Source organism: Mycolicibacterium sp. HS_4_1, from assembly GCF_054515875.1.
This window is the reverse complement of sequence record NZ_CM137261.1, coordinates 4,557,339-4,669,632: the sequence shown is the minus strand read 5'-3', so window position 1 is coordinate 4,669,632 and position 112,294 is coordinate 4,557,339. Positions and strand designations below refer to the sequence as shown.

The 112,294-nt window shown below is 65.1% G+C and carries 109 protein-coding genes and 5 pseudogenes (1 of these 114 running past the window's edge); 55 read left to right on the top strand and 59 right to left on the bottom strand.

The window, feature by feature from the left end:
- From ACX12F_RS22540 to ACX12F_RS22520, 5 genes are all read left to right on the top strand, one after another.
- On the top strand, positions 1-418 hold the 3' portion of the coding sequence (locus ACX12F_RS22540; protein ID WP_459366550.1) for a TetR/AcrR family transcriptional regulator. It extends 173 nt beyond the left edge of the window; the window shows 418 of its 591 coding nt (coding positions 174-591); its start codon lies beyond the left edge, outside the window; the stop codon is at positions 416-418.
- A 101-nt stretch (positions 419-519) separates the two neighbouring features.
- On the top strand, positions 520-1,242 hold the full coding sequence (locus ACX12F_RS22535; RefSeq protein ID WP_459366549.1) for an isochorismatase family protein: 723 nt from the start codon (positions 520-522) through the stop codon (positions 1,240-1,242).
- Positions 1,243-1,310: 68 nt separating this feature from the next.
- Positions 1,311-2,258: an aldo/keto reductase gene (locus ACX12F_RS22530; RefSeq protein ID WP_459366548.1), complete on the top strand. Its 948-nt coding sequence runs from the start codon at positions 1,311-1,313 to the stop codon at positions 2,256-2,258.
- A gap of 14 nt (positions 2,259-2,272) precedes the next feature.
- Entirely contained in the window at positions 2,273-2,911 is a 639-nt protein-coding gene (locus tag ACX12F_RS22525; RefSeq protein ID WP_459366547.1) for an FMN-dependent NADH-azoreductase, read from the top strand.
- Positions 2,912-2,934: 23 nt separating this feature from the next.
- Positions 2,935-3,522: a DNA-3-methyladenine glycosylase I gene (locus ACX12F_RS22520; protein WP_459366546.1), complete on the top strand. Its 588-nt coding sequence runs from the start codon at positions 2,935-2,937 to the stop codon at positions 3,520-3,522.
- A 7-nt stretch (positions 3,523-3,529) separates the two neighbouring features.
- Here the strand turns inward: ACX12F_RS22520 and ACX12F_RS22515 are convergent, their stop codons facing one another.
- A complete protein-coding gene (locus ACX12F_RS22515) occupies positions 3,530-4,144 on the bottom strand; it encodes a TetR/AcrR family transcriptional regulator (RefSeq protein WP_459366545.1) in 615 nt (204 codons plus the stop codon).
- Positions 4,145-4,237: 93 nt separating this feature from the next.
- Between ACX12F_RS22515 and ACX12F_RS22510 the strand changes: the two genes are divergently transcribed.
- On the top strand, positions 4,238-4,711 hold the full coding sequence (locus tag ACX12F_RS22510; RefSeq protein WP_459366544.1) for a nuclear transport factor 2 family protein: 474 nt from the start codon (positions 4,238-4,240) through the stop codon (positions 4,709-4,711).
- Positions 4,704-5,393: a hypothetical protein gene (locus ACX12F_RS22505; protein ID WP_459366543.1), complete on the top strand. Its 690-nt coding sequence runs from the start codon at positions 4,704-4,706 to the stop codon at positions 5,391-5,393. The genes ACX12F_RS22510 and ACX12F_RS22505 overlap by 8 nt, the downstream gene beginning before the upstream one ends.
- Here ACX12F_RS22505 and ACX12F_RS22500 read toward each other — a convergent pair.
- Positions 5,390-6,052, bottom strand: a complete 663-nt coding sequence (locus ACX12F_RS22500; protein ID WP_459370463.1) for a potassium channel family protein — start codon at positions 6,050-6,052, stop codon at positions 5,390-5,392. The two genes, ACX12F_RS22505 and ACX12F_RS22500, sit on opposite strands and share 4 nt — an antisense overlap.
- Positions 6,053-6,135: 83 nt before the next feature.
- On the opposite strand from ACX12F_RS22500, the gene ACX12F_RS22495 reads away from it, so the two are divergent.
- Positions 6,136-7,632, top strand: a complete 1,497-nt coding sequence (locus tag ACX12F_RS22495; RefSeq protein ID WP_459366542.1) for a potassium/proton antiporter — start codon at positions 6,136-6,138, stop codon at positions 7,630-7,632.
- Here the strand turns inward: ACX12F_RS22495 and hypE are convergent.
- From hypE to ACX12F_RS22420, 15 genes are all read right to left on the bottom strand, one after another.
- Entirely contained in the window at positions 7,629-8,684 is a 1,056-nt protein-coding gene (gene hypE, locus ACX12F_RS22490; RefSeq protein WP_459366541.1) for a hydrogenase expression/formation protein HypE, read from the bottom strand. The two genes, ACX12F_RS22495 and hypE, sit on opposite strands and share 4 nt — an antisense overlap.
- On the bottom strand, positions 8,677-9,777 hold the full coding sequence (hypD, locus tag ACX12F_RS22485; protein WP_459366540.1) for a hydrogenase formation protein HypD: 1,101 nt from the start codon (positions 9,775-9,777) through the stop codon (positions 8,677-8,679). Before hypD ends, hypE begins: the two co-directional genes overlap by 8 nt.
- Positions 9,774-10,061: a HypC/HybG/HupF family hydrogenase formation chaperone gene (locus tag ACX12F_RS22480; RefSeq protein WP_459366539.1), complete on the bottom strand. Its 288-nt coding sequence runs from the start codon at positions 10,059-10,061 to the stop codon at positions 9,774-9,776. Before ACX12F_RS22480 ends, hypD begins: the two co-directional genes overlap by 4 nt.
- Before the next feature lie 16 nt (positions 10,062-10,077).
- The gene (hypF, locus tag ACX12F_RS22475) at positions 10,078-12,366 is read right to left on the bottom strand and encodes a carbamoyltransferase HypF (RefSeq protein ID WP_459366538.1); all 2,289 of its coding nucleotides are present in this window, start codon (positions 12,364-12,366) and stop codon (positions 10,078-10,080) included.
- Positions 12,363-12,611: a HypC/HybG/HupF family hydrogenase formation chaperone gene (locus tag ACX12F_RS22470; protein WP_459366537.1), complete on the bottom strand. Its 249-nt coding sequence runs from the start codon at positions 12,609-12,611 to the stop codon at positions 12,363-12,365. The genes hypF and ACX12F_RS22470 overlap by 4 nt, the downstream gene beginning before the upstream one ends.
- A gap of 3 nt (positions 12,612-12,614) precedes the next feature.
- Positions 12,615-13,145, bottom strand: coding sequence for a hydrogenase maturation protease (locus ACX12F_RS22465; protein WP_459366536.1), 531 nt, complete (start codon positions 13,143-13,145; stop codon positions 12,615-12,617).
- On the bottom strand, positions 13,111-13,230 hold the full coding sequence (locus ACX12F_RS22460; protein WP_459366535.1) for a DUF6893 family small protein: 120 nt from the start codon (positions 13,228-13,230) through the stop codon (positions 13,111-13,113). Before ACX12F_RS22460 ends, ACX12F_RS22465 begins: the two co-directional genes overlap by 35 nt.
- A complete protein-coding gene (locus tag ACX12F_RS22455) occupies positions 13,221-14,561 on the bottom strand; it encodes a hypothetical protein (RefSeq protein WP_459366534.1) in 1,341 nt (446 codons plus the stop codon). The genes ACX12F_RS22460 and ACX12F_RS22455 overlap by 10 nt, the downstream gene beginning before the upstream one ends.
- Positions 14,558-15,202 carry a DUF6084 family protein gene (locus ACX12F_RS22450; RefSeq protein ID WP_459366533.1) on the bottom strand — a complete coding sequence of 215 codons (645 nt, stop codon included), beginning with the start codon at positions 15,200-15,202 and terminating at the stop codon, positions 14,558-14,560. The genes ACX12F_RS22455 and ACX12F_RS22450 overlap by 4 nt, the downstream gene beginning before the upstream one ends.
- Positions 15,199-15,828 (bottom strand): DUF5947 family protein, encoded by a 630-nt coding sequence (locus ACX12F_RS22445; RefSeq protein WP_459366532.1) that lies wholly within the window; start codon positions 15,826-15,828, stop codon positions 15,199-15,201. Before ACX12F_RS22445 ends, ACX12F_RS22450 begins: the two co-directional genes overlap by 4 nt.
- Complete coding sequence (locus ACX12F_RS22440) at positions 15,825-16,745, bottom strand: NifU-related iron-sulfur-binding protein (protein WP_459366531.1); 921 nt, start codon at positions 16,743-16,745, stop codon at positions 15,825-15,827. The genes ACX12F_RS22445 and ACX12F_RS22440 overlap by 4 nt, the downstream gene beginning before the upstream one ends.
- Before the next feature lie 3 nt (positions 16,746-16,748).
- The gene (locus ACX12F_RS22435; RefSeq protein ID WP_459366530.1) at positions 16,749-18,545 is read right to left on the bottom strand and encodes a nickel-dependent hydrogenase large subunit; all 1,797 of its coding nucleotides are present in this window, start codon (positions 18,543-18,545) and stop codon (positions 16,749-16,751) included.
- 61 nt (positions 18,546-18,606) lie between these two features.
- Positions 18,607-19,662: an NADH-quinone oxidoreductase subunit B family protein gene (locus tag ACX12F_RS22430; RefSeq protein ID WP_459366529.1), complete on the bottom strand. Its 1,056-nt coding sequence runs from the start codon at positions 19,660-19,662 to the stop codon at positions 18,607-18,609.
- A gap of 271 nt (positions 19,663-19,933) precedes the next feature.
- A complete protein-coding gene (gene hypB, locus ACX12F_RS22425) occupies positions 19,934-20,722 on the bottom strand; it encodes a hydrogenase nickel incorporation protein HypB (RefSeq protein WP_459366528.1) in 789 nt (262 codons plus the stop codon).
- A gap of 35 nt (positions 20,723-20,757) precedes the next feature.
- A complete protein-coding gene (locus ACX12F_RS22420; protein WP_459366527.1) occupies positions 20,758-21,093 on the bottom strand; it encodes a hydrogenase maturation nickel metallochaperone HypA in 336 nt (111 codons plus the stop codon).
- Positions 21,094-21,289: 196 nt separating this feature from the next.
- On the opposite strand from ACX12F_RS22420, the gene ACX12F_RS22415 reads away from it, so the two are divergent.
- Both ACX12F_RS22415 and nicT read left to right on the top strand, forming a co-directional pair.
- Positions 21,290-22,000: a DUF6390 family protein gene (locus tag ACX12F_RS22415; protein ID WP_459370462.1), complete on the top strand. Its 711-nt coding sequence runs from the start codon at positions 21,290-21,292 to the stop codon at positions 21,998-22,000.
- Positions 22,000-23,160 (top strand): Nickel transporter NicT, encoded by a 1,161-nt coding sequence (nicT, locus tag ACX12F_RS22410; RefSeq protein WP_459366526.1) that lies wholly within the window; start codon positions 22,000-22,002, stop codon positions 23,158-23,160. The genes ACX12F_RS22415 and nicT overlap by 1 nt, the downstream gene beginning before the upstream one ends.
- Here the strand turns inward: nicT and ACX12F_RS22405 are convergent, their stop codons facing one another.
- Complete coding sequence (locus tag ACX12F_RS22405) at positions 23,161-23,451, bottom strand: WhiB family transcriptional regulator (RefSeq protein ID WP_459366525.1); 291 nt, start codon at positions 23,449-23,451, stop codon at positions 23,161-23,163.
- A 423-nt stretch (positions 23,452-23,874) separates the two neighbouring features.
- Between ACX12F_RS22405 and ACX12F_RS22400 the strand changes: the two genes are divergently transcribed.
- The 3 genes from ACX12F_RS22400 (at position 23,875) to ACX12F_RS22390 (ending at position 26,585) form a co-directional block, all read left to right on the top strand.
- Positions 23,875-24,699, top strand: a complete 825-nt coding sequence (locus ACX12F_RS22400; RefSeq protein ID WP_459366524.1) for a hypothetical protein — start codon at positions 23,875-23,877, stop codon at positions 24,697-24,699.
- Between the two features lie 88 nt (positions 24,700-24,787).
- A complete protein-coding gene (locus ACX12F_RS22395) occupies positions 24,788-25,366 on the top strand; it encodes a sigma-70 family RNA polymerase sigma factor (RefSeq protein ID WP_459366523.1) in 579 nt (192 codons plus the stop codon).
- Positions 25,359-26,585 (top strand): anti-sigma-D factor RsdA, encoded by a 1,227-nt coding sequence (locus tag ACX12F_RS22390; protein ID WP_459366522.1) that lies wholly within the window; start codon positions 25,359-25,361, stop codon positions 26,583-26,585. Before ACX12F_RS22395 ends, ACX12F_RS22390 begins: the two co-directional genes overlap by 8 nt.
- A gap of 137 nt (positions 26,586-26,722) precedes the next feature.
- Here ACX12F_RS22390 and ACX12F_RS22385 read toward each other — a convergent pair whose 3' ends face one another.
- Complete coding sequence (locus tag ACX12F_RS22385; RefSeq protein ID WP_020102483.1) at positions 26,723-27,127, bottom strand: DUF5319 domain-containing protein; 405 nt, start codon at positions 27,125-27,127, stop codon at positions 26,723-26,725.
- 142 nt (positions 27,128-27,269) lie between these two features.
- On the opposite strand from ACX12F_RS22385, the gene guaB reads away from it, so the two are divergent.
- The 3 genes from guaB to ACX12F_RS22370 all read left to right on the top strand — a co-directional run bounded on the left by guaB (position 27,270) and on the right by ACX12F_RS22370 (position 31,790).
- Complete coding sequence (gene guaB, locus ACX12F_RS22380; RefSeq protein WP_459366521.1) at positions 27,270-28,811, top strand: IMP dehydrogenase; 1,542 nt, start codon at positions 27,270-27,272, stop codon at positions 28,809-28,811.
- Between the two features lie 38 nt (positions 28,812-28,849).
- Positions 28,850-29,998 (top strand): GuaB3 family IMP dehydrogenase-related protein, encoded by a 1,149-nt coding sequence (locus tag ACX12F_RS22375; RefSeq protein WP_459366520.1) that lies wholly within the window; start codon positions 28,850-28,852, stop codon positions 29,996-29,998.
- A 67-nt stretch (positions 29,999-30,065) separates the two neighbouring features.
- The gene (locus ACX12F_RS22370) at positions 30,066-31,790 is read left to right on the top strand and encodes a GMC family oxidoreductase N-terminal domain-containing protein (protein ID WP_459366519.1); all 1,725 of its coding nucleotides are present in this window, start codon (positions 30,066-30,068) and stop codon (positions 31,788-31,790) included.
- Positions 31,791-31,875: 85 nt separating this feature from the next.
- Here the strand turns inward: ACX12F_RS22370 and ACX12F_RS22365 are convergent.
- The 3 genes and pseudogenes from ACX12F_RS22365 to ACX12F_RS22355 all read right to left on the bottom strand — a co-directional run.
- A pseudogene (locus ACX12F_RS22365) lies at positions 31,876-32,142 on the bottom strand (family 65 glycosyl hydrolase); the annotation flags it as partial.
- Between the two features lie 7 nt (positions 32,143-32,149).
- The gene (locus ACX12F_RS22360) at positions 32,150-32,884 is read right to left on the bottom strand and encodes a beta-phosphoglucomutase family hydrolase (RefSeq protein WP_459366518.1); all 735 of its coding nucleotides are present in this window, start codon (positions 32,882-32,884) and stop codon (positions 32,150-32,152) included.
- Between the two features lie 69 nt (positions 32,885-32,953).
- On the bottom strand, positions 32,954-33,829 hold the full coding sequence (locus tag ACX12F_RS22355) for a TauD/TfdA dioxygenase family protein (RefSeq protein ID WP_459366517.1): 876 nt from the start codon (positions 33,827-33,829) through the stop codon (positions 32,954-32,956).
- Between the two features lie 67 nt (positions 33,830-33,896).
- Between ACX12F_RS22355 and ACX12F_RS22350 the strand changes: the two genes are divergently transcribed.
- The 3 genes from ACX12F_RS22350 (at position 33,897) to ctaD (ending at position 38,355) form a co-directional block, all read left to right on the top strand.
- Positions 33,897-34,454 (top strand): TetR/AcrR family transcriptional regulator, encoded by a 558-nt coding sequence (locus tag ACX12F_RS22350; protein WP_459366516.1) that lies wholly within the window; start codon positions 33,897-33,899, stop codon positions 34,452-34,454.
- Between the two features lie 9 nt (positions 34,455-34,463).
- Positions 34,464-36,035 (top strand): glutamine-hydrolyzing GMP synthase, encoded by a 1,572-nt coding sequence (guaA, locus tag ACX12F_RS22345; RefSeq protein WP_459366515.1) that lies wholly within the window; start codon positions 34,464-34,466, stop codon positions 36,033-36,035.
- 577 nt (positions 36,036-36,612) lie between these two features.
- On the top strand, positions 36,613-38,355 hold the full coding sequence (gene ctaD / locus ACX12F_RS22340) for an aa3-type cytochrome oxidase subunit I (RefSeq protein WP_459366514.1): 1,743 nt from the start codon (positions 36,613-36,615) through the stop codon (positions 38,353-38,355).
- Here ctaD and ACX12F_RS22335 read toward each other — a convergent pair.
- Genes ACX12F_RS22335 through ACX12F_RS22325 form a run of 3 tightly spaced genes read right to left on the bottom strand, consistent with a single transcriptional unit; the run spans position 38,327 to position 42,191 of the window.
- Complete coding sequence (locus ACX12F_RS22335; protein ID WP_459366513.1) at positions 38,327-40,237, bottom strand: zinc ribbon domain-containing protein; 1,911 nt, start codon at positions 40,235-40,237, stop codon at positions 38,327-38,329. The genes ctaD and ACX12F_RS22335 overlap by 29 nt on opposite strands.
- Positions 40,234-41,865 carry a S53 family peptidase gene (locus ACX12F_RS22330; protein ID WP_459366512.1) on the bottom strand — a complete coding sequence of 544 codons (1,632 nt, stop codon included), beginning with the start codon at positions 41,863-41,865 and terminating at the stop codon, positions 40,234-40,236. Before ACX12F_RS22330 ends, ACX12F_RS22335 begins: the two co-directional genes overlap by 4 nt.
- Positions 41,866-41,924: 59 nt before the next feature.
- Positions 41,925-42,191 (bottom strand): hypothetical protein, encoded by a 267-nt coding sequence (locus ACX12F_RS22325; protein WP_459366511.1) that lies wholly within the window; start codon positions 42,189-42,191, stop codon positions 41,925-41,927.
- A gap of 207 nt (positions 42,192-42,398) precedes the next feature.
- On the opposite strand from ACX12F_RS22325, the gene ACX12F_RS22320 reads away from it, so the two are divergent.
- From ACX12F_RS22320 to ACX12F_RS22305, 4 genes are all read left to right on the top strand, one after another.
- Complete coding sequence (locus ACX12F_RS22320; protein WP_459366510.1) at positions 42,399-43,094, top strand: DnaE2-dependent mutagenesis accessory factor ImuA'; 696 nt, start codon at positions 42,399-42,401, stop codon at positions 43,092-43,094.
- A gap of 1 nt (position 43,095) precedes the next feature.
- Positions 43,096-44,664 carry a DNA polymerase Y family protein gene (locus ACX12F_RS22315; protein WP_459366509.1) on the top strand — a complete coding sequence of 523 codons (1,569 nt, stop codon included), beginning with the start codon at positions 43,096-43,098 and terminating at the stop codon, positions 44,662-44,664.
- A gap of 364 nt (positions 44,665-45,028) precedes the next feature.
- Positions 45,029-45,460 carry a MarR family winged helix-turn-helix transcriptional regulator gene (locus tag ACX12F_RS22310; protein WP_459366508.1) on the top strand — a complete coding sequence of 144 codons (432 nt, stop codon included), beginning with the start codon at positions 45,029-45,031 and terminating at the stop codon, positions 45,458-45,460.
- 53 nt (positions 45,461-45,513) lie between these two features.
- Complete coding sequence (locus ACX12F_RS22305; protein WP_459366507.1) at positions 45,514-45,936, top strand: organic hydroperoxide resistance protein; 423 nt, start codon at positions 45,514-45,516, stop codon at positions 45,934-45,936.
- Positions 45,937-45,995: 59 nt separating this feature from the next.
- On the opposite strand, the gene ACX12F_RS22300 is transcribed toward ACX12F_RS22305, so the two are convergent.
- The 8 genes from ACX12F_RS22300 to glnT form a co-directional block, all read right to left on the bottom strand.
- A complete protein-coding gene (locus ACX12F_RS22300; RefSeq protein WP_459366506.1) occupies positions 45,996-47,084 on the bottom strand; it encodes a nucleoside hydrolase in 1,089 nt (362 codons plus the stop codon).
- A 53-nt stretch (positions 47,085-47,137) separates the two neighbouring features.
- Positions 47,138-47,785, bottom strand: coding sequence for a helix-turn-helix domain-containing protein (locus ACX12F_RS22295; RefSeq protein WP_459366505.1), 648 nt, complete (start codon positions 47,783-47,785; stop codon positions 47,138-47,140).
- Positions 47,739-49,055: an allantoate amidohydrolase gene (locus ACX12F_RS22290; protein WP_459366504.1), complete on the bottom strand. Its 1,317-nt coding sequence runs from the start codon at positions 49,053-49,055 to the stop codon at positions 47,739-47,741. Before ACX12F_RS22290 ends, ACX12F_RS22295 begins: the two co-directional genes overlap by 47 nt.
- A 40-nt stretch (positions 49,056-49,095) precedes the next feature.
- Complete coding sequence (locus ACX12F_RS22285) at positions 49,096-50,268, bottom strand: NAD(P)/FAD-dependent oxidoreductase (RefSeq protein ID WP_459366503.1); 1,173 nt, start codon at positions 50,266-50,268, stop codon at positions 49,096-49,098.
- A complete protein-coding gene (locus ACX12F_RS22280; RefSeq protein ID WP_459366502.1) occupies positions 50,268-51,623 on the bottom strand; it encodes an FMN-binding glutamate synthase family protein in 1,356 nt (451 codons plus the stop codon). The genes ACX12F_RS22285 and ACX12F_RS22280 overlap by 1 nt, the downstream gene beginning before the upstream one ends.
- A gap of 13 nt (positions 51,624-51,636) precedes the next feature.
- Positions 51,637-52,317 (bottom strand): GltB/FmdC/FwdC-like GXGXG domain-containing protein, encoded by a 681-nt coding sequence (locus ACX12F_RS22275; RefSeq protein WP_459366501.1) that lies wholly within the window; start codon positions 52,315-52,317, stop codon positions 51,637-51,639.
- Entirely contained in the window at positions 52,314-53,225 is a 912-nt protein-coding gene (locus tag ACX12F_RS22270) for a class II glutamine amidotransferase domain-containing protein (protein WP_459366500.1), read from the bottom strand. The genes ACX12F_RS22275 and ACX12F_RS22270 overlap by 4 nt, the downstream gene beginning before the upstream one ends.
- A gap of 61 nt (positions 53,226-53,286) precedes the next feature.
- A complete protein-coding gene (gene glnT, locus ACX12F_RS22265) occupies positions 53,287-54,624 on the bottom strand; it encodes a type III glutamate--ammonia ligase (protein ID WP_459366499.1) in 1,338 nt (445 codons plus the stop codon).
- Positions 54,625-54,829: 205 nt separating this feature from the next.
- On the opposite strand from glnT, the gene ACX12F_RS22260 reads away from it, so the two are divergent.
- Positions 54,830-56,074 (top strand): ammonium transporter, encoded by a 1,245-nt coding sequence (locus ACX12F_RS22260; protein ID WP_459366498.1) that lies wholly within the window; start codon positions 54,830-54,832, stop codon positions 56,072-56,074.
- Between the two features lie 57 nt (positions 56,075-56,131).
- Here ACX12F_RS22260 and ACX12F_RS22255 read toward each other — a convergent pair whose 3' ends face one another.
- Positions 56,132-58,159, bottom strand: a complete 2,028-nt coding sequence (locus tag ACX12F_RS22255; RefSeq protein WP_459366497.1) for an SDR family oxidoreductase — start codon at positions 58,157-58,159, stop codon at positions 56,132-56,134.
- Between the two features lie 88 nt (positions 58,160-58,247).
- On the opposite strand from ACX12F_RS22255, the gene ACX12F_RS22250 reads away from it, so the two are divergent.
- Together ACX12F_RS22250 and ACX12F_RS22245 are read left to right on the top strand one after the other, a co-directional pair.
- Entirely contained in the window at positions 58,248-59,114 is an 867-nt protein-coding gene (locus tag ACX12F_RS22250; RefSeq protein ID WP_459366496.1) for a MaoC family dehydratase, read from the top strand.
- Between the two features lie 255 nt (positions 59,115-59,369).
- Entirely contained in the window at positions 59,370-59,921 is a 552-nt protein-coding gene (locus ACX12F_RS22245; protein ID WP_459366495.1) for a DUF5994 family protein, read from the top strand.
- A gap of 41 nt (positions 59,922-59,962) precedes the next feature.
- On the opposite strand, the gene ACX12F_RS22240 is transcribed toward ACX12F_RS22245, so the two are convergent.
- The 6 genes from ACX12F_RS22240 to ACX12F_RS22215 all read right to left on the bottom strand — a co-directional run bounded on the left by ACX12F_RS22240 (position 59,963) and on the right by ACX12F_RS22215 (position 64,588).
- Positions 59,963-60,166, bottom strand: coding sequence for a cold-shock protein (locus tag ACX12F_RS22240; RefSeq protein WP_459366494.1), 204 nt, complete (start codon positions 60,164-60,166; stop codon positions 59,963-59,965).
- Between the two features lie 81 nt (positions 60,167-60,247).
- The gene (locus tag ACX12F_RS22235; protein ID WP_459366493.1) at positions 60,248-60,703 is read right to left on the bottom strand and encodes a DUF5994 family protein; all 456 of its coding nucleotides are present in this window, start codon (positions 60,701-60,703) and stop codon (positions 60,248-60,250) included.
- A 168-nt stretch (positions 60,704-60,871) separates the two neighbouring features.
- Positions 60,872-61,747: a DUF2510 domain-containing protein gene (locus ACX12F_RS22230; RefSeq protein ID WP_459366492.1), complete on the bottom strand. Its 876-nt coding sequence runs from the start codon at positions 61,745-61,747 to the stop codon at positions 60,872-60,874.
- A 132-nt stretch (positions 61,748-61,879) separates the two neighbouring features.
- Positions 61,880-62,365, bottom strand: coding sequence for an SRPBCC family protein (locus tag ACX12F_RS22225; RefSeq protein ID WP_459366491.1), 486 nt, complete (start codon positions 62,363-62,365; stop codon positions 61,880-61,882).
- The gene (locus ACX12F_RS22220; protein ID WP_459366490.1) at positions 62,362-63,060 is read right to left on the bottom strand and encodes a DUF899 domain-containing protein; all 699 of its coding nucleotides are present in this window, start codon (positions 63,058-63,060) and stop codon (positions 62,362-62,364) included. The genes ACX12F_RS22225 and ACX12F_RS22220 overlap by 4 nt, the downstream gene beginning before the upstream one ends.
- A 55-nt stretch (positions 63,061-63,115) precedes the next feature.
- Positions 63,116-64,588 (bottom strand): FAD-dependent oxidoreductase, encoded by a 1,473-nt coding sequence (locus ACX12F_RS22215; RefSeq protein ID WP_459366489.1) that lies wholly within the window; start codon positions 64,586-64,588, stop codon positions 63,116-63,118.
- A gap of 1,517 nt (positions 64,589-66,105) precedes the next feature.
- Here ACX12F_RS22215 and ACX12F_RS22210 point away from each other — a divergent pair.
- A pseudogene (locus ACX12F_RS22210) lies at positions 66,106-66,991 on the top strand (IS5 family transposase).
- An 8-nt stretch (positions 66,992-66,999) separates the two neighbouring features.
- Here the strand turns inward: ACX12F_RS22210 and ACX12F_RS22205 are convergent.
- The gene (locus tag ACX12F_RS22205) at positions 67,000-67,188 is read right to left on the bottom strand and encodes a ferredoxin (RefSeq protein ID WP_459366488.1); all 189 of its coding nucleotides are present in this window, start codon (positions 67,186-67,188) and stop codon (positions 67,000-67,002) included.
- 154 nt (positions 67,189-67,342) lie between these two features.
- Positions 67,343-68,068, bottom strand: a complete 726-nt coding sequence (locus ACX12F_RS22200; protein WP_459366487.1) for a TetR/AcrR family transcriptional regulator — start codon at positions 68,066-68,068, stop codon at positions 67,343-67,345.
- A 108-nt stretch (positions 68,069-68,176) separates the two neighbouring features.
- Here ACX12F_RS22200 and ACX12F_RS22195 point away from each other — a divergent pair, with 108 nt between their 5' ends.
- From ACX12F_RS22195 to ACX12F_RS22150, 10 genes are all read left to right on the top strand, one after another.
- Complete coding sequence (locus tag ACX12F_RS22195; protein ID WP_459366486.1) at positions 68,177-69,319, top strand: VOC family protein; 1,143 nt, start codon at positions 68,177-68,179, stop codon at positions 69,317-69,319.
- Positions 69,316-70,254, top strand: coding sequence for a fumarylacetoacetate hydrolase family protein (locus ACX12F_RS22190; protein ID WP_459366485.1), 939 nt, complete (start codon positions 69,316-69,318; stop codon positions 70,252-70,254). Before ACX12F_RS22195 ends, ACX12F_RS22190 begins: the two co-directional genes overlap by 4 nt.
- Positions 70,251-72,137: an acyl-CoA synthetase gene (locus tag ACX12F_RS22185; protein WP_459366484.1), complete on the top strand. Its 1,887-nt coding sequence runs from the start codon at positions 70,251-70,253 to the stop codon at positions 72,135-72,137. Before ACX12F_RS22190 ends, ACX12F_RS22185 begins: the two co-directional genes overlap by 4 nt.
- Positions 72,134-73,753 (top strand): bifunctional 3-(3-hydroxy-phenyl)propionate/3-hydroxycinnamic acid hydroxylase MhpA, encoded by a 1,620-nt coding sequence (gene mhpA, locus ACX12F_RS22180; RefSeq protein WP_459366483.1) that lies wholly within the window; start codon positions 72,134-72,136, stop codon positions 73,751-73,753. Before ACX12F_RS22185 ends, mhpA begins: the two co-directional genes overlap by 4 nt.
- A gap of 11 nt (positions 73,754-73,764) precedes the next feature.
- Complete coding sequence (locus tag ACX12F_RS22175; RefSeq protein ID WP_459366482.1) at positions 73,765-74,955, top strand: cytochrome P450; 1,191 nt, start codon at positions 73,765-73,767, stop codon at positions 74,953-74,955.
- Between the two features lie 21 nt (positions 74,956-74,976).
- Positions 74,977-76,590 (top strand): bifunctional 3-(3-hydroxy-phenyl)propionate/3-hydroxycinnamic acid hydroxylase, encoded by a 1,614-nt coding sequence (locus tag ACX12F_RS22170; protein ID WP_459366481.1) that lies wholly within the window; start codon positions 74,977-74,979, stop codon positions 76,588-76,590.
- A 123-nt stretch (positions 76,591-76,713) separates the two neighbouring features.
- Entirely contained in the window at positions 76,714-77,076 is a 363-nt protein-coding gene (locus ACX12F_RS22165; RefSeq protein WP_459366480.1) for a DoxX family protein, read from the top strand.
- 58 nt (positions 77,077-77,134) lie between these two features.
- On the top strand, positions 77,135-77,515 hold the full coding sequence (locus ACX12F_RS22160) for a hypothetical protein (protein WP_459366479.1): 381 nt from the start codon (positions 77,135-77,137) through the stop codon (positions 77,513-77,515).
- A gap of 229 nt (positions 77,516-77,744) precedes the next feature.
- Positions 77,745-79,028 (top strand): MCE family protein, encoded by a 1,284-nt coding sequence (locus tag ACX12F_RS22155; RefSeq protein ID WP_459366478.1) that lies wholly within the window; start codon positions 77,745-77,747, stop codon positions 79,026-79,028.
- Positions 79,025-79,273, top strand: a complete 249-nt coding sequence (locus ACX12F_RS22150; RefSeq protein ID WP_459366477.1) for a hypothetical protein — start codon at positions 79,025-79,027, stop codon at positions 79,271-79,273. The genes ACX12F_RS22155 and ACX12F_RS22150 overlap by 4 nt, the downstream gene beginning before the upstream one ends.
- 90 nt (positions 79,274-79,363) lie before the next feature.
- On the opposite strand, the gene ACX12F_RS22145 is transcribed toward ACX12F_RS22150, so the two are convergent.
- Positions 79,364-80,077 (bottom strand): PhzF family protein, encoded by a 714-nt coding sequence (locus ACX12F_RS22145; RefSeq protein WP_459366476.1) that lies wholly within the window; start codon positions 80,075-80,077, stop codon positions 79,364-79,366.
- 151 nt (positions 80,078-80,228) lie between these two features.
- On the opposite strand from ACX12F_RS22145, the pseudogene istA (ACX12F_RS22140) reads away from it, so the two are divergent.
- Together istA (ACX12F_RS22140) and istB (ACX12F_RS22135) are read left to right on the top strand one after the other, a co-directional pair.
- Positions 80,229-81,746, top strand: a pseudogene (gene istA, locus ACX12F_RS22140) (IS21 family transposase).
- Complete coding sequence (istB, locus tag ACX12F_RS22135) at positions 81,743-82,552, top strand: IS21-like element helper ATPase IstB (RefSeq protein ID WP_459366475.1); 810 nt, start codon at positions 81,743-81,745, stop codon at positions 82,550-82,552. The pseudogene istA (ACX12F_RS22140) and the gene istB (ACX12F_RS22135) overlap by 4 nt, the downstream one beginning before the upstream one ends.
- A 911-nt stretch (positions 82,553-83,463) precedes the next feature.
- On the opposite strand, the gene ACX12F_RS22130 is transcribed toward istB (ACX12F_RS22135), so the two are convergent.
- Positions 83,464-83,907, bottom strand: a complete 444-nt coding sequence (locus ACX12F_RS22130; protein WP_459366474.1) for a nuclear transport factor 2 family protein — start codon at positions 83,905-83,907, stop codon at positions 83,464-83,466.
- 17 nt (positions 83,908-83,924) lie between these two features.
- Positions 83,925-84,761 (bottom strand): NmrA family NAD(P)-binding protein, encoded by an 837-nt coding sequence (locus ACX12F_RS22125; protein ID WP_459366473.1) that lies wholly within the window; start codon positions 84,759-84,761, stop codon positions 83,925-83,927.
- A 35-nt stretch (positions 84,762-84,796) separates the two neighbouring features.
- Between ACX12F_RS22125 and ACX12F_RS22120 the strand changes: the two genes are divergently transcribed.
- The gene (locus ACX12F_RS22120) at positions 84,797-85,783 is read left to right on the top strand and encodes an AraC family transcriptional regulator (protein ID WP_459366472.1); all 987 of its coding nucleotides are present in this window, start codon (positions 84,797-84,799) and stop codon (positions 85,781-85,783) included.
- A gap of 3 nt (positions 85,784-85,786) precedes the next feature.
- Here the strand turns inward: ACX12F_RS22120 and ACX12F_RS22115 are convergent.
- From ACX12F_RS22115 to ACX12F_RS22090, 6 genes and pseudogenes are all read right to left on the bottom strand, one after another.
- Positions 85,787-86,175, bottom strand: a pseudogene (locus ACX12F_RS22115) (phosphate signaling complex PhoU family protein); the annotation flags it as partial.
- 205 nt (positions 86,176-86,380) lie between these two features.
- Positions 86,381-87,316, bottom strand: coding sequence for a hypothetical protein (locus ACX12F_RS22110; protein WP_459366471.1), 936 nt, complete (start codon positions 87,314-87,316; stop codon positions 86,381-86,383).
- A gap of 1,575 nt (positions 87,317-88,891) precedes the next feature.
- Positions 88,892-89,491, bottom strand: coding sequence for a hypothetical protein (locus tag ACX12F_RS22105; protein ID WP_459370579.1), 600 nt, complete (start codon positions 89,489-89,491; stop codon positions 88,892-88,894).
- Positions 89,445-89,772: pseudogene (locus ACX12F_RS22100) on the bottom strand (hypothetical protein); the annotation flags it as partial. The pseudogene ACX12F_RS22100 and the gene ACX12F_RS22105, both read right to left, overlap by 47 nt.
- A 354-nt stretch (positions 89,773-90,126) precedes the next feature.
- On the bottom strand, positions 90,127-90,771 hold the full coding sequence (locus ACX12F_RS22095; RefSeq protein ID WP_459366470.1) for a polysaccharide deacetylase family protein: 645 nt from the start codon (positions 90,769-90,771) through the stop codon (positions 90,127-90,129).
- Entirely contained in the window at positions 90,764-91,423 is a 660-nt protein-coding gene (locus ACX12F_RS22090) for a TetR/AcrR family transcriptional regulator (protein WP_459366469.1), read from the bottom strand. Before ACX12F_RS22090 ends, ACX12F_RS22095 begins: the two co-directional genes overlap by 8 nt.
- 107 nt (positions 91,424-91,530) lie before the next feature.
- Between ACX12F_RS22090 and ACX12F_RS22085 the strand changes: the two genes are divergently transcribed.
- From ACX12F_RS22085 to ACX12F_RS22075, 3 genes are all read left to right on the top strand, one after another.
- Complete coding sequence (locus tag ACX12F_RS22085; protein WP_459366468.1) at positions 91,531-92,382, top strand: alpha/beta hydrolase; 852 nt, start codon at positions 91,531-91,533, stop codon at positions 92,380-92,382.
- A 5-nt stretch (positions 92,383-92,387) separates the two neighbouring features.
- Positions 92,388-93,074, top strand: a complete 687-nt coding sequence (locus tag ACX12F_RS22080) for a VOC family protein (protein ID WP_459366467.1) — start codon at positions 92,388-92,390, stop codon at positions 93,072-93,074.
- An 87-nt stretch (positions 93,075-93,161) separates the two neighbouring features.
- Positions 93,162-94,022, top strand: a complete 861-nt coding sequence (locus ACX12F_RS22075; RefSeq protein ID WP_459366466.1) for a fumarylacetoacetate hydrolase family protein — start codon at positions 93,162-93,164, stop codon at positions 94,020-94,022.
- A gap of 216 nt (positions 94,023-94,238) precedes the next feature.
- Here the strand turns inward: ACX12F_RS22075 and ACX12F_RS22070 are convergent, their stop codons facing one another.
- The gene (locus tag ACX12F_RS22070) at positions 94,239-95,087 is read right to left on the bottom strand and encodes an ABC transporter permease (protein WP_459366465.1); all 849 of its coding nucleotides are present in this window, start codon (positions 95,085-95,087) and stop codon (positions 94,239-94,241) included.
- A 266-nt stretch (positions 95,088-95,353) separates the two neighbouring features.
- Between ACX12F_RS22070 and ACX12F_RS22065 the strand changes: the two genes are divergently transcribed.
- The 3 genes from ACX12F_RS22065 (at position 95,354) to ACX12F_RS22055 (ending at position 98,987) form a co-directional block, all read left to right on the top strand.
- Positions 95,354-96,085 (top strand): cutinase family protein, encoded by a 732-nt coding sequence (locus ACX12F_RS22065; protein WP_459370461.1) that lies wholly within the window; start codon positions 95,354-95,356, stop codon positions 96,083-96,085.
- A gap of 62 nt (positions 96,086-96,147) precedes the next feature.
- Positions 96,148-97,380 carry an IS110 family RNA-guided transposase gene (locus tag ACX12F_RS22060; RefSeq protein WP_459366464.1) on the top strand — a complete coding sequence of 411 codons (1,233 nt, stop codon included), beginning with the start codon at positions 96,148-96,150 and terminating at the stop codon, positions 97,378-97,380.
- A gap of 365 nt (positions 97,381-97,745) precedes the next feature.
- Positions 97,746-98,987: an IS256 family transposase gene (locus ACX12F_RS22055; RefSeq protein ID WP_459366463.1), complete on the top strand. Its 1,242-nt coding sequence runs from the start codon at positions 97,746-97,748 to the stop codon at positions 98,985-98,987.
- Between the two features lie 256 nt (positions 98,988-99,243).
- Here the strand turns inward: ACX12F_RS22055 and ACX12F_RS22050 are convergent, their stop codons facing one another.
- The 3 genes from ACX12F_RS22050 to istA (ACX12F_RS22040) all read right to left on the bottom strand — a co-directional run bounded on the left by ACX12F_RS22050 (position 99,244) and on the right by istA (ACX12F_RS22040) (position 103,521).
- A complete protein-coding gene (locus ACX12F_RS22050) occupies positions 99,244-100,365 on the bottom strand; it encodes a T6SS phospholipase effector Tle1-like catalytic domain-containing protein (RefSeq protein WP_459366462.1) in 1,122 nt (373 codons plus the stop codon).
- A gap of 1,126 nt (positions 100,366-101,491) precedes the next feature.
- Positions 101,492-102,304 carry an IS21-like element ISMyma9 family helper ATPase IstB gene (gene istB / locus ACX12F_RS22045; protein ID WP_459366461.1) on the bottom strand — a complete coding sequence of 271 codons (813 nt, stop codon included), beginning with the start codon at positions 102,302-102,304 and terminating at the stop codon, positions 101,492-101,494.
- Positions 102,304-103,521, bottom strand: coding sequence for an IS21 family transposase (gene istA, locus ACX12F_RS22040; protein ID WP_459370284.1), 1,218 nt, complete (start codon positions 103,519-103,521; stop codon positions 102,304-102,306). Before istA (ACX12F_RS22040) ends, istB (ACX12F_RS22045) begins: the two co-directional genes overlap by 1 nt.
- A 23-nt stretch (positions 103,522-103,544) precedes the next feature.
- Between istA (ACX12F_RS22040) and ACX12F_RS22035 the strand changes: the two genes are divergently transcribed.
- From ACX12F_RS22035 to ACX12F_RS22015, 5 genes are all read left to right on the top strand, one after another.
- Positions 103,545-103,925, top strand: a complete 381-nt coding sequence (locus ACX12F_RS22035; protein ID WP_459366460.1) for a PLDc N-terminal domain-containing protein — start codon at positions 103,545-103,547, stop codon at positions 103,923-103,925.
- 589 nt (positions 103,926-104,514) lie between these two features.
- Positions 104,515-104,823 carry a hypothetical protein gene (locus ACX12F_RS22030; RefSeq protein WP_459366459.1) on the top strand — a complete coding sequence of 103 codons (309 nt, stop codon included), beginning with the start codon at positions 104,515-104,517 and terminating at the stop codon, positions 104,821-104,823.
- An 87-nt stretch (positions 104,824-104,910) separates the two neighbouring features.
- Positions 104,911-105,114, top strand: a complete 204-nt coding sequence (locus tag ACX12F_RS22025; RefSeq protein ID WP_459366458.1) for a hypothetical protein — start codon at positions 104,911-104,913, stop codon at positions 105,112-105,114.
- On the top strand, positions 105,111-105,320 hold the full coding sequence (locus ACX12F_RS22020) for a hypothetical protein (protein WP_459366457.1): 210 nt from the start codon (positions 105,111-105,113) through the stop codon (positions 105,318-105,320). The genes ACX12F_RS22025 and ACX12F_RS22020 overlap by 4 nt, the downstream gene beginning before the upstream one ends.
- A gap of 286 nt (positions 105,321-105,606) precedes the next feature.
- Entirely contained in the window at positions 105,607-106,983 is a 1,377-nt protein-coding gene (locus ACX12F_RS22015; protein ID WP_459366456.1) for an ABC1 kinase family protein, read from the top strand.
- Here the strand turns inward: ACX12F_RS22015 and ACX12F_RS22010 are convergent.
- Both ACX12F_RS22010 and ACX12F_RS22005 read right to left on the bottom strand, forming a co-directional pair.
- A complete protein-coding gene (locus tag ACX12F_RS22010) occupies positions 106,969-107,574 on the bottom strand; it encodes a TetR/AcrR family transcriptional regulator (RefSeq protein WP_459366455.1) in 606 nt (201 codons plus the stop codon). The two genes, ACX12F_RS22015 and ACX12F_RS22010, sit on opposite strands and share 15 nt — an antisense overlap.
- Positions 107,567-108,268 carry a TetR/AcrR family transcriptional regulator gene (locus tag ACX12F_RS22005; protein WP_459366454.1) on the bottom strand — a complete coding sequence of 234 codons (702 nt, stop codon included), beginning with the start codon at positions 108,266-108,268 and terminating at the stop codon, positions 107,567-107,569. The genes ACX12F_RS22010 and ACX12F_RS22005 overlap by 8 nt, the downstream gene beginning before the upstream one ends.
- A gap of 333 nt (positions 108,269-108,601) precedes the next feature.
- Here ACX12F_RS22005 and ACX12F_RS22000 point away from each other — a divergent pair, with 333 nt between their 5' ends.
- Both ACX12F_RS22000 and ACX12F_RS21995 read left to right on the top strand, forming a co-directional pair.
- Positions 108,602-109,282 carry a hypothetical protein gene (locus tag ACX12F_RS22000; protein WP_459366453.1) on the top strand — a complete coding sequence of 227 codons (681 nt, stop codon included), beginning with the start codon at positions 108,602-108,604 and terminating at the stop codon, positions 109,280-109,282.
- 139 nt (positions 109,283-109,421) lie between these two features.
- Positions 109,422-109,859 carry a hypothetical protein gene (locus tag ACX12F_RS21995; RefSeq protein WP_459366452.1) on the top strand — a complete coding sequence of 146 codons (438 nt, stop codon included), beginning with the start codon at positions 109,422-109,424 and terminating at the stop codon, positions 109,857-109,859.
- Between the two features lie 42 nt (positions 109,860-109,901).
- Here the strand turns inward: ACX12F_RS21995 and ACX12F_RS21990 are convergent, their stop codons facing one another.
- Positions 109,902-110,390 carry a MarR family winged helix-turn-helix transcriptional regulator gene (locus ACX12F_RS21990; RefSeq protein WP_459366451.1) on the bottom strand — a complete coding sequence of 163 codons (489 nt, stop codon included), beginning with the start codon at positions 110,388-110,390 and terminating at the stop codon, positions 109,902-109,904.
- A 186-nt stretch (positions 110,391-110,576) separates the two neighbouring features.
- Between ACX12F_RS21990 and ACX12F_RS21985 the strand changes: the two genes are divergently transcribed.
- Entirely contained in the window at positions 110,577-110,993 is a 417-nt protein-coding gene (locus tag ACX12F_RS21985; protein WP_459366450.1) for a DUF5313 domain-containing protein, read from the top strand.
- A 27-nt stretch (positions 110,994-111,020) separates the two neighbouring features.
- Here ACX12F_RS21985 and ACX12F_RS21980 read toward each other — a convergent pair whose 3' ends face one another.
- Positions 111,021-111,581 carry a TetR/AcrR family transcriptional regulator gene (locus ACX12F_RS21980; RefSeq protein WP_459366449.1) on the bottom strand — a complete coding sequence of 187 codons (561 nt, stop codon included), beginning with the start codon at positions 111,579-111,581 and terminating at the stop codon, positions 111,021-111,023.
- A gap of 92 nt (positions 111,582-111,673) precedes the next feature.
- On the opposite strand from ACX12F_RS21980, the gene ACX12F_RS21975 reads away from it, so the two are divergent.
- The gene (locus tag ACX12F_RS21975; RefSeq protein WP_459366448.1) at positions 111,674-112,135 is read left to right on the top strand and encodes a nuclear transport factor 2 family protein; all 462 of its coding nucleotides are present in this window, start codon (positions 111,674-111,676) and stop codon (positions 112,133-112,135) included.
- Positions 112,136-112,294 lie beyond the last annotated feature (159 nt).

Sequence of the window (112,294 nt, the reverse complement as noted above, 5' to 3'; positions counted from 1 at the left end):
GATCCTCGAGCACTACTGGTCCGATATCGAGGCGCGGATACTGCCCTTGCTGGACGCTGACGGATTGGCGCACGAGCGGATCACGCGCTTCTTCCACGCGCTTGCCGACGAGCACGAGTCCGCCGACTTTCTGCTGGGTTGCCTGGTCGGAAACATGTCTCTGGAGCTCGGCGGGTCCAGTGAACCGGTGCGCGCCGAACTGACGCGCATCCTCGATCGCTGGGATGAAGCGCTTGCCGACTGCGTGCGATCAGGGCAGGGCAGTGGTGACGACATTGCCGCGGACCGCGGAGCGTCCGAGTTGGCGTCGGTGCTGATCGAGGCGTGGGAGGGTGCGGCTTTGAGGGGCAAGGTCACCCGTAGCCGCACGCCGTACGACCGATTCGAAGCGGTCACGCTGCCGGCGCTGCTGCGCTGATCCGCGCTGTTGCGCACGCCACTGTCGACCGCTCTTGATTCATAGACGACCGGTCATCTATTCTGGTGGTGTCAACATCCACCGACCGCGAAGGCTGTGCCATGGCAGACCACCCCAACTGCGCCAAGCCGCTGCGCCCCGCCTTGCCGAGTTCCGGTTTTGCGCTCGACCATGCGCATGCGGCGCTTGTCGTCACCGACCCCCAGATCGATTTCCTCAGCCCCGACGGCGTGGCGTGGTCGGTGTTCGGCGCGAGTGTGGAAGAGAACAAGACCGTCGCGCACGTCGGCGAACTGTTCGATGTGGCCAAGCGTGCCGGGCTCACGGTCGCAGTCTCGCCGCACTACTTCTACCCAACTGATGAGCAGTGGCGGTTCGGCGACCCGCTCGAGCAGTTCATGGGCGGTGTCGGCATGTTCGCGCGCGCCGGCGCCTACACGATGGACGGTTTCGCCGAGTCCGGCGCGGACTTCCTGCCCGCGTACCGGCGACACATCCATGACGGCCGCACCGTCATCACCTCACCCCACAAGATCGTGGGCCCCGAGTCGAACGACCTTGTGCTGCAATTGCGCAAGCGCGGCGTGACGCAGGTGATCCTGGCCGGGATGGCCGCCAACCTCTGTGTCGAAGGGCACCTGCGCGAACTCGTCGAACAGGGCTTCGAGGTGGCCGTGGTCAAAGACGCCACGGCGGGTCCACGCCTGCCCGAAGGCGACGGTTACCTGGCCGCGCTGGTGAACTTTCGATACCTGGCCAGTGCGGTATGGACCACCGTGCAGGCCGTCGCCATCATCGGCGGGAGCGTCGACGGCAGCCAGTGAACCTCGAAACACATTGCCGCTAAGTGCTTTCCGAACGAAATCCATCAGTGAACAAGGAGATCAGGATCATGACACTCAACGACGATTTGAGACAGCGACGTTTCCCGCTGAACAACGGCAGCGGCGCAATCCCGGCCCTCGGGTTCGGGACTTCACTGTCCGACAACACGAAGACCGAGGCCGCAGTGATCGCAGCGGTCGAAGCTGGATTCCGCCACCTCGATGCCGCCGAGCGTTACCGCAATGAAGCGCAGGTCGGTGCGGCGCTGAAGGAACTGTTCGCCAACGGGACAGTCCGCCGCGAAGACCTGTTCGTGACCACCAAGTTGTGGAACAACAACCACCGCCCGGAACGGGTCAAGCCCGCGTTGCAGGCGAGCCTGAACAGGTTGGGATTGGACACGCTCGACCTGTACCTGGTGCACACGCCGTTCGCGTTCCAGCCTGGCGATGATCAGGATCCCCGGGATGTGCATGGGAACGTGATCTACGACAACGGCGTCACCCTGGCTGAAACCTGGGCTGCCATGGAGCATCTCGTCGACGAAGGGCTTGTCGGCGCGATCGGACTTTCTGACATCAGTGCCGAAAGAACCAGGGACGTGCTGGACTTCGCGCGGATCAAGCCGGCAGTTGTCCAGGTGGAGGCACACCCGTATCACCCGCAGTGGGAACTGTACGAGCTGGCCAAGGGCCATGGCGCCATCTTGTTGGCGTTCGCGTCGCTCGGCCATGCCCTCGAACCACGATTGCTCGACGATCCGCTCATCGTCTCGATGGCGCGGCAGTTCGATATGACGCCCGCACAGGTCTTGCTGGCGTGGGGAATCCAGCGTGGCAGCGCGGTGCTGACGGCATCGGTCACACCTTCCCGGATCGCCGAAAACTTCGCTGTCGCAGCACTTCCCGATGATGCGATCGACGAGATCAACGAACGCCTGGACACCCGCATCCGATTCAACTCCGTGGTCGACGGGGGCGAACCTGGGTTTACCGAAGTGCCTTCGGATCGCTGAAAGGAAGTCCGGCCATGACGAAATTGCTTTACCTGCAAGCGTCTCCGCGCAAGAGTGATTCGACGTCGAGGCAGATCGCCACGGCGTATCTCGATGCGCTGACGGCAGCCAACCCGCACCTCGAGATCGATATCCTCGATCTGTGGGACACAGAACTTCCTGCATTCGATGGCGACAAGGCGGCTGCGAAGATGAACGTCATCAAAGGAGCCGGGCAAGATGGCGCCGGAAAGTCGGCCTGGGATGAGATCGTGGCGATCGCCGACCGCTTCACGTCTGCCGACCGGTATCTCATTTCTTCGCCGATGTGGAACTCCGGAATTCCCTACCGGCTCAAGCATTTCATCGATCTGGTTCATCAGCCGGGCATTCTGTGGAGTCTGGACCCGAAAGCCGGCTACCGGGGACTGCTCACGGGGAAGCATGCCACCCTGGCTCTCACCTCCGGCGTGTACGCACGGGGTGTCGTCGAACCGGCATTCGGAGTAGACCATCACGCGGCATACCTGCGCATGTGGCTCAATCAAGCTGGGATTCGGGAGGTCGACGAATTGCGATTTCAGCCCACGATGCTGACCGATAATCCGGCCGGTGATCTGGCAAAGGCTCTTGAAGATGCGGAGAAGCTTGCGGCGGTGCATGGCTACGTCTGACGGCGGTCCGTGAGATGAGAGCGATGGCAGGCGTCGGGATGTCGGCAGCGCTGCCCACCGTGGTCACCGCTGCGGATGGCGTCGCCAGGTGTCGGTGGGCGACCGAAACGGGCCGGGATTTGCGGACCTATCACGACCAGGAATGGGGTGTGCCGACCCGCGATGACACTGCCTTGTTCGAGTTACTCGCATTGACATACTTCGAGAACGGGCTGTCCTGGGCGGCTGTGTTCGACAAGCGGGACAGTCTGCGTACCGCGTTCAGCGGATTCGTACCGGCGTCCGTCGCCGCGATGACCGCCGACGACGTCGAGCGGTTGATGGCTGACACCAGCATCATTCGCAATCGGCGAAAGATCGAGGCCACCGTACACAATGCCCGGCTGCTGTCGAAGCATTCGCTCTCGCAGTTGTGCTGGCAGCATGAACCACGGCAGCGCCATCGACTCAGGAACTGGGATGACGGCCGGATGGCCAGCCCTGAGTCCATTCAGCTGTCAGCGGCGTTGCGGGAAGCCGGGTTTCACCTGGTCGGTCCGGTCGTCGCGCACTCGTTCATGCAGACCGCGGGAATCGAGAACGGCCACTTCGAAGGTTGTTTCCGGGCCTGAGGTGGTGCTATTCGTTGCCGGCAAGCGGAGCCAGGATCAACCGGCACGCCAGCTGAATTTCGGCTTCGGTCTCGTCGGCGGAGATCCGCCCGTTCAGGCTGGACTGCAGGATGCCGTGCCAGGTGTGCTGAACCAGGCGCATCAGCGAAATATCTTGTGGCCCCGGATCATCCACCCGGCAGATGGTCAGCAGCATGCTGCGTACCTGGCGGTCGATATGGCCCACCTCGGCCACCGCCGTCGCGTCGGCGGTGTTCAGTGAGTTGAGCATGGCGGCCGTCAGGTGGGGCTGACGCAACATCGGACGCGTGGCGCGCGACAGGACGTCGAACACGCGATCGGCCGCGGAACCGGCCGGGGCCTTGCGGCGATGGATGCCGTCCTGCATCTGGTCCACGCGGTCGGCCATGAGGCCGACGAACAGGTGGGTCTTCGAGGGGAAGTAGCGGTACAAAGTGCCGAGCGCGACGCCGGCGGCGCGGGCGACCTCGTTCATCTGTACCTGGTCGGCGGGTTTCTGTGCGGCAAGGGCCGCGGTGGCCTTGAGGATCGCGTCGCGGCGCTGCTGCTGCACGGCGGAGCTGGGCTCAGCGGCCGGGCGGGGTTCGGCGATTCGTGCCAAGGTGCAGCTCCTTTTTGGGTCTGGAGCGAATTCTAGTTGTTGGGTAGAGTCCCAAAACTGAAATTGATTCTAGTAACCTCTGGAGGTTCGGACATGCCACGATTCACGCGGGACGAGCTGATGGCCGCGCTCGAGCACTACACCAAGGTCGTCGAGGTCTGTTCGAGCACCGGTGACTGGGCCCCGTTCGCCGATCTGTTCACCGAAGACGTGCACTACATCGAGCACGCCTACGGCGAGATGCACGGCCGCGAGGCCGTTCGCGAATGGATCGTGGGCGTGATGAAGCCGTTCCCGCACATGCGATTCCCGCACACCTGGGTCGCGATCGATGAGGAGAACGGCGCCATCGTCACCGAGATCATCAACGCCCTCGACCATCCGACCGAGCCGGGCAAGGTATTCGGCTTCCCCAACATCACCCGCCTCGTCTATGCCGGGGACAACCTGTTCTCATCTGAGGAGGACGTCTACAACCCCGTCCGCGATGCGCCGAGGGCGGTGGGCGAGTGGCTTCAGGCCGGCGGGGTCATGCAGGCCGAGCCGATGGCCGATAAGCATGGCTGACGCCGTGAAGCTGGTCTATGCCTTGTGGGGCTCGGGTTTGGACACGGCGCTGCAGTCGAGGCAACTGCACGTTCTGCTGCGGGCCGCGGGCGTGAACCGGTTGCAGATCAACGTCGACGACGAGGACGTCAAGGCGGCGATGTTGCGCATCACCACATTCGACAGCCCGGTGGCCGCGGTGGTCAGTGTGTGGACCGCCGACGGATCGAAAGAGGTCGTCGATTCGATTTCAGACCTGCTGGCGGCGATCTCTCAGCGCAGTGCCGGCTGGGAGGTCGAGGAGACGGTGCGCCTGGATCCGCCCAGCGTGGAAAACGGGGTCCGGACGACGGCGCTGGCGCAGATCGGATTTCTGCGCATCCCGGCGGGGCTCGACCCGGCCGACTGGCTCGAGATTTGGCAGGGGCAGCACACCAGCGTCGCCATCGACACCCAGGACACGTTCGGCTATGTGCAGAACCGGGTGCTGCGGACGGTGCACGGCGCCGACCGGGTCGACGCCGTCGTCGAGGAACTGTTCCACATGGCGGCCATGACCGACGCACATGCGTTCTACGGCAGCGGCGGCGACGATGCCGAACTGCAGCGTCGCATGACGCTCATGGTCGAGAGCGTCATGCGCTTCGGCGCTCACACCAATCTGGATTCGGTGCCGACCAGCAGGTACTGCTACGCGCTCTAGCTGCCGTGGATGAGGTCGTGGATGTCTCCGTCGTCGACGGATTCGTCTGCCACGAACAGCAGTTCGTCGCCGGCCTCGAAGCTGTCGCCGGATTTCGGCACGATGATCCTGCTGCCGCGCTGCACCGTCACCAAGAGCGTGTTCGGCGGCAACGTCATGTCCCCGAATGTGCGCCCGATCAACGGGCTGTCCGGTGGCAGCGTGAACTTTGTCAGATTGGCGTGACCCTGGCGCAGCCCCATCAGCCGCACCAGGTGACCGACGTCGATGGCGCCCTCGACGCCGACGGCCATCGCGTGCGGCGTGGACACCGCGACGTCGACACCCCAGTCCGCGGTGAACAGCCATTCGTTGGCCACGTTGTTCACACGAGCGACCACCCGCGGCACGCTGAATTCTATTTTCGCCAGCAGCGCCATCGCGAGATTCGCCTTGTCGTCGCCGGTCGCGGCGATCACGACGTCGCACATCTCGATGCCGCATTCCTCCAGCGAGGCCACCTCACAGGCGTCGGCCCACAGCCAGTCGGCCTCGGGGACCGTGTGCGGTTCGTACTTGTGGATGTCGCGCTCGATCAAAAGAACCTTGTGGCCGTTGGCGACGAGTTCCTGCGCCACCGACCGGCCCACCGCGCCGGCGCCGGCGATAGCCACGCGCATGCCCCGGGTGCTCACGCAGTCATTGTCACCCACCGGCCGGATACATTTGGCTCGGCCGTGGCCGCAGATCTGAACGGGGACCGATGACGCTGGAGGAGATGTACCGGGTGCTGCTCGTCGGTGCCCTGGTGCTGCTGGCCAGCATCGTGGCCACCAGATTGGCCACCCGGGCCGGTCTCCCCAGTCTGTTGCTGTTCCTGGGGGTCGGTGTTCTGCTCGGGGAAGACGGCATCGGACTGAGGTTCGACGACGTCACGCTCGCCCGCGACCTGGGCACGGCCGCACTCACGATGATCCTGATCGAAGGTGGTCTCACCACCCACTTCAGTGACGTCCGAAAGAGCATGGCGCCGGCGGCGGTGATGGCCACGCTGGGCGTGGCCATCAGTACCGTGGTCACCGCGGCAGGCGCGCACCTACTCCTCGGCCTCCATTGGCAGCTCGCACTTCTGCTGGGCGCCATCGTTTCATCGACCGACGCGGCGGCGGTCTTCTCCGTGCTGCGGGTGCTGCCACTGCCGCGGCGGCTGGCTGGTCTGCTGGAAGCCGAGTCGGGTCTGAACGATGCGCCGGCCGTCATCCTCGTCTTGATGTTCAGCGCGGTCCCGCTGCATTTCGAGGCGGGGGAGGTGCTGCTCAGCCTCGCGTATGAACTGCTCGCCGGAGCCGGGATCGGCGTTCTGTGCGGCTATCTCGGTGCCGTCACCCTGCGCCGGATCGCGCTACCGGCGTCGGGCTTGTACCCGCTGGCCACCTTCGGCCTGGGCACCGTGGCCTTCGCCGCATCGGGGGTGGCGCACGCGAGCGGATTCCTCGCCGCGTACGTGACGGGCTTGGTGCTGGCGAATTCCGGACTGCCGCATCGGGCCGCCACCCGATCCTTCGCCGAAGGGCTGGGCTGGCTGGCTCAGATCGGGCTGTTCGTCCTGCTCGGATTGCTGGTCAACCCGAGCCAGCTCGGCCGCGACGTGATCCCCGCCGTCCTCGTCGGCCTCGTCTTGCTGCTCCTGGCCCGACCACTGTCAGTGGTGTTGTCGCTGATCGGTTTTCGAGTGCCGTGGCGAGAACAGGCCTTTTTGTCGTGGGCGGGGCTGCGCGGCGCGGTGCCGATCGTGCTGGCCACCTACCCGATCGTCACGGGCGTCCCCGACAGCTACCGGCTGCTCAACATCGTGTTCGTGCTGGTCGTGGTCTTCACGCTGGTCCAGGGACCCAGCCTGAAGCCGATAGCGCACTGGCTCGGGCTCATCCGCCGTGACATCACACGCGAGCTTCAGGTGGAATCGGCGCCGCTCGACGTGCTCGACGCCGAGCTGCTGACCCTCACCGTCTTGCCGCAATCGCGGCTGCACAACGTGACCGTGCTCGAACTGCGGCTGCCCGATCCGAGCGTCATCACGCTGATCATCCGCAAGGGTCACACCTTCGTGCCGCAGCCCGACACCCGCATCGAAGCCGGTGACGAGCTGCTGATCGTCAGCACCAGCACCACCCGCGAGGCCACCGAGCGCAGACTGCGCGCGGTGAGCCGCCGCGGGAAACTTGCCTACTGGTTCGACGAGTACGGCGAACCGGACTAACAGATCCGGGGTAGCTGCTCTCCGATGGGCAGGTCCACCACGCGAGTGCCACCGAGCGCGGTCCGGGCGACGACCATCCCGGGATGCTCGGTGACGCACTGACCGATCACCGCGGCCCGCGCGCCGAGTGGGTGGCTGCGCATTGCGGCCAGCACCCGATCGGCATCGTCGGCGGGCACGAAGGCCAACAGCTTGCCTTCATTCGCCACCTGCAGGGGGTCCAGGCCGAGGAGGCCACACGCGTCGCGAACCTCGGGCGGGATCGGGAAGGTGCGTTCGTCCAGCGCCACCCCGACGTGCGCGGTCTTCGCGATCTCGTTGAGCGTCGCGGCCACCCCGCCCCGGGTGGGATCACGCAGGACGTGAAGGTCTGCGCCGGTGTCGATCATCGCGGCTACCAGTCCGTGCAGCGGCGCGGTGTCGCTGGCCACCGTGGTCGCGAAGGTCAGACCGTCGCGGCAGCTCATCACCGCGACCCCGTGCACGCCGATGTCGCCGCTGACGATCACGGTGTCACCGGGCATGGCCCGCTGCGGACGGATATCGACGCGCGGGTCGACGACGCCGATTCCCGCGGTGTTGATGAACACGCCGTCGCCGTGGCCGGAGTCCACAACTTTGGTATCGCCGGTCACCAACCTGACCCCGGCTGCGAGCGCGGCGGTGCCGACGGCCTGCGCCACATGGGCGATCTCCTGCAGCGCGGTGCCTTCTTCGAGGATGAACGCCGTCGACAGCGCCAGCGGTTGCGCGCCGGCCATCGCGAGATCGTTGATGGTTCCGTTGACCGCGAGATCACCGATGGTGCCGCCGGGGAACGTCAACGGCTTGACCACGAATGAGTCGGTGGAGAACGCCAACCGGATGTCTCCGACCGCTATGACGGCCGAGTCACCCATACCGGCGTCGGCCGCCGGACCGAATGCCGGCAGGAACAAGTGCTCGATCAGTTCGGCCGACATCGCGCCGCCGCCGCCGTGTCCCATCACAATGTTCGGTGCATCGCGCAGCGGAGTCGGGCAGACCCAGGACTCGATGTCGATTTCAGGCATGTGTCACCTCGAGGCGCCGGTAGAGGTAATAGGCAGCGCAGGCGCCCTCGGACGAGACCATCGTCGCGCCCAGCGGGTTGCGCGGAGTGCACTCCTTGCCGAATGCGGCGCACTCGTGCGGTTTGATGAGGCCCTGAAGCACCTCGCCCGAGCGGCAGATGGCGGATTCGGCGGTGTGGACGCCCGTGACCGAGAACCGGTACTCCGCGTCGAAATCGCGGTAGGCAGCCGAGAGGCGCCAGCCGCTCTGGGGGATCATGCCGATCCCGCGCCAGGTCCGGTCGGTGACCTCGAAGACGTCCTCCAGCATCGCCTTGGCCGCGGTGTTTCCTTGCGCCTGAACGGCTCTCGGATAAGCGTTCTCCAATTCGTGCCTGCCGGACTCCAGCTGAATCACCGTGCGTCGGATACCTTCCAGGATGTCCAGCGGCTCGAATCCGGTGACCACGATGGGGATCCGGTACGTCTCGGTCAGTGCCGGATACTCGTCCGTTCCCATGACGCAGCACACGTGCCCGGCGGCCAGAAACGCCTGGACCCGGCAAGTCGGTGACTCCATGATTGCCGCGATCGCCGGCGGTACGAGTACATGCGACACGAGCAATGAGAAGTTTTGTATACCAAGTCTTTTGGCCTGATAGACGGTCATCGCGTTGGCGGGCGCAGTCGTTTCGAATCCGATGCCGAAGAACACCACCTGCCGGTCCGGGTTGTTCCGTGCGATGGTCAAGGCATCCAGTGGTGAGTACACCACCCGCACGTCGCCGCCTTCGCTCTTTATCCGGAACAGGTCCTTGGAGCTGCCCGGCACCCGGAGCATGTCGCCGAAGGAGCAGAAGATCACGTCGGGCCGGCACGCGATCTCGAGGGCCTTGTCGATCATCTCCAGCGGAGTCACGCACACCGGGCAGCCCGGGCCGTGGATCATCTCGATCTGGTCGGGCAACAGCTGGTCGATGCCGTGACGGATGATCGAATGTGTCTGCCCGCCACAGACTTCCATGATCGACCAACGTCTGCTGGTGGCCGCCCTGATCTGGTCGACGAGCTTACCCGCCAGCTCGGGATTGCTGAACTCATCCAGATACTTCATGGTGTCACCTCGGTTGCTTGACGTGCGGCGATCGTGAACCCGTCCCCGAACTCCTCATTGAGTACGCCGAGGTGCTCGAACTCGGCCAATGTCTTGAGCGCCGATTCCTCGTCGAGTCGTTGGATGGCGAATCCCACGTGGACGACGACGTATTCGCCGACCGCCGCGTCCGGGATGTATTGCAGGCAGACCTCTTTCTGAATGCCGCCGAAGTCGACGAGGGACATCAGAGTGCCGTCCCGCTCGGACAGGCTCAGGATTTTCCCCGGAACTGCCAAACACATGGGAGTGCTCCTCTTCTCAGTTCGAATTGCCCACCAGTAGTTGGCCCAAAGCGATGCCCCCGTCGTTGGGCGGGACGTGGCGGTGGGTGATCACCTCGAACCCCTTGGCGTGCAGACCACCCAGCACCAGCCCGAGTAGCAGCGCGTTCTGGAACACGCCCCCGGACAAGGCGACGATGCGGATGCCGGTCACTGCCGACTCGAGCTCGGCGAGCTCCACGACGACCCCGGCCACCGCCTGGTGAAAGCGCGCTCCGATCACGCCGGCAGGAGTGCCGGCACGCTGATCGTCGATGACGGCCCTGAGCACCGGCGTCGGATCGACGAGCACGGGATCGCCCGCAATGATGTCGAAGACGTAAGTGACTGCGCCGCAATCTCTACCGCGGGACAGGCCCTCCAGCTCAATGGCCGCTTGCGCTTCGTAGTCGACGGTTTGCCGCACGCCGGCCAGTGCGGCCACGGCGTCGAAGAGCCGGCCCATGCTGGAGGTCGGCACACAGCCAAGTCCCGTCCGCAGCTGGTGGGCCAGGACTGCGCCCTCGTCGTCTGGGCAGCCCTGTACCGGCGGCAGATCGTCACTCCATGGCAAGCCTGCGGCCCACAGGTGCGAAAGCGCCATGCGATACGGTCGCTCGACGCTGACGTCACCTCCGGTCAGCGGCGCATATCGCAACTGCGCCACTCGCTGGTAGCCCTTGTAGTCGGCAACCATCACCTCGCCGCCCCAGATTGCACCGTCGGGGCCGTAACCCGTTCCGTCGAAGGCGAATCCGAGCACCTGGCTGCTGCCGTCCAGGCCATGCTCGGCCATCACCGCGGCGATATGGGAGTGATGGTGCTGGACCGTGCGGACCGGCCGTCCGCCGGCATTACGGTGTGCCCACGCGGTGGAGCGGTAGCCGGGGTGGGCGTCGGCGACCAGTTTCTCGGGGACCACGCCCGTCAGCTCCTGCAGATGTTGTTGCGCCGCATCGAACGCCGAAAGGGTGGCCAGGTCGTCCATATCGCCGACGTGCTGGCTCAGCCAGGCATACTTCCCGTCGGCCACGCCGAATGTGTTTTTGAGATCGGCTCCGACGGCCAACGTCGGCGCGACGGGGACTGGCAGCGCGACGGGCAGCGGCGCGTAGCCCCGTGACCGGCGGATCGGCATTTCGTCCCGGTCGATCACCCGGACCACCGAGTCGTCACAGGGCACCAGGATCGCCCGATTGTGCAGCAGCCAGCCGTCGGCGAGCGCGGCGAGGCGGTCCACGGCATCGGCGTCGGTGAAGCAGATCGGTTCGCCGCCGAGGTTTCCCGACGTCATCACCAGTACTTCAGGACCCGGCCCGTCGCCGGGCAGTCCGAACAGCAGCGCGTGCAGCGGGGTGTACGCGACCATGACGCCGATGTCCGGATTGTGCGGCGCGACCAGAGCAGAGAGGGCGGTGTCTGTCCGCTTGGGTAGCAGCACAATCGGGCGTTGGATTCCCGAGAGTAGCTGTGCGGCAGCATCGTTCACATCGGCGATACCACGCGCCGTCGCCAGGTCGGGAACCATCACCGCGAATGGCTTGTCTCCGCGACGCTTGCGCCGCCGCAGCGTTGCCACCGCTGCGCCGTTGGCGGCGTCGCAGGCCAGGTGATATCCGCCGATGCCCTTGACCGCAAGAATGCCGCCGTCGCGCAACAGGTTCCGTGCACAGCGGAGGCCCGCTTCGCCGCTGGTGGTGATGCCGTCGTGGTCGCGGAAGTTCAGTGACGGCCCGCACTGCGGGCAGCAGACGGGCTGCGCGTGAAAGCGACGGTCGGCCGGGTCGGCGTATTCGCGCGCGCAGTCCGGGCACATCGGGAAATCGGCCATGGTGGTGGTGGCGCGGTCGTAGGGAAGCGTCGCGATGATGGTAAAGCGAGGCCCGCAGTTCGTGCAGTTGACGAACGGGTGCCGATAGCGCCGATCGCCGGGGTCGCGCTGCTCTGCTGCACAGTCGTCGCACATCGCGACGTCGGGAGAAGCGAGGGTACGGCCGCCGCCGGAGTGCGAGGTGTCGGTGATGGCGAATCCGGTGCCGCCACGTAACGGAATATCTTGTTTCTGAACAGATTCGATGATGGCCAGCGGCGGTGGGTGGTTCTTCAGCCGATCCAGGAAATCCCCGATGGCGCTGGTGTCGCCTTCCACCTCGATGATCGCCCCGGAGCTGTCGTTGCGTACCGAACCGCTCAGTCCGAGTGCCGCCGCGGTCGTGTAGACGAATGGCCGGAAGCCGACGCCCTGGACGACGCCGTGTGCGCAGATGCGTAACCGTTGGCGTGTCATGAGGCGCCTCGGTCGTCGTTGCCCATCAGTTTGAGCCCGTCCAGCGCCGCCGCGGCGCCTGCGGCGTCAGTCTTTTCGAGGACGAAACCCATGTGGATGATCACCCAGTCGCCGGCATCGAACGTCTCGTCTGGCAGCATACCGACATTGACCTTGCGTGGCTCACCGGCGACATCAACCAAGGCGAGCTGGTCGCCGTAGCCGTCCAGCATCTGGATGACCTGCCCCGGGATACCCAGACACATCGGTCAGCCCTCCCGGGCCGGAGTCCGGCTGAGTAGTTCGGTGACAACGTTTTCGACGGCGCGGGCTGCCGCCGGGACCGCGGCGGCAACGACATCGGACAGACCCATCCGGTCGTCGACGTCGGCAACCTCGCACCCTACGACGACGGTGTAGGGGGCCTGTCCGCCGAGCGCGTTCAGGCTGGCGAACACCGTTGTGGGGTCCATGGCGTGCGCGTCCAGGCCCACCGCCTCCGTGAGTGATTGGTGACTGGCTTCGAAGACGCGCACTGTCCCCGGCACGCCCCGGCAGGGGAGTGCGTCGACAAGCACCAGCGCGTCCCACTCGGCGAGGAGATCGTAGGCAAGGTGCATGCCCCGGATGCCGTAGTCCGTGAGGCGGACACCAGGTTGTGCGGCAGCGGCGATATGACGGAGCACCTCGGGGCCGAAGCCGTCGTCGCCGAGGAAGATGTTGCCGATACCGGCTACCAGGATCTGTTGCGTGGCAGTGCCTCCGTCACATCCGTCGCATGCGCAGGTATCGGCGCGCATCCGGGATGGAGCGGACGCCGACGACCCCCGCGACCACCACCACTGCCGCGACGACGATCACGGCGATCCAACCCACTACTTCCATGGCGATATCCCTTCATTCAGCGGTTCGACCTCGTCAGGTGCGAAGTACAGATAGCGGCCGTACCAGTCGTGCATTTCAGCGGCCGGATCGTCCTCGAGGACCACGCCGATCTGCTGGTCTCCGTCGACCGTCTCGTGTACGCAGGTGACTCGGGCCACCTTGTCGGCGTAGAACAGGTCCTGTGCATCGGCGCGGCGACAAGGATGCAGCCGCACCCGGCTGTCGCGACTGACTCGCACCCCGTTCACCAGCACGGCATCGACGTTCGGGGCGACCGCGGTGTCCGCCAGCGGGTCCCACCAGTCCATGCCTTCGGGCACCTCGGGTATCAGCGATCGGACGTCGCCGCCGGCATGCGGATTACGTAACACTCCATGCAGATTCAGCAGTGCTTCCGGTGACATCGCGTCGCAGCGATCGATGATCTCCGCCGCGCGCGGGTCGGTGGCGCGCGCCTGCGCCTTCTCCTCGTCGGTCATCGTCATGACGCGCAACGTCAGGATCTCGTCGATCTCGGTCGAGTCGAACAGAGCGCCCTCGCTCTGCTCGGCGATCTCCGGATGGTCGTACAGGATGATCGGAGACACCAGCATCAGCGTGGTGTCGCCGGGCGGACCGGCCAGTACCGGGAAGCAGCGGTGCCGCAGGCAGCGGCTGACGGCGTCGACGGCCGACGCGGGCGGTTCCAGCAGTGAGACGAATTCGCCGCCGGTGACCTCGGTGATCAGGTGGGTGCCGATCAGTGAGTGTGCGATCGCGTCATCCTTATCTGCCGGTGCCGCAGCTGTATTGCGCAGCGCCAGGCTGATGCGCAGCAGGCCGTCATCGGGTTCGGACCGCACCGTCAGCTCGGCGCGCAACTCCACGCGGCTCCGGACCAATCTGCCGCCTTCGAAGGGCTCGACGTCGCGCCCACCGGCAATGATGATCGGCAGCGTCTGCGGCGTCTCGAGTTCGGATTCGCGCAGCGGCCCGAACGACATCTCGCATGCCACCGCTTCGTCCCACGTGAGCCAGGTGCGGTCGGCCACCGTCAGGTCGTGGACCGGTGCGAAACCGTCACCGGTGTCTCGTTCGACGGCGCGGTGTTGCAGCTGCAGGAACCGCACGACGATGGTCAGCGCCGTGTCAGGCCCGGGGCTGACGAGAAGTTGCGCCGAGAGAGTGTCATCCTCGCCGAGCCCGAGCTCGGCCGCCCGCTGTGGACCGAGCACGCCGAATTGCCAGCGGGACTGGTTCTTTCCCGAGGTCGACCGGTAGGGATAGAGCAGATAACCCTCGTAGAGCACCGCGTCGGCAACGGCTCTGGCTCGTTCCCAGGAAGCAGTCATCGGAGGTCCTCCGCAGTCTGGCAGGCCAACAACGCCGCGACCGTGTCGTCGAGGCCGAGCAACGCATGCCGGGTCTTGTAGTCGACCAAGGCGTCGATGGTGTTGTGATGCAACCTGATCCAGCCGGTGTGCGGATAGTGCATGGCGATGAGGTCGCGCCATACCGATACCGGCAGGTCGTAGTGGTCTTCCTGATCCCAGGGCACCGGCGTGACGGCGAAGCCACGCTGCCCCTTGGTGAAGACAGTGCCGCTGAACAGGAACTGCAGCGGGATGTTGCCGTCGCGCAGCGCATGGCAGAACTTGGCCGCGGTGACTTCGAAGTCGTAGGTGCACTCCAGAGGGAGATCGACCTGAGTGCTGCCGCTGAATCCGGGCACCATTACGCCACTGTGCTGCCACAGGAAGGTGTGTTGCGTGGTGCCCCAGCGGTCGCGGGTACCGAACAGGTCCAGCAGCGCGGCCGCCTCGTCCTGGGCATAGCCGCGGCGCAGCGGCTCGATGCGGATCTGGGCACGCAAGGCGATGGCGTGCACCGGCTCGTCGCCGGCCGCGGCGATCCCTACCCGCGCAGTCAGCACCGGGGCCACCGCGTAGGGCTCGGGGACAACGTCGACGACGGCGAAGGTCACCTCGGTCACGGCGTCACGACCTTGCTGCGTTCGGTGATCGCAGTGAAGAATTCCTCGACGTATTCGTGGACCTGCTGCCCGCCGTCGAAGCCACGCCACAGCATCCGCAGGCGGCCGACGAACTCGTAGCAGGCATCGACGGGCACCAGATGGCATTCGATGGGCAGCGGATCGCCCGGCACCCGCACGATCAGTGCCTCGGTGTCCGCGGCCAGGAGGTCGACGCGCGGATCGGCGGCCCGGATGTCGTCCCATATGTCAAGGTCCAGTTCGGATTCCGTGGCGCCTGCCGGTCCCGGGTAGAAGGCGACGGTGCGGTCGAGGGCGGAGTTGCTGAAGAAGAACGCCAAGCCGACGGGTATCTGCAGCAGTTCCCATTCGCGGTGGCCGAGCGCGAACTCGGGGAAAGTGAGGTACCGGTCGGGGACCGCGCGGTAGCGCAGCGCCGCATCGACGTCGGTGAACAGCAGATAGCAGCCCCGGCAGACGCACATCAACTGTCGGCCTTCGATGTTCACCACGTGTTGGTGCTCTGCGGCGATCTGCTCCGAGCACATCTCGCACCGCTCACCGCCGGCCGGAGGTAGCGACCGGCTGGCACGGATCCGCGCCAGGACGTCGTATGCACTCGTCATGGCACACCCGCGGTGGTCGGTTTCGCATCCAAGGCGATGGACAGCACGCCGTCGCGCATCAGCACCGGTAACGGCTCGAGATGTTCGGCAGCTGAAGAGTTTTCGTCGACGCAGATGCCCGCATGCACGACATCGAAATGGGCGTGGCAGCGGGGGCAGCGCAGCAGCGGGTCCGGCGATGCGACGCGGGGGTGCAGCGCGGCTCCCGCCAGGGAATCACCACAGCGCCCGCACCGGTCCCGGTAGACAAACCAGTTCTCGCCGAGCCGGCACGCCAGTACCGTGCTGCCTGCGACCCGGAACCCGCCGACCTCAGCGTGTTTCAGGTCAGCGAGCTCCGGCACCGGATGCCAGGCGGACACGGTGTGGCCGTTGCGGTGAATCCGGCTCAGCAGCGTATCCGGCGGTATCACCCCGGTTTCGGGTTGGGCCGCGACCACCTCGATGGTGCTGACCTCCGGGGCGGCCGCGCGGATGGCGTCTTCGACGGCGAGTTCCAGCGTCACCGCAGATGAAGGGCAGCTCTTGCAGCTACCTGAGAATTGCAACCGTGCGGCCGCGCCGTCGGGTCCTTCTGTCACGCTCAGCACGGCCACATCGCCGCCGTGGGAACCGAGATACGGCCGGACCCTGTCCAGTGCGTCCTCGACGCGCCGTCTGGTGTCGTGCGGATGCAGGCCGTGCACCAGTAGCAGACTGGCGATCAGATCGTCGGCCGCGAACTGCTCGACGAACTCGGGTGAGGCGGCGAGCAGCTCGATGATCCGTTGCAGCGCAGCACCATACAAATCGGTGACTTCGCCTACCAACAGTTCGGCGCGCTCACGCGCCACCGGCCCGGCCGCCGAACTGGCGTCGAGCAGCGTCTGTATCCGGTCTCCCGCCGTGCGCCAATGTGCGTCGTCGGGCGCGCCCACCGGCTAGTCCCCGGTTACGGACTGCGTCGGGGAGTGCAAACGTTCCAGGGTCTTTCCGTCACCCAGGTACATGTGCACCCCGCACGGCAGACACGGGTCGAAACTGCGCACCGTACGCATGATGTCGATGCCTTTGAAATGTTCCCGGTCGTTCTCCTCGAAGATCGGCTGGCCCTGCACGGCATCCTCGTACGGTCCTGGTGTGCCATAGCTGTCCCGGGGATTGGCATTCCACGGTGTCGGCGGATACGGGTGGTAATTGGCGATCTTGCCGTCCCGGATCACCATGTGGTGGCTCAGCACGCCGCGCACGGCTTCGGTGAAGCCGCAGCCGATGGCCTCGTCGGGCACCGTGAACTTTTCCCACGTCTTGGTGCGGCCGGCCCGGATCTCGGCGAGCGCCTTCTCCGCGAAATGCAGTGCACAGGCCGCCGCGTAGGCCTGGAAGTAGGTACGGGCACGGTTGCGTTCGATGGTGTTGCTGCCGTGCTGCGGGATCTTCCACTCCAGTTCGACGGGTCCCTTGAGGATGGTCTTGGGCAGGTTGATCTGCACACTGTGTCCCGTCGACTTCACGTAGCCGATGTCGACCAGACCAGCCAGCGCGGTGGACCACAGCCGGGCCAGCGGCCCACCACCGGTGTCCAGGGCCAGGTGGTCCTTGCCGTCGAACCAGCGCGGCGACATCACCCAGCTGTACTTGTCTTCCATGTCCCGCTTCTGCGGATGCGGGTTGGTGTGCTGATTCCACGGGTGCCGGCGATCGACGGGGTTGCCGAGCGGATCGTTCTTCACGAACATTTCCTGGTCGGTCCAGTCGTCGTAATACGAACTGCCCAAAAGGATTCGGATTCCCAGGTTGATGTCAACCAGCGAATGCGTGACCAACTTGCCGTCCACGACGACACCCGGGGTCACGAACATCGCATCGCCCCAGCGTTCCATGTCGCGGTAGGCGAAGTTGCAGACTTCGGGATCCTGGAACGAGCCCCAGCAGCCCAGTAGGGTACGGCGCAGGCCGACCTGTTCGTAGCCGGGTAGGGCCTCGTAGAAGAAATCGAACAGGTCGTCGTGCATGGGCACGACCTTCTTCATGAACTCGACGTAGCGCATCAACCGGGTCATGTAGTCGGTCATCAGCTGGACGGTGGCCACTGTGCCGATGCCCCCGGGGTAGAGCGTGGACGGGTGGACGTGTCGACCTTCCATGAGGCAGAACATTTCTCTCGTCCATCGGCTGACCTGGAGTGCCTCGCGATAAAACTCGCCGGTGAACGGGTTGAGCGTGCGCATGATGTCGGCGATGGTCCGGTAGCCGTGGGCATCGGAGTGGGGTGCCAGCGTGTTCTCGGCTTTGGCGAGCACACTCGGGTTGGTCTCGGCGACCATCTTCTCGCAGTAGTCGACGCCGACCAGGTTCTCTTGGAAGATGTTGTGGTCGAACATGTATTCCGCAGCCTCGCCCAGATTGACGAGCCATTCCCCCAGATGTGGTGGCTTTACGCCGTAAGCCATGTTCTGGCAGTAGCACGAACAGGTGGCGTGGTTATCCCCGCAGATGCCGCAGATGCGGCTGGTGATGAAGTGGGCGTCCCGCGGATCTTTGCCTTTCATGAAGATCGAGTAGCCGCGGAAGATCGACGACGTGCTGTGGCATTCCACGACTTCGCGGTTCTCGAAGTCGATCTTCGTGTAGATGCCGAGGCTGCCGACGATCCGGGTGATGGGGTCCCACGCCATCTCGACGAGCTGGCCCGGTTCGCGCTTGACGTGTGATGGTTCCGGAATGATCGTGGTCATGGACTTCGCTCCCTAGCAATACCTTTCGCCCTGCTGGTGGCGGGCGGTCGGAACCGGGCACCTACCAGGTGCGGGTCGCTCCCGTTTCAAGCTTTGTGCCGCGATGACGCCAATGCGGTTCCTTGTCGACGGTGCGCCCGGTGATGTGGCGCAGGTTGCGGATGACGCTTCCGTACAGACCCGACGCCGCGGTGGAAACCTTGCCGCCCGGCGGTTCATCCATGAAAGGCATGAACTTGTCGGGGAATCCGGGCATGGTGCAGCCGATACAGATACCACCCACATTCGGGCATCCGCCGATGCCGTTGATCCAGCCCCGCTTCGGCACGTTGCACTTGACGACCGGGCCCCAACAACCCAGTTTGACAATGCATTTGGGCGATCCGTACTCGTGGGCGAAGTCGCCCTGCTCGTAATAGCCGGCCCGGTCACAGCCTTCGTGCACGGTGGCACCGAAGAGCCAGGTGGGCCGCAGGGCGTCGTCCAGCGGGATCATCGGGGCCTGGTCGGTCGCCATGTAGAGCAGGTAGGTCAGCGTCTCTGCCAGGTTGTCCGGGTGTATCGGGCAGCCCGGCACGCAGACTATCGGGATGCCTGCCTTGCTCTTCCAGTCCCACCCGAGGTAGTCGGGCACACCCATCGCGCCGGTCGGGTTACCGGCCATCGCGTGGATGCCGCCGTAGGCGGCGCAGGTGCCGACAGCCACCACCGCGGTTGCCTTGGGGGCCAATCGATCCAGCCACTCGCTGGTGGTCATCGGCTGCCCGGTGGCGGGGTTGTTGCCGAACCCGCACCAGTAGCCCTCGGTGTGTAATTGCTCGTTGGGGATCGATCCTTCGACAACCAGCACGAACGGGTCGAGTTCGCCCCGATCGGCCTTGAAGAACCATTCGAGGAAATCGTCTGCGCCCCCGGTCGGGCCGCATTCGAAGTCGATGAGTGGCCAATGCACGGCGATTTGGGGGAGACCGGGGAGCGCACCGAGTGCGATCTCCTCGATGCTGGGCTGAGTGGCGGCAGTCAGCGCCACGGAATCGCCATCACAACTCAGACCGGCATTGATCCAGAGGACGTGGATCAATGCCGATTCTGCCTTGACTGCTGCCGGTGTGGGCATAGCGCAGTTCTTTCCGGGACGGGCTGGGTCCCACGTCGATCTCTTAGGGACTGGTTGTTCAATCCCATCGCCGCAGGAGTCGACGATCGGCCCGATGCGCGGCGCTGTTTCTCGGTTTACTCCAGGTGGAATGGGTTGTCAACGGCTCGAGATGACCTGCCAGGGAACCGATATCCGGGTGGCGAGATCGTTGGCAAAGACGGTTGGTCATCAATTGATTCATTGCTTGGATACCTGCATCCGCTGGTCCCAAAGATGATGGAATTCAAGATCATTGACAATTACTCGGCCGTTGGCGGGCATGGCTGGCAAATTTGCGTAGCCAGTCGAACCATGCCGCCATTCCTTCGCCGGTGCGCGCGCTGACTGGCAGAATCGTGGCGTCGGGATTGACGAGCCGAACATGTGACACGTAGGTGTCTATGTCGACGTCGAGGTGCGGGGCCAGGTCGATCTTGTTGAGCAGCACCACGTCCACAGCGCGGAACATCACGGGATACTTCAACGGCTTGTCTTCGCCTTCGGTCAGCGAGTAGACCATCGCCTTGGCATGCTCGCCGACGTCGAACTCGGCCGGGCAGACCAGGTTGCCGACGTTTTCGATGATGACGAGATCAAGCCCTGCAAGATCCAAGCCTTGCAGGGCCCGATTGACCATGGGCGCATCCAGATGGCATTCGCCGCCGAATCCGTTGTTGGTGTTGATCAGCGACACCTGCGCGCCGCGGCCCTCGAGTTTGGCCGCGTCCAGGTCGGTGGCGATGTCGCCTTCGATCACCCCGAGCGTGAGGTCGCTCTTCAGTTCATCGAGCGTGGCAGCCAGCACCGTCGTCTTGCCGGAGCCGGGTGAACTCATCAAATTGAGCGCACGAATCCCATTGGTCTCGAACGTATCTCGGTTGATGTTCGCACGCACATCGTTCTCGGCGAAAATCGATTCCAGTACGTCGATCCGCTGGGTGCCGGTGTCGTAGCCGCTGTGGTCGCCATGCTCGTGATGGTGGTCTCCGTGTTCATGGGAATGGACCGTGCCGTCATCGTGTCGGTGAAATCTGCCCATGGTGGCTACCTCTCGTCCTCGTCACGCGCTGAGTTTCAGGACACGTCCAAGGACGTCACCTGGAACTCATTGCCTTTGACCACCAGTACGTCGCCGCTGTCGCACGCCGGGCAGCACACCGACCACCGTGAGGTGAGCACTGACTGCTGTCCGCACGAGTGACAGAGGACTTCTGCCGGAACCATTTCCAGCTCGAGCTCGGCGTCGGGCATGGATTCGTACTCGCGGATCAGGCCCCAGCAGAACGACAGTGAATCGGGTACCACCTGCCGAAGGGCGCCGACTTGTACGCGTACCACGTCGACGTGCTTGTCGACTGCGTACGGTCTGATCACACCGGCGATCGCTTCACAGAGCGACAGTTCATGCACTGGGTCTCACCCCGCCTCCGCCCGGTCGCCGGAACGTCTTTCAACGCTACGCCCATTGTCCGCCGCGGCAGGACGAAACTAGCCTGATAGTTGGCCGACGCGAAGGAGGATGCCATGTGCCCCGGCAAGGTGACGGTCAGCTGAAGTGACGCCGTCGGCGGCAACTCCGCGGGCCCCGGACAACCGGGGCGTCGAGATGTTCGCCCGCTACGCCTATGCCCCCAACCATCTTGGTTATTGCGGCCCGGCGGCGCTGGCCTCGATGCGCAACGCCTCCGCCGATCAAGTGCGGGACGCGGCCCGCAGCTTCTCAGGTGCGTGGCCATACCTCGAAGTGCTGTCGAGGATGACCGGCATCTCCGACCCGCTGGACCTGCGCCTCGTCGAATCCTATTGGCTGGGAGGCGGTATCGCCGCCGCGCTGGATTCCGGTGATTTCGCGAGTCATCTGTTGGCCGTCATCGGGCCGCTGGTAGGTCATTACTGGTCGTATCTGACCGCGGACCTGGCCGGTGAGGCCGCGGCCAATCATTGTTTCCATGTGTTCGGGGTGTATCCGTGGTCGCGATTGCTCGGCCGCGGAAAGGACGAGCAGCCCCTACGCGTCCTGGACAACTGCCGGATCACGTGGGCGACGGTGATTTCTCGGACCGGCGACAGGATCGGCGCAGAGGCACGCCGGCTGCTGTGGGACGGCCGCGAACTCCGGCTGTCCGAGCCGTCGCCGCGGTACCTGGAGGTATGGGGGGACGGCTACAGCGCGGTACCCGACGTGGCGGTCGGCGATCAGGTCGCGGTGCACTGGGAACGAGTGTGTGGGCGGCTGACGCCCGACCAGTGTCGTGCGTTGGAGGACAGCACCCGGCGTCAGCTCGTCCTGACCAACCAACGGCTGGCGCGGGGCTGATGGCGATGAGTCGGTCTCGATGGGCGGCGCTGACCAGAGCTGAGTGGTGGCGTTTGGGGGCCATGGTCGGCGTGGTCGTGGCGCTGCATCTGATCGGCTGGCTCACGCTGGTGGCACTCGTGGTTCCGCAACACTTCGATCTGGGAGGCAAGGCGCTGGGGCTCGGCGTCGGCATGACCGCTTACACACTCGGATTGCGGCATGCCTTCGACGCAGACCATATTTCGGCGATCGACAACACGACCCGCAAGTTGATGGCCGACGGCCAGCGGCCGCTGTCGGTCGGGCTGTACTTCTCCCTTGGGCATGCCACGGTCGTGTTCGGGCTCGCGGTGCTGCTCTCGACGGGAGTCAAGGCGGTCATCGGCGCCATCCGCGATGGTTCCGCGTTGCACCACTACACCGGTCTGATCGGTACCGGCATTTCGGGCGTTTTCCTGCTTCTCATCGCGACCGTCAACATCGGCATTCTCGGCGGAACATTGAAGGTGTTCCGCGACATGCGTTCCGGGACCTACGACGAAGCAGAACTCGAAGACCTGCTCGACAAGCGGGGATTGCTGAACCGCGTGTTCGGCGGGCTCATGAAATCGATCACCAAACCGCGCCAGATGTACCTGGTCGGCGTGCTGTTCGGGTTGGGTTTCGACACCGCCACCGAGGTCGCGCTGCTGGTACTGGCCGGCACCAGTGCGGCGGCCGGGCTGCCCTGGTACGCCATCGTGTGCTTGCCGGTCTTGTTCGCCGCGGGCATGAGTCTGCTCGATACCGCCGACGGCACATTCATGAACTTCGCCTACGGCTGGGCGTTTCTCAAGCCGGTCCGCAAGGTGTACTACAACATCACCATCACGGGCCTGTCCATCGCGGTAGCGCTCATCGTCGGCGGCATCGAGCTGCTCGGCCTGCTGGCTCAGCAGCTGGGCTGGAGGGGCGGGTTCTGGGGCTGGATCAACGGCCTCGACTTCAACCTGCTCGGCTTCGTCATTGTCGGGCTGTTCGTGATCACCTGGATCGGTGCCCTGCTGATTTGGCGCTACGCCAAGATCGAGGCCAAGTGGTCGGCCGGCCCTTCGGTAGCTTCGATCGAGTGGACCGCACCTAGACCGAATGCGGGCGGCCCCACCCGGACGGGTGAGGCCGCAGGCGGACATTGTTGATCACGACGCGCGGCGGATGCCCCGCTTCAGCAACAGTTCACGCTCGCTTTCGCTGAGCCCGCCCCAGATGCCGTACGGTTCGCCGACGGCCAGTGCGTGTGACCGGCACTGAGTGATCACCGGGCAGGCCCGGCACATCTCCTTGGCGCGCATTTCGCGCTGGGCCCGAGCCCGGCCGCGCTCGCCATCGGGATGGAAGAACACCGCGGAGTCGACGCCCCGGCAAGTGCCGTGCATCTGCCAATCCCACATATCGGCGTTGGGTCCGGGAAGCTGCTGAGGCTGTGGCATTGGGAAATGACTCCTCCCCGCGCGTCCTATTCGCAATCTGTGGATGCGCGTCGATCTGCAAATGACCCGAGCACTTGTCGCCGATGACATCTCGTGCACACAACGTAGAAGGATTCGGCAAATTCCGTCAATAGCCACGCGCTGTGCGAAACCCCATAAGCGCAGGTCAACAATTTACATCTCGTTCATCTTCGCGACGCTTTGGAAACGAAACGGCTGGTCCCGATATGATCCACCGCAGCCGAAAGCACCGTGTTTCAGCAGTTCGCGCGAGTTCGCCACATCGGTCAATTTGTGGCCGAAATGGATGTAATTGACATCCTGTTAACACGACGAGCATTAATTATTAACGAAAGCCGCCGAACCCGCAGCGCGAGAGAACGCCGCCGAGCGCCGGGGCCGCATTGATACCGTGCTGACTCGATGACCGCAACCGGTACTACGACGCTGTCTGCCGACCAGCCAGCCGTCCGTCTATATGACGCCGCATTTGGCAACGACCTGCCGTGTTGGCCGCTGCCGGCGGCGCGCTCGGTCGACGAGCTGTGGCTGCGCGCCGTCGCCGCGGGCGGTCAGGGGTACTACGCGGTCGCGGTCGCGGACCTCGACTCGGTGTCGCGGCGAGCTCGCGGTTCGTTGCTGTCGCTGGCGCACAGCACCCGCGCCTCGTTTCTCCGGCAGCTCGGCTGGCACCGCCTGGCCCGGATCGCCGACGGTCGGGCGTGGGCATTGGTTGCCCACCAACCTCACGCCGCGCAGGCGCGGGCGGACGCGCTCGTCGGTCTGGCTGCCGACGCCCTCGGGATCGGCCGCTTCGGGGTGGCGCACCGGCTGCTTGAGCGGGCCGCGGCCGAGACCGAAAACAGCGGGGTGCCGCGCCAGCGCGTTCGGCTGGCGTGGGTCAGCGCTGAATTGGCCATGGTCAGTGGTCGGGGCGAGGAGTCCGTCGGTCATGCCGAGCGCGCTCGAGAGCTCGTCGGTGACCTGGGGTCGCCGCGCCACGCCGTGAAAACCGACGTCGTGTATTCGGCGGCGCTGTGCAGTGCGGGTCGGCTCGACGACTCCCGCCGGGTCGGCGACAGCGCGCTGGACCGTGCCCGGCAGTTCGGCTTGGTGCCGCTGACCTGGGCATTGGGCTGTTTGTTGAGCGATATCGGCAGCGCCGCGCACAGCCCGGAATCGATCGCCCAGATCCGCGACGCCGCGGCTACCACCGTCCGCGAACGGGGTGGGCGATGGGCGGGATGAATCTGACCGCCCGCGCCAGTCATTAATGTTGACCTGACATACCAACCACGGCAACGCCTCGTCCGTAACGCTGGAGAATGCGCCCACGATGACATTTTCGGGAGATGGTCTCGATGCCGTCGTTGCTGATGCAGTTGCCGGCAATCGTGATGCGCTCCGCAAGGTGTTGGAAACCATCCGCCCGATCGTCGTTCGGTACTGCCGCGCGCGGTTCGGGGTCGGTGAACGACAGGGTGTTTCCGCAGACGATGTGGCTCAGGAGGTGTGTTTAGCTGTGATCACGGCGCTGCCGCGGTACAAGGACCAGGGACGGCCGTTCCTGGCTTTCGTGTACGGCATTGCCGCTCACAAGGTTGCTGACGCGCATCGCGCCGCGGGCCGCAACCGGGCTGAAGCCACCGATGATCTGCCGGACCGCCCGTCGAACGAACTGGGTCCGGAGCAGATGGCCATCGATGCCGACGCGGCTGCCCGGATGAACCGGTTGCTGGCGGTGCTGCCCGAGAAGCAGCGCGAAATCCTGATTCTGCGCGTCGTCGTCGGCATGAGCGCCGAAGAGACCGCCGAGGCCGTCGGCAGCACTGCCGGCGCGGTCCGCGTGGCTCAGCATCGGGCACTGGCCCGGTTGAAGGCTGAGATCGGTTCGACGGAGCGTGGACATGCCTGACTCCGGACAGTGGTCGCCCAATGGCGGCGATCCCTCGCTCAACGAGGTTCGGCGGGTCGACCGATTCTTCGACGCGCTCGCCGCCGACCAGCATGCGTACTCGACGGACTCCACGGAAGCCGAGCTCGCGTTCCTGTTCGCCGACTGGCGCGACAGCATCCGTGAACCCGCGGTGACGACGCCCGTCACGGCCCGCGACGCGGTGGCGGCCCTGCAGAGTGGGTTGCACCGCAAGGAATCCCGGACCTCGCTGACGATCGTCGGGTCGGTTGCCGCGGCACTGTTGTGCCTCGGCGGCTTCGGGACCGCGATCTACGCCGCCGGACCGAACTCCTCGCTGTACGGCCTGCACACCGCGATGTTCGGCACCGACAAGGCCAGCCGCGACGACCAGGTGATGCTGGCCGCGCAGACCGAGATGCAACAGGTGCAGCAGCTGATCGACAACGGTCAGTGGCAGCAGGCGCAGGACAAGTTGCAGGCCCTGAGCCCGAAAGTGCAGAGCGTCGACACCCCGGAGCACAAGCAACAGCTGATCCAGCAGTGGAATGCTCTGACCTACAAGGTGGTTGAGCAGAATCCCGCGGCCACTTTGCCGCCGCCGGGGGAGCCGTTGCCGGTCCTCCCGTCCTCGCCGCTGACGCTGCTGCCGGTCCCGGTGGTCGAGACGACGTCGACCTCTTCGAGCACGACGTCCAGCTCATCGACGACCACCTCGTCGTCGGACGCGACGTCGTCCACAACCACGACGTCGTCCACTGCGTCGACGTCGCCGTCGGATACGACGACGAGCACGACGTCCCCGACCGAGCCGACGAGTTCTACGTCGCCGACGACGTCGAGCAGCTCGACGGCCACGTCGACATCGACATCGGCATCCACGGCCACGACCACTTCTGCGCCATCGTCGGTGCCGTCCACTGAGACTGCGACCCATTCCGCAACCGTGCCGTCGAGCGAACCCGTCGTCACCAACCCGGCCATGGCGTCGCCCACGCCCACGGCCACGGTTGCGCCGTCGCCGACACAGAACCCGGCGCCCGCCCAGACGGTCACGACCGTCGCCCCGACTGTCACATCGCCCTCGGTGACCACACCGGCGCAGACGGCGTCGGTCGCCCCGTCGACCAAGGAAACGCAGCAGCAGGAGCCGACGCGGGAGCGGTCGGTCACGACCACGACGGACGCGCCGTCCGGATCAGGGCGCGGGCAGCACTGATTCACGCGGTCATTGGCCCGGCGTGTTGAGTCGTTGACCCTGTAATAGGGGTGCTGCTTACTCGATCTTTTACGCCCTCAGCGCAAGATCAACCGCAAACGCGCTGAACGTGATGTCCGGCACGTCAACAGAAAGAATCAGCGGTAGCCGTCGTGCTCGGAGGTCGCCTCGTTGAGCGATGCATCGGCGTAGCCGCGGCAGTAGTCCCACGTCACGTAAGCATCAGGCTCGGGATCGTAGGCGGGCTCATGGGGGCGGACGGTGCCGTCGACCAACAGCTGCAGGAGGTTGGCCCGCAGCATGTCCCAGTCGTGGTAGTGGTCCTGCTGGCATTCGTCACAACAGACGACGAGACCGCGAATACCCTTGTGCGCCAAGAGTGTTTCGTACACCGCCAGATCGGCGAGATCGGCCTCGACGGCCATGCGTTCCTGCGGGTCCAGGGGCTGTCCGGGCTCCAGCGCATCCAGAACGGCCGACGGGTCCATGGGATCGTCGGCGAACGGGTCGGGTGGCAAGCCCGGTGGCAGGTGGTCACGCACAGCTCCACCCTACTTATCCCCCCTGTCGATGCGCCAGCCGTTACCCCGGCGTGCCGCTGCACAGCGGGTTCGGTGCACACAGTCTGGGCCGATAGGATGGCTTTTTAGTTCCACGACTGTGTCTGCCCTGGAGGCCCCACCCATGTCGATCGCTGAAAGCAGCGTTCCCATCTCCGTTCCGGTGCCGACCGGCGGTGACGATCCGACCAAGGTCGCGATGCTCGGGCTGACCTTCGATGACGTCCTCCTGCTGCCCGCGGCATCCGACATCATCCCAGCCACCGCCGACACGTCCAGCCAGTTGACGCGCAACATCCGGCTGCGGGTGCCGCTGGTCAGCTCGGCGATGGACACTGTCACCGAGTCGCGCATGGCCATCGCGATGGCCCGCGCCGGTGGCATGGGTGTGCTGCACCGCAACCTGCCGGCCAGTGAGCAGGCCGCCCAGGTCGAGACCGTCAAGCGGTCCGAGGCCGGCATGGTCACCGATCCGGTGACGTGCTCGCCGGACAACACGCTGGCCGAGGTGGACGCCATGTGCGCCCGCTTCCGGATCTCGGGCCTGCCGGTCGTGGACAAGAACGGGCAGCTCGTCGGCATCATCACCAACCGCGACATGCGCTTCGAGGTCGACCAGGCCAAGCCGGTTGCCGAGGTGATGACCAAGGCTCCGCTGATCACCGCGCAGGAGGGTGTCTCCGCCGAGGCCGCGCTGGGCCTGCTGCGCCGGCACAAGATCGAGAAGCTGCCGATCGTCGACGGACACGGCAAGCTCACCGGGCTGATCACCGTCAAGGACTTCGTCAAGACCGAGCAGTTCCCGCTGGCCACCAAGGACAGCGACGGCCGTCTGCTGGTCGGTGCCGCCGTCGGCGTGGGTGACGACGCCTGGACCCGCGCCATGACGCTGGCCGACGCCGGTGTCGACATCCTGATCGTGGACACCGCGCACGCCCACAACCGCGGGGTGCTGGACATGGTGGCCCGTCTCAAGAAGGCCGTCGGCGAGAAGGTCGAGGTGGTCGGCGGCAACGTCGCCACCCGGTCCGCTGCCGCCGCGCTGTGCGAGGCCGGCGCCGACGCGGTCAAGGTGGGTGTCGGCCCCGGCTCCATCTGCACCACCCGGGTGATCGCCGGTGTCGGCGCTCCGCAGATCACGGCGATCTTGGAAGCTGTGGCGGCGACCAAGCCCTACGGCGTGCCCGTGATCGCCGACGGTGGTCTGCAGTACTCGGGCGACATCGCCAAGGCGCTGGCCGCCGGCGCCTCGACCGCGATGCTTGGGTCCTTGCTGGCCGGAACCGCCGAATCGCCGGGCGAGTTGATCTTCGTCAACGGCAAGCAGTTCAAGAGCTACCGCGGAATGGGATCGCTGGGCGCCATGCAGGGCCGCGGTCAGGGCAAGTCGTACTCCAAGGACCGCTACTTCCAGGACGATGTGCTCTCCGAAGACAAGCTGGTGCCCGAGGGTATCGAGGGCCGAGTGCCGTTCCGCGGTCCGTTGTCGACAGTGATCCACCAGCTCACCGGCGGTCTGCGGGCCGCCATGGGCTACACCGGCTCAGCCACCATCGAACAACTGCAGCAGGCGCAGTTCGTGCAGATCACTGCGGCGGGCTTGAAGGAAAGCCACCCGCACGACATCACGATGACCGTCGAAGCACCGAACTATTCCTCGCGCTGACCGACAGGCGCGCCAACTGACAGGAAACGACTACACACATGCGCGACATGGTTGAAATCGGCATGGGCCGGACCGCTCGTCGTACCTATGAACTCGACGACATCAACATCGTGCCGTCGCGGCGCACCCGCTCGAGCCAGGACGTGTCCACGGCCTGGCAGCTGGACGCCTATCGCTTCGAGATTCCCGTCCTGGCGCACCCGACCGACTCCCTGGTCTCGCCCGAGTTCGCCATCGAGATGGGCCGCCTCGGCGGGCTCGGCGTGCTCAACGGTGAAGGTCTGATCGGCCGGCACCGCAACGTCGAGGACAAGCTTGTCCAGGTGGTCGAGCTGGCGGAAAAAGAAGGCGACCCCGGCCTCGCATCCAGGGAGGCCGTCCGGCTGCTTCAGCAGCTCCACGCGGCCCCGCTGGATCCGGAGCTGCTCGGTGCCGCCGTGGCACGTGTTCGTGAAGCCGGTGTCACCACCGCGGTGCGCGTCAGCCCGCAGAACGCCCAGGCACTGACCCCGACGCTGGTCGCGGCCGGCATCGACCTGCTGGTCATCCAGGGCACCATCATCTCGGCTGAGCGGGTGGCCCAGGACGGCGAGCCGCTCAACCTGAAGACGTTCATCTCCGAGCTGGACGTGCCGGTGGTCGCCGGTGGTGTGCTCGACCATCGCACCGCGCTGCACCTCATGCGCACCGGCGCGGCGGGTGTCATCGTCGGCTATGGCTCGACCTACGGCGCGACGACCAGTGACGAGGTCCTGGGCATCAGCGTGCCGATGGCGACGGCGATCGCCGACGCGGCTGCCGCCCGCCGCGAGTACCTCGACGAGACCGGCGGCCGCTACGTGCACGTGCTGGCCGACGGCGACATCCACACCTCGGGCGACCTGGCCAAGGCCATCGCCTGCGGCGCTGACGCGGTCCTGCTCGGCACCCCCTTGGCCGCTGCCGCCGAGGCGCCCGGCGACGGCTGGTTCTGGCCGGCGGCCGCCGCGCACCCGTCGCTGCCGCGCGGAGCGCTGCTGCAGGTCGCGCTCGGCGACCGTCCGTCGCTCGACCAGGTACTCAATGGTCCGTCCGACGACCCGTTCGGTTCGGTCAACCTGGTCGGCGGTCTGCGCCGGTCGATGGCCAAGGCCGGGTACTGCGACCTCAAGGAGTTCCAGAAGGTAGGGCTCACCGTCGGTAGCTAGTACCGGCGGTAGCGACTTAGGCATACCTTGGTAGCTGGTTACCGAGCGGTAGGTCCATACTTCTGCCATGGAGCCTGACTACGACGTCTTGATCATCGGCTCGGGTTTCGGAGGCAGCGTCAGCGCCCTCCGGCTCACCGAGAAGGGTTACCGCGTTGGCGTGTTGGAGGCCGGCCCCCGGTACTCCGACGCAGACTTCGCCAAGACCTCATGGGACCTGCGAAAGTTCTTGTGGGCGCCCAAATTCGGGATGTACGGCATCCAGCGCATCCACCTGCTGCGCAATGTGATGATCCTGGCCGGTGCGGGCGTCGGCGGCGGTTCGCTGAACTACGCCAACACGCTCTACATCCCGCCGGACCCGTTCTTCAACGACCCCCAGTGGAATAACATCACCGACTGGCGCGCCGAATTGATGCCGCACTACGAGCAGGCTCAGCGCATGCTCGGCGTGGTCAAGAACCCGACGTTCACCGACGCGGACAAGATCATCAAAGAGGTCGCCGAGGACATGGGCTGCGCCGACACGTTCGTGCCGACGCCCGTCGGCGTGTTCTTCGGACCCGACGGTGAGAAGACGCCGGGCAAGACGGTGCCGGATCCCTACTTCGGCGGGGCGGGCCCGGCGCGCACCGGCTGCATCGAGTGCGGCGAGTGCATGACCGGCTGCCGGCACGGCGCCAAGAACACGTTGGTGAAGAACTACCTCGGGCTTGCGGAAAAGGCTGGGGCGCAGGTACATCCGCTGACCACGGTGACCAGCTTCCAGCAGCGCGGTGACGGGCTGTGGGAGGTGGCGACCCGCCGCACCAACGGCCGGGTACGCCGCGGCAGGCGGACCTTCACCGCCAAGTACCTGATCGTCGCGGCCGGTACGTACAACACCCAGAAGCTGCTGTTCAAGGTGCGCGATACCGGCAAGCTGACCAAGCTGTCGGACAAGCTCGGCGTGCTTACCCGGACCAACTCCGAGTCCATCGTGGGCGCCCAGACCCGCGAGGTGCCCGCGGACATGGATCTGACGCACGGCGTGGCCATCACCTCGTCGATCCACCCGACGCCGGACACCCACATCGAACCCGTGCGGTACGGCAAGGGCTCCAACGCGATGGGCATGTTGCAGACGCTCATGACCGACGGCGCCGGCCCGCAGGGCACCGACGTGCCGCGGTGGAAGCAGTTCCTGAACCAGGCCGGCGAGGACCCGCGTGAGCTGATCCGCCTGCTCAACCCCCAGCATTGGAGCGAGCGCACAGTGATCGCGCTGGTGATGCAGCACCTCGACAACTCGATCACCACCTTCACCAAGCGCGGGCCCGGTGGCATCCGGATCATGTCGTCCAAGCAGGGCCACGGCGAGCCCAACCCGACCTGGATCCCGGTCGGCAACGAGGCAACCCGGCGGATGGCCGAGAAGGTCGGCGGCATCGCCGGCGGCACTTGGGGCGAGTTATTCAACATCCCGCTGACCGCCCACTTCCTGGGCGGCGCGGCGATCGGTGACAGTGCGGCGACCGGCGTCATCGACCCATACCACCGCGTCTACAACTACCCGACACTTTTCGTCACCGACGGCGCCGCGATTTCGGCGAATCTCGGTGTGAACCCGTCGCTTTCGATTGCGGCGCAGGCCGAGCGGGCGGCGTCGCTGTGGCCGAACAAGGGACAGGACGACGCGCGTCCGGCCCAGGGCGAGCCGTACCGGCGGATTGAGCCGGTGGCTCCGGACCGTCCGGTCGTGCCGGCCGAGGCTCCCGGCGCACTGCGCCGGTTGCCGATCACCCCGGTCTGACGGCTCAGGCGGTGTGCAAACGCCGGTGAGTAGGTGCCCGCCCGGGCGGTTGCGGCGGCGGGGGCAGCAGTGACTGTCGCGGCTTGACGTCGACGACGGTCGGCTCGCGGGTACTCAGGGTGAGGTCGGCGCCGGCATGCCGGATTGCGAGGGTGGAGTCCCGGACGGTGCGCCGCTCGTAGTAGTCGACACCGGGCAGTCCGTGCGGTTCGCCTTCGTCCAGATTCCCGCGAAAGCCGATGTGCCCGTTGGACAATGCGAATGCGGATTCCGACTGCGCCAACAGATCGAGATCCAGCCGCGTCTCGCGGACCTGCCATGGCTCGACGGGAAATGCGTCCTGGGTGATCATCGTCGGCCTACAGCAGGTCGGCCAGGTCGGTGACCACGACGTCGGCGCCGCTGTCGCGCAGCTGCGCGGCTTGATCGGCCCTGTCCACGCCGACGACGTAACCGAACCGGCCGTTTCGTCCCGCTTCGACGCCGGCCAACGCGTCTTCGAACACTGCGGCCGCCGCCGGTTCGACACCCAACAGTTGTGCCGCCCTCAGGTATGAGTCCGGTGCGGGTTTACCCGCAAGGTGCTCGTCCCGCAGCGTCAGCCCGTCGACGCGCTGCTGGACGAACTGAGACAGCCCGGTGGCGTCCAGCACCTGACGGGTGTTGGCGCTCGACGACACGACGGCGACGCCGAGACCGGCGGCGGTAACCGCCTCCACATATCGCCGAGACCCGCTGAACACCTCGATACCTTCGTCGTGCAGCACCTTCTGGAACATCTGGTTCTTGCGGTTGCCTAGGCCGGCCACCGTCTCGGCGTCCGGCGGGTCGTCCGGGTTGCCGTCAGGGAGGTCGATGCCACGGCTGCGCAGAAACGACCGGACGCCATCGGCACGCGGCTTGCCGTCCACGTACCGCAGGTAGTCGTCGTGACTGTCGAACGGGACGAAGTGTTCGCCGCTATGTTCGGCGCGTTGCCGCAGGTAGGCGTCGAACATCGCCTTCCAGGCCTTCTTGTGCACGCTCGCGGTGTCGGTCAGGACACCGTCGAGGTCGAACAGGCAGGCGTGTACGGCTTCGGGGAGACCCAGCATGGTTGCTCTTTCGGTGGGAGTGGTCCTGCTATGTCCTTTCCCGCTTTTCGGCCCGGTTATTCGTCGGCGCTACGCCGCGCTGATCGCACGGCTCGGTGCCCCGTGGACGTCGACCGGGACATCACCGGTCAGCGTGACACGGTGCATCAGCCGGTGCTGGCCGTCGTAGTCGTCGACGGCGCGGTGCTGGGTGGCCCGGTTGTCCCACATCGCGACGTCTCCGGCCTGCCAATCCCAGCGAACGGTGTTCTCCGGCATGGTGATTCGGCGCTGCAGCAGCTCAAGTAGCGCAGCTGACTCGTAGCTGTCCATGCCGACGAAGCCGCGGACGAAATTGCCGGCGAGCAGCGTGCGTTCGCCGGTCTCGGGGTGAACGCGCACCACCGGATGCTCCGTGCGGAAGTCAGGCTTCTGGAACGCTTCCATGTAGCCGCGCTGTTCGTCGCTCAGTCCCCGGACATCGATGACGTCCTTGATGTAATCGAACCGGTTGGAGTGAATGGCCCGGAGGTTTTCGACCAGCGCCTTGAGAGGCGCGGGCAGCGCGTCGTAGGCCGCGGCGGTGGAGGCCCAGAGGGTGGAACCGCCGTAGGTGGGCAGGGTGACCGCGCGCAGGATCGACGCCGAGGGATAGTCGGGCATGAACGTGACGTCGGTGTGCCAGCGGGTGGCCTTGCCGTACTCCGAGTCGATCGGGGCGATCTTCGGTGCGTCGGCGCTCTTCATCGAGTGATGTCCGACCAGGTCGCCCATCAGTTCCCCGAAGGCCTGCTGCTGTGCGTCGTCGAGCTGGTCTTGGTCGCGGAAGAAGACGACCTTGTGTTCGAGGAGCGCGGCGCGAATCTCGGCGACGGTCTCGGGGGACAGGTCACCGCTCAGTCGCACGCCGTCGACGACGGCACCGATCTTGCTGGTCAGTTTGGTGACGGTGAGTGCGGAGGCCATCAGATTCCTTTCCGAGGATTAGCGCTGTAGTCACTTGACTACAGCGCATGGACGCTAGTGTAGCCACATGACTACGGGTGTGCCAGTGGGCCGGGACGAAGTCGTCGCTGCCGTGCTCGAGGCCGCATCCGAGCTGTTCGCCGCCCGCGGACCTGCGGCGACGTCGATTCGGGACATCGCCGCGAAGTCCAACGTCAACCACGGGCTGGTGTTCCGGCACCTCGGGTCCAAAGAAAAGCTGGTCGGAGCGGTACTGGACCACCTCGGCCAGCGGCTCAGGGAGCTGATCGAGGCGAAGGCGCCGGCCGAGGTGATCGACGCCGCGCTGGATCAACAGCTGCGGGTGATCGCCCGGGCCGCGCTCGACGGCTACCCGGTGGGGGAGTTGCAGACCACATTTCCCAACATGACGCGGCTGCTCGACGACTTCCTGCCTCGCTACGCCGACGAGAACCAGGCCCGGCTCGCGGTGGGGAACGTCATTGCGCTGCAACTGGGTTGGCGGCTGCTCGGGCCGTTCTTGCGGCCGGCGCTGGGGCTCGGTCAGATGACCGACGACGAGGTTCGTGCGGCCGTGGGCGCGGCGGCCGAGCGGCTGGCTGAGCCCCCGGACGACCACCACTAGACTGGGCGGGTGCAAACACCAGCATCACAGCCCGTCCTGGTCATCGATTTCGGCGCGCAGTACGCGCAGCTGATCGCCCGCCGGGTCCGGGAGGCGCGGGTTTTCTCCGAGGTCCTGCCGCACACGGCGACGGTCGAGGACATCAAGGCCAAGAACCCGCAGGCCATCGTGCTGTCCGGTGGCCCGTCCAGCGTCTACGACGAGGGTGCTCCGCAACTGGATGCGGCAATCTTCGACCTCGGGGTCCCGGTGTTCGGCATCTGCTACGGGTTCCAGGCCATGGCCCAGGCACTCGGCGGCACCGTGGCGCACACCGGCACCAGTGAATATGGCCGGACCGAGCTGAAAGTCGCTGGCGGAGAATTGCATTCAGGGCTGCCTGACACGCAGCCGGTGTGGATGAGCCACGGTGACGCGGTCACCGCGGCGCCCGCCGGGTTCGACGTGGTGGCCAGCAGCCCCGGCGCTCCGGTCGCCGCATTCGAGGACCGGGCCCGCAAGCTGGCCGGCGTCCAGTACCACCCCGAGGTGCTGCACTCCCCGCACGGCCAGCAGGTGCTCAGCCGGTTCCTGCACGACTTCGCCGGTATCGGCGCGACCTGGACCGCCGCCAACATCGCCGACCAGTTGGTCGAGCAGGTCCGCGAGCAGATCGGCGATGGCCAGGCCATCTGCGGACTGTCCGGCGGCGTCGACTCGGCGGTGGCCGCCGCGCTGGTGCAGCGCGCCATCGGCGACCGGCTGACCTGCGTGTTCGTCGACCACGGCCTGCTGCGCTCCGGTGAGCGCGAACAGGTCGAGCGCGACTTCGTCGCCGCCACCGGCGCCAAACTGGTCACCGTCGACGAGGCCGACCGCTTCCTCGACGCGCTCTCCGGGGTGACCAACCCGGAAGGCAAGCGCAAGATCATCGGCCGCGAGTTCATCCGCGCGTTCGAGGGTGCGGTGCGCGACATTTTGGTGGACAGCGAGGCCGCGCCTGATTCTGGGATCGAGTACCTCGTCCAGGGCACGCTCTACCCCGACGTCGTGGAATCCGGCGGCGGCACCGGTACCGCGAACATCAAGAGCCACCACAACGTCGGCGGCCTGCCTGAAGACCTCAAGTTCAAACTCGTCGAGCCGCTTCGACTGCTGTTCAAGGACGAGGTGCGGGCCGTCGGCCGCGAACTGGGCCTGCCCGAGGAAATCGTTGGGCGCCAGCCGTTCCCGGGTCCCGGCCTGGGCATCCGCATCGTCGGCGAGGTGACCGGTCCCCGGCTGGAGACGCTGCGCCGTGCCGACTCGATCGCGCGCGAGGAGCTGACCGCCGCCGGCCAGGACCAGACCATCTGGCAGTGCCCGGTGGTGCTGTTGGCCGACGTGCGCTCGGTCGGTGTGCAGGGCGACGGGCGGACGTACGGACATCCGATCGTGCTGCGTCCGGTGTCCAGCGAGGATGCCATGACCGCAGACTGGACCCGGGTGCCTTACGAGGTACTGGAACGTATTTCGACCCGCATCACCAACGAGGTGCCCGAGGTCAACCGTGTGGTCCTGGACATCACCAGCAAGCCGCCGGGCACCATCGAGTGGGAGTGAGGCCCTAGCTCTATCGGGTTGATGACCTTCGTCCCTTTCAGAGTGGTTCCCGGTCGCGGAACCATGAAGAGGCGTTGCTTGGTGTCCGTGCCGATGGCACTGCGGGCAACGCAGGACGTAGAGGTGTTCCGATGGGTCAAATTGCTGAATCTGCTTGTCCCGCGAGTGGATTTCGACGCTACGCGCCCAAGGCTGTCGCGGCCGCCGGTGCGATCGCTGCGCTAGGCGTTCTCACTACTGCTTGCGGCGGTAACCAGTCCCCGCCGGGCAAGACCACGTCCACGACGACGACCACGACCACATCGTCGCAGGTCCCTGTGTCACCGACCCAGAAGTCGATCGACCCGTCGGGGCCGAATTCCTTTACGCCGTCGGTTTTGGCGCCGCCGCCGCAGACGGCGCTGCCCGGGGTGCATCACAACTTCTGATCTTCAGCTGTGTTGGGACTTTTGGCCCTGCCCTGACGGCCCACTCAATCAATAGCCTTCTGGCAGCGCGATGCAGAGAGGGTGGTGGCGGTGGTGCAATTGGCGAGCGGCCCGGGCCGCAGCGGAAGTCCGGTTGTCGGTGGGCTCTCATGACGGCAGAAGCGCCTCCGGTCGCACAACTTCAGGCCCGCCGGCCCTTCCCGGAACGTATGGGGCCTACGGGCAACCTGATCTACAAGCTGGTCTCCACCACCGATCACAAGATGATCGGGATGATGTACTGCGTCGCCTGCTTCATCTTTTTCTTCATCGGTGGCCTGATGGCGCTGTTCATCCGTGCAGAGCTGGCCCTGCCGGGACTGCAGTTCTTGTCCAATGAGCAGTACAACCAGATGTTCACCATGCACGGCACGGCGATGCTGCTGTTCTACGCCACCCCGATCGTGTTCGGGTTCGCCAACCTGGTGCTGCCGCTGCAGATCGGTGCCCCGGACGTGGCGTTCCCGCGCCTGAACGCGCTGTCCTTCTGGCTTTTCGTTTTCGGTGCGCTGATCGCGCTGTCGGGCTTCCTCACTCCCACTGGTGCCGCGGACTTCGGCTGGACCGCCTATACCCCGTTGTCGGATGCGGTCCACTCACCGGGTGCGGGTGCCGACCTGTGGATCGTCGGCCTGGCCGTCGGTGGTCTGGGCACCATTCTGGGTGCGGTCAACATGATCACCACGGTGGTCTGCCTACGCTGCCCGGGTATGACGATGTTCCGGATGCCGATCTTCACCTGGAACGTCTTCATCACTTCGATCCTCGTGCTGATGATCTTCCCGCTGCTGACCGCTGCCCTGCTCGCGCTGGCCGCCGACCGCCACCTCGGCGCCCACGTCTACGATGCGGCCAACGGCGGAATGATGCTCTACCAGCACCTGTTCTGGTTCTTCGGCCATCCTGAGGTGTACGTCATCGCGCTGCCGTTCTTCGGCATCGTCAGCGAGATCATCCCCGTGTTCTCCCGCAAGCCGATCTTCGGCTATACAACCCTGGTCTACGCCACGATGAGCATCGCGGCACTGTCGATGGGCGTGTGGGCGCACCACATGTACGCCACGGGTGCGGTGCTGCTGCCGTTCTTCTCGTTCATGACGTTCCTGATCGCGGTCCCGACCGGTATCAAGTTCTTCAACTGGATCGGCACCATGTGGAAGGGGCAGTTGACGTTCGAGACGCCCATGCTGTTCACCGCGGGCTTCCTCGTCACGTTCCTGCTCGGTGGTCTGTCGGGTGTGCTGCTGGCCAGCCCGCCGCTGGACTTCCACGTCACCGACTCGTATTTCGTTGTGGCACATTTCCATTACGTGCTGTTCGGCACGATTGTCTTCGCCACCTACGCGGGCATCTACTTCTGGTTCCCGAAGATGACGGGCCGGCTACTCGACGAGCGCCTGGGCAAGCTGCATTTCTGGCTGACCTTCATCGGTTTCCACACCACCTTCCTGGTGCAGCACTGGCTGGGCAATAGTGGTATGCCACGTCGGTACGCCGACTACCTGCCCACCGACGGTTTCACCACGCTGAACATCATCTCGACCATCGGTGCCTTCATCCTGGGCGTATCCACGCTGCCCTTCGTGTGGAACGTGTTCAAGAGCTGGCGCTACGGCGAACCGGTGTTGGTCGACGACCCGTGGGGTCACGGCAACTCCCTGGAGTGGGCCACCAGCTGCCCGCCGCCGCGGCACAACTTCACCGAGCTGCCCCGGATTCGTTCGGAGCGCCCGGCGTTCGAGCTGCACTACCCGCACATGGTCGAGCGGATGCGCGCCGAAGCCCACATCGGCCGGAGCCATACGGCCGATGAACCTTCGACGCTCATCGCGGAGGGTCGCCCCGCCAGCTGAAGCTGTTGACGTACTGGCCCATGTCCAGGGCCAGTTGCAGGCCGACGGCGGACGGCTTCCCGGAGCCGAAGTCCGGCCCGAAGCGGTGGTACGGGCCGCTCGCCGCGGCGATCAGCGCCAGGTCGTTCTTGACGGCGACCAGCACCAGCAGCCGCATGCGGGCGAATCTGCGGCTTGCCCCCTGCGGATACCAGTCGGCGACGACACCGTAGCCCGCCTGGTATCCCACCATGGCGTTCGGGACTTCGTACGCGGTCTTGGCGTCCGGATAGGACGACGTGATCAGCTCGTTCGCAATGTCTTTCGGCTGCCGTCCGTTCGCGGGCCGGCTGAACAACTGCAGCATCCCACCGTCGCCGGCCACCAGCTTCGCCAGGACGCCGTGGTCGTCCTTGGTCACCTCATAGGCTGATCCGGCGGCCGGGTAGGCGACGCTGAACGAGCCGTCGTGTGCGGTGAACCGGGGGTTGATGGTCACCGGCTGGCCCATGGGCGGATGCCCGCACTCGGGTGGGCACACGTAGCGCACCGCCGGCTTCTCCAGCAGTCCGGAGACGCCGACGAGAAGCGCGGCCACCACCACGGCGGCGAGGACGAACACCAGTGCCACCTGAACGCGTTTCGTGGTTCGGGTCGGTGTTGCCGAGTAGGACGTGGCATGCAGCGAATAGCCGGGCAGGAGTCCGACCGCCATGCTGTCGGCGGGTACCGGACGATCGCTGCGCTGGCCATGGCGAGCGGCCCGCGACGAGGCCCGGGTGGCGGCACCGCAGGCCGCGCAGAACGGGGCGTCGGGCACCACGTGGCCGCACTGGGCGCACAGCAGTGGCTCGTCCATGTTGTAGTCGTCGTGGGCTTCGTGCAGGAGTGCCAGGTGCAGTCCGACACGCAATGCCAGCAGTGCGAGGAGGGTGAGCGCGAAATACATTGCCAGTTGGGCCAGCTGGGGCAGCTGGACCATGTCGATCAGGCCGAGCAGGGCGTAGACCACACCGACGACCACTGCGATCAGGGTCAGCGTCAACCGGACGTAACCGCGGTGTTGGTGTGCCTTGTTCGGTGGTCGGGTGAACCACAGTGCCGCACCGATCAGACCGCCGACGGTGGCCGCGATGATCGGAGTGGCCAGGCCGCGGATTCCGGCCTCGACCAGCAGGCCCAGCATGGGGCGGTCGCGGTTGACCATGCCCGTGCCGAACTGCGGGGCCAGTCGGGTCAGGGTTGTCGCCGCGGTGAAATAGATGGCGGCGTGGGCACCGATGGCGTAGCCGTGCAAGGCTTCTCGATGGCCTGGCCGAAGCAGGCGGATCACCAGCGCGGGTACCTGCATCAGCAGGAGGCCGCCGAGCGTGATTCCCACGCCGGTGCGCAGCATGCGGGCTGCGGCGATGCCGGCGCCGAGCGGGATGCCGTAGGACCTCGCGACCGCTGCTCCGGTGAGCAGCGCCCAGGCGACGCCGAGGGCGATGGCGAGACCGGCGGTGAGCCACAGATTGCCGCGGGGTGCGTCTTTGTTGAATTCGGATTCCCGTAGATAGATTCCGAAGATCACGGGCAGCCCCAGGACCGCGACCGCAACCAGCGCGCCGGGTAGGCGGAGCATCGCGGTGGCGGCCAGCGCCAGCACCAGAGCGATGAGCCCGATCATGAACGACGTGCGTGATCGCGGGGACAGGTGCGGGAACAGCGAACTGGTGATCGAGAGGCGAAGCAGATGCTGTCCGGGTGCGGCGCTGAACGACCGGGCCCGCAGCCAGTGCGGCCCGTCGTGGCGGTGTTCGCGCAGCGGTGCACCGCACAGGCCGCAGTACTCGCCGGCCGGGACGTCCAGCTGGCAGACCTCGCACTCCATCATCGGCCGGTCTTCGAGCTGCGTGCTCATTGCGTCACCTTCTGCAACAGCAACAGGTCGGCCGCCAGGTTCTCCAGGTTCGGGGTGCCGAGGCCACTCACCAGGTCGTAGCCGGGTCCTGCGGTGTCAACGGCGTTGCCGCCCAACGTGACATCGCGGAATGCCGGGTGGGGAGCGCCGGTGGCGATGCGGTACAGCGGTGGATTGAGAGCGCCGACCGGTCGCCCGCCGTTCGCGATGAGGTGCTGATTCATGACGGCGGCCAGCCCGGCCCAGATCGGGGCCGCTTGTGAGGTGCCGCCGCCGACGACAACCTGTTTGCCGACAACGATTTTCACGCCGGTGTAGGGGTCGGCGACGGCCGAGATGTCCGGTGTCATGCGCTTCCCAGCGCTGCGTTTCGGGTCGACCTGGGTCGCCGCGGCCGCTTGCCAGCGCGGTTGATCGAACAGGGCGGAGACCCCACCGCCGGTGCCCTGGGAGAGCGGGACGTTGAACCAGGCCTGTTCGTCCACCCATTGGCCGTCGGCGTCGGTGGACAGGGTGCTGCCGCCGACGTTGGTCATTTCGGGCAGTGACGCCACCGAATCCAGGCCGACATCACTTGAGCCTGGCGGTGAATCCCAGTCATCGCCGCCTTTGCATTCCAGTCCGGCCAGGTCGCCGCTGGCGTCAAAGGCCGTGGTGCCGTGTGCTTCCGCGGTGGCCAACGCCGAGCGGACGGGCGCGAGGTCGGCGGCGGTGGTCAGCTTGTCGCAACCCCAGCCGATCGACAGGCTCCAGATGGCGCCGGGGAAGTCGCGGTCGGTCTGCTCGAACATCTCGCCGATCTTCAGATAGGCGCTTTCGCCGGTGACGGTGGGACGGGCGTTGACGACGACCAGCTGGGCGTCGGGTGCGATGGCATGGATCACCTCGAGATCCATGGTGGTCTCGCCGTGGTCGTCGCCGGGCTTCCCACCGACGAGTATCGGGGTGAATTTGGGTAGGCCGAAGGTGGTGGCGAACTGGTCCAGGTCGTCCTGGTCGTAGCCGTTGAAGGCGAAGACCACCACTGTGGTGCCCTTACCGGTGTAGCCAGCGGCGGCCAGCTTGTCGGCGCGGTAGGCGCTGAGCAGGTGGCTCGGGGTCAGGCCGCGTTCGGGCACCCCGAGCGGCCGGGGCGGTGGGGTGGATTCGTGATGCGGCGTGTAGCTGAGGATCCGGCCCAATTCGGTGACCGTGCCGTGCAATTCGGTGGGAAGCCGGGGCTGTTGCGGTGCGGCGTAGAACTCCTGCCCACGCCGGCCGCGGTAGTCGTGCACCTGGACGTCGAAGGCGGTGCCCATGTCGCCGGGATCGCCTTCGATGACGGCCCAGTTGTCACCCGGCCGCCATCGGACCGAAAGCCGTTGTAGATCAGCCCAATTGATCAGTGCATTGGGCCGATCATCGGCATCGAGCGTGGCGGTGAGCCGAACGCGTTGCGGATGCGCGAGTCCGAGATCGGTCGAGGAGGCCAGCAGCGACGCGAACGGACCGTCGATGGCGCCTGACGGTAGGTCTGACGCCGCGCTCGGCCGGCCCGGGATGGGCAGGGCGAAGACCAGAGCCAAGGTGGCGACAAGGGTCAGGGCCAACAGCCATCGCTGTGACGGTGTCCGAGTCCGCGGTGGCATATAGCAACGGTAGCGCTTACCCGGATTCTGTTGAGCCCTTGGATTACCGGGGCCTGGGGTCAGTTGCGGTGGGTGCCCGGGGTGGCGGTGGGCGCCGGGTTGGCAGTGACCGACGGCGTGAACAGGTTGCCGCCGTTGGGGTTGATCGACTTCTCGGTCGGGGTGACCGCCGATGTCGTCGTCGTCGTGGTCGTCGTGGTGGTGGACGACGGCGTCTCAGGGGCTTTCTTTTCTCCGCCACAGCCGGCGGTGAGGCCGATCATGGCGATGAGTGCGGTGCCGCCGGCGGCAGCGGTGACGCGGTGGGCCAGACGATTCGAACGCACGATGTATGCCTTCCACTAGCGCAACGGTCCACCAAGCCCGAGCGGGATTCCAGACCTATTCCAGTTACAAGCGTACAGGTCAGAGCACTGGGACGGCGGCGTTGTGAGTCGTCGGCAGCTTGACCGTGTCGGTGGGTGGGTGTTTACTCACGATATCGAACAAATATTCGAATTCGGGCAGTGTCTGGTGGTGTTGGAGGTGTTGTTGTGGCGGCTGTGACCAGTCTGGCGAATAGTCGGATTGACCGCGCTGACCAGCTGGAACAGCTCCGGCGCAAGATCGCCGAGATGTCTGGACCAGCAGGTTTGCGGAGCCGGGACCGGGGTCGGTCGGAGCCGGCCCCGAAGGCGGTTGAGAGTTTGCTGGAACCGCCGAATTCCCGGTCTGATCTGCTGCCTGAGGTGTTGCCCCGTGGCACCGTCGCAGTGCTCTCGGGAGCCCGGTCGTTGCCACTGCGGATGGTGGCTGCGGTGACGGCGTCCGGTGGGTATGCGGCCATCGTCGGTCAGCCCAAGGTCGGGCTGTTGGCCGCGGTGGAGATGGGAGCCGATCTGGAACGCATCGCACTCATCCCGGATCCGGGACCGGATCCCGTGGAGGTGGCCGCGGTGCTCATGGACGGACTCGAACTGGTGCTGCTCGGCCTGGGCGGCAAGTCCGTTCAGGCCGGGCGGGCGCGGGTGGTGGCGTCCCGAGCCCGGCAGCGCGAGTGCACCCTGCTGGTCACCGATGGCGACTGGCCGGGGGCGACAGTACGGCTGGAGGCCCGGGTCCGCGGGTATGAGGTAGTCGGCGCGGGAACTGGAGACCCGGTGCCGGGGTGTGGGCGGATAGGCCGGGTGCGGCTGGACACGCGAGCCCGAGGCCGCTCGATGCGTCCGCTCCGAGCGGTGGGTGGGTGAGATGTCCCGGGTGCTGGCCATCTGGTGCATGGACTGGCCCGCGGTGGCGGCGGCAGTGGCCGCCGGACTGCCGGTGACCGAACCGGTGGCGGTCACTCTGGCGAACCGGGTGGCGGCCTGTTCGGCGTCGGCGCGGGCGTCGGGGGTGCGAAGGGGGTTACGGCGCAGGGAGGCTCAGGCCCGCTGCCCGCAATTGCACGTCGCCACAGCCGATCCGGCCCGGGACGCCCGTCATTTCGAGGGGGTGACGGCTGCGGTCGACGAGGTGGTGCCGCGCGCGGAGGTACTGCGGCCGGGACTGCTGGTGTTGCCGGTGCGTGGGGCGGCCCGGTATTTCGGGTCTGAGCAGACCGCGGCCGAGCGGTTGGTCGACGCGGTGGGCGCGGCCGGGGTCGAATGCCAGGTGGGTATCGCCGACCAGCTGCCCACCGCGGTGTTCGCCGCCCGGGCCGGACGGATCCTCGCGCCGGGGGAGGACGCGCAGTTTCTCGCCGGACTGTCCATCCGGCAACTGGCCACTGAACCGAGCCTGTCCGGTGACGGCCGGGAAGAGCTGGCGGACTTGTTGTGGCGCATGGGTATCCGAACCATCGGGCAGTTCGCCGCGCTGTCCCGGACCGACGTGGGGTCCCGGTTCGGTACCGACGCGGTGGTCGCACACCGGTTCGCCCGGGGCGAGCCGGACCGTCGACCGGCAGGCCCGGAGACGCCGTCGGATCTCGATGCTGTGATGGACTGCGACCCGCCCGTCGACAGGGTGGACGCGGCGGCGTTCGCCGGACGCTCGTTGGCCGGCAGGCTACACCGCAGCCTGGAGTCTGCGGGGGTGGGCTGTACTCGGCTGTCGATCGATGCGGTGACCGCCAACGGCGAAGAATTGCAACGGGTTTGGCGCTGTGCCGAACCGCTGACCGAGGACGCCACCGCGGACCGGGTGCGGTGGCAACTGGACGGCTGGTTGACCAGGCGGGGCCTGGGTGGCGCCGGTCCTACTGCGCCCATCACGGTGCTGCGACTGCATCCGGTCGAGGTGGTCTCGGCCGCGGCGCTGCAGCTGCCGTTGTGGGGATCCTCCGGCGATGACGACCGGATGCGGGCTCGGCGGGCGCTGGTGCGGGTCCAGGGTCTGCTGGGGCCGGAGGCGGTGCAGGTGCCGGTGCTCAGCGGTGGTCGGGGGCCGGCCGAGCGCATCACGCTCACCCCGCTGGGAGATGAGGTGGTGCCGCTGAATGATCCGACGCAACCCTGGCCGGGGCGGCTACCGGAGCCGGCCCCGGTGGTCCTGCTGGATGATCCAGTGGAACTTGTTGATGCACACGGTGATTCGGTCCGGGTCACGGACCGGGGCATGTTCTCCACGGATCCGGTGGGGCTGACGGGGTCGGGCTATCGCGGGGTGTTGCGCTGGTGGGCGGGACCATGGCCGGTCGACGAACGCTGGTGGGATCCGGAGCGGGGGAAAGGACGCACGGCTCGAGCCCAGGTGTTGCTCGGGGGCGATGAGGAGAGCCGTGCGCTGCTGCTGTGTTACCGACAGCGGCGGTGGTACGTGGAGGGGGTCTATGAATAGGGTGGCGCGGCGCTGAGGTCTGGGCGTGCGGTTGACCCGAATCATGGACCCGGGCGAGGGCCCGCGACTGTTTGTGCAGATCATCGGATCTATGGATCCGATGATCTAGCCATACGTTCGTGAGTGTTGGCGTCTCGCGGTCGGACCTGGCGTTCGAACCACTGGTTGTCCGATCGCTTCCTATGGCGAGTGTGCAGGTTCCGTCGATATTTCGCGCAGATCCACCGCCTGAAGCTGCACATTCGCCGTAGCGCCCGCCAGGGGGACCACCAGAAACGTCGGAAGCGACCCGAACTGACGTGACTTCGGGAACGCCGGGAACATTTAGTTGTACACAATTGAATTGTGGGCTATGGTTCTTCGTGTGGATGCACTCACCTTGGACCGTCAACTCTGCTTCGCCTTGTACTCGGCGTCGCGGGCCATGACGGCGGCCTACCGGCCGATCCTGTCCGAGCTCAATCTCACCTACCCGCAGTACCTGGCGCTCCTGGTGCTGTGGGAAGAGGGTCGAGTCACGGTCGGGCGGCTGGGTGAGCGGCTGCAGCTGGATTCGGGGACTCTCTCACCGCTACTGAAACGGTTGGAAGTCAATGGATTCATCCGTCGTGAACGGTCGCAGCACGACGAGCGTCAGGTCGAGGTAACCCTCACCCCGGCCGGCCGCAAGCTCGAAGCCAAGGCCCAGTGCATTCCCGAAAGGCTGGGTGCCCAGACCGGCATCACCGAACAGGAAGCAGCGGACCTGCGTGACGCAATCCGCCGATTGACCGATGCGCTGACCGCATCGCACTGATTTACCGACGCATCCCGCGTCACCAGCACCAACCAACTACCAAGGAGATCGACATGAAGGCGCTCTACACCGCAGAAGCCCTGGCCACCGGCGAAGGTCGCGACGGCCACGGTCGCACCTCGGACGGCAAGCTCGACCTCGACCTGGCCATCCCGAAGGAGATGGGCGGCAGCGGTAACGGCACCAATCCCGAGCAGCTGTTCGCCATCGGTTATGCCGCCTGCTACCACTCGGCGCTGCGTCTGGTCGCTCGCGAGGCCAAGGCGGATGTCACCGATTCGTCTGTGGGAGCACGGGTTTCGCTCGGGCAACTGGACAACGGCGGGTTTGGCCTCGCGGTCGAGCTGGAGATCACGCTGCCCAACCTGGATCACGACGCAGCCCAGGAGCTGGCGGACAAGGCCCACCAGGTGTGCCCCTACTCCAATGCCACCCGTGGCAACATCGACGTCACGATCACCGTCACCGACGACTGATCGCGGCAGTGCCGACCGGCCACTTGCGAAGTATCTTGTCGCAGGTGGCCATTCGGCGTCTAGGGGAGTCCCGCGGCGAACCTCCCGACGCGCTCGATGAACCGGTCGAAGAACGCCACCGGATCGACCTCGACCCCGATGTGGGCATTGGGATGACGCCCCCAATGCCCGCGCCAGTCGGCCACCGTCATGCCGCGGGTCAGCGTGCCGAGTAGTTCCACGTCGACCGTTGCCTGCTGGTACCGGACGATGTCTGGGTCCAGCGCTACCGCCGCCGCGAGCGGGTCGTGCAGGTGCGCCAGGTAGCCCTCGCCCTGGTCGAAATGGAATTCGAAATAGAACCGCATGGCGTCTTCCAGCACCCGGATCAGCGCGTTGGACGACGTGGACCGCGTCCCGCGATCGTCCAACACGCTCATCGGCGATGACGGTCCGCCCGCTGCGGTCGCCAGCCGGCTCAGCAGTGACGGCGTCATCGCGATGTTCTCGGTCAGGTTGAGCCCCAGCACAATCGGCAGATGTGTCGGCTCCTCCAGGCCCCACGCCGCGCCCCAGACCGAGAACACCTCGGCAGCGGCCTCCGGGTCGACACTGATGTTCCATTCGGACACCGGCGTGGTGTTGCCCCGGTAGTCGAAGGCGCCGCCCATGATCACGAGCCGACGCAGCAGCCGGGGGAGCGCTGGTTCCAGGCGCAGTGCCAGCGCGAAGTTGGTCAACGGACCGGTGACCAGGCCGATCAGCTCGCCGGGGTACTCGCGTGCCGCCTGGATCCATGCCTCGGCTGCGTCGTACTCGGTGAGCACGCCGCCGGTTGCCGATTCTGGATTCGGTTCGGGCAGTTCGGCGTAACCCAAACCTCGTGGGCCGTGGGTGTCCTCTGCCGTGCGCAACGGCGCGACCAGCGGAACACTCGAGCCCCGGGACACCGGGATGGGCCCGACGCCGCACAGCTGCAGCAATCCCAGGTTGTTGACGCACACCTGGTCGACTGGAACATTGCCCGCGGTGGACGCGATGCCGACCAATTCGGCGTCGGCGCTGGCCAGAAGGTAGGCCAGCGCCATCGCATCGTCGACGCCGGTGTCGACGTCAGCAAAAACCGGCTGCACCCTGGCCCGGCCGGTGGGAAGTAAGTCCCCAGTCATGTGGCCAACCATAGGGGCCTACGGGGCAACGGGCATTTCGATTGACCGTTGGCTCAGATCGCGCCGTCGGGGAAGGCGATGACCGATACAAAGCGGATCGGCAACCGGATCAGGCGTGTCGGTCCGTGGACGCCTTCGCCGTCGAACTGCAGAGAGTCGCCGGGCTCGAGCCGGTATTCGGAGTGACCATGACCGTAGTCCATGACGCCGTCCAGCATGTAGATGAATTCGGTCCCGGGATGCTGGAACAGCGGATAGACCTCGCTGTCCTCCGTGAGCGTCACCATGAGGCACTCCAGCCGCTTGTGTTCGCCGCGAAGCCCGCCCAGTAGTTGGTACTCATGACCGGCTTGCGAACCGCTGCGGATGATCGGGGTGCCTTTTCCGGCTTTGACGAACGATGCCGGCCGCTCGGTGTCGGCGCCGCGAAACAGGTACGTCACCGGCACGTCGAAACCTTTGGACAGCAGCGCCAGGGTGCTCAGCGAGCACGACGTCTGGGCGTTCTCGATCTTGGACAGCATGGCCTTGGAGATGCCGATGCGGCCTGCCATGTCACCGACGGAGAGGCCTGAATTGTGGCGCAGCTGGCGGACATTGCGCGCGATGGCCACTTCGAGCTCGAGCTCCTCGACCTTGTCCTCCGGTCTGCGGTCACGAGTGGTGCCCGCATTGCGGAGTAGCGTTTCGTCGTTCCCCATCTGTTAACCGTAACGCATCAACGTCCACTGTCAGTGGACAACTCGCGGTCGTGGCCGCTTCATCGAATCGAGATGCGATGAGGTGCTGCACACTGTCGGCAAGGGCCAACGCGCCGGCTTCGGCATCGGGGTCCTCGACGGCCTCCGCGGGGGCGTGTGAAACCCCAGTGGGGTTGCGTACGAACAACATCGCGGTACTGGTGAAGTTCTTCAACACTCCCGCGTCATGTCCGGCGCCGGTGCCCAGTATCGGCGCCTCATCGAGAACTGTGCTCAGGGTGTCGCGCAGCTGTGAGTCGAAATCAACTGTGGCGCTGAATGATTCTTCGATCATCGTGACGCCGCATCCGTCCTGACGGGCGGCAGCATTGGCCGCCTCGGCGATCTGGTGTACCAAGAACTTGGTCACCGAGTCATCGGGGTGACGCACGTCGAGCCAGATATCCACACGGGAGGCGATGACGTTGGTGCCGCCCGGAATCGGGACGACCCGTCCGACGGTGGCTCTCGCGCCGCTGATGGCACTTGCTTGTTCCTGGACGGCGAGGATCAGCCGGGCGGCCGCGACCATGGGATCGGAGCGGTCCGACATCAGCGTGGTGCCGGCGTGGTTGCCTTCACCGGTGAAGGACAGGCGCCATCGTCCGTGACCGAGGATCGACGATGCGACGGCGACGGGTCGGCCGAGGTCCACCAAACCGCGGCCCTGCTCGACATGGAGCTCCACGAATGTCCCGATCCGCGAGAGCGTTTCCGGGTCCGGCCCCATCAGGGCCGGATCGAATCCGGCACGACGGGTTGCCTCGGCGAAGGTGGTGCCGCCGCTGTCGGTCAGCGAGAGGGCCCGGCCCGGGTCGATCGCCCCAGTCAGCAGCCGCGAGCCCAGGCACGCGACGCCGAAGCGGGAGCCTTCCTCCTCGGGGAACACCGCGATGGCGCGGCGACCGCCGACGCCGCGGGCAGCCAGCAGATCGAACGCGACCAATGCGGAGGCGACCCCGAGCGGTCCGTCATACGCCCCGCCTCCGGGCACTGAATCTAGGTGGCTGCCGGTGACGACTGCGTTGTCGCCGACCCCGCCGGCCCACGCCCAGATGATCCCGTTGCGGTCCGTCTCGACATCGAGACCGCGCTTGGCCGCGTGCGCCATGAACCATGCACGCAGGTCGAGCTCGGCAGTCGAATAGACCGGCCGGCTGTAGCCGCCGCGCTGACTGTCGACGCCGGTGTCGGCAATCTCGGCCAGCAGAGAGGAGACGGTGTCAGGCATGAAAACCCTTCGCGGGAAATGGATCAGGAGTGGGGTGTGGTCAGCGCATCTCGCCCGCACCGACATACGGGTGCAGGCTGTTCAGTGGCTTACCTTCGGCGAACCGTTCCAGCCGGAAATCCGCGGCCGGGATGTCGGGGTGCGTGCTGTCGCCTTCGAAGACCAGGTCCGCGACCAGTTCTCCGACCGCGGGACTGATCTTGAAACCGTGGCCGGCGAAGCCGGCGGCCAGGATCAGCCCGTCGACCCCACCGATTGGCGCGATCACCGGGTTCCAGTCCGGCGGTACGTCGTACACGCCCGCATAGGTGTGGGTGACCGCCGGCTCGGGGAAGCCGGGAAAGCGGTGCATCACCTTTTCGCCGTACGCGAGGACCGACGCTTCCGCCGCGACATTTGAGTAGTTGTCCGGGTCGACGAACTTCTTCTGGAAGTCGGCGTGATCGCTGTTGCCGACCAGGAACTGGCCGGAGCCTTCGACGCGGCAGTACTGCAGGCTGATGAGGTCGGAGATCACCGGTAGGTCGGGCAGCGGGGTCCCGGCGTCGACGATCAGTAGCTCCGATCGATACGCCTCGATCGGGAAGCTGATCCCCATGTCGGCCAACAACTTTGCCGACCACCAGCCGTTGGCCACGACCACCAGATCGGCGTCGATGGTGTCGCCGTTCTCCAACGCGACGCCAGTGACCTTGTCGCCGGTCGTCAGGACCCGCGCGACCGGGGTGTTCTGCCGGACCTTGGCGCCCGCCGCCCGGGCCGCTTGCCCGAAGTGCAGTGCCAGCTGAGTGGCGTCGGCGAATCCGCCACGTGGCTCGTACGAGGCCAGGGCCACGTCCGAGGTCTCCAGCATCGGCCACAGCTTCTGCAAGGTGTCGGTGTCGATCAACTCGACCTCGACGCCCAGAGACTGGTGCATGACGGTATTCGCGGTCAGGGCATCGACGTTCTCCGCGCCGACGAGAACGGTGTAGCCGACCTGACGGAATCCGACGGCGTCTCCGAGTTGTTCGATCACCGGCAGGCTGCGCCATGCCATTGCGGCGATCGACGGCACGCCATAGTGCGCGCGCACGATTCCCGACGACTTTCCGGTGCCACCGCTTGCCAGCTGATGGCGTTCCAGAACAACGACATCCGTTAGTCCGCGCTGTGTCAGCGAACGCGCGATCGACAGCCCGATCAGGCCGCCGCCGATAACGACTGCCGTCATCAGAACGTACCCGCCGCGCCCTGGCCCGGAATCCACGACGTGCCGGCCAGCGGCACGCGCGCCATGGCGGCGGCTTCGATGGACACAGCGACCAGGTCCTCGGGTTCCAGGTGTGTGACATGTGCCTTTCCGCACGCCCGAGCGATGGTTTGTGCCTCCATTGTCAGCACTCGTAGATAGTTGGCCACCCGGCGACCGCCGTCGACGGGGTCCAGTGCCTGCTGCAGCACGGGATCCTGGGTGGTGATGCCGGCCGGGTCCCGGCCATCCTGGAAGTCGTCGAAAAAGCCTGCCGCCGAGCCGAGTTGGGCATATGCGTCCTCGTACTTGGGGTGGTTGTCGCCGAGGGCGATCAATGCGGCGGTGCCGATGGCGACCGCATCCGCTCCCAGTGCCAGTGCTTTCGCCACGTCTGCGCCGGTGCGGATACCACCGGACACGATCAGTTGAACCCCGTCGGGCTTGCGATGTACACCGAGTTCCTGCAGCGCCTGTACCGCTTGGGGCACGGCCGCCAGAGTGGGGATGCCGACGTGTTCGATGAAGACCTCCTGGGTCGCGGCGGTGCCGCCCTGCATGCCGTCGACCACCACCACGTCGGCACCGGCATGCACCGCGAGCTTGACGTCGTAGTAGGTGCGCGACGCCCCGACCTTGATGTAGATCGGCTTCTCCCAGTCGGTGATCTCCCGGAGTTCGTTGATCTTGATGGTCAGATCGTCGGGGCCCGTCCAGTCCGGGTGGCGCGAGGCTGATCGCTGGTCGATACCTTGTGGCAGGTCGCGCATGCCGGCGACGCGTTCGGACACCTTCTGTCCCAAAAGCATTCCGCCGCCACCGGGCTTGGCGCCCTGGCCGAGCACCACCTCGATGGCGTCGGCGCGGCGCAGGTCGTCCGGATTCATCCCGTAGCGGTTAGGGAGGTATTGGTAGACAAGGTGTTTGGAGTGCCCGCGTTCCTCTGGGGTCATACCGCCGTCGCCGGTGGTGGTAGAGGTCCCCGCTTCGGAAGCGCCGCGGCCGAGCGCCTCCTTGGCGCGTCCGGACAACGCCCCGAAGGACATGCCCGCGATGGTGACCGGAATATCGAGGTGCAGCGGGTATTTCGCATTTCGGGCGCCCAACACCACATCGGTTCCGCACTTTTCCCGATACCCCTCGAGCGGGTAGCGCGACATGGATGCGCCGAGGAACAGCAGGTCGTCGAAATGGGGGAGAGCGCGCTTGGCGCCCCAGCCGCGGATGTCGTAGATGCCGGTGTCTGCCGCTCGGTGGATGGCGGCGATGGTGGCACGGTCGAAGGTCGCGGACTCACGCAGACCGCGGTGGGCGCGGTCGTCTGCTGAGAAGGTCATGGGCTGCTCCCGATCAGTAGGAGTTATGGGCTTGGAAGTGGTAGAGATTGCGGGCCGAGCCGTAACGCCGATACGCGGCCGGATCGTCGTCGTAGCCGGCGGCCTTGAGCAGACCTGCGAGTTCCTCGAGGTGCTCGGCCTCCATCGGTTTCTCGATGCAATCCGCGCCAAGGGATTTCACGTCTCCGCGGACGTACAGGCGCGCCTCGTAGATCGAGTCACCGAGGGCATCGCCGGCGTCGCCGCGGATGACGATCCGCCCGCGCTGAGCCATGAAAGCGCTCATGTGGCCGACCGAGCCACCGACCACGATGTCGAGGCCCTTCAACGAGATTCCGCACCGGGCCGCGGCATTGCCGTCGATCACGAGCAGTCCGCCGCGTCCGGTGGCGCCCGCCGACTGCGACGCGTCACCGGTGACGTGGACGACACCACTCATCATGTTTTCCGCCAAGCCCTGCCCGGCGTTGCCGTTGACGGTGATCTCGGCCTTCTGGTTCATGCCGGCGGCGTAGTAGCCGACGTGGCCGTTGATGGTGATCTCCACCGGTGCGTTGACGCCGACGGCCACGTTGTGCGCGCCCTGAGGGTTGACGATGACGTACTGGCCGTCGATCGCGTCGGCATGCAGGGCAGTGTTGATGTCACGCAGCGGCGTGACTGACAGATCGAACGTTGTTGGCGCGCTGCTCATGCGGGCACCGCCTCTCGACTCCAGGCATAGACGACTTCGGGCTCGGGCTCCCAGATTCGGGCAGCCGCAACCCCGGGTAGATGCGCGAGGGCGCGGAACTCCGATGCGACGGCAACCCAGTCGGAGGTCTCGGCGATGACGGCGGGCTTGCACGCGATGGCGTCGCGCACGATCGCGAAACTGTCGCTGTTGGAGACCAGCAGCGTGTAGAAGCCGTCGAACGTCGTTGTCAGATCGGTCAATGCCCGTTCGACGTCGGATCCCGCGGCCAGCTCGTGGGCGACGAAGCGCGCGCCGACCTCGGTGTCGTTCTCGGAGTCGAATTCGACACCGGCGGCCCGTAGGTCACGCCGGATGCTGGCGTGGTTGGCGAAGGACCCGTTGTGTACCAGGCATTGATCCGCACCCACCGCGTACGGATGGGCGCCGCTGGGGGTGACCGCCGACTCGGTGGCCATCCGGGTATGACCGACGCCTTGCCACCCGTGTGCGCTTGCCAGCCCCCAACTTTCGGCGAGTGCGGTGGGCGTGCCGACGCCTTTGAGCACGGCCACGTCGGTGCCGAATCCGCCGACGAGCACGTGCGGGTAACGCGCTTTGGCGGCGGTGAGCAACGCGTCGGGTGTGGTGTGTGCTGACACCAAGTAGGTCACGTCACGGACGATGACCGTGACATCGGTATTGAGCTGGCCACCGAGTGCGTCGCTGACCTCCCGGGGCGAGGCACCGACCTCGATCAGGGAGATGGTGCTCTGCCCGGCCGGTGACCACTGCGGGTTGCCGTACACGGCGATCCCTGCCGAGTCGGCGCCGCGCGCCTCCATCGCGGTCAGCATGCCGGTCAACAGTTCGCCCAGCCGGGGGTACAACTCGGGGGTGCGTAAGTGCAACCCGACGATTCCGCACATGGTGGTACGAGTTCCTTTCTCGTCGCGGCCGTGTCCGGCCGACAGGGGTTGGTTGCTGTGCTCAGAATGCGGTGAGGTAGCGCTCGTGCTCCCAGGCGCCGACGGCCGAGTGCCAATCCCAGAATTCGGTCTTCTTCATACGCGCGAAATAGGCTGCAACACTGGGGATGTCGGAGCCCGGTGGGATCGCCGCATCCAGGGCGCCGGTCATCACCTCGTCGGTCTCCAACCGTTCGATCGCATGAAGCAGCGTCGCCGGGAGCTGTTCCTGCTTTGGTCCCGTGCCCAGCGGGCCGGGATCGGCCGTGCGCTTGACGCCGTCGAGTCCGGCGGCGAGCGCAACGGCTGCCGCCAGGTACGGGTTGGCGGAGCCGTCGCCCCCGCGCAGCTCGACCCGGCTGCTGTCCGGGACCCGGACATAGTGGGTGCGGTCGTTGCCGCCGTACGTCGGAAAGCGAGGCGCCCACGACGCCCCGGACGCCGTTGAGATGGCTCCGGTTCGCTTGTAGGAGTTGACCGTTGGCGCGATCACCGCTTGCATCGCGCAGGCGTGATCGAGGATGCCGGCGATGAACGAATACGCGGTCGCGGACATCGCGAGGCCGCGGTCGTCCTCGGTGGGTTCGGCGGGGAACGCCGGGGCGCCGCCGCTGGTGAGCGAGATATGCATGTGCAGACCGGATCCGGTCTTGTCGGCGAACGGCTTTGGCATGAACGTCGCGATCATGCCCCGTTCGGCGGCCATCACGTTGAGCAGGTATCGCAGAGTGATGACGCGGTCGCAAGTCGTGAGCGCCTCGGCGTAAGTGAAATTCTGCTCGAACTGGCCGGATCCGTCCTCGTGGTCGTTGGCATAGTTTCCCCAGCCGAGCCCGTTGATGGCGGTGCTGATCGACGAAAGGTGGTCGTACATCCGGGTGACGCTGCGGGCGTCGTAACACGGTTGGGCTGCGGTGTCCTGGTCGTCCGCGGGTACCAGCGCACCGCCGGCGTCGCGCTTCAGTAGGAAGTACTCGACCTCGGCGCCGATCCAGGGTTCGAATCCGGCGTCGGCGGCCTGCTGCACCATGGCTTTGAGGATGTTGCGGGGAGCGAACGGCCACGGTGCGCCGTTGACGTGTGGGTCGCAATGGACAAGGGCCAGACCTTCTTTGACGAAGGGGATCGGGGTGAAAGACGTGGGGTCGGGTATGGCGATCAGATCGGGGTCTTTCGGCTCCTGGCCGATGGCGCCGACCGCATACCCGGCGAATCCGACCCCTGCGGTGGCGAGTTCATCGACCGCTTCGACGGGTACCAGCTTGGCGCACGGCTTGCCGTTGAGGTCGACGAAGAGCGCAAGGATGAATGTGGTTCCGGATTGCTCGGCCAGTTCCGCTAGCGCATTGGGCTTCGTCATGCCTACTCCCGACTACTGTTAGGAATCGATGTTTCTTAATAGTAGACATGGGGCACGGGTCCATTGCAACGGTGGCGACGTAACTTCGGCGTTACGGGACCGTTCATAAGGTTGTTACATCCAACGTAGTGTCTACGCAAAGAATACGATGTCTACTACTGGGAGACGGGCGCGGAAAGGGCCCACGAACCTGCGAGGAGGCGAAATGGATACCGGAACAACAGCATTCATGCTCTGCTGCATCATTGGGCTCACCATCATGATCCCTGGACTGGCGTTGTTCTATGGCGGCATGGTCAGTGTGAAGAGTTCGACCAACATGATGATGATGACGTACGGCGCCGTGGCGGTCGTCGGTGTGCTGTGGGTGTTGTTCGGCTTCTCGATGACGTTCGGCACCTCGTATGGCGGATTCGTCGGCAGCTTCACCGAGTTCGCGGGGATGAAGGACCTCTTGGACCCGATGACCACCATCAACGGGCTGCCGGTCAGTTTGTTTGCGCTGTTCCAGGCGCTCTTCGCTGCGCTCACCGTGGCGATCGTCTCGGGTGCCGCGGCAGACCGGATGAAGTTCGCGGCCTGGATGGCCTTCGCGACGGCGTGGGCCGTCCTGGTGTATTTCCCGGTCGCCCATTGGGTTTTCGCGGTTGACGGGGTAGTGACCAGCACGGCCAAGGGTGGCTGGATCGCCAACAAATTGCATGCGATTGACTTCGCCGGTGGCACCGCCGTCCACATCAACGCGGGCGCAGCCGCGCTGGCGGTTGCCCTGGTGCTCGGCAAGTCGGCGACGTGGACGTCGCGTAAGCCCCACAACGTGCCGCTCACCTTGCTCGGCGCCGGTCTGCTGTGGGCCGGTTGGTACGCGTTCAACGGTGGTTCTGCGCTGGCCGCCGGTAAGCCGGCTGCGATCGTCATGGTCACGTCATTCGTCGCGACGTGTGCGGCCACGCTCGGCTGGCTGCTGGTCGAGAAGTTCAAGGACGGTCACGTGACCGGCATCGGCGCGGCGTCGGGCGCGATCACGGGCCTGGTTGCGATCACACCGGCTTGCGGTGCCGTGACCCCGGTCGGGGCGATCTTCGTCGGCTTCATTCCGGCGGTGATCTGCCCGTTCGCCATCGGCCTCAAGCACAAATTCGGCTACGACGACTCGACTGACGTCGTCGGTGTCCACCTCGTCGGCGGCATCGTCGGCACCCTGCTGATCGGGTTCTTCGCCAGCGCGGGAATGCCCAACGGCATCAACGGGCTCCTGTACGGCGGTGGCGCAGACCTGCTGCTCAAGCAGGCCATCGCGGCAGGATCGGTCTTGGTCTACTCCTTCACGGTCGCTCTCGTGATCGCGCTCGTGATCAAGAAGATGATGGGGATGCGCATCTCGCCAGAAGAGGAGGAAGAAGGCATCGACTCGACCCTGCACCGGGATCCGGCGTACGAACTGATCTGACCTCGATACTGCGACACCTGGTCCGGGCTCCATGGCTGGGACCAGGTGTCGTCGTCTCTACCAATGCACGCCCGGAATGAGTCGCACTGCGGTCTTGACCGGCCGGGGCACCCGGACCTTGCTGACCGCGCTGGGTCGCTTGGGCCGGCGCGGGCTGCGTGGGCGGTCAGCCGGCGGCGGAGTTTCGGTGACACCGCGGGCCGCTGCCGAATCCGGGTAGCCCAGGTACAGCTGGTGCAGTATGCGGCGAGACAGCTTGGGGGTGAAGTAATTTCCGAGATCGCCCAGCGTTCCCATGGGGGTGTCGATCCGGGCCGGCTTCTCCACCAGACCACGCACCACCATCGCCGCGGCATGTTCCGGGGTGATGGGCGGCACGGGGTTCAGTCGCTTGGACGGCGCGATCATCGGGGTCTCGACCAACGGCATGTGGATGTTGGTGAACGTGATGTGGTCCGAAAGCGTCTCGGTACCAACAACTTCAGAAAAGGCATCCAGTGCGGCCTTGCTCGGCAGGTAGGCACTGTACTTCGGGCTGTTGGCCTGGACCCCGGCGCTCGACACGTTGACCACGTGACCGAAGCGGCGTTCCCGCCAGTGCGGCAGCAGCGCCAGCGTCATCCGGACTGCGCCGAAGTAGTTGACGGCCATCACGCGCTCGTAGTCGTGGAAGCGGTCGGTCGAGTTGACGACCGAACGACGGATCGAGCGGCCGGCGTTGTTCACGAGATAATCGACGTGATCGAACTGGCCCAGAATGTCCTTGACGGTGTGCTCCACCGACCCGCCGTCGGCCACGTCGCACGTGAAAGCGTAGGCCTCGCCGCCGAATTGGCGAATCTCGTTGACGAGTTCGTCGAGCGCGTCGGCGCTGCGGGCCAACGCGAATACCCGCCCACCGCGTTCGGCGACGGCGATGGCGGAGGCTCGTCCGATACCGCTGGAGGCGCCCGTGATGATCACGTTGCGACCCACGAGCGGACCGCGCGGGTCGTCCCGCCGGGCCCGGTCGGGGTCCAGGTGCTCGGCCCAGTAACGCCACAGTTTCGGTGCGTACGAAGCGAATTCGGGTAGGACGATGCCGGTGCCCTGCAGAGCCGCGACGGTGGTCTCCGACGCGAACGACGGTGCCAGGTCGACGACGTCGAGGACCTCGCCGGGGATGCCCAGCTGGGTTGCCGCCATGTTGCGCAGCACCTTGGCCCGGCCCGTGGCCTTGAGTACCGGGGCGGCGGTGGCTTTCGGCAGCGTGCCGCGCAGCGGCGGCAGACCGGCCTCGCGTGCGACGCCACGGTAGATGTCCTTGAGTCCGATGGGATCCGGTGACGTCAAGTGGAAAGTCTGGCCGTCCCGGCCGTCGGCATGCATGAGATGGACGACCGCTTCAACGACATAGTCCACCGGCACGATGTTGGTGCGGCCGGTGTCGGGCACCATCATCGGCGTGAACTTCGGAAGCGCCGCCAGTCGCGACAGCACCCCGAAGAAGTAGTACGGTCCGTCGACCTTGTCCATCTCGCCGGTCCGGGAGTCGCCGACCACGACGGCCGGCCGGTAGATCCGGTGTCGCAGGCCAGGGGTGGCGCGCACCAGTTGCTCGGCTTCGAACTTGGTCTGGTGGTACGGCGTCGGCAGCTCCTGCGAGACGTCGAAGTCGTCCTCGGTGAAGATCCCGCGGTAGTTGCCCGCCACCGCGATGGATGACACGTGGTGCAGCGTGGCGCCGAGGCTGCGGGTCAACTCGATGACCGCACGGGTGCCTTCGACGTTCGCGGCCTGCTGCGTGGCGGCGTCGACGGTCATGTCATAGATCGCGGCGCAGTGCACCACGTGATCAATCGGCCCCAGATCGGCCAGATCGGCCAAGCCCAGACTCGCGGACGTCAGGTCACCGACCAGTGGTTTTGCCCGGTCACCCCATTCCGCGGCCAGTTCTTCGAATCGGGCCAATGAGCCCCGGCGAACGAGAACGAACACTTCGGCGGTGCCGAAATTGGGCCGGGTGGCGTCGTCGTCCAGGGCCAGAATCTGGCTGACGACGCGGCGGCCAATAAACCCGGTACCGCCGGTAACGACATATCGCATGCGAGTCATGGTGAACCTGTCGCGGGCCAAGGTCAATAGCGCGTAGGGTCCGAATTTGTCACACCGACTTCTGAGGGAGAACCGCCGAATGCCGATCAACCCCAACGCCATCGGAGCCAAGACCGCACCGCAGCCCTTCGAATGGACCGAACGTGACACCCTGCTCTATGCACTCGGAGTCGGTTGCGGGACCAAGGATTTGGCGTTCACCACCGAGAACAGCCACGGCATCGACCAGCAGGTGCTGCCCACGTACGCGGTCATCGCATGCCCGGCGTGGGGTGCCGTCGGCGAGGTTGGCAGCTTCAACTTCGGCAAGTTACTGCACGGTAGTCAGCAGATTCGGCTGCATGCGCCGCTGCCGCCGGCGGGCCGGTTCAATGTCAGCTCCGAGGTTGTCGACATCCAGGACAAGGGTGAGGGCAAGAACGCCATCCTGACGTTCAAGGGCACCGCCACCGACGACAGTGGCAACGTGATCGCCGAATCCTGGTCGACGGCGGTGATCCGCGGCGAAGGTGGTTTCGGTGGGCAGCCAGGCGAGCGGGCGGCCGCGCCCGAGATTCCGGATCGCCCGGCCGATGCCATCGTTGCGCTGGCGACCACCGAGGACCAGCCGCTGATCTACCGGCTCTCGGGCGACCGCAATCCGTTGCACAGCGACCCGTGGTTCGCTCAGACCCTCGCCGGTTTCCCGAAGCCGATCCTGCACGGCCTGTGCACCTACGGGGTTGCCGGCCGCGTGCTGGTCGCCGAACTCGGTGGCGGCGACGCGTCCAAGATCAAGGCTGTCGGCGCCCGCTTCACCTCCCCGGTGTTCCCCGGCGAGACGTTGACGACCTCGGTATGGCGCACCGAGCCCGGACACGCGGTATTCCGCACCGAAGCCGCGGGAACCGACGGCAGCAACGCCCGGCTGGTGCTCGAGGACGGGACGGCGGAGTACAGCGAGTGACGAGTTCAGGCCTCCGCTGACGCGGGCGTATCGGCGTCGGGGCCGCTGCGGAAGACGTTCTTTCCGCAGTCGACACATTCCCACCGACGACCACCGGATGCGGCCGGCTTCGGATTGATGTTTGTCAGTGGATACATGCCCGTGCTGCTGCATCGGGGGCATTTTGGCGCCATCAACAGAGTCTACGGGTATCGGACGTGCCGGTGGGCGATCTATTCGCACGTACGGCGTAGCGTCAGTGGTGGAGTCGTGTGATTGTCGCTCGCCGTTCTGGCGCGGGGTGGTCGCGGCATCGACGTAAGGATTCTCCATGAGATGGCGCGCCAACCTGCTCCCCCGGTTGGGGATGACCTGATGGCGTATCTGACGCAGAAGCCGCGGCCAGGAAGACCCGTCCGGCTCTGCCTGGCCTACGATCTTGGTCGCCGGATCGACGGTGCGTGGTGGCCATACACGTCGGCACTCGCCGATGAACTGGCCGGGTTGGTCGCGGCATTGGACGGTCAATTGGGGAAAGTCGTTGAGGTTCGCCTGAATTGGTCGCCGCTGAATAATCCGCCGAGCCTCAACTGGCGGGACTGGCGCACCAAACCTCAACACATCATCACCGTTGGCGGGTGTGATGCCACTGCGAATCTGCTTATCGTGCCCAGTGCGACGAACAGCCCGCTGGCAGGCATGGTGTTGCGACGTGCGGCCGGACTACCGGTTGAGCCGCGCCGCGGCGACATTGCCATGTTGGAGACGGCCGACGAGATCCTGACCGCCGCTCGACGGCAGAGGGTTATGGGAAAACCCTTGGCGTGAAACGGGATAACGCCGTTTCGCGCCAAGGGTTTCCGTGATGCTTAAAGGGCGGTAACGCCTACGGCTTGCGGACCTTTGGCACCCTGGGTGACATCGAACTTCACCCGCTGGTTTTCCTCCAGCGAGCGGAAGCCGCCGCCCTGGATTTCACTGTGGTGAACGAAAACGTCCGGCGCGCCGCCGTCCGGGGCGATGAAGCCGAAGCCCTTTTCGTTGTTGAACCACTTCACGGTTCCTTCGCTCATGCGATAACTACTTTCTTTCATGATGACTGCGATTTGCTGCAGCCAAATCCATTGGGGTACAGAACAAAATGTTGCGGGCGATCAGTCCGCGTGCTGGGCGGTCAGCAGGATGTTCACCGCAGTCGACCGGTCGTTGGGGCGCGCTGCATTCGTGAGCGCGGAACGAGCTTCGGCCGGATACGTGCTGGCGGGTACCGCCAGCAGCACGATCCTGTCGCGGTCGAAGCCGATCACCTCGACGGTGTTGACCGGCTGGCGCCGGTAACCGTCGAGGTGGACCCGTCGTCCGCCGGTGGCGAGCTTGGACGGGGTCTGCGACCACTCATCGACGTTGTACAGGACTCGGTCGATCTGTCCGAGGCGTCCCGATAGCACGGCCAAGAGGTCGGGTAGTTCCGCACTGAGGTTGCTGGTGTGTGGCCACCACGCCCCATCCACGAATCCGTTGGAGTATGCCTTGGGCTTCAGCCGCAATCTCGGGGTCAGCTCGGGTGAGATGTGTCTTGTCTGGGTTGTGCGATGGTCTTGCGGCGTCATTGCGACGTTCCTGCCTTGACCGCGAATCGGTCAAACTTCTTCGAATCGGCGACGGCATGGCATTGTTCAGCCACGCGACGAAGTACCGCCGATGGGTCAAGCATACCCGGGACACGCCCTGGCACAAATCGTGCCGTGACTCTGAGGCCCTGGACGGGCGGCGTCGAGCTAGTAGGGCTGGACCGGTGGCGGGAACGGCGGCTGCATCGGCGACGATACCTTGGGGCGCTGTCGCCAGAGCATGGCGACGCCGGCGATGACAACTGCGACGCCCGCGGTGTACAGAATGAACCCGAAGTTCAAGGACACGCTGACCATGCTCGACAAGTCGGCACTGGAGCCGCCGAGTTGATCCTTGATCTCCGAGGCACCGCTGAAGTACCAGTAGATTCCCAACAGGACGCCGAGGATGAGCGCGCCGGCGCTCGCGGCGAGTCCGGTGAGTCGCCCGGTGGGTATCGCGGGGCCTGCCGAAAGCACCGTCCACGCCAGCCCTGCGGTGACGGCGATGACTGCCAGCAGGAAGATCATCAATACCGGCTGCTGGGATGGGCTGACGTTCGCCGAGACCTGAATGATCACGTTGGCGCTCACCGTCACCCAGGGCATGAAGACTCCGATGAAGGCTGCCAGACACCCGCCGTAGATGAGCCAGCCCGGAGCCGACAGGTTCGCTGCGAAATTCTTGGCCGCTGCCATACCTGGCGATGCCGTTTGTGAACCGGCACTTGCCATCTGGCCGCCAAGGCCCGGCTGCCCCGGTGGTGCCGGCGGTTGACCGTAGCCTGGCGGTGCCGGGGGCGGTGGCGTGCCGTAGCTAGGTGGCGTGCCGTAGCTGGGTGGCTGCCCGCCCGGGCTTGGTGGTGGGGGAGGCGCACCGTAGTTCGGCGGCGGGGGCGGCGCCGGAACCGCAGCCTTTCGTTGCTGCTGCGGTGTCCATTGCCGGCCGTCCCAGTAACGCAACGCGTTCCGGTCGTGCGGATCGTCGTACCAACCGGGTGCCATCGGTGCCGTCATGTGGACCGCCTTCCCGGTGGACTCCACCGGCGAATGGTGACTCACGGTTGGTGAGTTATCGGCACATTATCCACCGCGACCGGTTCGACTGATAGTGGATTGGCGGTGCCCATGACGTCGCCTCAGCGGTGCTGGAGTGATCCGTCGCGTCCGGGTCGGCTAGCCCGTGACCGCGCGGTCGAGGGCGGCCAGCGACTCCTCGATGAACCCGATCGGGAACGGCGGCATGCCGCCGATCTGATCTCGGAAGGCCTGCGGTGTATCGGTCCAGTCGTACGTCAGGGTCACATCGGTGCCGTTACCGTTCGGGGCCAGGTCGTAGCACCACCACCAACCGCCGGGGGTGTGCTCACCTGACTCGGTCAGGCTGCCGGTCGACCAGCCGATGGTCTTGTCCTGCTCGAACGCGGTCACCAGGTTGTGCGTGACGTAGTCGCCGCCGGCCAGGTCGAGGTACATGTTCATGGCGAATACCTGCCCGGCACCGGTGATCGGAGCGGTGTCGACGGCGTCGCGGACCCAGTCTCCGGGCTCGGTGTCCTTGTGCCGGGCGGGATTGGCCAGTACGGCGAACACCGCGGCGGGCGGCGCGGCGATGGTGCGGGTGGCGACGAAGCGTTCCTGGGTCGTCGAGTTGCTGGTCATCGGTTTTGTCCGTTCGGTCCGTAGAGACGTGCGATGTCGGGGGAGCCGGCCCACTTGGAGTACGTCGGCGACTGCGGCCAGCCTTCGGGCGAATCCTGCCACTGTTCCTGGCGGCCGTAGGGCAGAACGTCGATCAGTGCGAAACTGTGGCCCAGCTGTTCGCAGCCGCGGCCGGTGGTGTGCCAGGTGCGGTACACAGTATCGCCTTGCCGCAGAAACACATTGACGGCGAAACCCTCGCCGGGCGCGGCGTCGACGTCGGACCCGAAACTGCTCTCGGACGACGAGTACCAGTCCATCGTGTTGCCGACCTTGTTCTTGTAGGCCAGCGCTTCCTCGATGGGTCCGTTGGTGACGATGACGAACCGGGCGTCGTAGTTATCCAGGAAGCCCAGCCGGGTGAACTGCGACGTGAATCCCGTGCAGCCCGGGCACTGCCACTCGGCGCCGTCGGTCCACATGTGGTTGTAGACGATCAATTGCGACCGCCCGTCGAAGATGTCGGCCAGACGGATCGGACCGTCGGTGCCGATCAGCGTGTAGTCGGGCATCTCCACCATCGGCAGCCTGCGGCGCTGGGCCGCGATGGCGTCGAGTTCACGTGTCGCGGCTTTCTCCCGCTTGCGCAGGTCGTCGAGGGCGGTACGCCAGGCGTCCTGGTCGACTACCGGTGGCAGGGCGGTCTGCTCGGTCATGGTGCCTCCTGGAGATTGCAGCTGTCGATGGGTAGACCGGGGCCGAGCCGAATACTCATCGCGGATCGCCGAACCAATACGCGAGCGCCTCCCGCAGTCCTGAATCGGAGGCACCGGCCCAGGCGATGTGCGCGTCCGGACGGATCAGTAGGGGCTCATCGGCGTAATCGAGGCCGCGGTCATTGAGGATGTCGACCCGATCGGCCCACGGCTCGGCCATTTCGCACAACGCGGATGGCCCGACTAAGACGGGGCGGGCCGCGCGCAGAGCTGCCACGACGTCGTCGGGTAGGCCCGACGCGAAGGTGCCCGCCAGGGCGTGCTGGGGGCCGGGCATCGGGTACCGGACGTCGGACGCGGCGATCATCGCGCCGACGCGCGCGAGCGCCGGTGCATCAGAGACCAATTCGCTGAACACTTTTCGCAGTGCCTCATCGGCCGGGTCGTGTCCCCGGCGTAACGACACCTGCGCCTGAGAATGCAGCAGCAGCCGCTCGCCGGCGAGATGACGTTCCGAGTGATACGTGTCGAGTAGCCCGGGCGGTGCCCAGCCGCCGATCGTGGCGGCCAGCTTCCAGGCGAGGTTCACCCCGTCGAGCATCCCGGCCGAGACCGCCACGCCGCCCGTCGGAATCTGATGCGCGGCGTCGCCGGCCAGCAGTACTCGGCCGGCCAGGTAGCGCTCGGCATGCCGGGCCGCATAGGTGAAGCGGGTCAACCGTTTTGGCGCGCCGAGCGGGAAATCGACGCCGAGCACGCGCCGGACGCTGTCCCGGAATTCGTCCAGCGTCATCGGGTCGTCATCGTCGTAGTCGTGATCGGGAGCCTCGCTGGTGTACATCCCCAGGTGCCCGGGCTCGGACGACGCGATGGCGAAGATGCCGTCCTCAAGCTGGCTGTAGCCCCAAGCCAGGCGGCCGTAGCCGGGAACGTCGAAGTCGCCGTCGTCGCGGACGGTGATCCCGGGCGGCATGGTGGTGGTGACCATGCGGTGGATCTCGGGATAGACGATGCCCGGGAAACCGATGCCGGCCAGTTCCCGGACCCGGCTGCGCACCCCGTCGCAGCCCACGACGTACTGCGCGCTGATGCGGTACGGCCCATCCGGGCTGCGGACGTCGAGAGATACCCCGTCGTCGTCCTGCTCCAGTCCGGTCACCTCGTGACCGCGCCGGACTTCGACGCCGAGGCTTTGTGCGTAGTTCTGCAGGAGTGCTTCCAGCTGCGGCTGGGGGAGTCGCTGTACCTGCATCGGTGAGTCGTCCAGCTTGGTGAGATCGATATGGATGCCACCGAACGGAAGTTTGGCGGTGACGGGTTCTCCCGCCGCTTTGTCGAGCAGGACCCCGAGTTCTCGGTAGCGCAACAGGTTGAGGATCTGACCGCCGATGCCGCCGGCTTTGGCGACCTCGCGGATGTCGGTGAGCCGTTCCAGTACAAGCGGTTTGATGCCGACCAAACAGAGTTCGGTGGCGAGCGTCAGGCCCGTCGGACCCGCGCCCACGATGATCACGTCGGTATCCGTCATATGTCCCCCTCAAGACGATCCAGCTGCAGTTACGTTGCAGCCCAGCGATTCTGAAGCATGAGGGGGGTCTTGCCGCAAGCCCCGGGGTGCGCTATATGTTAAAAGTGGGATCCGGTTGTAGGTTGCATTTCTCCGTGGCGGATTGCATTCCAAGATGGCGGAGTTTGGCGGATCCGCCAGCTGGAATGCAAAGAGCTGAGGCTATCTAAGTAACGGCGACGATGCTCAGACCCAGCTCGACAGGCGCGTTGAATCCGGAGTTCGACGTTCGACGGACAGAATCATCTTGGTGTAGAATCAATTTCGTAGTTTTGGATTGAAATTCACGTGCCGCCGTGGATGGCGAGTTGGCGGAATTGGGTGTTATCGTTAGCTGGATGGACGTCAGAACGGCGGTTCGTCGTCTTCTTCCTCTTGATCATCATCACTGCCAACATCTGGGCGTTCGGCGGTCTCTTGTGGTTCGCGCCTCGATACCGCCCACGCGGCCGCCAGCCTGGCTGCGTCCAGTGGCGCACCGATTTTCCATGCGGCCTCGAAATCTGGGTCAGATGCGTTCGGTCGGAATCGTTCCTCAAGCTCGGCGACTTCGACGAGTACAGGAATCTCTGCAGCGGCACCGGCGGGTTATCTGACCGTGGACCACGCGCTCACGCAGCAGGTGTCGCAGGCTGCCGATAACTCGCTCGGTGCCCGGGACTTCGTGCCGCCGTGGTGGAACGCCGGGCAGGCGTTGATGCTCGCTGAGCTGCAGGCCTCATCGTCACGTCGCAGCAGGCATCGTCGTAATCGGCTGTGCTGCGACACTTTCCGGCGATCGGACTGCTGGCGACCGGTACCCAGCACCCGCATACGGCCAAGAGGAGCAGTTGCGGCGAAAACAGCTGAAACAAGAGACGTTTCGGAACAAGCCATGGTGCGGAGAGATGCCTGAGAACGTCGATCGTTCGCACGTGAAGACATTGATGAGGCCGCAGAACGGGTGATGCTTCGTCACGTCTGCGAGGTTTGTAGCATCGAACAGAACCTCACGCCCGAAGCCGCCCGCCAGGTGGCCTGGGACTACCCGCCGAGAATGGGCACCTTCGGTGTCATCACGTACGAACGTGCCCCGACTGCGTGATCAACCGAACGCTATGGAGGGGTAGACGTTGAGAAATGCACAGTCGACATGCTCACTGCTCAACTACGCGAAACTCTGCGCAGATCGCCGGCGAGCCGGAAAAGCATCCTTGTGCCGTAGCTCGAACGCGCAATCAGCCGACGTCCTCCCAACGTCTGGCGGCGCTCGTGGTCCGGCAGCAGGGCCGCACATGGCCGTCTCTCGTCGCGAGCTCGTTTAACTGGGGCTATGCAACATACTTTGACAAGCCCCGGCGACACGTCGAAGCCTTGTCAAAGTAGCCACGCGCTTCGACAATTCTGTGGCGCATCTCGACAACCGTGTCCCGGCCCTGATCGGTTCGCCTAGGGCGTGTCTCATAACCATTTGATGGTTGGTCTGTCAGTGTCAGGTGATGTCGAGATCGCGGGTGCTTACCGATGAGATGTGGGCGCGGATCGAGCCGTTGCTGCCGACGGCATCGCCTAAGGGTGGCAGGCCTTTTCGTGATCACCGGATGGCGGTCGAGGGAATTGTGTGGCGGTATCGCACGGGGTGCCCGTGGCGGGATCTGCCCGCGGAGTTCGGGTCGTGGAAGACGGTGTGGCGGCGCCATGACCAGTACAGCAAGGACGGTACGTGGGACGAGATTTTCGCGGTCGTGCTCACGGCTGCCGCTGATGCCGATCTGATCGACTGGGCGGTCAGTGTCGATTCGACGGTCAACCGCGCTCATCAACATGGCACGAACCTGCCGCGGGACACAGGGGGCACCGTCGAATTACAAGAATCTGGGCGTCGAGCCTGCTGACCACGGCATTGGCCGCTCTCGCGGCGGGTTGAGCACCAAGATTCATTCGTTGGTTGACGGCGCCGGTATGCCGTTGGTGGCCGTGTGCGGGCCCGGTCAGGCCGGCGATGCCCCGATGTTCCCGATCCTGCTCGGTCACCTTCGGGTCGCCAGCAGTGGCGCCGGTCGGCCGCGGACCCGCCCCGAGAGGGTGCGCGGTGACAAGGCGTATTCGTCGAAAGCAATCCGCGAGCTGTTGCGTTCTCGGGGGATCACCGCGGTGATCCCGCAGCCTGATGACCAGATTGGCCACCGCCGCCGGCGTGGTCGCGCTGGTGGCCGACCGCCGGCATTCGATGCGCAGGATTACAAGGGCCGCAACGTCGTTGAACGCCGCTTCCAGCGCTACAAACAGTGGCGGGGTATCGCCACCCGCTACGACAAGCATAACCTCAACTACCGCGGCGGCGTCATCCTGCACGCCATCATCGCCTGGCTCAAACGGTTATGAGACACGCCCTAGCCCTCGTCTATCGTCAGTGCCGCGACAGGGCAGACTTCTGCGGCTTTTATGGGCAGGTCGTCGGTGATTGGTTCGGATGTGCGCAGGATGGCGATGCCGTCGTCGTCGAGGTCGAAGACGGTGGGGGCTGCGGCCACGCATTGGCCGTGGCCTTCGCATCGGTCGCGGTCGATCCGGATTTTCATCGGCTGCTCTCCCTGAGGTGGGGGAATGGGGCTGTGAGATCGACGATGACATGCTGGGCCTCACCGGGTCAACACTTTCTGATGAAATCCTCACTGATGAGCAAATGGTCATCCAGTGGATCGGTGCTCGACCAAGCGGTTTTGCTACCGGTGGTCAGTCGAGGTGCTGATGGGGTTGGTCGGCGGTCATGACGGTGGGCCACTCGGCGGGAGAATCCCGCAGTGAGGAGATGTCGGGAAGTGCTTTCTGGCATAGCGTTTTGGCCTGTTTGGGCGTCATGCCGAATGTCCTCAGCAGGCGTTCGGTCGCCGCGTCCACGGTGACCTCAGCGTCACGTTCGGGTCGCTCCCGCAGCAGTGTGGCCAAGCCGAAGAACATGCCTCCGGCGATGGCGAGGCCCAATTCGGGATCGGCGATCGTAAAACGACCTTGATCGATCGCTGCGGTGATGTCACGCAGCGCCCTCGGTGACAACCCGCGATTGGATATGATCAGCGAGCTGCCGTGCGCGAGCAGCAATGCGGCCTCTTGGGGGCGATAGCGGAACAGCCGTCCGCTCAATCGATAGTTGGCGGCGAAGGCCTCGGCGGGGTCGGAGATGGACCCGGTGAAACCGTCGAGCAGGGCGCCTAGATCATCGAGAGCCTGTGTCAGGGCGGCCTCGAACAGTTCCTCCTTGGACGTGAAATGGTTGTAAAAGGACCCCATGCCCACGTCGGCCGCTTGGGTGATCTCCAAGATCGGCACACTCAATTTGCCTTGGGCGATGAACGTCTGGGCCGCGCGCACCAGAGCGAGACGGGTGCGCAGCTTGCGCCGCTCCAAGCGACTCGCGGGCGCGTTCGTTGCCTCGGTGACGCTGCGCTCGGGCAGATCCATGACGCGATGGTAGCAGTCAGGATCAATTCTGAGGATATCGTCAGAATGGTTGACTGAGGATTGGGTCGTATGTGACGATTTCCTCAGTAACCGCGAGGGAGGTGCAACGTGGCACAGACGTCGACGCAGCGTCGGGACGGTCACAAAGACCTACACAGTGAACAGGGAGCACGGCGCGGCGAGCATTCAGGCCGCTCGCGGGATCCCATCATCCGGGTCGCGGACATCGCGTGGCTCGAGTTCGACAAGCCCGATCTCGTTCGCGCAGAGGCCTTTGCGCGTGCCTTCGGATTCGGCATCGCCCTGCGGAACCCCCAGGAACTACAGCTACGCGGCACCACCGCTGGTGCGCCGTGTGTGATCCTGCGCCGAGGTGAGCGCACGCGGTTCGCGGGACTGGCGTTGCGCGCCGCCGACGAAGTCGACGTGCTGCGGTTGGCCGACAAGACGGGCGCTCGGTTACAGCCACTTCCCGAATCATTGGGTGGAGTGGGGGTGCAATTGACCGACCCCAGCGGCATGACGGTGAAGGTGGTCGCCGGCATGCACGACCTGCCCGCTCAGCCCGAACAGGTGCCGCAAGTGCTCAACACCGGGCCCGTTGACGCGCGCATCAACGCCACGGTGCGACCGCCGCGGTTGCCGGCCCGTGTGCAACGGCTGGGCCACGTGGTGCTGCAGTCCACCACGTACCTGAAGACGCTCAACTGGTATCTGGACACCTTCGGGATGATCGTGAGTGACTTCCTCTTCTTCCCCGGGCAGCGGGACCGCGGCCCGGCGATGAGCTTCATCCGCTGCGACCGCGGCGCTACCCCGGCCGACCACCACACCCTCGCCCTGGCACTCGGACCGGCCAACCGCTACATCCACTCGGCATATGAGGTCTGCGACCTCGACGCACTGGCCGCCGGCGGCGAATACCTCGGCGAGCGTGGCTACTTCCGCTCCTGGGGCATCGGCCGGCACATCCAGGGCAGCCAATTATTCGACTACTGGCGCGATCCGGACGGCTTCCTGGTCGAGCACTACGCCGATGGTGACATGTTCGACAACACCCTCGAACCCGGCTGGGCCCCCTTCGCCGCATCCGGACTTGCACAGTGGGGGCCGCCGGCCACCAAGGATTTCCTCGACGCCCATCCGCGCGCAGCACGGCAGCAAGTGACCTCGATGCTCACCGCCCTGCGCGACGACAACGAATTCGACCTCAACCGCCTCGTCGGCCTGCTGAAAGTTGCTATCTCATGACCACTTCCGTCCTCCGAACTGCCGATGGCTGGTGGGTGCAAACCCCCACCGGCGCCGCACAGATCACCACCTCCGCGGTCAGCACCGCTGAGTTGCTGGCCGACAGGGCAGCCATCGACGCCGCTGTCGCCGGCGGCGGCACCGTTGCGGTCGAGGACCTGACGCTGCTGTCGCCGGTCACCGCGCCGTGCCGGGTGATCGCGCAGATGACGAACTTCGAATCCCATGTGCTCGACTCCGGGATGGACCCGAAGACGGTGCCACTGACCTTCTTTCGCAAATCCTCCGCCTCGATCACCGGCCCGTTCGCCGAGATCGTCCGGCCGGCACACGTGAAGCTGCTGGACTACGAAGTCGAGATCGGACTGGTGATCGGACGCGACGTCCCGGCCGGGACGACGATCACCGAGAACGACCTGCCCGGCATCATCGCCGGCCTGACGATCACCAACGACGTGTCCGCCCGCGACATCCAACTGCCGCAAACCCAGTTCTACGAGGCGAAGTCGTATCCGACATTCACGCCCGTCGGACCGGCCCTGGTCCTGCTGGATGCCGCCGAGTTGGCCCGGTTCGGTGACCTGAGGCTGCGGTTGAGCGTCGGCGGCGAAGAACGCCAGAACGCGCTCGTCGAGGGCGACATGCTGTATCGCCCCCTGCAGGCGTTACAGTCACTCACCCGTTTCCAAGACTTGGCCGCCGGTGATCTCGTGCTCACCGGCACCCCCGCCGGCACCGCGCTCACCGCCCCGCCCAAGCCCATCGAGATGATCGGTAATCTCGTGCCGCCCGCGGTCAAATGGAAGGCGTTCTTCTCCCGGCAGGCCAAGAATCCGAAATACCTGCAGCACGGCGATGTCGTGGAGGCGTCGATCGCTACCGATGACGGCGCGCTCGACCTGGGCACGCAGCACCTGACGGTCCGTCACGCATGAGCGCCGACCTGCTCTGGCCCGCAGCGCAATCGCCAAGCGATCTTGCGGCCATCGAAGCAGTCCCGTTGGACCAACGCGGTCTGCCGGCGTGCACCTATGACATCGTGCTGCGGGCCGCGCGGCTGTGGCCCGACCGCACCGCGGTGACGGTGCTGTCCGACGGCACCGACTATCGACGGTGCGCCCAGCGCACGTTCGGTCAACTTGCCGACGATGTCACACGCTATGCAAAAGCATTGCGCGACTGCGGTGTTGGAAGACACGACGCGGTGCTGCTGATCAGCCCCAATTGTGACGAGTTGATCACCGCCACGCTGGCGGCTCAAGCCGCTGGCATCGCGGTACCGATCAACGGGTCGTTGTCCGGCGATCACGTCGCCGAGCTGGCTCGGCTGTCGGGCGCTCGCGTACTGATCACCGCCGCCCCCGAACTCGACCCTGCGGGTATGGAGCGCGCCGCCGCGCTGGCCGAGGCGGGCCTGATCGACACCGTGTTGCTGCTGCGTCCCACGCTGGCCGATGGCACACCGGGTCCGCTGCCGGTCCTGCCGAACGTGACGGTGGCCTACCTGTCGGTGCTGGCCGCCGAACAGGACGCGCAGCCACTCGACGACGGTCCGGCTGATCCGGGGGAGTTGGCCGCGCTGTTTCACACCGGCGGCACCACCGGGGCGCCGAAACTGGCCGCTCACACCCACGGCAACGAGGTCTGCGACGCCTGGATGGTGGCCGTCAGCGCCGACCTCGACGAGGCGGCCGTCGTATTCGCCGCGCTGCCGCTGTTTCACGTCAACGCTCTGATTGTGACCCTGCTGGCGCCGTTGTTGCGGGGCCAGCCCGTGGTGTGGGCCGGGCCGCAGGGATACCGCGATATGGGCCTGTACCAGAACTTTTGGCGCATCGTGGAGCATTACCGGTTGGCGGCGATGAGCGCCGTGCCGACCGTGTACGCCGTGTTGGCCCAGATCCCCGTCGACGCCGACATCTCCAGCCTCACCTCCGCGGTGTCGGGGGCCTCGGCATTGCCGGATACCGTGCGCAGCGACTTCCTGAATGCCACGGGGGTGAACCTGGTCGAAGGGTACGGGCTCACTGAGGCGACCTGTGCCAGTGCACGCAGCTTCCCCAACCATCCGCGGCCCGGTTCGGTCGGGCAACGCATGCCCTACCAACAGGTGAAGGCAGTCGCGGTCAGCGACGACGGCACCTGGCAGGCGGTTACGACCGGTGAGGTCGGCACGCTGGCCATCAGCGGACCGACCGTGTTTGCCGGCTATGTCACCGGGCGCGCCGAAAACGGATACGTGCTCGACGGTCGCGGCACCCTGCGCGATGGGTGGCTCGACACCGGCGATCTGGGCAGCGTCGACGAGGAAGGATTCGTCTACCTGGCGGGCCGGGCCAAGGACCTCATCATCCGTGGCGGGCACAACATCGACCCAGCCGTGATCGAGGACGCGCTGCTCGCCCACCCCGATGTCACCGCGGCCGCAGCAGTGGCACGGCCCGACGCGCATTCCGGCGAAGTCCCCGTCGGATTCGTCACGCTACGACCAGGTGCGAGCGTGCGCGGCGACGACTTGACCGCCTTCGCTCACGACCGGATCAGTGAACGTGCCGCGGCACCCAAAACTGTCACCGTCATCGACGCGATACCGGTCACCGACGTGGGCAAGCCCTACAAGGTGCCGCTGCGCGCCACCGCCGCCGAACACGCGCTGACCGAAGCCCTCGCCGACCAGCCCGGGGTGCTGGCGATCACCGGCCAGGTCAGTGCCGGGACACCCGTCGTCGCGATCACCCTGGGGCCGGCGGCGGACCGCACCGCGGTGGAACGGGTGGTGAAGTCCTTCGCGGTGAAGTACGAGATCGACGAGCAATGACGCACCCGGCGACCGACGCACCCACCGAACACGTCCCCGTTGTCGTCGTCGGCGGCGGTCCCACCGGGATCACCGCGGCGACCCTGCTCGCGCAGTACGGCGTCGAGACCCTGGTGCTGGACCGGTGGCCGCAGGTCTATCCGCAGCCACGCGCGGTGCATCTCGACGACGAGGTGTACCGCATCCTGGCCCGACTTGGGATCGCCGGCGAGTTCGCCGAGATTTCTCGGCCGGCCCGCGGTCTGCGGCTCATCGACCGCGACATGACGGTGCTGGCCCAGTTCGACCGCGATACCGCCGTGACCCGCAACGGCTTTCCGGCGGCCAACATGTTCGACCAGCCACAGCTCGAAGAACTGTTGCGCGCCAACATCACCCGCTACCCGCTGGTCCGATTTCGCGGTGACACCGAGGTGGTGGAGGTCCTCCCCGATGCGCGCCCGATGCGGCTACGTGTGCGCGACCGCGTCACCGGCCAGAAATCGGAGCTCACCGCTGATTTCCTACTGGGCTGCGATGGCGCCAACAGCATGGTGCGCACCGCGATCGGTGCGACGATGCGCAACTTGAAGTTCGACCAGCGCTGGCTGGTGATCGATATCGCCTCCGATGCCAACCTGCAGCAGTGGGAGGGCGTGCACCAACTGTGCGACTCCCACCGCGCGGGTACCTACATGCGCATCGGGCCCACCCGCTACCGCTGGGAATTCCAGCTTCTGGACCACGAATCGGTGGATGACTACGCCACCCTGGCAGAGCTGCGCCCGTTGATCACGCCGTGGACGCGCGATGTCGACGACGCCGATCTCCGGGTGATCCGGGTCGCCGAGTACACCTTTCGCGCCCAGCTCGCGGACCGCTGGCGTCGCGGCAATGTTGTCCTGCTCGGCGATGCCGCCCATCTGACGCCGCCGTTCATCGGCCAGGGTATGGGTGCCGGAGTGCGCGATGCGATGAACGTGGCGTGGAAGATCGCCGGTGTGTGCCTCGGCGATCTGCCACACGGTGCCCTCGACAGCTACCAGGCTGAGCGCCGCCCGCACGCCCGCCACATGATCTCGTTGGCGCTCAACATCGGACGGGCGATGACCTCCGGCGGCCGGCTCGGAACGGCCGCTCGGTCACTGATACTGCCCTGGGTGCATCTGGTGCCCGGGCTGCGGGCAAAGGTCACCGATTCGCAGACCCCGCCCCTGCGGCCCTCGACCCTGGTGGAGCGCACCGTCGCACGGCGCGGCATCGTCGGCCACCTGTGCCCGAACCCGATGCTCGGCAACGGTATTCGCCTCGATGACGAGCTGGGTCTGGGATTCGGCGTGATCACTCGGGTTGCCCTGACCGCTGAGCAGCAGGAGGTCCTCGACGCGCGGTGCGCGCGTACCGTCCACGCCGCTGCGGGTTCAGAGTTGGCCCGGTGGCTGCGCCGCCATCACGTCAAGGCCGCCGTCGTGCGACCCGACCGCACCATCATGATGGCCGGCGGAGATCTCACCGCAGTGTGCCGCGCCGTTCCACTGTTCCTGCTCGACCACCACCCGACCGTGGTGCCGGACGCCCACGCCCGCCCCGTCAGCCCACCATCTTCGCCGCCTGCCGGCGTCGTTCACCACGAATAGGAATCATCCGCGTGCTTCGTCGACCCTCGGCTGTGCCGGTGTACCGCCCCGACATCTACTCTCGATCAGCCATTCTCGACCCCTACCCGCACTACCGTGCGATGCGCGACCTGGGACCGGTGGTGTGGCTGGCCCGCCAGCGTCTCTACGCCCTGCCACGCTTTGCCGAATGCAAAGCCACCCTGCGCGATGATGGTCTGTTCCTCTCCGGGCACGGCGTCGCCGCCAACCCGCTGACCAACCGACTGTCCCGCGGCACCACGCTCAACAGCGATGGCGCCGACCATGACCGTCGCCGCAAACTCGTTGCCCACCGGCTGATGCCGCGGGCGCTGCGCACCCTGGGCGAGGACGTCGACGCCCAAGCACGCGCCATCGTCGAGGCCGCGGTGAGCCGGCAGACGGTGGATGCCGTCGCCGACCTGGCCACAGCCCTGCCATTGGCTGTCGTACCCGATCTGGTGGGGTGGCCGCGCGACCAGCGCGACTACTTGCTCGATTGGGCCGCAGCCACATTCGACATCCTCGGGCCACCGAACCTACAGGCGTTGCGGGCGGTGCCACGCAGCCTGCAGATGCTGCGTTTCGCCCGCCGCGTCGTACGTGAACGCAACGTGCTTCCCGGCAGCATGGCCCACGAGCTACTCACCGCCGTCGACGAGGGCCACCTCGCCGCCGCTGAGGTGCCGCCGCTGTTGATCGATTACATCGCCCCATCGCTCGACACGACGATCAGCGCGATCACCAGTGCGCTGTACTTGTTCGGCACCCACCCCGAACAATGGCAGCTGCTCAAGGACAATCCCTCGCTCATCCCCAACGCCATCAACGAAGTGGTGCGCTACGAATCACCACTGCGTGCGTTCACCCGCAGGACCGCCCGGGCGACCGTGATGGCCGACGTCGCCCTTCCGGCGGGCGCCCGGGTGTTGGTGCTCTATGCCTCGGCCAACCGTGACGAGCGCGAGTGGGATGCCCCCGACGTCTTCGACATCCGCAACGACGCCGGACGCCATGTCGGGTTCGGCAGCGGCACCCACGCGTGCGCCGGCCAAGGGCTGGCCCGCCTGGAGACCACGGCGATGCTCACGGCGCTGATCGAGCGCGTCGAGCGCATCGAGATCGTCGCCGAACCGACGTGGGGGATCAACAACATCATCCACCGTCACGACCAACTACCCATCCGGCTCATCGCGGCCTGAATCTCGCAAAGGACAACGCTCATGCCTGAGGCAGAGGTCTATGACGTCATCATCGTCGGTCTCGGTCCCGCCGGAGCCGCGGCAGCCAACGCCGCCGGCGCGCTCGGTCTCCGCACCCTCGTCGTCGAGCGCGACTTGGGGATCTTCGAACGTCAGCGCGCCATCGCTCTCGACGACGAAGCCTTGCGCGTGATTCGGGGACTCGGCCTGTTCGACGAGGTCACTGAACACATGCACCTCGGCATCACGGCGCGGTTCGTGGGCGCGGACGGAAAGCCCTTCCTGTCCACCCCGTCTGCGCCGACGGCCTACACCGGGTACTCGCTGGCCAATTTCTTCCATCAACCCGCTCTCGAACACGCCTTGCGCGAGGGCCTCAGGCGTTTCCCCTGTGTGCAGGTCCGGGCCGGGTGGACCGCCTCCTTGGTCGGGCAGGGCGAGCACGCCGTGACGTTGGAATTGACCGACGAACAAGAACAAGCAGTGCGGGTCAGCGGGCGTTACGTCCTGGCCTGCGACGGTGGCAGCAGCCCGTTGCGCAAGCAGCTCGATATCCCCTTCGCGGGCACCTCGTATGCCGAACAGTGGATGGATGTGCAAGCGCGCGTCAAACGCCCCCTGCACCGTCCACCGCACTTCGACTTCGTATGCTCCCCGGAACGTCCGGGTGTCAGATGCCCCTGCCCGGGTGGTTACTACCGGTGGGAATGGCGGATCAATCCGGGCGAAGACGCCGACGCCATGCTCAGCGAGGACAACGTTTGGCGCATGCTTGCCGCCGAAGGGGTCTCACCCGACGATATCGAGATCGCTCGGACGTGGAGTTACACGTTCCACGTACGCAAGGCCCAGCGGTGGCGGGTCGGACGAGTGCTCCTTCTCGGTGACGCCGCACACGTCATGCCTCCCTTTGCGGGCCAGGGCATTTCCGGTGCCTTCCGCGACGCCGCCAACGTGGTGTGGAAGGTCGACGCCGTTGTCCGTGGCCGGGCCGGCGATGCCCTGCTCGACACGTATCAGACCGAACGCGAACCCCACCACGACGCCATGACGCAGCGGGCTGTGACCTTCGGAAAGATCGTCATGACCCAACGCCCCTCGGTTGCTTGGCTGCGCGACAAGGTATTACGGACGGCAACCCGGATCCCCGGGGTCATGGCGGCGCTGGTGCGCCGTATTGGGGCACCGACCCCGCTGGGGCCGGGATGTCTACCGGCACACCGCGCCAACGATATGGTCGGGTATCTCGTCAAGCCGGCACGCGTCGCACTGCCAGGTGTCGGATCGATGTACATCGACGACGCCCTCGGGCAGGGGTGGGCGATCCTCGGCCTGGACGCCGATCCCCGCGACGCGATGCACGAAAGCGCAGTGCAGGCGTGGGAACGCTTCGGCGCACGATTCCTGACGATCCGGCCCGGGACGTCCGTGGTCGACGGCGAGGAACTCGGCGACCCAACCGGACACCTGTGGGACGCCATGGTCGCCCACGGCGTCAACTATCTCGTGGTGCGGCCCGACCGATACGTCTACGCCGCAACCCAATCCGGCCACCAGATCAGCATGCCGATGTTCGCTCAGCCCCAGCACGCGAAAAGCACGCCGGTACACACGCTGGACCGCCCAGCCGGCTAGGACAAACGCCGGGAGGCGTGGTCTCCGCTGTCGCCCGCGCACGAAACCTTGCGAAACCAAACCCACAGGTGGCCATCGCCATCGTGGTGAATCACCCAAACCGAGTGGAGAGCATTGCTAAAGATGAGGACGACCTACATCACCGTGTCGCTGGCGTACGCGCTGCTGTGTCTGGTGCCGGCAGCCATGAAGTTGAGCGGCAACATGAAAATGCGAACCGCCGCAGAGCATTTCGACATCCCCTGGGCGCGGTACCAGCTGATCGGTGTGCTCGAACTGGCCGCCGCGGCGGCCGCGGCCGTCGGTGCCTTCTGGCGCCCAGCCGGACTTGTCGCGGCAATCGGCATGACCGTTGCGCTGATCGGCGCGGTGACCTTTCACCGCCGCGCCAAAGACGCGGCCCACGAATACGCCGCCGCGCTCGTGTTCCTGGCCGCCTCAGCGGGTTACCTCGCCCTGTGGCTGTACACAACCCCTCGGACATGACCGCTGCCATGTCCGCCCCGATAACTTCCTCCACCACAACACATTCCAGGAGCACCCGATGATCAACTCCGTCCGCATGTCCACCCTGATCGGTGTCGCCCGTGCCGCGATCGGGGTGTGCTACATGATCGCTCCCACCCGCGCACACACGACCCTTGCCGGTCGTGACGCAGCACTGCCCACCACCCGGGCAGCCAGTCGCACCTTCGGCATCCGCGAGATCTACGTCGGCGGCAGTGTCGTCGCGTTGCAGACGTGGGCCCCGCGCGCGGTCCTGCCTCTACTGATCGCCGGTGTCGTCATCGACACGTGGGACACCGCCGCATTCGCGATGACCGCTGACGTGCCGGACCGCATGCGCCGTGCCGGTGTCGCCGTCGCCGGCGTCTTCACCGTCGGCGGAGTCGCCGCCGCAATACAGTCTGCTCGTGCCCGCTGAGGCACTCGACTCATGCACCAGGTCCGGGAAAAACATTTGCTAAATAGCCTATTTCAGCAAATCCGCACCTCGCGCACGTCTGGGCGCATGGCTAAACCGCTGCCACGGTTGCACCGCCGTCAAAGCCGATCGTGTGTGTTGCCCGGTCAAAGGAGCTCGCCCTGTCCGTGCCCATATTTGATCGACCAGCCGCGATGCGGGACGCAATCGAGCCAGACATCCCGATGCCATGACTAGTTCCCCGCAACCCCCGCCACCCGTGGCTGAGGGTCAGGTCCGCGCGCCGCTCAACAAGGGCCGCACCCCGCCCTACAAGATCGCCGGCGTGGTCCTGGCGCTCGTCTCCGCGCTGGTTCTGGTGGTGGTCTGGTTCCAGTTCCGCGGCTACTTCGACACCAAGGCCAAGCTGTACGTGGTGTCGCCCCGGTCCGGACTGTCCATGGACCCGGGTTCGAAGGTCACCTACAACGGGGTGCCCATCGGCCGGGTGAAGCAGATCGACGTCATCGGCAAGGAAGACGACACGAAGGCTCGTCTGCAGCTCGATGTCGACCCGAAGTACCTCCCCCTGCTGCCCAAGAACATCAGCACGAAGCTGCTGGCCACCACGGTCTTCGGTAGCAAGTACGTCTCGTTCACCTCGCCATCGGATCCCGAGAGCGCGCGGATCAAGAGCGGCGACACCATCGACGTGTCCAAGTGCTCGCCGCCGACGCCGGCCGAGGCCTGCGTCACCACCGAGCTGAACACCTTGTTCGAGACGATCACGGCGATCTCCGAGCAGGTCGATCCGATCAAGCTGAACGCCACCCTGACCGCCGCGGCGCAGGCGCTGGACGGCCTCGGTGACAAGTTCGGGCAGTCGCTGGTCAATGGCAATGTCATCCTGGCCGACCTGAACCAGCGGATGCCGACCATCCGGCACGACACCAAGGCCCTGGCGGATCTGTCCGAGGTTTACTCGAAGGCCTCGCCGGATCTGTGGGACGGCCTGAAGAACGCGGTGACCACCGAGCGCACCCTGAACGACCAGCGCGGCACCATCGACGAGGCGCTGATGTCGGCCGTCGGCCTCGGCAACACCGGTGGCGACATCCTCGAGCGGGGCGGCCCCTACCTGGTCCGCGGCGCCGAGGACCTGCTGCCGACCTCGGCCCTGCTGGACAAGTACGCCCCCGAGCTCGACTGCCTGTTCCGCGGCTTCGCCGCCGGTGCGCCCGCCGCGAACACGGCTATTGGCGGTAACGGCTACTCGATGGTGGCCCACACCGAGCTCGTCGGTGCGGCCAATCAGTACGTGTACCCGGACAACCTCCCGCGGGTCAACGCCTCCGGCGGTCCGATGGGCCGCCCGGGCTGCTGGACGGTCACCAAGGACATCCTCCCGATGCCCTACATGGTGATGGACACCGGCGCGTCGATCGCGCCGTACAACCACTTCGGTCTCGGATCGCCGTTCGCATCGGAGTACGTCTGGGGTCGTCAAGACGGGGAGAACACGATCAACCCATGAGCATCAAAGCAGCACCGCCCACAACGGGCGGTGCGCGCAAGTACTGCCGAACTCCACGCGCTCCGGCCCGGAGCATCCCCAACCTGCCCAGAGAACTCCTGAGGTACCCGGCATCGCCGACAACGATCGAAGCCGTGCACGCATTGGTGACATTGCCGCCCGCGTGCGACTACTTGTGCGGCATGTGCACCGGTGGGCTGGTGGTCTCTGGCACCGTCTACCGGCGCACCTGCTGCTGCCCGTGATCACGTGACCCATACTGATAGCCGCCGGCCGGCGCTGCTGGGCTGCCGAGCGCATCTGTGTTCTGCTGTCTGAGCCGCTGCCGGCGCGGATTAAATACAGATGGTGCCACGAACAAGGATGCGTGTTTGGCCACCAACCCAGGTGCCGGCGTCATCGGTGCGAACGTCGGCGGCGCCGTCGAAGCCGATCGCACGACCTTGCCTCGCAGTGTAATTGGACGGCAGCACCGCTTTCGGTTGTAACCATTGAGCGAGGGCTGCGTGGAGGCTTCCGGTCACCGGATCCTCGTCGGGGCCATCGGCCGGACTGAATGCGCGAACTTCGAGATGGCCGCCCGATGCGCTCGTGTCGGGGTAGAGCCCGCAGACTCCGATGTTCAACCCGTGAGCGGCCATGAGCCTGAAATCAGGGTCTACGGCGAGCACTGCCGGGGCGTCGCGCAGCTGCACACCGATCCAGCCGGGACCGTTATCTGTCCAGGCGCAATCCAGAAGATCGTCACGGTCCACACGCAGGGCGGCGGCTACATCGCCAATAGTCTGCGGGTCTAGCGGCCCTGACCGTTGTAACGGCGGCGCTTGGAATGCGAAATGGCCGTCACGCTCGTGCGTGACCGTGATCAGCCCGAGCGTGCATTCTTGCAGGACGCTGGCAGATGGGTCGTCGTGGAGGGTCACCCAGGCTGCCGCAGTTCCCAGAGTGGGATGTCCGGCGAAGGGTAACTCATTGCGCGGCGTGAAGATCCGCGCGCGGTAGTTGGCGCCTTGGCGCACCGCTGACGGGGTCGGGGTGTCCGTGGCCATGAAAAAGTCCCCACTGGTGGCCAAGTGGAGGTCCCCACGGGTGGCCAGTTAAAAGTCCCCACCCCGTGTTCGTCGTGTCGATCAGGAACTGCGGGCCCCGATGGTGACGGTGAAGGCGCCAACCAATCGCCATCACCATCGGGGAGTTCCATTGAAGTCTGCGAAGGACCGCATGGACATCATTTCTGCCTACCAACAACACGGGTCGTACCGAGCCGCCGCTGACCTATGCGGCACGACCCATAAGACCGTCAAACGCGTCGTCGATAAGTTCGAAGCCGACCAGGCCGACCTCGCGCCGGCAGCTCGAGCGCCGCGGCCACACAACTACGACGAGGTGGCCGACCTGGTCGCTGAACGCGTCGACAAATCCCACGGCCGGATCTCGGCCAAGCGGCTGCTGCCGATCGCCGTCGCGGCAGGCTACGAAGGTTCTGACCGCAACTTCCGGCGTCTGGTCGCGGATGCAAAAGCGTTCTGGCGCAGCCAGAATCACCGCGGACGCCGCCCCGCTGTGTGGTCACCCGGGCAGTATCTGGTGATCGACTGGGCCCAAGCAGCACCAGGATTGTTTCTGTTCTGCGCAGTGCTGGCGTTCTCCCGGTGGCGGTTCGTCCGGTTCGCCACCGACCAGAGGGCCTCGACCACGCTGGCGTTGATCGCCGAAGCCCTGGCCGCGATCGGCGGCGTCCCGGCGAAGGTGCTCGCCGATCGGATGGCCTGCCTCAAAGGCGGTGTGGTCGCCAATGTCGTTGTCCCCACACCTGATTACGTGCGCCTGGCATCGCATTACGGGTTCGCACCGGATTTCTGCCACGCCGCCGATCCCGAATCGAAGGGCATCGTGGAGAACCTATGCGGCTACGCCCAACGCGATCTAGCGGTCCCGCTGCTGACTCAGGCCGCAATCGAGAGCACCGCCATCGATGTGCGGTCGGCCAACGCGGCCGCTGCCGCGTGGTGCGCCGAAGTCAACGCTACGGTGCATTCGGAAATCTGCGCCATCCCCGACGACCGCCTGACCGCCGAACAGCACGTGCTGCAACCCCTTCCGTCACTGCGACTGCAAATCGGCGCACCATCGGTGCTCCGCAAAGTCGACCGCCTGTCCTGTATTCGGTACGGCTCAGCCCGGTACTCGGTGCCCACCCGGCTGATCGGGACCACCGTCGCAGTCGTGGTCGACCACAGCGGGGTGTGTCTCATCGAGCCGGCCACCGGGATGATCGTGGCCGAACACGAACTCACCGCCCCCGGCGGCGCGTCGATCCTCGACGCTCACTATGACGGACCACGACCCGCACCCAGTCGCGGACCGAGACCGAAAACCCTTGTCGAGAAACAGTTCTGCGAACTGGGTGACGATGCGCAGGCGTTCCTGGTCGGCGCGGCAGCGATCGGCAACACCCGACTGGCCAGCGAGTTGGAGATCCTGCTCGCCCTCGGCGCCGCCCACGGTGAGCAGGCATTGGTGGCTGCCCTGCACCGGGCGGTGGCGTTTCGCCGATTCCGTGCCGCGGACGTGCGTTCCATCCTGGCTGCCGGCACCGGAACACCCCAACCCCGACCCGCCGGGGACGCACTAGTCCTGGATCTTCCGGTCGCCCCTACGCGTTCCCTGGACGCCTACAAAATCACCCCCGCCATCGACGGGCAGGCCACACCATGACCACGACAGAACCTGCCACCGCCACTGCCGCCAAACCCGTGGCACCACCATCAGTTCCGCCTCTGACCGCTGATCTCGACGCCGGCCTGCGGCGGTTGAAACTGGCCGCGATCCGCCGCACCGCCCCCGAGGTACTGATCACCGCCAAAACCCAACGCTGGACCCCCGAAGAAGTCCTGCGCACCCTCGTCGAAACGGAACTGGCCGCCCGCGACGCCTCCAACGTCGTCAATCGACTCAAGGCTGCAACGTTTCCCGTTCCGAAGACGTTGGAATCGTTCAACGTGGCCGAATCATCCATCCCACCAAAGGTATTCGACTACCTGGCGAACCTTGAATGGATTAGAGCCGGGCAGAACCTGGCAATCATCGGCCCCGCCGGCACCGGCAAGAGCCACACCCTCATCGCACTGGGAACAGCAGCCATCGAGGCCGGACACAAAGTCCGGTACTTCACCGCCGCCGACCTGGTCGAAACCCTCTACCGCGGGTTGGCCGACAACACCGTCGGCAAGATCATCGAATCCCTGCTGCGGGTCGACCTCGTCATCATCGACGAACTGGGCTTCGCCCCACTCGATGACACGGGCACCCAACTGCTGTTCCGGCTCGTAGCCGGCGCCTACGAACGCCGGTCCCTGGCCATCGGATCCCACTGGCCTTTCGAACAGTGGGGCCGTTTCCTACCCGTACAAACTACCGCCGTCAGCATCCTCGACCAGCTCCTGCACCACGCCACCGTCGTCATCACCAACGGCGATTCCTACCGCATGAAGACCGCCCACCACCGAAAGGAGAACCCCTAACAAACCCCACACGGGGCGGGGACTTTCACCTGGCCACCACCGGGGACTTCGACCTGGCCATTGACAGATGGATTTGGTGAGTACCAAATGGCTGCCGTCGCTCTGGCCGCGGTGCGGTTGGCCATGGTCGCGGTGGCAGGCTATGAGGTGACTGACCTCAGGCCGCGGGGCGCTATCCGAGGGGCGACGAGAAAGCCTGCTTTAGCTGACTGACAGCGTGTGTCGATCCCCAAATCCGACCCTCGGCTGGGTGACCCCGAAAAACAAGGCCTCAGCAGACTCTAGTCGCGTCGACTTCGCCAACCAGATCGGCGATGCAGGGCTTGAGCGTGACCGGGACTGGTCGAGTTCGCGCTATCGGGCTATTAAGGTCGGTCAGGCAACGCCGTCGAAAATCATTATGTACCAGTGTATTAGAAGGGCCGGGAGACTCCTGCGGTCATGACCTGCGAGTTCGGCGGAGGATCTGCTCGCGTATCGATGTTCATGCACCACCGTACCGTTCTAGGATTCGCCATCCAGAATGCAAAGACCCGTCCGCCAAACCCGATGCAATCGGGCGAAGACGCAGGTCAGGACACCGGGATATGACACAGAGTCTTGCAACCTACAGTGGGTCCTGTAGGGTGCATTTCTCCGTGGCGGATTGCATTCTGAGATGGCGGAAGTTGGCGGACCCGCCAACTCAACTGCAAAAGTGGTGGCGTACAGGAGTTGCAATTCCGGATCACGGTGTTCATTTCGTTTTGTCGTCGTGATGACAGTTTCCTGAGAATCGCGACAGCCGGATTCAGCGGCATTGGGCGGTGACGGCCTGAGGATCGGCGGCCTAGTGGTCCGTCTAAGTTGTGGCTAACGACTTGTTGGAGTTTGGTACTGCCGAAGATCGTGGCCGTGCACGCGTCGGCGCATCAGCTCACCGTGGGCCAGCCGGTCGCATTGAACACCGCGATCGGATCAAGGTAGTCGCGCCAGTGCGTCACTTTGCCGCCATCGACGGTGATGATGGATACGAAACGGTTGTCGTAAGCGGCTCCGCCGTGCACCGGATGCCCGTGCACCTCGTACTCCAACACCACAACCGACGCCTGCGGGTCTCGGTACACGCGCAGCCCGTCGGCGCTGTGCATGGTCATGTAGTCGTCGTAGCCGGCGTACAGCTGCAGCACGGCGTCCCGGCCTTCGACGCGGCGCGGATAGCCGGGTACGGAGATCACGTACTCGAAGACGACGTCGTCGGCGAGCAGGTCGAAGTAGTCCTCCCCGTCGACCAGTCCGGCGAGGCCGGTGCGGATGATGTGGAAGAACGGTCCGTCGGCTCCGAAGGCCGAGGCGTCGTCGGTGTACTTGGTCATCGTTCAGCTTTCTTGGTTCAGAGGGTCCACGCCGCCGTGTTGCGGCGGGCGAAGGTGGCGAAATCGGTTGCGGGGCGGCCGAGTACTCGTTCGATGTCGCCGGTGGGCGTGGCACCGTGGCCGTCGATGACGGTGCCGGTGAGCCACCGCAGCATCACCGCGTAGTCGGCGGGCACGCCGGCCGCCACGGCGCCGTCGATCCAGGCCCGCTGGTCGATGTCGACGTACTTGACCGGCCGGTCGCTGACGTCACCGATGATCTCGGCGACCTGGGCGAAGGTGAGTCCGGCGGGGCCGGTCAGTGCGTAGGTCGCACCGTCGTGTGCTGCGGGTTCCATCAGTGTCCGCACCGCCACCGCGGCGATGTCTTCGGCATCGACGAAGGCCTCTGCGCCGCCGCCGCTGGGCACGAAGAGTGTGTCGTCGACCAGGGGCAGGTGCTCGTCGGTGAAGTTCTGCATCACCCAGGCCGGCCGCAGGATGGTGTGGCTGACGCCGTCGAGTTCGGTAACTAGCTTCTCCGCGGCTGCGAGGTCGATCACCGACGGCGCCCGATCCGCACCTTGCGCGCTGAGCAGAGTGACGTGACGGACACCGGCGTCCGCCGCGGCATCGAGGAACGCGGCCACCTGGTCGGCGAACCGTACCCGCATGGTGGGCGGCACCAAGTACACGCGATCGACGCCGTCCAGCGCCGTACCGTAGGTCCCGGGGTCGTCCCAGTCGAACCTCACCTCGCTGCTGCTGCGGGAGGCGGTGCGCACCGGCACCACCTGAGCTGTTAGTGCCTGCGCGATGCGTGATCCGGTACGGCCGGTGCCGCCGAGGACCAGTACTGCTACTGCGTCGTTCATGCCATCACTGTTCCGCGTCGAGCGAAGGCGTTTCAATGCGCGGGAAGCTCGATTCGTTGCGCGAGCGTCTCACCTGCTTGCCGGCGTGGAGCGTCTCGCGCACTCTGGACCGTGTGGACCTGCTGTACGACCATCTGATGCGCGCGCGAGCGACGGGCGCGGTGTTCGCCCGCACAGTTGTGACACCGCCATGGGGACTTCTGCTCGGCGGTTCGGTCGAGTTGGCGGTGCACGCGGTGACCCGCGGCCGCGCGTGGTTGTGGCGTGAGGACGTCAGCGAGGCGATCGAACTGATCCCCGGCGAGATCACCCTGGTCCGCGGCGGGGTGCCTCATCACCTCGCGCACGAGCCCGGTGCTCCGTGTCTGGACCCGGATGAGTTCCGTCGCCAGCTGCCGCAGCTGACCGCCCCGGAGCACGATTCCACGGTGTTCCTGTGCGGCGCGTACCGGTTCGCCGGCGATGTCACGGGCGGAGTGGTCGATGCGCTCCCACCGGTGCTAACACTCTCCTCGGCCGACGACGATCCGCTTCGGGAAATCATCAGTCTGCTGTCCCGGGAGCTCGCGGTGGTCGAAGCCGGACAGCAGACAGTGTTGGACCGTCTCCTCGACGTACTGCTGGTGTTGGCCCTGCGCACCGACTTCCGGAACAGTCCCACGGCGCCGCGGTGGTACCGGGCGGCGGCCGATCCGCGGCTGCGCGACGCGTTGCAGGCGATGCACGACGAGCCCGGCCGGGACTGGTCGGTCGACGAGCTGGCAGCGGTATCAGGACTGTCCCGGGCGGCGTTCGCGCGGACCTTCGGTGAGGTACTTGGCCAGCCACCGCTGCAGTACTTGACCGAGCACCGCATGTCGCTGGCCCGAGACTTGTTGCGTAGCACAGACTTCGGACTCTCCGGCATCGCGAGTCGGGTGGGTTACGGTTCGCCCTACTCGTTCGTCGCGGCGTTCCGGCGCCATCACGGCGTACCGCCGATCGCCTGGCGCAAGCAACACGCCGTCGAGCCCCTGAGATGAGATCTAGGTGCTCGATGTACCGGTCATTTGGTAGATGACGCGTCGGCCGATGTCGACGGCGTGATCGGCGAAACATTCGTGGTACCGACTGAGCAGGGTGACATCGACGGCAGTAGCGGTGCCGTGGGTCCAGCGGTGTGCGGTGACGATGGCGAATAGGTGGCGGTGGATGTCGTCCATGGCACTGTCGTCGTCTTCGAGTTGTCGCGCCTTGGCTGGATTCTGTGACAGCACACCGTCTTTGGTGTCTTCGCCAAGCTGTCCGGCGATGCGCGTCCCATCGCTGCGAGGTAGCCGCTGACATCAGTAGGGACGGCGGAAGCCGGATGGCGCCGGCGCGCGACCTTGGCCACGTGCAGGGCCAGGGCGCCCATCCGTTCGATATCCGCAACGTACGACCGTACGGTTCTCGGATCCGCCATTTGAAATGCAAAAACGCGTCCGCCAAGCCCGATGCAACCCGCATAAAAGCCCAGGTGGGGACGTCTACGTCCGCCATCGAGAACTGCAACCTACAGCGCCGCCCGGATTTCTTACGTCAAATTTGCTACGTGCACAATATGTTTGATGCCAGACTGCGGCAGCCGGAAATCAGGGCTATAGCCAGGTTCGCAGGTCGATGGCGACAGACGCAGAGAGCAGTGCGATGGCCAATACTTGCGCCCCCAAACTCCAGGTCAAGGCTTCCGCCTTGCGGTTGTTTCCTTCACGGAGCGACTTGATGGTGTGGGCCTGCCGGTCGACCCACATACGGCGCGCATCGTCTTCGGGTGCATGCCAGCAGTCATCCCCGGTGAGGTTCATGATTGTGTCTAATGCGGGGAGCTTGTAGGTCGTCGTTTGCGCGGCGATGAAGATCGCTATCACGGCCGACACCAGGAACGCCGACAGGGATGCAATCAAAAGTTCCACTGCGCAACGATTTTTGAACATGTGATCACTTCCGGTGACTACAGCAGTCAGTCCGAAGATCAGCGTTAGCAGGGATGTGCTGGTCGTGACGACTATCGTGCCGCGGCCTTCGAGGGCCTTTTTACGGTCGAACTCGGCTGCGGCGACCGCGGCGACAAGCTGTTCATAGACTTTCCCTGCGGGCCAGGTGAGAGACATCGGCATATCGAAATCGGGCTGAAGTCCTCGGTCTGAGTGGGTCCTGCCCAAGACACCTGGGACATCGACGTCAGTGCCCAGGAGTATCCAGGAAGGAACCGGTGAGCGCTCGGATGTTTGTTCGGGGTTGTTGGTCTTGATGGCGTCGTTTTCCCGCTCCCTCGGGCCGCTCGTCATGAATAAATAGACGGCGCACAGCGCTACGAACAACGCCAGCACGCCCCACGGAGACGGCGACGTGTCGTTGCGGGCAGCGAGGATCGCTACACCGGCGAAGATGATCGCGCTGATCGAGGCGAAAGCTGGTGCGCCCAGGTAACTCGTCCAGCCGGCGGAACGTCGTTTCGCCTGAGAGACATGGCGAGCCAGGACAAACAACGCAATGAACACAGCGACAAGGGATACCGTCGGGCAGGTCGTCATCTGGCGCAGTATCCCTCAGATCGCCTGCAATCTCTGCGCATACGGCGGACCCGAACAGGCTCGTCTTCACGACTTACTTCCCGGCAACGAGACACGAGTGGGCCACCACATCCGTTCGCCTAGCAAGGTCATTGCTGCAGGGACGAACACCGTACGGACGACTGCCCCACGCGCCAGCTCGTGCGAGCTAGGTGAGAGCTTCAGCAGCAGTGGTGGTTTCAATCCCCAATTGACTCGGTCTGCACCAAGTCGCCGACCAAGTCCTTGGGGAAGTCGTCGCGTCGCGGACCGGTCAGCGCAATGGGTTACGTCCAGGGCACTACCGACAGTAAGTGTGCCGTCCAGCTTCCAGCAAAGCTCGGCCCGCCCCAAGGAGAAAATGGAGCGGGCCGATATCTGCTCAGACGTGGGGATAGAGCGATTAAGTCCCAGCTTCCCCCAGCGATGCCGCGGCCGGCTCGTAGCAGTGAACAGCCAAGATGCATACGCCGACGCCGTTCATACGAGGGCTAGGACGCGTATTTCCGGCGCTACTGCCTCCCAAGAGGATAGTGATTAGTCCAATGGCCACGCCGCTGCTCGCCATCAGCCCTTTTCGTCGTCGTTGACGGCTCGGCCCGGCTGGGATCCCGCCAGCATGGTGGTGAGAGTTGTTACGGTGCTTCTGATTTTCCGGTAACATGGCGTCACCTTCCTTTCCAGTGGGTGCTCGGAGGGCTTACGAGGTCCGCAGTTCCAGCTGCGGACCTCTGCTTTTTCTCCGCACGTTTATAACGCTAACAATCGGGCCCTGATCCGACGCCCCACGCCGGGGCCCGTTCGCTCACAGCGTCACATGCCATCTGCACGCGGCCGCGCAACCAGCTGGGGCGCAGCTGCTTCGGGAGGTCGGTACCTATGCGGGAAATCGGCACCTATGCGCCAGACAGAACCCCTGGTAGGCACGGTTTGTCATCACTTCGGTTCATCGATAATCTTCTACCGCCGCGGCGCATCGACAAACTTGTCCGCGTGGTTGCTCCACCCAAGATGACAGGATTTGAACCTGCGGCCTTCCCGCTGAGGTCCACGTGGTCGCCGCGGCCGCTCGACAGATTCTCGCTCACGCGGGCTTAGCTCATTGGCAGAGCCCTGGTCACACGCGCCCGTGTCAATTTTTTGATGCTTTCTGTGGCGGCAAGTCCGCACTTGAAAGCGCAAGGCATCTAGATAGCGCAAGGCATCTAGACATATTGCCGAATCACTCTGTTACAGAGCGCTGGCCAGATTCAATCCGGCCAACCCTCTCGCGGGTCGCCCAAGTAGCCAAGGGCGGAACCGGCCGATGATCCCGCCGCGGATTCGATGTCGCGGCGCCGGCGCGCCAGTCGGTCGTCGATGCTCCGCTCGCCGGCGAGGATCAGCAGTGGTGCGGTCGGTTATCCGCCAGTTCGGGCCAGGCGCGGCAAGCAGCGTCGAGCGCGTGAGCGATCTCGTCGGTCTCGGTGATCGGGTGGCGCGGTCGAACTGTGGGCATACGACAGGTGTAACGCCCGATGGCAAGAGGAGAATTACACCAGCATTCGGCGGCCCGGCTCAACTCGAGATTTCGCCGGGCTCCGTTGCCGCTTGCTCGGCCGTCTCGTTCTTGTGGGCGATATAGCGATGCCACGCGTTGTCTCTTGACTTGCCGCGATACAGCTCGACGACGTCGCCGTCCAGGTCCGTGAACGTCGACCAGTACGGACGCTCGCCGCGCAGGTGAATGGTGTATACACCGTGGGGCCAATTCGTCGACCGTTGGATTTCGCCCCCATTCGGCGGATCCCAGATGATCTTCTTTGGGATGTTCACCCCCTCCAACATCGGCATCAAGTTGTAGCCGTAAGCGGGAATGTTCGTACGATGCGCCGTGATGAGCGCGTACTCACGCTTCGTCAGGGTGTCGTCACGTTCGCCTTCCCACAGAATCTCGCGCCGCCGCACGATGGGCAAGCCGGCACGAGCGTGGTCCTCCTGCATGCGGGCCAGCCCCATCGGGGACATGCTGCCCCAGTAGTTAGGATCGGCTGGCACTGAAGAGCCGATGTAGGCCTTGCCAACGTTGTCGTAGTGAATCTTGTAGATGATCGCCACAGTGGCCCTCCCGTCAACGATCAGAGTAATTGTCAATATCTGTGGATTGATGTTTTTCACGCGACCTCAATCCTGTCGCAGCGAGTGCGTCGGTGGCCGGTTCGGGTGGGGTGATGTCGACGGGCCGTTCGAGCAGCTTGCCAACTGTGGAACACCGCTCCAGTCCCGGACCAGGGCGACCAGGTGCGGTGCGTTCACCGCCCGCCAGCGGGCTTGTGCGGCGTCAATGAGCTTCTAGGCCATGGCAATACCAGCCGCGCGGAAACCTGGCCCCCTTGGTGCGCAGCCACAGCGTGGCGAAGTTCGACTCGATCGGGTTCTTTGGTGCGCAGATGCACCCAAGCGGCTACTCGATCCGACATTTCTGGCCCGTATCGACGCATGCCACGCTGGCCACAAGCTCGCTCGGTCGTTCCGTTCTAGGATTCGCCATCCAGAATGCGAAACTCTGTCCGCTATACCTGATGGAACAGCACGGATTCGCAGGTCAGGACACCGCGATATGACAGGGAGTTTTGCAACCTACAGTGGGGGTTGGGGTTGATTTTGGCCTAATATTACTGTTCCCGACTAGGTAAGTGCGTCGGGCAGGGCCTGAGTGGGAACACCCTGGCGACGCACGCCCCAGGCATTGGCGAGTCGTTCTTTGATCCAGCCGGTCGCGCTGTCGACGAAAGATGCACTCACGCAGCGGATCAGACCCCGAGTCCGGTCAGGGATCCCGTTCGTCGGCCTGATTGGATGGGGACGCAGTCAGGCGGAAAAGATTGAACGATCTCGATGCCCAGAGAATCCAGCCGATCGAGCAAGGTCGGTAGGTGGTCCATGGCCCCGGTGGGGAGGTCGTGTATCACGACCAGGCTCCACGGGCGGTTGAGCACGTCGCGCACGCAGCGCTCGACCCAGTGGACAGGTTCGTCCCAATCGTGCGGGACGCAGTTCCACAGCACGCAGGTGAATCCGTTTGCCTCGATGTAGTCGACCGCGGCCGGACTCAGCAGGCGTTCATCGAGGATGCCGTCACCTCCGTAGGGCCGAAACAACTTGCGTGGGTGGGCGAATGGTTCGATCAGATCTTGTGCGGCGCCGATCTCCCGCTCGGGTAATCGCGGGTCGTCGTCATCCCCGAACTGCGTCGAGTGGGTCATGGTGTGGTTACCGATCCAATGTCCTTCACTGGCCGCCCGCTCGATCATCGACATCGAACCGGGCGCCAATAGTTGTTCTCCGACAACGAAAAACGTCGAATGAATCGAGCGTTGACGCAAGATGTCAAGAACCGTCGGCGTTACTTCACTCGGCCCGTTGTCGAAGCTCAATGTGACTTTGGTGCTACCCACTGCGGTCGACTCCGCGCGCTTTGAGTCCAGCGACGACGAGATCGGCGACGAACTCGGCATGTTCGCGAACGGCAGCCGCGCTACGCGGATCGTCCGGCACCATCTGCTCGGCCAACGGCACCAAGCTGAAGGGCGCGGTCGCTCCGTGCGCGACCAGAAAATGCAGGCTGCGGACGTTCGCGTCCGATAGGACGCCTGCGTCGACCAGCACCTTCAATGGGGACAGGACCCGCATGATCGATGGGCCGATGTGCGCATCCCAGAGGTAGGTCAACCGCGCACTGGGTACCGCGCCCTCGACGGTGACCAGTCGCAGTATCTCGGGGTGCTCGGCGTGAAGTTCGAGGAACCGAACGATGGTGCTCCGTGTCGCGCCCAAAAGGTCACTGTCCGGGTCGGGATCGATATCGGCCATGCCGCGTTCAACCTGGCCGAAGGCCCAATCCACCGTGGCAAACCACAGGTCCTCCTTCGAACCGAACCGCTGGTGGATGAGGTTGTGGCTGACGCCGAGCTCCCGGTTCACCGCCGCGATCGAGGTCCCGTCGAATCCGCGTTCGGAGAACACCCGCAGTGATGCCGCCAGGATGTCGTCGACCGAGGCGGGCGACTCACTTGCCGGCGGACGACCACGACGTTTTCCGGATGTCATGCCGTAAATCTACCGAATATGTTGACGGCCATCAACTTTTATGATTAATTGATGATCGTCAATTTAAAGGTGTCCATTGGCCCTACGTCGACCCCAGGAGATTCGTCATGAAACGGGAAGAACACATGGTTGGCGAAACGTTCGCCTACCGGTTCACCAGCCCCGATACCGACCATGCCCTGCTCATCCAGCACGGCATGGGTGGGCACGGCGGCATCTACGACAACTTTGCTGCGCATTACGCGGGCCTCGGCGCTGACGTCTGGTCCATGGACGCACCCGGCCATGGCCGTTCGTGCGCGAGCCGACGCGCGGGTGATTTCACCATCGACGAATGGGTTACCGCCGCGCTGGAGATGGCCGACCACATCGCGGAAACGACGGGCTTGCCCGTATTCATCAAGGGATCGTCGCTCGGCGCCGCCGCTGCCTACTGCGCGTACGCCGCATCGGAACAGATCGCGGGTGCGATCTTGATGGGATACGGGATTCCATCCTCACCGCTGATCCCGTCAGATAACCCCTTCCGCACTGAGGCGTACGAGCAGTTGCTCGCCCTGTACGGCCATGTGCTCGAGTTCAACATCGACCGATTCATCGACTTCGACGAGGACTACGGCTTCCGTGGGGCAGGCAAGCAGAAGCACCGCGACCCACTCAACACCTGGACCTACGACTTCAAGGCGATGGGTTCGCTCATGCGGTACGACCCAGCTATTGCGTTGGCGGACAACACCAAACCAATCCTCTTCGCGGTCGGAGAAAAGGACCCCATCTTCACCCCGACATTGGCCAAGTTGGTCGTCGACGCCACAGGAGGACCGGTGGAATTCCACGTGCACCCGAACGGCGTACACCAGCTGATGCTGTTCCATACCGCCGACTACAGCCAGGTCGTGCGCACCTGGTGTCACAAGCAGCTGTCGAACACAACCGCACCGACGACCGACGGAAAGTAAGCGTCATGACTGCCATCCACCCCCGCGGGGTGAACCACCTCGCCATCTCCACTCGCGACATCAAAGCCCAGATTGCCTTCTTCACCGATGTTTTGGGCTGCCCACTCAAGGCGCTCTACCGCATGCACGGCGCGGAAGGGGCATGGCACGGGTTCGTCGAACTGAACCCAGAGTCTTACATCGCGTTCGTCTATCACCCCGAAAACCCAGACACCCGGGACTACGGCGTAACGCATGCCGGGAATGCCACCAACCCGGTGGCAGCCGGTGCGATGCAACATGTCTCGCTGCACGCCGCCAGTTTTGACGAGCTACTCGCGCTGCGTGATCGCATCCGCAGTCGGGGCATCGTCGTGATCGGTCCCGTCGATCACGGATTCTGTCAATCGATCTACTTCGCCGGTCCCGAGGGCATCACGCTGGAATTGACGACCGGTGAGGCGATCGATGACCGCGCTTGGATCGACCCGGAAATTGTCGCTATCAACGGCATTAACGCCGAGGAGCTCGAAAAGTACCGCAAACCAGAGCCTTTCGTTACGACTGCTGTTCCGGTACCCCAGCCGGGAAATGATCGATCCAAACCCCACCTGCATTACCCCGCGGAGGTCTACGAGCAGATCATCGCGATGCCCGACGAGATGGTATGGCAGCTGGTGAGTCAAACCGATCCGCCAGTTCGCCTCGACTAACTGCCAACCCCATTGGGCCCAATGCCGATCACGTTCGGTGGCCGGGCTCATCTCCGTCAACAGCACTGACACCAAAGGACTTACGCCATGAAGCTCGCTAACCTGAACGGCCGAGCCACACTGATCACCCACGCCGGCACCGTCGATCTCGCCCGTAGCTCCAACGGGCTCTTCGCCAGCAACTCTGACGAGGCAATCGGACAACTTGCCGACATTCGTGATTGGTATCGGAAAACGCAACCAACGCCCGATCTCACATACACGATCGCCAGCCTCACGAAAGATCTCACTCCGCTTGGACCGCCCGTGAGCAACCCCAGCCAGATCTTCGCGATCGGGCTGAACTATGCCGAACACGGCGAGGAGACCGGCCTCAGCATCCCCGACGTCCCACTGGTGTTCACCAAATTTCCCTCGTCGATCACCGGGCCGGCGGATGCTGTCCCACTGCCCACGGAGACCTGCGATTGGGAAGTCGAGATGGTCGTCGTCATCGGCACGCCGGGACGCAACATCGCCCGTGAACAAGCGGCGGACCACATCGCCGGATTCTGCGTCGGCCAAGATATTTCCAACCGGGAGGCCCAGATGACCGGAAATCCACCACAATTCAGCCTTGCCAAGAGCCACGCTTCGTTCACGCCGATTGGTCCCTGGATCACGACCCCAGATGAGCTCGCCAACCCTGATGACCTGGCGATCAGCGCGACCGTGGATGGCGACACAGTTCAATCCGCGCGAACTTCGGAGATGATCTTCGACGTCGCCACCTTGATCAGCCACCTGTCTACGTTCTGCGAACTGCGCTCCGGTGACCTCATTTTCACCGGCACTCCTGCCGGTGTGGGGTACTCGCGAATCCCGGCGCGCTATCTCAAGCCCGGGAACTTACTGGTCTCGACCATCGAGGGACTCGGCCAGCTCCGCAACCCCGTGATAGCCCAATAACGCCGAGAGGCAGGGAATTTCGCCCATGCCCGCCATCACCATGATCCTGGCCGCGGCGCTGGCGATTGTTCTCGCCGCGGCAGGCGGTCGAATCTCCTGAACGCAAGGCATCAGCCAGCCCGTCTCGAAACCTCCGAGGCAGGCTGGCGTTTTCACCGCTTTTCCTGACGCCCTGTGACGATGCGACGTTGACGTGAAAGTTTTGCCGGCTGCCAACTATGCCCCCGTTCTCGGGCGTCGCGGCCACCTGCCGTTCGAGACCAAGAATCTCCGGGCAAAGCCGAACATGGGACTGGCATCGCTCGGCGGCGCGATGGCACCGTTCGGCCGCGTGATCTTGCCTCGCGCCACGAGTTCCCCGACGACCGCAACGCCGCAGACCTGCGCGAGCAAGAGTGAGACGAGGACCAGGACTTGGACCGCCGCCGCCTGCGCGGCCGAGCCGGTGGCCAGCAGCACGCCGACGAATGCCCCGGGAAGCGTGACAAGTCCGGCGGTGCGGGTTTGGTCGAGGTTGGGCAGGAGGGCGTCCGACAGGGGTCGCTCGATGACTAGCATCCGCGAGAAGCGTTCCGACAGACCAAGTCCAAGAGCCGCCTCAACCTCACCGGCGCGCTGGGTCAGCGCATCGAGGGCACGCCGCGCCGCCACTGCAGATGCGGTCATCGTTCCGCCCAGGACGATGCCGAACACCGGCACCACGGCGATACCGGTGAACGGCACGACACCGCTGAGCGTCAGTAGCGGGATCACCATGACCATGCCGGCGGCCAAGGCGACGGGCAGCCACCGGGCACCGTGACGTGCCTGACTGCGACGAGCGGCAGTAATCGAGGCCACCATGAACATCACCAAAAGAACCAACATCGACGACCACATCCGCTGGAGGGCGACTGCGAGCACAGTCGACACCGCCGCGAGCTGAAGTGCCGCACGCACGGCGGCGCTCGGCGCTTCCCATATAGATCCGTTGAGCACGAAGCGGTTGACCGCGGCGGCTGCGAGGGCCATCACCGCACAAACGATGATGAGCATAGGAGTCAGCAGAGGTTCGGCGCCGCGCATGTGTCGAGTTTCCATGGCCGTCGCGCCCGGTGCGGTATTGGAGCCGGACATTGCACCGCATCAAAAAGTACAGGGCGAATCCCCGTCCAGACTGGCAGTGAGTTTCGCTTCGAGGCAGCCGATTTCGCTGCGCGAGCTCGGTAGGTGGTGTGGATCACTGGACGGTCGGTGTTTCGACTGATTCGAATGGGGTAAACATGAGATGGATGGATGATTGCGGGGGCATCGTCGCCGCCGCTTTGGTGTCGAGTTGGGGGCGCGTCCAGATGATTCGTACTGATCGATTGTTGATGACTGTCGTCGCGGCGGTGTCGGTCACGGCAGGTGGTGTAGCAACGGCCGGGCCCGCCGCGGCGGAGGCGTGTCCGGACGTGCAGGTGGTGTTTGCCCGAGGCACTTTCGAGCCCGCAGGTGTCGGGGGCGTCGGGCAGGCGTTCGTCGACTCGCTCCGTGCCAAGACGCCTGGAAAGTCGGTGGACGTCTACGCCGTCGATTACCCTGCGTCCCTTGACTTCGCGACCGCCGCCGATGGCGTGATCGACGCGAAAAACAAGGTCATGGCCACAGCGAACTCGTGCCCGAACACCAAGGTCGTACTCGGCGGCTACTCGCAAGGGGCAGCAGTGGCCGCGTACATCACCGAGGATCACGTGCCGCAGGGCTTCGCTTTGCCGCCGGGCCTGACCGGCCCGATGCCGCCTTCGGCGGCCGACCACGTGGCTTCCGTCGTCCTGTTCGGGAAACCGTCCAGCGGATTCCTGCAGATGATCTTTACGGGTGCGCCGCCCATTACCGTGGGCCCGCGCTACATCGGCAAGACCGACGACGTGTGCATCCCCGAGGACCCGGTGTGCTCGCCGACCGGCAGCGACCAGGGCGCCCACGGTGCGTACCCGGCGCGCGGGCTGACTGACCGCGCCGCCGACTACGTGGTGAGCCGGCTCGGCGGAACCGCGAAGCCGGCCCAGCCGGCCGTCCAGTCCTCTGGGCTCAGCTGATAGGCCATGAGTAGTCACTGAGCGGATCCTCGGAGGAGGTTCCGGTTCGGAGGAGGCTGCTCATGTCGGTGTTGGAGGTTGCGCTTGATCCGTCGACGGTGATCGTCGCGGTAGATCCGGGCAAGGCGTTCAATCGGGTATGGATCAGTAATGGATCCGGCCTGCTCGTGGATCCGAGGTCGTTGCCGGTCTCGCGAGAGGGCATCGCTGCGCTGGAGTTGGAGCTGAACAAACACGGCCCAGACTGTCCGGTGATCGCGATTGAAGCGACCGGAAGCCTGCACCACTCGTGGGTCGTCGAACTGGAACGTCGCCATCCAGGCTCGGTGCGGCTGTTCGCTCCGTCCGAGACGAAATCAGCACGGACGCAATTGGGTTCGGGCAGGTTCAAGACTGACGATCGAGACTGTGCGGCCTTGACGTACATGGCTCGCCAAGGCGGTGGTCGACGCTGCGGTCAGCTCGCGTCGGTGGAGGCGCTGCGCGCCGCGGTGCGTCACCGCCGAGGATTGGTCGCTGACCGCAAAGTCGCTCAACAACGGCTGCATGATCAGCTCAACGCACTATGCCCAGGATTGTCCGCGCCGGCCGGTCATGGACGATCCCTGGCCATAGAAACACCCACCGGCCTTGCCGTGCTGGCCTGTGCTGCGGCGTTCGCGGGACGGCCACCGCAGCGCCGGTCGCTGATGCGCCGGGCTCCGGGGCGATTGACGACCAGCACCGCGCAGTACTGGGTGACTCGGTGGCGTCAGTGTCTGCCTCCGCCACCCGACGCCGAACAACGTGCCCTTCGACTGGGCCGTGACGTGGACCGTTATCGCCGTCTGCGCGAAGACATTGATGCCATCGACCTGGAAATCGGGGCCTTGCTTTCCGAAACTGACGGTCAGATCCTGACCACACTTCCCGGCGTCGCCTCGATTCGCGCCGCGGCGTTCGCCGCACACAGCTTGCCGATCGACAGGTTCCCCGATGCCGAACATCTTTACTCGGCAACGGGTTTGGCGCCGGCTCTCTACCAGTCAGCCACCCTGCACCGACGCGGCCGAATCTCTCGACAAGGACTGGCCGAACACCGCGATGCCCTGATGGGCATCGCCTGGGGCCTGTCACAATTTTCGCCGTCGTTCACCGAACGCGACGCCGAACTCCGAGCCCGCGGCATGGCCCCGATCCAGGCCCGCGTCGCGCTCGCACGCCATGCATGCCGCCTGGCATACCGGCTACTTCGAACCCAACAACCCTTCGATGAACAGCGCTATCGTCAAGGAAGGCTCAGCAGCGAGCGGTGACGGCTATTCCGGCTATGCCGCTCGACGGCGCAACCTAGCTTGCCGCCCGCTCGCCCTGGGCCGCCATCACGGCGCACACGAAAGCCTGCCGCTCACGGCGACTAATCAGCCTGCCGGAACACGACGGCCCACCGACCACCACCGCCGACACACCGTTCATCGCGCCAAAAGCCGAGCGCCCGCCCGGCCGATCAACAACGCCCACGCCCACCCCTTGACTGCCACCGCGAAAGCTAGTCAACCGCCTTTCCCGGCGCGGCGCGGTTCGCCGGGACTGTCCGAACAACGGTGGATCTGATCTTGGTCTGACACGCCGAGCGTGAGCTTGGCGGGAAGGACTGACGATGTCAGAAACACTCGAATCTATGGCGATTGACCTGGATCAACGGCAGCTAGCGGAGCAGCTGCTCGCACAAGCGAAGGAACAAGGCGTCGAGCTGGTCGGCCCGAATGGGCTGCTGAACCAGTTGACCAAGAACGTGCTGGAAACGGCACTGGATGCCGAGATGGCCGAGCACCTGGGCTATGACAAGCATGACCCGGCTGGCCGCGGCAGCGGTAATTCCCGCAACGGCACCCGGACCAAAACGGTGTTCACCGAGATCGGCCCGGTCGAGATCGACGTGCCGCGGGACACCAACAGCTCGTTCGAGCCGCAGATCGTGAAGAAACGTCAACGGCGCCTGACGGGGATCGATGAAATCGTATTGTCGCTGACGGCAAAGGGATTGACCACTGGGGAGATTGCCGCCCACTTCGCCGACGTCTACGGAGCCACGGTATCCAAGGACACCATCTCGCGGATCACCGACAAGGTGGTCGGCGAGATGACCGAGTGGTGCAACCGGCCGCTGGAGTCGGTGTATCCGGTGGTGTTCATCGATGCGATCTTCGTCAAGGTCCGCGATGGTCAGGTCACCAACCGGCCCATCTACGTCGCGATCGGGGTCACCTGCACCGGTGAGCGCGACATCCTGGGCCTGTGGGCCGGCGATGGCGGTGAGGGTGCAAAATTCTGGTTGGCGGTACTCACAGAGATCAAGAACCGCGGCACCGCCGATGTGTGCATGGTGGTCTGTGACGGCCTCAAAGGGCTGCCGGAGGCGATCAACACGGTGTGGTCCCGCGCGGTGGTGCAGACGTGCGTGATTCATCTGCTGCGCAACACCTTTCGTTACGCGTCGCGTAAGTACTGGGATCAGATCGCCAAGGACATCCGGCCGGTCTACACCGCGGCAACCGAGGCTGCGGCCAAGGAACGGTTCGTCGAGTTCACCGCCAAGTGGGGTGCGCAGTATCCGGCAATCACGGCGCTGTGGGAGAACGCCTGGAGTGAGTTTGTGCCGTTCCTGGACTACGACGTCGAGATTCGTCGCGTCATCTGCTCGACGAATGCGGTCGAATCCCTCAATGCCCGCTACCGGCGGGCGATTCGGGCCCGCGGGCACTTCCCGACCGAACAGGCCGCGCTCAAGTGCCTCTACCTGGTGACCCGATCCCTAGACCCCACCGGCCGCGGTAAGGCACGATGGGCGATGAGGTGGAAGCCCGCACTGAACGCGTTCGCGATCACCTTTAACGGCCGGATCACTCCGACTGGCAACTAACCAAATGCCAGGATCAGATCCACCGTTTATCTGACAGTCCCGGTTCGCCGCACGGGGATGCGGTGTGGGATGCGGAGGCATGTGCGCGGGCGGCGGTGCAGTGCATCGGCGTCCTGAGTGGCGGCGTGGGCAGCGATGAATTGCGTGCTGCCGGAGCGGTTGAGGTCTTCGAAGACCCTCGCGCATTACGGGCTCATCTGCCGGAGAGCGCCATCGGGGCATTGCTCGGCTGAGTGCAACGGCGGCGAAAGCCTCACTACCCCAGCTGCTCGTCGAGCTTTTCCGTGTTGTGTGGCCCGCCGAGGTAAGTGACGAGGTTCTGTGGTGTGTAGGCCGGCCTGCGCTCATGTAGTTCGATGGCAGTGGAGGCGATGGATTCGCGGGCGGGATCAGTGACGCCGATCGGACGGATGTACGGGGGGATCAGCCGGTAGAAGCGAGTGCGTGAGTTCTCTGGTGGCTGCAGCGGGTTCGGGTGCACCGAGGTGCGGACGGTCATGGTGGCCGTCGGATCCGGTGCTGGGGCGTACGCGCACTCCCGATAACCGAAGGCCTCAGGCTCGAAGTGGAGGCCGTACTCCTGTGCGCGCCGCACCATCCACGGCAGCGTGATGTCGCTGAGGCCGGGCGGGTTGTAGCCGCCGCCGATATCGCAGTGCACGCCGGCGAACCACACCTGCTCGACACGTTGGGCGGGCGGCGCGTCCGGCGCCTGCTGCCAGATGGTGGGCCGGAAGGGCCCGCGTTTTTCGTCGATCGCCAGCGCCTGGAACGCGGCGTCGACCTTAGTGCTCAGCGCGGTGTCGTGGAACTGCCAGCGTCGGTTGAACAGGTCGACCAGGCGCAGCCCGTTCAGCGGGATGCCGAGTGCGCCGACGGTGTCCCAGACTCCGATGAAGCGGATGGATGGTTCGTGTGAGTAGGAGCTTCTGAAGAGGGTTGCCTCGACGCTGCGTGGATGGGTGGCGCTGCTGCGACTGCGATAGAAAGCGTAAGCCTCATCGATTTTGGCGGCGTACTCGCGGCGCAGGATTCCGCAATTGCGTACGAACCCAGCGGTGCTGCGGGCGGTGAACGCGCCGCGGCTGAAACCGAAGAAGAACAGTTCGTCGCCAGGGTCGTAGTTCTCCACGAGGAAGCGGTAGGTGTCACGGACATTGCGGGCCAGTCCAAAGCCGAAAGCGCCTCCGCGGATGTGTTCGAACCGGCTGGTCCCGACGCCGCGATGGTAGAAGATGCGCTGTTCGCAGCCTGCCGGGTCGCTGGGAGCGATGGCCAACGCGAGTTTGGTGACATTTGTAGGTGTAGATGTGCCGCCGCTGAGCTGATCGGGGGTGTTCCACGTGCCGTCGCAGCACAACACCACTCGCTTGGACATCCTGCGCTCCTTCCTTGGCGGCCAAACCGAGGTTCAGAGATTGGTTAAGGGGCTGATCATGGGGGCGTGGTCGGACGATCTGGCAGCGCGGTGAGGACCCTGTGCACTCACATCCGAGCCTTTCATCGGCGTCGCTAAGGAACAATAATCACCCCGAGACCAGTTTCTGCTCGATCCAGCAAAACAGCCTGTGCCTGGCAGCAGCGTCGAAGAGCGATGATGACCGCGGTCGCATGCTTACTGTGAAATAGGCTTGAACGCAGCTGTTTTCAGCGCTTCTGGATGGCGAACTGCGTGCACCAGGTACCTCCAGACCCGATTTCCAGGACGGAGCACTCGTTAGCTCAAAACCTCATCAGAGTGATATCAGCTACCCATCGTCAGAGTTGACGGCGCAGTCGGTCCGTGCGATTCTCGTGAACGTGAGTTGAAGTACCGAACAAGCCGGGGGGCTTGCGGCGAGGTATTTGCAAGGGGGACCAGATGTTTCACGGAATTTTACGAACGCTGAGGTGCGCCGTCATGGCTACCATTCGCAACCAAGGCGTCGAAGTTGCTGGCCAGCGGCGTGCGCAGGATTCTCGGTCATACCACTTCGATGATCCCTGGGTGGATTGAGCGCTGCCGCCATCTTTGAGTAGCGGCGGCGAGCACCTACCGTGGTTTCGGGATATCAGCCGCGACCATTGTCGGCCATCGGCTTTCGTGTGGCGCACCGCAGGCCGCGAGGACTGCAGCCGACCGATCAAACGAATCTATTCGACGCGCGACGCTCTGGTCGCGCTACCCGGCGCCAGGGCCGGCCGGCGCCGTTCACCTGACTTGAGATCTGAAAGGGCCGCTACGCAAGATGGCTGAGGCGAGATCGTAGCGGCAGTCAAAAGCGTTGTTCTGAAATCAGATTGGTCCGGGTCAAGACACGAACGCATCGCCTTGTATCTCCACGACTGGCGAAAGCCGCGGCCACCGGTAGTTGCGTGAATCTCCACACTGATCGACTCTTCAGAGAGGCAAGAAGGTGCTCTATTTCGGTTTACTCGATTTGATCGTGCTGGTCGTGGCGATTATCGATTGTCAGCTCCGGTCGAATCCTGAGCAGCCTGCTCCGGTCGAAAAGTGAGCAGGTTTACGGGGTTGAGTCTGCCTGACGATCGACTTCTACGGAGGGCAGTGACTCGATCGCGGTGTGTTTGATGCGGTAGCTGGTGCCTTTGAGGGCGATGACGTCGGCATGGTGGACGATGCGATCGATCATCGCCGAGGCGATGGTGGCTTCACCGAAGACCTGTCCCCACCGCGAGAACGGCAGGTTGGAGGTCAAGATGATCGACGACTTCTCGTATCGGGTCGAGACGAGCTGGAAGAACAGGTTGGCTGCCTCGGTGTCGAACGGGATGTAGCCGACCTCGTCGATGACGATCAGCCCGTAGCGGGAGACCTTGCGCAGTTCGGCATCGAGTCGGTCGATGCGGTGGGCTTCGGCCAGGCGAGTGATCCAGCCGGTGGCCGGGGCGAACGCGACCCGGTGCCCGGCGTGGGCGGCGGCGATGGCCAGCGCGGTCGCCAGATGGGTTTTGCCGGTGCCTGGCGGCCCGAGCAGCACGATGTTGCGGGCTTCGGCCAGCCAGCCCCCACCTTCCAGTCGGGCGATCTGAGCGCGATCGACGGCGGGTTGAGCGGTGAAGTCGAAATCAGTGATCGTCTTGATCGCAGGGAAACCCGCATACCGGATACGTTGGCGTGCACCGGATTCAGCGCGGGCATTGGACTCCACCGCCAACACCGCACCCAGATAGTCCTCCAACGACCAGTTCGCCGCCCGGCCTTGCTCGGCGAGACGGTGATAGTGCGCGGCGATCCGCGGAGCTTTGAGGAGGCGAGCTTGATGGGCGATGAGCTTGTCGGCATCACCTGGGGCCGGGGTGCGCTTGGTGGCCATCAGGCGACCTCCCCAGTCCCGAAGATCGCGTCGTAGGCACTCAGGTCAGCGACCTCGACGCTGACATCGAGATGAGCGCCGGCGGTCGGGCGGGTACGGAACTGCTCGCGCAGCACCGCCGCAGCGGCCACGTGTTCGGGGTCAGACACTAATCCTGCTGTGCCCCAAAGTCGTTCATGATCAGCAACCACACGATCGCCACACAGGCCGGTGATTCGGTCCAGGCTGGCCCGCAGGGTGATCATGCGGCCGATCACCTCCGGATGGATCGAGTACGAGTTGCCACCGAGGCTGAGGTAGTAGTCGCGGCCCAGACGCGTGGTCACCGTCGTGCCGGTCACCGGGGCCACCGGCGGTAGCGTGGCCATCGCCGCCCGGTCGGCGACGAGTGCGTCCGCGGGGATCATCCGGGTGCCCGCGTGGGTGCGCCTGTTGGCATACGAGGCCAGCCAGCCGTGCAACTGAGCATTGAAATCGGCCGGTGAGGCGAAGGTGCGCCCGGGCAGAAATGACCTACCCAGGTAGCCGTTGGCGCGTTCCACCACCCCTTTGGTTTCGGGATCATAGGGCCGAGCTTGGATCAGTCGGGTTCCCAACACCCCGCAGAACCCAGCCACCCCTTGAGCGAGGCGGCGGCGTTGACCAATGCCGGACTCGTTGTCCCACAACAGACTCCGAGGAACGCCACCGATGTTCTCGGCGATCAGCTGCCACATCCCGGCCAGCAGATCCCCGGTTACTCGCGACGGAATCATCACCGCGGCGATGAACCGCGAGTAGGCGGCCACCATCACCAGCACCGGAAACGACCGAGCTACTCCGCCGTGATCAGGGACCAGCTGGCCGGGGAACCACAGATCGCACTGCACCTGCTCACCGGGCAGATGCACCAACCGGTCGCTGGGATCGGGTGGGGTGTACTCCGGGCGGATCCTGGTCACGTTCTCTGCGAACCAGGAATGCCCACCCGTCCAACCGACCCGCTCAGCGATCACGGTCGTCGGCATCAGCGGAAACTCGGTGAGCAAGGCCCGTACCGCTGGTTCGATCTGCGCCCACGCCGAGGTCTTCACCGGCGCCCGCTCATAACACGGTGGTGCATCCGCCCGCAACGCTCTGGCCACGGTGTTTCGCGACAAGGACAGCCGCCGCGCGATCGCAGCTTGCGACAGTTTCTCCGACCGATACAGCCGGCGAATCTCCGCCCAATCCTCCACAGTGATCACTCTCCAATCGAAAGGTGAAGTGCTCACTTTTCGACCGGAACTACCTGCTCACTTTTCAACCGGAACTGACAATCGATATCGCGTCCTCCGAGGAACACGAGGTGCGCGGATTGCCGCGCGTGCTATGGATTTTGATCGTGCTTCTGCTCCCGTTGGCGGGCTCGATCGCATGGTTTGTCGCCGGACGACCCGTCGCGGCTGTACCGCGCCATCGTGATCTGCCTGCCCGCGGGTTCCCTGAGTACGACAAACCGGGCCGGTACATCCCGGAGGATCCCGCAGCTGACGAGGAATTCCTGCGGCGCTGCCGCGAGCGGGCCGAACGACAACGTCGAGCGGCCAGAGAGCAACGCGCGCAAGGTGATGCCGGCAACGACGCCGCGCCCACCACGTAGGGGTGTTCGCCGGGCGCCGTTTGTGCCGGCGGGCCTGTGCCGGGTGTGAGCCCACGCGAACCCGACACCCCAACGGTGAGAACCCCGCCAGGGGCTGCGGCAACTCGCACCGAGGCGCGAAACCAGCAAAATGCGGGGCGTCTGCGCTTGCCGCGACAGCACGCCTTTTAGGTGCCGGTCGACAGGTCTGGCCACTTTTTCGAGACTGATTGCCACTAGGGGTTGACACGTCAGTCCGATAGGTGGGATCGTCAACGGCGCAAGGGGGTGGTAGGTGTCGCAGGGGTGACGGCGCCTACCGGGATCAACCCCCATGGCTCGTTCGCTTTGAGCGGAGGGCGTGACCTTCCTCGTCCAACGGCAGTCGAGTGAACGACAAAGAACGCGGGACGGATACGCCACCGCGGTAGGAATTTTCGCAGCAGGGGTGGGACCGATGTCGACACAGCAAGAATCGAGCGATGGGTGTGCGCAGCTCGGGGACGCCGAAAATTGTCGGTATCGGTTACGTCCTGAGCTGCAACCACTGCACGCCCTGGTGCACACGGCGCCTTCCCCATGCGCGCCAATTACTGGTGCGATACCCCGGTTGGTGACCCAACCGGTGCGGGAGGTCCGCGTCGCGTACTGGCGGGCACGCAAGCTGATTGACGGAGGCTGGCGGATTCACGCGCTCGGCGAGTCCCTTGCGCGTTACGGGTTCATCGCCGAAATCCCTTATGGCAAAGGCGAAACGGCGTTGGTCGTCTTCGACCGCACTTCCGACCCTAGTCTCAGCGCGGCACATGCTCTGGCCAACGACCTGAGGTGGCTCAGTGCCGACCACCGCCACCATCTACGTCGATTGATCGACGCGCTTCACGCCGACGCGGCCGTCGCCAAACCAGACGACTCCTAGGAACTGCGACCGTTATCCACGGCCTGCGCCATGCCAGACGGTTCGAGCGGGGACGCCCTGAGAGTCAGGGGGAGAGGAATCACGCTGATGTTCGATCCCACGAGTGGTGTAGTTCTGGCCTTCACCACCGCGGCCTCATTGGGCTTGCTCATCGGGACTCTGGGACGCCGGCTGGCGCGCGTCGTCGACGAGTATCGCGTCGACTCTGTCGGGCACTCAGATGGCCACCAGCAGACGTCCGCAGCGACAACCTGCCGTCCCGAATTCATCGCGAACGGGCAACGCCCGTGAGTTCGGAACGTTCGCGACGTCGTCGGGTGTTGCCGGCGATCCGGGGCGTCGCGTTTCTGGCGGGCACGATCATCGCCACAGCGATCATCTACGCGTATCCGATGCTGCTGCCCGCGGCGATCGCAGCGATCACCACGGCCGTCTTCCTGTGGGAGCGCGATGCCGCGCGCGTACCCCGGCGCGGGCCGGATACTCGCAGGGCCTGAGATTGTGCAAGGAGGGAACCGCAATCTCCAAGTGGCGGCGCAGAAGTGGGCGCGAGGGAGCCGGTGAGCGCGATGGCCGTCTATTCGCTCGAACCCGCCGTGACGGCCGCTGACGTCAGAACCGGATACCTGGGTGCATGAGTACGTCTTTTGACCAGGACATCGGCGTGGACGACGAACTGCTTGGCTCGGCCAAAAGGGTCCCCTTTTCGCCAGACTGGACGAGTATCGAGGCAGCCCGCTCGCAATTACGACAGACGCATCACCGATTTCTAGGCAGAGTTTCGTGACCCCCGATGACGAACCGACCACTCGCGCCGCCCGCAGCGCGCGCGTCGGGCAGGTCGCCGCCCGCCATTTGGCTCGCCGAGCGACAGGCGCCATCCGTGAGCCGTTCCTGACCGAACACGAGAAGGCGCGGGCGCGAGATGAACAGATGTTGCGCCTGGCTGACGACTTGGCCAAGACGCTGGGCACCATGAAGGGTGCGGCGATGAAGCTCGGGCAAGCGATTTCGTTGCTCAACTTCGGCCTCAGCTCGGCGGAAACCCGTGACGAGTTCTCCCGCCGGCTGTCACCGTTGTTCAGCCGTGCTCCTGCTGTCGACAGCTCCGTCATGCTTCGGTTGCTGGACGCCGAGTGGGGTGCCCGCCGAAACCTCGTGCGCTCTGTCGAGTCTGAGCCGATTGCGACCGCATCGCTGGGGCAGGTGTACCGGGCTACGCTCGCGGACGGCCGCCGGGTGGCCATCAAGGTCCAATATCCGTCGGTCCGTCAAGCGGTTCGTGCGGACTTGAAGAACTTGGCGCTGTTGGTTCGGATGCGCGCGATCCCGTTCCCGTTCCAGGGCCTGGATGCGGTCGTGGCTGAAGTCAGCCGGCAGATCAGCGCGGAACTGGACTACCGCGCAGAACTGACCAACCATCGGGCCGTGTTCGAAGCGCATCGCAATCATCCGGTATTTGTGATCCCCGAACCGATCGATGACTTGTGTACAGACCGAATCGTGGTCACCGAGTACCTCGACGGCACACCGCTGGATCAGCTCAGCGACCTCGCCCAGCCGGCCCGAGACCACATCGGCGAGGCCATCTTTCGCTTCTACTGCGGTGGCATCTACACCAACGGACACTTCTGTGCGGACCCACACCCGGGCAATATTCTGCGGCTGCCCGATGATCGAGTCGGCTTTGTCGACTTCGGCTTGTACGTGCGAATGAGCGAAAGTGAGGTCGAGCTCCAACGATCCGCGCTCGAAGCGGTCATCCGGAACGACACGGAGACCGCGTATCGGTTGGCCTGTGCCGCAGGGTTCATCCTCGATTCCGATGCGATGCCCGCCGAGATGGCGATGCGCTACATGCGGGAAGTCGCCGGCTGGTACCTCACGCCGGGCCTGGTCCAGATGACCGACAAAGTCGCCTACAAAGCGCTGTCCCAGGCGATACTGCCGCGGTCTGATTTTCGCTCGGGCATGTATCAGCAGCAGATGCCCGGCGCTCACACTTTTTCGCGCCGAACCGAGATGAGTGTGTGCGCCCTACTGGGAACCCTGCAGTCCTGTGGCCCCTGGTACGACATCGCGTGCGAGTGGGCGTTGGGGAATCCGCCATCGACACCGATGGGCCGGCGAATCGAGCAGTGGCGCTTAGGAATCCGGTAAAGCCTGGCGCATGCCGCCGAGCAGGAACGCAGAGCACGAATCAGCGACCTGCGCGGCATCGAAATCGGCGTCCTCGTCGAGGAGCACCGGCAGGGTCGCCGCTACGACGCAGGACACCACAGCGAGCCCGACGGTCTGCAATTCGCCGTCCTCGCGGACCCACCCACGGTCGCGTCCCTCGGCCAGGAACGCGGCGACTTGGGCGCCGAGGTTGCCGTAGCCCGCGACCGCGGCCGCGTACGCCTGCTCATCGACACCTGGCGCGGTGACCAACGTGAACGAGATCAACTCACGATTACTGCCGATGTAGTCGATTGCCCTTCGTACCCGGGCAGTGAATTCAGCGACGTAATCGGCGCGACAGGAAGGCGTGGCACGCTCGCCCTGGCCGACCAGGGCGGCTGCCAGCTCCTGGATCGTTCGGCTCAAGATGGCGTCAAGGATGTCGCGCTTGCTCCGGAAGTAGTTGTAGAACGTGCCGTGGCCGACCCCGCAACGCTCGACGATGTCGGACACGTCAACGTCGCGGTATCCACGCTCAATGAACAGCTCGATCGCAGCTGCGTAGAGCTGCGCTGCCCGCTCAGGCATTGCCGGCCGTTTCTTCGGCGGACTCGTCGGTCAGCAACCCGTGATCAGCGATGGCTGCTATCGAGGCCAGGAATGCGGTACGTGACGCAGTTGAGGTGTTCCCTTGCACCGACATCAGTAAGCCCGGACCGGCCAATCCCAACACCATGCGGCCGAGCAATGCCCATGTGGGACGGTTGATTTCGGTGGCCCGATCGGGGTTGGCCGTTTCAAACAACTGAGTCAACATGACGTCCAAGGCGGAGAACAGGCCGTTCACGCGATACCGGAGCTCGGAGTCGATGGCGCTGCTTTCCACTGTGATCAGCCGGACTATGTTCGGATCGTCATCGACAAGGGCAAACATCCGCGTGCCGAACACCGTGATGAGTTCCAACGCCTGCCGATAATCGGTCAGATCCAAACGAGTCAAAGAACGCGGGCGCAACGCCCGCATGACCTTCGCAACCGCGTAATCGAAGACATCGTCAAGCAGAACGCGCTTGCTCGCGTAGTGGCGGTACAAGGTTCCCTGCCCGACATTGGCCTGACGCGCGATGTCCGACATCGATGTTCGGTCATAGCCGCGTTCGGTCAGGACGGCATACGCCGCTTGGACGATGGCCCGGCGCCGCGCGGCTTTCGCCGTGGGATTGGCCGGCCGACCGCGCGTACGGGGTTCACCGGCCGGATCGGCGACACGTGAGCTCGACACCGGGCACAGTTTAGGGGTCCGACGCGATCCGACAGCAAGTTTCCCCATCACCCGGAAACGGTGCTCCAGGGGACCCGGGTGGGGTGCGCGGCGACACCGAGGTTGGAGTTGACGCGTCAGTCCGATTATGTAATGCTCGTCATTGCAGATGATTCACCAGGCAAGTCGGGTGATCCGGCCCTCGTGGGGAACGGTGCTTGGAGGACGGCGGGGGGACACGGCAGCGCCTCGTCGAAAGATCGGCTCGGTTTGCTGCGGAGGCTGAATCGTCCGCGGCCGGCGAGCGCGGTTGACCCGCCATATAGGCGATTCGGTCGCTGACGGTCGCTGCTCGTGAGCCTGGCTGCGAAAGAGGTGATCGCGTTGACCAAATCGATGACCACGCCTGGTGCTCGCACTGCGGCCGCGGAGTCCCTGCTGTCGTACTCGGCGTTGGGATCGGACTGGTCGAGCGCGATGCCATCGCTGCGGGCCGTCGTGGGCGGCCGTGGAAGGAGGTTGGCTATGCAAACAATGTCCAACACATTGCTGTGCGATGCGGCCATCACGCCGGACGGCTGCGTGATGGTTATCGAAGACGTTGGTACCAGGGGCAATTCGGGCACCTACGTGCACGCCGATCTCGACTGCGAGGCGGGTGTGGCGTGGGATGCGCTGTGGGTGCACACCATGAGCGACCACGAATGCGATGTGGTGGGCCGTGCGGTACGGGTGCGGGTTTTCTCCGGCTCGGATTCTCGCGGCCTTGGTGTCCGAGTGTTCGACGGCGAACTCAACGTCGCCAGCGGCATCCTCGCCCTGGGGCATCGTCACAACCGCGGACGGCAGTTGCTTTGCGGGACAGCGTCAATTGTGCGGTTGACGGTTTTCGTCGGCCACAGTATCGAGGCGATTCAATTCGAGGGCTCCGATGCCGAATACCCGGTATCCGGCCCGAGCGAAGTCAACCTGCTCCTTCACGGCGATCCCGCGTTCGTCCCCGTGGTGAGCCGGCCGCGGGCGCAGTGGCACTAGGTCCACATCGCCGCATGCCCGGCGAGCTGGGCGCCGCGGCATGACATTGTGGGCCGGATTCGATGGCTGGCGCATCATGGTGTTTGACGACGGCGCAGGCCGTTGGGGAGCGGACGACAATCGAGAGGATGGGGTCAGGATGTCATCGACCCCGCCGCCGGCCCGGCGCCAAGCCGCAGGGTCTGTCGACTTCGCGATGCGTTATGACCGGTGGTATCGGGTTGTCGCAACACTGATGTGGATCGGTCCCAAGCGGACGCGCATCCGCCTCGATGACGCTGACGGGGTACTGCGGGTGCGCCACGGTTGGGCATTCCGCCTCGACGCTCCCTACAGCGTCATACAGTCGGCGGAACTCGTGACCGGCAGGCCCCTGGCCTGGGGTGTGCATTGCACCGGTGACAACTGGATGGTCAACGGCGCGCGCGACGGTATCGTCGAGATAAAATTCAGTCCCGCAATAGCACTCGACAAAGTGCCCATGGCGTTCGCGCCGATCCGCGGATTGTGGGTCAGTGTTGTGGATGAGGGGTCGTTCGCCGCTGCACTGAACGCGCGTATCGCGCTGGTCGATTGAGCACGCCGAATCAGTTGCGCCGGAGCGCTGCTATCGCCACAGTTACCCGGGTTGGGTGGTCAGCGTGCCTGCGGCGACCGCGGCTGCGTTGATTCTGGTGAGCACCGAGTGAAGACGTTCCAACTCGGCGAGGTCCACGCCGAGTTGCTCGACAACCGCTGGTGGAATCTTCAGGGCGCGGCGACGTAGGGCGACGCCTTTGGGCGTCAGCGTGATGTGGGTGGTGCGTTCGTCGGTGGCGCTGCGCGTGCGGCGGATCAGCTCCAGGGTCTCGAGGCGTTTGAGCATCGGCGACACGGTGGCCGAATCCATCTGCAGCAGCGCGGCAATCTGTTTGACGGTCAACGGGTCCTGCTTGGATTTCGCGTTGTCCCACAACGCCAGCATGACCAGGTATTGCGGATGTGTCAGCCCGAGCGGTTCGAGAAGTGGCCGATAGATGGCAAGTACTGCCCGGTTGGTGATGGCCAGCGCGAAGCAGACCTGCCGTTCGAGGGCCAGGGGGTCGACGTCTTCGGAGACAGCGGACATGCTGGCCAGTTTATTACTGGTTAGCGCCCTAACAGTTTGTGCCCGCCATGTCTGTCGGAGGTGGTCGGCGCCGGCGTCCGTCAGATTGTCCCGTCGCCCTGGAATAGTGGACAAACTGATAGTGTCCTAATTATTAGGGTACTAATCTTATGGTGCTCGTCGATCCGATCAGTCAAGGGAGTCGTCATGGCCGCCGACAGTCCGACGTTCTGGCAGCGCATCAGCTATGCCTACGGACGCCGATTACCGGACCATTTGCAGGATTGGGTTCGTGAGGACCTGACTGGCGAGGGAGCCGTCCGCCGGCACATGATCCGATACGCAATCCCGCCGATCTTTGTGCTGGCTCCGCTGTGGCTGCTGCCGGCATCGGTGTATGTGCACTCCGAAATGACGCTGCCGATCTACTTTTGGGCGCTGGTGATGGCGTTCGTGCTCAATAAAGTCTGGCGTCGCTATCGCCTGAGTCAGCACGGACTCGACCCCAACCTGATCGACGAAGTCCTGCGGCAGAAGCAGTCGCCCATGCACGACCGCTACGTCGAGCGCTTCGGTCCGCGACCGGAATCGGCCAAATGGCAGGCGAACAGCCGGCCGTTCTGACGTTCAGTGTGACCAGTCGAATGCCGGTCACGTGATCAGGATTTTTGTCGCTTCCCGAGCGCGGCGCGCTGCCTCGGCATCTCCCGTGATGGCGGCGGTCACGATCGCACCTTCGGCCAGCAGGTACACCGGTTCGGCCGGTGCGTCGGTGGCGGCCGTGACCCATGCGGTCAGCTGTTCGTGGAATGCCTGCTTGTGGGCGCGTACCTCGGTCAGGATTGCCGGCGAGGCAGCACCCAGTTCGCCGAAGGCGTTGACCCAGGCGCAACCGCGGAAATCAGGCTCGGCGAACCATTGCTCAAGCCAGTCGAAGACTGCCAGTACGCGTTCTCGCGGGTCCTGGCGCCGCTCCACGTAGTCGGTCAGGTTGCCTCTCCACCTCCTGTCGCGACGTTGCAGGACGGCGACAACGAGGTCTTCCTTGGTTGAGAACAGCCCGTAGATCCGTTTGAGGGCGATACCCGCCGCGGCGCGGATGTCGTCCATCCCGACAGCCTGGATGCCGCGCTCGTAGAAGAGCGTTTCAGCGGCATCAAGCAGCGCCTCCCGGTCACGGGACTTCTGTTCGTCGCTGATCGGCGCCGGCATCGAGACCACTCCTTGACGTTGAGAACGTACGTTCCCTACACTAGTCGAGTCATATAGAGAACGCACGTTCTCGATCAAGAAGGAGAGCAATCATGAGCGATCTACGACCGCCGGTCCCGCCGTTCACCAGAGAAACCGCACTTCAAAAGGTGCAGGCAGCCGAGGACGCGTGGAACACACGCGATCCGCAGCGTGTGGCACTGGCCTACACGTCCGACTCGGCCTGGCGTAACCGCGACGCGTTCGTCACTGGTCGCGTTGAGATCGTCCAGTTCCTGACCGCCAAGTGGGAACGTGAGCTCGACTACGCCCTGCGCAAGACGTTGTGGGGGTTCCACGAGAACCGCATCGCCGTGCAATTCCAGTACGAATGCCACGACGCCGCCGGCCAATGGCGGCGCAGCTACGGCAATGAGCTGTGGCAGTTCGACGCTAATGGCTTGATGGAACGCCGCGAGGCGAGCATCAACGACGTGCGAATCGACGAGGCTGATCGACGAATCTTCGGCCTGCGGCCGGCGCACGACCGTGGAGTCGAGCTCCCGCTCCAATAGTCCACGGGCGCAGCATTTTCCGCACAGCGCCTGGGTCCAGCCAGATGCGGCCGGACCCGCGTTGTCGTTCGGCGGGGCAGGTGCGGTACTGGTGGGGCCCGCGGGGGGCATTTACGCTCATTCATGTTGACGTCCCGCAGCCCGTGGGAGTCAGACACC

Bases quoted from the DNA above. Each gene is read 5' to 3' on its own strand.
- ACX12F_RS22535 (WP_459366549.1), top strand. From the start codon at position 520: ATGGCAGACCACCCCAACTGCGCCAAGCCGCTGCGCCCCGCCTTGCCG.
- ACX12F_RS22530 (WP_459366548.1), top strand. From the start codon at position 1,311: ATGACACTCAACGACGATTTGAGACAGCGACGTTTCCCGCTGAACAAC.
- ACX12F_RS22525 (WP_459366547.1), top strand. From the start codon at position 2,273: ATGACGAAATTGCTTTACCTGCAAGCGTCTCCGCGCAAGAGTGATTCG.
- ACX12F_RS22520 (WP_459366546.1), top strand. From the start codon at position 2,935: ATGGCAGGCGTCGGGATGTCGGCAGCGCTGCCCACCGTGGTCACCGCT.
- ACX12F_RS22510 (WP_459366544.1), top strand. From the start codon at position 4,238: ATGCCACGATTCACGCGGGACGAGCTGATGGCCGCGCTCGAGCACTAC.
- ACX12F_RS22505 (WP_459366543.1), top strand. From the start codon at position 4,704: ATGGCTGACGCCGTGAAGCTGGTCTATGCCTTGTGGGGCTCGGGTTTG.
- ACX12F_RS22500 (WP_459370463.1), bottom strand. From the start codon at position 6,052: ATGCGCGTGGCTATCGCCGGCGCCGGCGCGGTGGGCCGGTCGGTGGCG.
- ACX12F_RS22495 (WP_459366542.1), top strand. From the start codon at position 6,136: ATGACGCTGGAGGAGATGTACCGGGTGCTGCTCGTCGGTGCCCTGGTG.
- hypE (WP_459366541.1), bottom strand. From the start codon at position 8,684: ATGCCTGAAATCGACATCGAGTCCTGGGTCTGCCCGACTCCGCTGCGC.
- hypD (WP_459366540.1), bottom strand. From the start codon at position 9,777: ATGAAGTATCTGGATGAGTTCAGCAATCCCGAGCTGGCGGGTAAGCTC.
- ACX12F_RS22480 (WP_459366539.1), bottom strand. From the start codon at position 10,061: ATGTGTTTGGCAGTTCCGGGGAAAATCCTGAGCCTGTCCGAGCGGGAC.
- hypF (WP_459366538.1), bottom strand. From the start codon at position 12,366: ATGACACGCCAACGGTTACGCATCTGCGCACACGGCGTCGTCCAGGGC.
- ACX12F_RS22470 (WP_459366537.1), bottom strand. From the start codon at position 12,611: ATGTGTCTGGGTATCCCGGGGCAGGTCATCCAGATGCTGGACGGCTAC.
- ACX12F_RS22465 (WP_459366536.1), bottom strand. From the start codon at position 13,145: ATGCGCGCCGATACCTGCGCATGCGACGGATGTGACGGAGGCACTGCC.
- ACX12F_RS22460 (WP_459366535.1), bottom strand. From the start codon at position 13,230: ATGGAAGTAGTGGGTTGGATCGCCGTGATCGTCGTCGCGGCAGTGGTG.
- ACX12F_RS22455 (WP_459366534.1), bottom strand. From the start codon at position 14,561: ATGACTGCTTCCTGGGAACGAGCCAGAGCCGTTGCCGACGCGGTGCTC.
- ACX12F_RS22445 (WP_459366532.1), bottom strand. From the start codon at position 15,828: ATGACGAGTGCATACGACGTCCTGGCGCGGATCCGTGCCAGCCGGTCG.
- ACX12F_RS22435 (WP_459366530.1), bottom strand. From the start codon at position 18,545: ATGACCACGATCATTCCGGAACCATCACACGTCAAGCGCGAACCGGGC.
- ACX12F_RS22430 (WP_459366529.1), bottom strand. From the start codon at position 19,662: ATGCCCACACCGGCAGCAGTCAAGGCAGAATCGGCATTGATCCACGTC.
- hypB (WP_459366528.1), bottom strand. From the start codon at position 20,722: ATGGGCAGATTTCACCGACACGATGACGGCACGGTCCATTCCCATGAA.
- ACX12F_RS22415 (WP_459370462.1), top strand. From the start codon at position 21,290: ATGTTCGCCCGCTACGCCTATGCCCCCAACCATCTTGGTTATTGCGGC.
- nicT (WP_459366526.1), top strand. From the start codon at position 22,000: ATGGCGATGAGTCGGTCTCGATGGGCGGCGCTGACCAGAGCTGAGTGG.
- ACX12F_RS22405 (WP_459366525.1), bottom strand. From the start codon at position 23,451: ATGCCACAGCCTCAGCAGCTTCCCGGACCCAACGCCGATATGTGGGAT.
- ACX12F_RS22400 (WP_459366524.1), top strand. From the start codon at position 23,875: ATGACCGCAACCGGTACTACGACGCTGTCTGCCGACCAGCCAGCCGTC.
- ACX12F_RS22395 (WP_459366523.1), top strand. From the start codon at position 24,788: ATGACATTTTCGGGAGATGGTCTCGATGCCGTCGTTGCTGATGCAGTT.
- ACX12F_RS22390 (WP_459366522.1), top strand. From the start codon at position 25,359: ATGCCTGACTCCGGACAGTGGTCGCCCAATGGCGGCGATCCCTCGCTC.
- guaB (WP_459366521.1), top strand. From the start codon at position 27,270: ATGTCGATCGCTGAAAGCAGCGTTCCCATCTCCGTTCCGGTGCCGACC.
- ACX12F_RS22375 (WP_459366520.1), top strand. From the start codon at position 28,850: ATGCGCGACATGGTTGAAATCGGCATGGGCCGGACCGCTCGTCGTACC.
- ACX12F_RS22370 (WP_459366519.1), top strand. From the start codon at position 30,066: ATGGAGCCTGACTACGACGTCTTGATCATCGGCTCGGGTTTCGGAGGC.
- ACX12F_RS22360 (WP_459366518.1), bottom strand. From the start codon at position 32,884: ATGCTGGGTCTCCCCGAAGCCGTACACGCCTGCCTGTTCGACCTCGAC.
- ACX12F_RS22355 (WP_459366517.1), bottom strand. From the start codon at position 33,829: ATGGCCTCCGCACTCACCGTCACCAAACTGACCAGCAAGATCGGTGCC.
- ACX12F_RS22350 (WP_459366516.1), top strand. From the start codon at position 33,897: ATGACTACGGGTGTGCCAGTGGGCCGGGACGAAGTCGTCGCTGCCGTG.
- ctaD (WP_459366514.1), top strand. From the start codon at position 36,613: ATGACGGCAGAAGCGCCTCCGGTCGCACAACTTCAGGCCCGCCGGCCC.
- ACX12F_RS22335 (WP_459366513.1), bottom strand. From the start codon at position 40,237: ATGAGCACGCAGCTCGAAGACCGGCCGATGATGGAGTGCGAGGTCTGC.
- ACX12F_RS22330 (WP_459366512.1), bottom strand. From the start codon at position 41,865: ATGCCACCGCGGACTCGGACACCGTCACAGCGATGGCTGTTGGCCCTG.
- ACX12F_RS22315 (WP_459366509.1), top strand. From the start codon at position 43,096: ATGTCCCGGGTGCTGGCCATCTGGTGCATGGACTGGCCCGCGGTGGCG.
- ACX12F_RS22305 (WP_459366507.1), top strand. From the start codon at position 45,514: ATGAAGGCGCTCTACACCGCAGAAGCCCTGGCCACCGGCGAAGGTCGC.
- ACX12F_RS22300 (WP_459366506.1), bottom strand. From the start codon at position 47,084: ATGACTGGGGACTTACTTCCCACCGGCCGGGCCAGGGTGCAGCCGGTT.
- ACX12F_RS22295 (WP_459366505.1), bottom strand. From the start codon at position 47,785: ATGGGGAACGACGAAACGCTACTCCGCAATGCGGGCACCACTCGTGAC.
- ACX12F_RS22290 (WP_459366504.1), bottom strand. From the start codon at position 49,055: ATGCCTGACACCGTCTCCTCTCTGCTGGCCGAGATTGCCGACACCGGC.
- ACX12F_RS22285 (WP_459366503.1), bottom strand. From the start codon at position 50,268: ATGACGGCAGTCGTTATCGGCGGCGGCCTGATCGGGCTGTCGATCGCG.
- ACX12F_RS22280 (WP_459366502.1), bottom strand. From the start codon at position 51,623: ATGACCTTCTCAGCAGACGACCGCGCCCACCGCGGTCTGCGTGAGTCC.
- ACX12F_RS22275 (WP_459366501.1), bottom strand. From the start codon at position 52,317: ATGAGCAGCGCGCCAACAACGTTCGATCTGTCAGTCACGCCGCTGCGT.
- ACX12F_RS22270 (WP_459366500.1), bottom strand. From the start codon at position 53,225: ATGTGCGGAATCGTCGGGTTGCACTTACGCACCCCCGAGTTGTACCCC.
- glnT (WP_459366499.1), bottom strand. From the start codon at position 54,624: ATGACGAAGCCCAATGCGCTAGCGGAACTGGCCGAGCAATCCGGAACC.
- ACX12F_RS22260 (WP_459366498.1), top strand. From the start codon at position 54,830: ATGGATACCGGAACAACAGCATTCATGCTCTGCTGCATCATTGGGCTC.
- ACX12F_RS22255 (WP_459366497.1), bottom strand. From the start codon at position 58,159: ATGCGATATGTCGTTACCGGCGGTACCGGGTTTATTGGCCGCCGCGTC.
- ACX12F_RS22250 (WP_459366496.1), top strand. From the start codon at position 58,248: ATGCCGATCAACCCCAACGCCATCGGAGCCAAGACCGCACCGCAGCCC.
- ACX12F_RS22240 (WP_459366494.1), bottom strand. From the start codon at position 60,166: ATGAGCGAAGGAACCGTGAAGTGGTTCAACAACGAAAAGGGCTTCGGC.
- ACX12F_RS22235 (WP_459366493.1), bottom strand. From the start codon at position 60,703: ATGACGCCGCAAGACCATCGCACAACCCAGACAAGACACATCTCACCC.
- ACX12F_RS22225 (WP_459366491.1), bottom strand. From the start codon at position 62,365: ATGACCAGCAACTCGACGACCCAGGAACGCTTCGTCGCCACCCGCACC.
- ACX12F_RS22220 (WP_459366490.1), bottom strand. From the start codon at position 63,060: ATGACCGAGCAGACCGCCCTGCCACCGGTAGTCGACCAGGACGCCTGG.
- ACX12F_RS22215 (WP_459366489.1), bottom strand. From the start codon at position 64,588: ATGACGGATACCGACGTGATCATCGTGGGCGCGGGTCCGACGGGCCTG.
- ACX12F_RS22205 (WP_459366488.1), bottom strand. From the start codon at position 67,188: ATGAAAATCCGGATCGACCGCGACCGATGCGAAGGCCACGGCCAATGC.
- ACX12F_RS22200 (WP_459366487.1), bottom strand. From the start codon at position 68,068: ATGGATCTGCCCGAGCGCAGCGTCACCGAGGCAACGAACGCGCCCGCG.
- ACX12F_RS22190 (WP_459366485.1), top strand. From the start codon at position 69,316: ATGACCACTTCCGTCCTCCGAACTGCCGATGGCTGGTGGGTGCAAACC.
- ACX12F_RS22185 (WP_459366484.1), top strand. From the start codon at position 70,251: ATGAGCGCCGACCTGCTCTGGCCCGCAGCGCAATCGCCAAGCGATCTT.
- mhpA (WP_459366483.1), top strand. From the start codon at position 72,134: ATGACGCACCCGGCGACCGACGCACCCACCGAACACGTCCCCGTTGTC.
- ACX12F_RS22170 (WP_459366481.1), top strand. From the start codon at position 74,977: ATGCCTGAGGCAGAGGTCTATGACGTCATCATCGTCGGTCTCGGTCCC.
- ACX12F_RS22165 (WP_459366480.1), top strand. From the start codon at position 76,714: ATGAGGACGACCTACATCACCGTGTCGCTGGCGTACGCGCTGCTGTGT.
- ACX12F_RS22160 (WP_459366479.1), top strand. From the start codon at position 77,135: ATGATCAACTCCGTCCGCATGTCCACCCTGATCGGTGTCGCCCGTGCC.
- ACX12F_RS22155 (WP_459366478.1), top strand. From the start codon at position 77,745: ATGACTAGTTCCCCGCAACCCCCGCCACCCGTGGCTGAGGGTCAGGTC.
- ACX12F_RS22150 (WP_459366477.1), top strand. From the start codon at position 79,025: ATGAGCATCAAAGCAGCACCGCCCACAACGGGCGGTGCGCGCAAGTAC.
- ACX12F_RS22145 (WP_459366476.1), bottom strand. From the start codon at position 80,077: ATGGCCACGGACACCCCGACCCCGTCAGCGGTGCGCCAAGGCGCCAAC.
- istB (WP_459366475.1), top strand. From the start codon at position 81,743: ATGACCACGACAGAACCTGCCACCGCCACTGCCGCCAAACCCGTGGCA.
- ACX12F_RS22130 (WP_459366474.1), bottom strand. From the start codon at position 83,907: ATGACCAAGTACACCGACGACGCCTCGGCCTTCGGAGCCGACGGACCG.
- ACX12F_RS22125 (WP_459366473.1), bottom strand. From the start codon at position 84,761: ATGAACGACGCAGTAGCAGTACTGGTCCTCGGCGGCACCGGCCGTACC.
- ACX12F_RS22120 (WP_459366472.1), top strand. From the start codon at position 84,797: ATGCGCGGGAAGCTCGATTCGTTGCGCGAGCGTCTCACCTGCTTGCCG.
- ACX12F_RS22110 (WP_459366471.1), bottom strand. From the start codon at position 87,316: ATGACGACCTGCCCGACGGTATCCCTTGTCGCTGTGTTCATTGCGTTG.
- ACX12F_RS22090 (WP_459366469.1), bottom strand. From the start codon at position 91,423: ATGACATCCGGAAAACGTCGTGGTCGTCCGCCGGCAAGTGAGTCGCCC.
- ACX12F_RS22085 (WP_459366468.1), top strand. From the start codon at position 91,531: ATGAAACGGGAAGAACACATGGTTGGCGAAACGTTCGCCTACCGGTTC.
- ACX12F_RS22080 (WP_459366467.1), top strand. From the start codon at position 92,388: ATGACTGCCATCCACCCCCGCGGGGTGAACCACCTCGCCATCTCCACT.
- ACX12F_RS22075 (WP_459366466.1), top strand. From the start codon at position 93,162: ATGAAGCTCGCTAACCTGAACGGCCGAGCCACACTGATCACCCACGCC.
- ACX12F_RS22070 (WP_459366465.1), bottom strand. From the start codon at position 95,087: ATGCGCGGCGCCGAACCTCTGCTGACTCCTATGCTCATCATCGTTTGT.
- ACX12F_RS22065 (WP_459370461.1), top strand. From the start codon at position 95,354: ATGATTCGTACTGATCGATTGTTGATGACTGTCGTCGCGGCGGTGTCG.
- ACX12F_RS22060 (WP_459366464.1), top strand. From the start codon at position 96,148: ATGTCGGTGTTGGAGGTTGCGCTTGATCCGTCGACGGTGATCGTCGCG.
- ACX12F_RS22055 (WP_459366463.1), top strand. From the start codon at position 97,746: ATGGCGATTGACCTGGATCAACGGCAGCTAGCGGAGCAGCTGCTCGCA.
- ACX12F_RS22050 (WP_459366462.1), bottom strand. From the start codon at position 100,365: ATGTCCAAGCGAGTGGTGTTGTGCTGCGACGGCACGTGGAACACCCCC.
- istB (WP_459366461.1), bottom strand. From the start codon at position 102,304: ATGGCCACCAAGCGCACCCCGGCCCCAGGTGATGCCGACAAGCTCATC.
- ACX12F_RS22025 (WP_459366458.1), top strand. From the start codon at position 104,911: ATGTTCGATCCCACGAGTGGTGTAGTTCTGGCCTTCACCACCGCGGCC.
- ACX12F_RS22010 (WP_459366455.1), bottom strand. From the start codon at position 107,574: ATGCCTGAGCGGGCAGCGCAGCTCTACGCAGCTGCGATCGAGCTGTTC.
- ACX12F_RS21995 (WP_459366452.1), top strand. From the start codon at position 109,422: ATGTCATCGACCCCGCCGCCGGCCCGGCGCCAAGCCGCAGGGTCTGTC.
- ACX12F_RS21990 (WP_459366451.1), bottom strand. From the start codon at position 110,390: ATGTCCGCTGTCTCCGAAGACGTCGACCCCCTGGCCCTCGAACGGCAG.
- ACX12F_RS21985 (WP_459366450.1), top strand. From the start codon at position 110,577: ATGGCCGCCGACAGTCCGACGTTCTGGCAGCGCATCAGCTATGCCTAC.
- ACX12F_RS21980 (WP_459366449.1), bottom strand. From the start codon at position 111,581: ATGCCGGCGCCGATCAGCGACGAACAGAAGTCCCGTGACCGGGAGGCG.
- ACX12F_RS21975 (WP_459366448.1), top strand. From the start codon at position 111,674: ATGAGCGATCTACGACCGCCGGTCCCGCCGTTCACCAGAGAAACCGCA.